Annotated in this window: 82 protein-coding genes and 1 riboswitch; of the genes, 47 read left to right on the top strand and 35 right to left on the bottom strand. The window is 68.0% G+C overall.

Annotated features, from left to right (window positions below; all coding sequences use genetic code 11):
• From ASE31_RS10365 to ASE31_RS10390, 6 genes are all read right to left on the bottom strand, one after another.
• On the bottom strand, positions 1–473 hold a 473-nt coding region (locus tag ASE31_RS10365; RefSeq protein ID WP_057201579.1), incomplete at its 3' end, for a DUF1566 domain-containing protein.
• Between the two features lie 20 nt (positions 474–493).
• The gene (locus tag ASE31_RS10370) at positions 494–1,303 is read right to left on the bottom strand and encodes an HAD-IIB family hydrolase (RefSeq protein ID WP_057201580.1); all 810 of its coding nucleotides are present in this window, start codon (positions 1,301–1,303) and stop codon (positions 494–496) included.
• A 37-nt stretch (positions 1,304–1,340) separates the two neighbouring features.
• Positions 1,341–2,711 (bottom strand): hypothetical protein, encoded by a 1,371-nt coding sequence (locus tag ASE31_RS10375; protein ID WP_057201581.1) that lies wholly within the window; start codon positions 2,709–2,711, stop codon positions 1,341–1,343.
• Positions 2,712–2,823: 112 nt separating this feature from the next.
• A complete protein-coding gene (locus tag ASE31_RS10380) occupies positions 2,824–4,452 on the bottom strand; it encodes a peptide chain release factor 3 (RefSeq protein ID WP_057201582.1) in 1,629 nt (542 codons plus the stop codon).
• A gap of 121 nt (positions 4,453–4,573) precedes the next feature.
• Positions 4,574–5,350, bottom strand: coding sequence for an SDR family oxidoreductase (locus ASE31_RS10385; protein ID WP_057202440.1), 777 nt, complete (start codon positions 5,348–5,350; stop codon positions 4,574–4,576).
• A 74-nt stretch (positions 5,351–5,424) separates the two neighbouring features.
• A complete protein-coding gene (locus ASE31_RS10390; protein WP_057201583.1) occupies positions 5,425–6,075 on the bottom strand; it encodes a TetR/AcrR family transcriptional regulator in 651 nt (216 codons plus the stop codon).
• A gap of 78 nt (positions 6,076–6,153) precedes the next feature.
• Between ASE31_RS10390 and ASE31_RS10395 the strand changes: the two genes are divergently transcribed.
• The 6 genes from ASE31_RS10395 to ASE31_RS30995 all read left to right on the top strand — a co-directional run bounded on the left by ASE31_RS10395 (position 6,154) and on the right by ASE31_RS30995 (position 12,159).
• The gene (locus tag ASE31_RS10395; RefSeq protein WP_057201584.1) at positions 6,154–7,245 is read left to right on the top strand and encodes a DUF2855 family protein; all 1,092 of its coding nucleotides are present in this window, start codon (positions 6,154–6,156) and stop codon (positions 7,243–7,245) included.
• A gap of 35 nt (positions 7,246–7,280) precedes the next feature.
• Positions 7,281–7,359, top strand: a riboswitch (S-adenosyl-L-homocysteine riboswitch).
• Between the two features lie 73 nt (positions 7,360–7,432).
• A complete protein-coding gene (ahcY, locus tag ASE31_RS10400) occupies positions 7,433–8,866 on the top strand; it encodes an adenosylhomocysteinase (RefSeq protein WP_057202442.1) in 1,434 nt (477 codons plus the stop codon).
• A 109-nt stretch (positions 8,867–8,975) separates the two neighbouring features.
• Entirely contained in the window at positions 8,976–9,968 is a 993-nt protein-coding gene (locus ASE31_RS10405) for a TlyA family RNA methyltransferase (RefSeq protein WP_057201585.1), read from the top strand.
• Positions 9,965–10,816, top strand: a complete 852-nt coding sequence (gene metF, locus ASE31_RS10410; protein WP_057201586.1) for a methylenetetrahydrofolate reductase [NAD(P)H] — start codon at positions 9,965–9,967, stop codon at positions 10,814–10,816. The genes ASE31_RS10405 and metF overlap by 4 nt, the downstream gene beginning before the upstream one ends.
• A 52-nt stretch (positions 10,817–10,868) precedes the next feature.
• On the top strand, positions 10,869–11,480 hold the full coding sequence (locus ASE31_RS10415) for a hypothetical protein (protein WP_057201587.1): 612 nt from the start codon (positions 10,869–10,871) through the stop codon (positions 11,478–11,480).
• 199 nt (positions 11,481–11,679) lie between these two features.
• Positions 11,680–12,159: a septal ring lytic transglycosylase RlpA family protein gene (locus ASE31_RS30995; RefSeq protein ID WP_082604121.1), complete on the top strand. Its 480-nt coding sequence runs from the start codon at positions 11,680–11,682 to the stop codon at positions 12,157–12,159.
• Positions 12,160–12,193: 34 nt separating this feature from the next.
• Here the strand turns inward: ASE31_RS30995 and ASE31_RS10425 are convergent, their stop codons facing one another.
• Positions 12,194–13,081, bottom strand: coding sequence for a 23S rRNA (adenine(2030)-N(6))-methyltransferase RlmJ (locus ASE31_RS10425; RefSeq protein ID WP_057201588.1), 888 nt, complete (start codon positions 13,079–13,081; stop codon positions 12,194–12,196).
• Positions 13,082–13,356: 275 nt separating this feature from the next.
• On the opposite strand from ASE31_RS10425, the gene ASE31_RS10430 reads away from it, so the two are divergent.
• The 7 genes from ASE31_RS10430 (at position 13,357) to mdtD (ending at position 19,577) form a co-directional block, all read left to right on the top strand.
• Complete coding sequence (locus ASE31_RS10430) at positions 13,357–15,246, top strand: serine/threonine-protein kinase (protein WP_057201589.1); 1,890 nt, start codon at positions 13,357–13,359, stop codon at positions 15,244–15,246.
• A gap of 205 nt (positions 15,247–15,451) precedes the next feature.
• Positions 15,452–15,883, top strand: coding sequence for a 50S ribosomal protein L13 (rplM, locus tag ASE31_RS10435; protein ID WP_056414298.1), 432 nt, complete (start codon positions 15,452–15,454; stop codon positions 15,881–15,883).
• An 11-nt stretch (positions 15,884–15,894) separates the two neighbouring features.
• Entirely contained in the window at positions 15,895–16,287 is a 393-nt protein-coding gene (rpsI, locus tag ASE31_RS10440) for a 30S ribosomal protein S9 (RefSeq protein WP_007856955.1), read from the top strand.
• 92 nt (positions 16,288–16,379) lie between these two features.
• Entirely contained in the window at positions 16,380–17,093 is a 714-nt protein-coding gene (locus ASE31_RS10445) for a DUF6776 family protein (RefSeq protein ID WP_057201590.1), read from the top strand.
• Between the two features lie 138 nt (positions 17,094–17,231).
• Positions 17,232–17,657, top strand: coding sequence for a polymer-forming cytoskeletal protein (locus ASE31_RS10450; protein ID WP_057201591.1), 426 nt, complete (start codon positions 17,232–17,234; stop codon positions 17,655–17,657).
• A 34-nt stretch (positions 17,658–17,691) separates the two neighbouring features.
• Positions 17,692–18,057 (top strand): iron-sulfur cluster insertion protein ErpA, encoded by a 366-nt coding sequence (erpA, locus tag ASE31_RS10455; RefSeq protein WP_007856958.1) that lies wholly within the window; start codon positions 17,692–17,694, stop codon positions 18,055–18,057.
• 98 nt (positions 18,058–18,155) lie between these two features.
• Entirely contained in the window at positions 18,156–19,577 is a 1,422-nt protein-coding gene (mdtD, locus tag ASE31_RS10460) for a multidrug transporter subunit MdtD (protein ID WP_057201592.1), read from the top strand.
• An 11-nt stretch (positions 19,578–19,588) separates the two neighbouring features.
• Here the strand turns inward: mdtD and ASE31_RS10465 are convergent, their stop codons facing one another.
• Together ASE31_RS10465 and ASE31_RS10470 are read right to left on the bottom strand one after the other, a co-directional pair.
• A complete protein-coding gene (locus ASE31_RS10465; RefSeq protein WP_057201593.1) occupies positions 19,589–20,698 on the bottom strand; it encodes an anhydro-N-acetylmuramic acid kinase in 1,110 nt (369 codons plus the stop codon).
• A gap of 27 nt (positions 20,699–20,725) precedes the next feature.
• On the bottom strand, positions 20,726–22,084 hold the full coding sequence (locus ASE31_RS10470; RefSeq protein WP_057201594.1) for a M23 family metallopeptidase: 1,359 nt from the start codon (positions 22,082–22,084) through the stop codon (positions 20,726–20,728).
• 201 nt (positions 22,085–22,285) lie between these two features.
• Between ASE31_RS10470 and tyrS the strand changes: the two genes are divergently transcribed.
• Positions 22,286–23,518 carry a tyrosine--tRNA ligase gene (tyrS, locus tag ASE31_RS10475; RefSeq protein ID WP_057201595.1) on the top strand — a complete coding sequence of 411 codons (1,233 nt, stop codon included), beginning with the start codon at positions 22,286–22,288 and terminating at the stop codon, positions 23,516–23,518.
• Between the two features lie 55 nt (positions 23,519–23,573).
• Here tyrS and ASE31_RS10480 read toward each other — a convergent pair whose 3' ends face one another.
• A complete protein-coding gene (locus ASE31_RS10480) occupies positions 23,574–24,470 on the bottom strand; it encodes a LysR substrate-binding domain-containing protein (protein WP_057201596.1) in 897 nt (298 codons plus the stop codon).
• Between the two features lie 161 nt (positions 24,471–24,631).
• Between ASE31_RS10480 and ASE31_RS10485 the strand changes: the two genes are divergently transcribed.
• The 6 genes from ASE31_RS10485 to ASE31_RS10510 are packed head-to-tail and all read left to right on the top strand — an operon-like array spanning position 24,632 to position 30,748.
• Positions 24,632–25,717: a porin gene (locus ASE31_RS10485; protein ID WP_057201597.1), complete on the top strand. Its 1,086-nt coding sequence runs from the start codon at positions 24,632–24,634 to the stop codon at positions 25,715–25,717.
• Positions 25,718–25,739: 22 nt separating this feature from the next.
• Positions 25,740–26,714 (top strand): tripartite tricarboxylate transporter substrate binding protein, encoded by a 975-nt coding sequence (locus tag ASE31_RS10490; protein WP_057201598.1) that lies wholly within the window; start codon positions 25,740–25,742, stop codon positions 26,712–26,714.
• 22 nt (positions 26,715–26,736) lie between these two features.
• Positions 26,737–27,555 (top strand): HpcH/HpaI aldolase/citrate lyase family protein, encoded by an 819-nt coding sequence (locus ASE31_RS10495; protein ID WP_057201599.1) that lies wholly within the window; start codon positions 26,737–26,739, stop codon positions 27,553–27,555.
• Positions 27,556–27,572: 17 nt separating this feature from the next.
• Positions 27,573–28,457: an amidohydrolase family protein gene (locus ASE31_RS10500; protein WP_057201600.1), complete on the top strand. Its 885-nt coding sequence runs from the start codon at positions 27,573–27,575 to the stop codon at positions 28,455–28,457.
• Positions 28,457–29,569, top strand: coding sequence for a hypothetical protein (locus ASE31_RS10505; protein ID WP_057201601.1), 1,113 nt, complete (start codon positions 28,457–28,459; stop codon positions 29,567–29,569). Before ASE31_RS10500 ends, ASE31_RS10505 begins: the two co-directional genes overlap by 1 nt.
• Positions 29,570–29,608: 39 nt before the next feature.
• On the top strand, positions 29,609–30,748 hold the full coding sequence (locus tag ASE31_RS10510; RefSeq protein ID WP_057201602.1) for a DUF5624 domain-containing protein: 1,140 nt from the start codon (positions 29,609–29,611) through the stop codon (positions 30,746–30,748).
• A 77-nt stretch (positions 30,749–30,825) separates the two neighbouring features.
• On the opposite strand, the gene ASE31_RS10515 is transcribed toward ASE31_RS10510, so the two are convergent.
• A complete protein-coding gene (locus ASE31_RS10515) occupies positions 30,826–31,821 on the bottom strand; it encodes a LysR substrate-binding domain-containing protein (protein ID WP_057201603.1) in 996 nt (331 codons plus the stop codon).
• Positions 31,822–31,949: 128 nt separating this feature from the next.
• Between ASE31_RS10515 and ASE31_RS10520 the strand changes: the two genes are divergently transcribed.
• The 3 genes from ASE31_RS10520 to ASE31_RS10530 all read left to right on the top strand — a co-directional run bounded on the left by ASE31_RS10520 (position 31,950) and on the right by ASE31_RS10530 (position 34,518).
• Positions 31,950–32,483, top strand: coding sequence for a DUF2917 domain-containing protein (locus ASE31_RS10520; protein ID WP_057201604.1), 534 nt, complete (start codon positions 31,950–31,952; stop codon positions 32,481–32,483).
• Positions 32,484–32,622: 139 nt separating this feature from the next.
• A complete protein-coding gene (locus ASE31_RS10525; RefSeq protein WP_057201605.1) occupies positions 32,623–33,012 on the top strand; it encodes a DUF2917 domain-containing protein in 390 nt (129 codons plus the stop codon).
• Positions 33,013–33,399: 387 nt separating this feature from the next.
• Positions 33,400–34,518 (top strand): glycosyltransferase, encoded by a 1,119-nt coding sequence (locus ASE31_RS10530; RefSeq protein WP_235514396.1) that lies wholly within the window; start codon positions 33,400–33,402, stop codon positions 34,516–34,518.
• 29 nt (positions 34,519–34,547) lie between these two features.
• Here ASE31_RS10530 and ASE31_RS10535 read toward each other — a convergent pair whose 3' ends face one another.
• Positions 34,548–34,946: a BLUF domain-containing protein gene (locus ASE31_RS10535; RefSeq protein WP_057201606.1), complete on the bottom strand. Its 399-nt coding sequence runs from the start codon at positions 34,944–34,946 to the stop codon at positions 34,548–34,550.
• Between the two features lie 169 nt (positions 34,947–35,115).
• On the opposite strand from ASE31_RS10535, the gene ASE31_RS10540 reads away from it, so the two are divergent.
• The 7 genes from ASE31_RS10540 (at position 35,116) to cobJ (ending at position 41,760) form a co-directional block, all read left to right on the top strand.
• Positions 35,116–35,874, top strand: a complete 759-nt coding sequence (locus tag ASE31_RS10540) for a Crp/Fnr family transcriptional regulator (RefSeq protein ID WP_057201607.1) — start codon at positions 35,116–35,118, stop codon at positions 35,872–35,874.
• 86 nt (positions 35,875–35,960) lie between these two features.
• A complete protein-coding gene (glmU, locus tag ASE31_RS10545; protein ID WP_057201608.1) occupies positions 35,961–37,391 on the top strand; it encodes a bifunctional UDP-N-acetylglucosamine diphosphorylase/glucosamine-1-phosphate N-acetyltransferase GlmU in 1,431 nt (476 codons plus the stop codon).
• Between the two features lie 21 nt (positions 37,392–37,412).
• Complete coding sequence (locus tag ASE31_RS10550) at positions 37,413–38,195, top strand: ATP-binding protein (RefSeq protein WP_057201609.1); 783 nt, start codon at positions 37,413–37,415, stop codon at positions 38,193–38,195.
• Between the two features lie 11 nt (positions 38,196–38,206).
• Positions 38,207–39,550, top strand: coding sequence for a precorrin-3B synthase (gene cobG, locus ASE31_RS10555; protein WP_235514400.1), 1,344 nt, complete (start codon positions 38,207–38,209; stop codon positions 39,548–39,550).
• On the top strand, positions 39,550–40,179 hold the full coding sequence (locus tag ASE31_RS10560; RefSeq protein ID WP_057201610.1) for a precorrin-8X methylmutase: 630 nt from the start codon (positions 39,550–39,552) through the stop codon (positions 40,177–40,179). Before cobG ends, ASE31_RS10560 begins: the two co-directional genes overlap by 1 nt.
• A complete protein-coding gene (cobI, locus tag ASE31_RS10565; RefSeq protein WP_235514403.1) occupies positions 40,169–40,939 on the top strand; it encodes a precorrin-2 C(20)-methyltransferase in 771 nt (256 codons plus the stop codon). The genes ASE31_RS10560 and cobI overlap by 11 nt, the downstream gene beginning before the upstream one ends.
• The gene (cobJ, locus tag ASE31_RS10570) at positions 40,936–41,760 is read left to right on the top strand and encodes a precorrin-3B C(17)-methyltransferase (RefSeq protein WP_057201612.1); all 825 of its coding nucleotides are present in this window, start codon (positions 40,936–40,938) and stop codon (positions 41,758–41,760) included. Before cobI ends, cobJ begins: the two co-directional genes overlap by 4 nt.
• On the opposite strand, the gene ASE31_RS10575 is transcribed toward cobJ, so the two are convergent.
• Positions 41,712–42,488, bottom strand: coding sequence for a cobalt-precorrin-6A reductase (locus ASE31_RS10575; RefSeq protein WP_057201613.1), 777 nt, complete (start codon positions 42,486–42,488; stop codon positions 41,712–41,714). The genes cobJ and ASE31_RS10575 overlap by 49 nt on opposite strands.
• Between ASE31_RS10575 and ASE31_RS10580 the strand changes: the two genes are divergently transcribed.
• Genes ASE31_RS10580 through cobF form a run of 4 tightly spaced genes read left to right on the top strand, consistent with a single transcriptional unit; the run spans position 42,487 to position 45,867 of the window.
• A complete protein-coding gene (locus ASE31_RS10580; RefSeq protein ID WP_057201614.1) occupies positions 42,487–43,680 on the top strand; it encodes a bifunctional cobalt-precorrin-7 (C(5))-methyltransferase/cobalt-precorrin-6B (C(15))-methyltransferase in 1,194 nt (397 codons plus the stop codon). The two genes, ASE31_RS10575 and ASE31_RS10580, sit on opposite strands and share 2 nt — an antisense overlap.
• On the top strand, positions 43,677–44,177 hold the full coding sequence (locus ASE31_RS10585) for a cobalamin biosynthesis protein (RefSeq protein ID WP_235514404.1): 501 nt from the start codon (positions 43,677–43,679) through the stop codon (positions 44,175–44,177). The genes ASE31_RS10580 and ASE31_RS10585 overlap by 4 nt, the downstream gene beginning before the upstream one ends.
• Complete coding sequence (gene cobM, locus ASE31_RS10590; protein WP_057201616.1) at positions 44,174–45,019, top strand: precorrin-4 C(11)-methyltransferase; 846 nt, start codon at positions 44,174–44,176, stop codon at positions 45,017–45,019. The genes ASE31_RS10585 and cobM overlap by 4 nt, the downstream gene beginning before the upstream one ends.
• Positions 45,016–45,867: a precorrin-6A synthase (deacetylating) gene (gene cobF, locus ASE31_RS10595; RefSeq protein ID WP_057201617.1), complete on the top strand. Its 852-nt coding sequence runs from the start codon at positions 45,016–45,018 to the stop codon at positions 45,865–45,867. Before cobM ends, cobF begins: the two co-directional genes overlap by 4 nt.
• On the opposite strand, the gene ASE31_RS10600 is transcribed toward cobF, so the two are convergent.
• Positions 45,856–46,932, bottom strand: a complete 1,077-nt coding sequence (locus ASE31_RS10600; protein ID WP_057201618.1) for a GGDEF domain-containing protein — start codon at positions 46,930–46,932, stop codon at positions 45,856–45,858. The genes cobF and ASE31_RS10600 overlap by 12 nt on opposite strands.
• Before the next feature lie 154 nt (positions 46,933–47,086).
• Entirely contained in the window at positions 47,087–47,584 is a 498-nt protein-coding gene (locus ASE31_RS10605) for an Lrp/AsnC family transcriptional regulator (protein WP_057201619.1), read from the bottom strand.
• 128 nt (positions 47,585–47,712) lie between these two features.
• On the opposite strand from ASE31_RS10605, the gene glmS reads away from it, so the two are divergent.
• On the top strand, positions 47,713–49,620 hold the full coding sequence (gene glmS / locus ASE31_RS10610; protein WP_057201620.1) for a glutamine--fructose-6-phosphate transaminase (isomerizing): 1,908 nt from the start codon (positions 47,713–47,715) through the stop codon (positions 49,618–49,620).
• Positions 49,621–49,771: 151 nt separating this feature from the next.
• Here glmS and ASE31_RS10615 read toward each other — a convergent pair whose 3' ends face one another.
• Genes ASE31_RS10615 through ASE31_RS10630 form a run of 4 tightly spaced genes read right to left on the bottom strand, consistent with a single transcriptional unit; the run spans position 49,772 to position 55,099 of the window.
• Positions 49,772–51,517 (bottom strand): carboxylesterase/lipase family protein, encoded by a 1,746-nt coding sequence (locus ASE31_RS10615; protein ID WP_082604124.1) that lies wholly within the window; start codon positions 51,515–51,517, stop codon positions 49,772–49,774.
• 4 nt (positions 51,518–51,521) lie between these two features.
• A complete protein-coding gene (locus ASE31_RS10620) occupies positions 51,522–52,541 on the bottom strand; it encodes a tripartite tricarboxylate transporter substrate binding protein (protein ID WP_057201621.1) in 1,020 nt (339 codons plus the stop codon).
• Positions 52,542–52,580: 39 nt separating this feature from the next.
• Positions 52,581–53,864 carry a DUF1254 domain-containing protein gene (locus ASE31_RS10625; protein ID WP_057201622.1) on the bottom strand — a complete coding sequence of 428 codons (1,284 nt, stop codon included), beginning with the start codon at positions 53,862–53,864 and terminating at the stop codon, positions 52,581–52,583.
• Positions 53,861–55,099, bottom strand: a complete 1,239-nt coding sequence (locus ASE31_RS10630) for a CaiB/BaiF CoA-transferase family protein (protein WP_235514407.1) — start codon at positions 55,097–55,099, stop codon at positions 53,861–53,863. The genes ASE31_RS10625 and ASE31_RS10630 overlap by 4 nt, the downstream gene beginning before the upstream one ends.
• 80 nt (positions 55,100–55,179) lie before the next feature.
• Here ASE31_RS10630 and ASE31_RS10635 point away from each other — a divergent pair, with 80 nt between their 5' ends.
• The 4 genes from ASE31_RS10635 to ASE31_RS10650 all read left to right on the top strand — a co-directional run bounded on the left by ASE31_RS10635 (position 55,180) and on the right by ASE31_RS10650 (position 60,750).
• A complete protein-coding gene (locus ASE31_RS10635; RefSeq protein ID WP_057201623.1) occupies positions 55,180–56,169 on the top strand; it encodes a LysR family transcriptional regulator in 990 nt (329 codons plus the stop codon).
• Between the two features lie 714 nt (positions 56,170–56,883).
• A complete protein-coding gene (locus tag ASE31_RS10640; RefSeq protein WP_057201624.1) occupies positions 56,884–58,512 on the top strand; it encodes a diguanylate cyclase in 1,629 nt (542 codons plus the stop codon).
• 250 nt (positions 58,513–58,762) lie between these two features.
• Positions 58,763–59,746 (top strand): tripartite tricarboxylate transporter substrate binding protein, encoded by a 984-nt coding sequence (locus tag ASE31_RS10645; RefSeq protein WP_057201625.1) that lies wholly within the window; start codon positions 58,763–58,765, stop codon positions 59,744–59,746.
• Positions 59,747–59,754: 8 nt separating this feature from the next.
• Positions 59,755–60,750 (top strand): tripartite tricarboxylate transporter substrate binding protein, encoded by a 996-nt coding sequence (locus ASE31_RS10650; protein ID WP_057202450.1) that lies wholly within the window; start codon positions 59,755–59,757, stop codon positions 60,748–60,750.
• Between the two features lie 18 nt (positions 60,751–60,768).
• Here the strand turns inward: ASE31_RS10650 and ASE31_RS10655 are convergent, their stop codons facing one another.
• Both ASE31_RS10655 and ASE31_RS10660 read right to left on the bottom strand, forming a co-directional pair.
• A complete protein-coding gene (locus ASE31_RS10655) occupies positions 60,769–61,875 on the bottom strand; it encodes an NADH:flavin oxidoreductase (RefSeq protein ID WP_057201626.1) in 1,107 nt (368 codons plus the stop codon).
• Entirely contained in the window at positions 61,872–62,270 is a 399-nt protein-coding gene (locus ASE31_RS10660; RefSeq protein WP_057202452.1) for a RidA family protein, read from the bottom strand. Before ASE31_RS10660 ends, ASE31_RS10655 begins: the two co-directional genes overlap by 4 nt.
• Before the next feature lie 166 nt (positions 62,271–62,436).
• On the opposite strand from ASE31_RS10660, the gene ASE31_RS10665 reads away from it, so the two are divergent.
• Positions 62,437–63,306: a LysR substrate-binding domain-containing protein gene (locus ASE31_RS10665; RefSeq protein WP_082604150.1), complete on the top strand. Its 870-nt coding sequence runs from the start codon at positions 62,437–62,439 to the stop codon at positions 63,304–63,306.
• 3 nt (positions 63,307–63,309) lie between these two features.
• On the opposite strand, the gene ASE31_RS10670 is transcribed toward ASE31_RS10665, so the two are convergent.
• Positions 63,310–64,239, bottom strand: a complete 930-nt coding sequence (locus ASE31_RS10670) for a LysR family transcriptional regulator (RefSeq protein ID WP_057201628.1) — start codon at positions 64,237–64,239, stop codon at positions 63,310–63,312.
• A gap of 110 nt (positions 64,240–64,349) precedes the next feature.
• Between ASE31_RS10670 and ASE31_RS10675 the strand changes: the two genes are divergently transcribed.
• Genes ASE31_RS10675 through ASE31_RS10690 form a run of 4 tightly spaced genes read left to right on the top strand, consistent with a single transcriptional unit; the run spans position 64,350 to position 67,644 of the window.
• Positions 64,350–65,195, top strand: coding sequence for an intradiol ring-cleavage dioxygenase (locus ASE31_RS10675; RefSeq protein ID WP_057201629.1), 846 nt, complete (start codon positions 64,350–64,352; stop codon positions 65,193–65,195).
• Entirely contained in the window at positions 65,192–65,521 is a 330-nt protein-coding gene (locus ASE31_RS10680; protein ID WP_057201630.1) for a Dabb family protein, read from the top strand. The genes ASE31_RS10675 and ASE31_RS10680 overlap by 4 nt, the downstream gene beginning before the upstream one ends.
• 23 nt (positions 65,522–65,544) lie before the next feature.
• Positions 65,545–66,627: a maleylacetate reductase gene (locus ASE31_RS10685; protein ID WP_057201631.1), complete on the top strand. Its 1,083-nt coding sequence runs from the start codon at positions 65,545–65,547 to the stop codon at positions 66,625–66,627.
• Positions 66,628–66,654: 27 nt separating this feature from the next.
• Positions 66,655–67,644 (top strand): tripartite tricarboxylate transporter substrate binding protein, encoded by a 990-nt coding sequence (locus tag ASE31_RS10690; protein WP_057201632.1) that lies wholly within the window; start codon positions 66,655–66,657, stop codon positions 67,642–67,644.
• Between the two features lie 11 nt (positions 67,645–67,655).
• On the opposite strand, the gene ASE31_RS10695 is transcribed toward ASE31_RS10690, so the two are convergent.
• The 7 genes from ASE31_RS10695 to gcl form a co-directional block, all read right to left on the bottom strand.
• Complete coding sequence (locus ASE31_RS10695; RefSeq protein ID WP_057201633.1) at positions 67,656–68,144, bottom strand: Rrf2 family transcriptional regulator; 489 nt, start codon at positions 68,142–68,144, stop codon at positions 67,656–67,658.
• Between the two features lie 34 nt (positions 68,145–68,178).
• Entirely contained in the window at positions 68,179–68,850 is a 672-nt protein-coding gene (locus ASE31_RS10700; protein ID WP_082604126.1) for an alternative oxidase, read from the bottom strand.
• Between the two features lie 165 nt (positions 68,851–69,015).
• On the bottom strand, positions 69,016–69,930 hold the full coding sequence (locus ASE31_RS10705) for an EamA family transporter (RefSeq protein WP_057201634.1): 915 nt from the start codon (positions 69,928–69,930) through the stop codon (positions 69,016–69,018).
• Between the two features lie 160 nt (positions 69,931–70,090).
• Positions 70,091–71,371: a glycerate kinase gene (locus tag ASE31_RS10710; protein WP_057201635.1), complete on the bottom strand. Its 1,281-nt coding sequence runs from the start codon at positions 71,369–71,371 to the stop codon at positions 70,091–70,093.
• Entirely contained in the window at positions 71,371–72,279 is a 909-nt protein-coding gene (gene glxR, locus ASE31_RS10715) for a 2-hydroxy-3-oxopropionate reductase (RefSeq protein ID WP_057201636.1), read from the bottom strand. The genes ASE31_RS10710 and glxR overlap by 1 nt, the downstream gene beginning before the upstream one ends.
• 19 nt (positions 72,280–72,298) lie before the next feature.
• The gene (gene hyi / locus ASE31_RS10720) at positions 72,299–73,081 is read right to left on the bottom strand and encodes a hydroxypyruvate isomerase (RefSeq protein WP_057201637.1); all 783 of its coding nucleotides are present in this window, start codon (positions 73,079–73,081) and stop codon (positions 72,299–72,301) included.
• A gap of 23 nt (positions 73,082–73,104) precedes the next feature.
• A complete protein-coding gene (gcl, locus tag ASE31_RS10725; protein WP_057201638.1) occupies positions 73,105–74,901 on the bottom strand; it encodes a glyoxylate carboligase in 1,797 nt (598 codons plus the stop codon).
• 143 nt (positions 74,902–75,044) lie between these two features.
• Between gcl and ASE31_RS10730 the strand changes: the two genes are divergently transcribed.
• On the top strand, positions 75,045–75,968 hold the full coding sequence (locus tag ASE31_RS10730) for a LysR family transcriptional regulator (protein ID WP_057201639.1): 924 nt from the start codon (positions 75,045–75,047) through the stop codon (positions 75,966–75,968).
• A 72-nt stretch (positions 75,969–76,040) separates the two neighbouring features.
• Positions 76,041–77,207, top strand: a complete 1,167-nt coding sequence (locus ASE31_RS10735; protein ID WP_057201640.1) for a pyridoxal phosphate-dependent aminotransferase — start codon at positions 76,041–76,043, stop codon at positions 77,205–77,207.
• A gap of 5 nt (positions 77,208–77,212) precedes the next feature.
• Here the strand turns inward: ASE31_RS10735 and maiA are convergent, their stop codons facing one another.
• The 6 genes from maiA to ASE31_RS10765 are packed head-to-tail and all read right to left on the bottom strand — an operon-like array spanning position 77,213 to position 82,097.
• Positions 77,213–77,863, bottom strand: a complete 651-nt coding sequence (gene maiA, locus ASE31_RS10740) for a maleylacetoacetate isomerase (protein WP_057201641.1) — start codon at positions 77,861–77,863, stop codon at positions 77,213–77,215.
• 24 nt (positions 77,864–77,887) lie between these two features.
• A complete protein-coding gene (locus ASE31_RS10745; RefSeq protein WP_057201642.1) occupies positions 77,888–78,214 on the bottom strand; it encodes a non-heme iron oxygenase ferredoxin subunit in 327 nt (108 codons plus the stop codon).
• A gap of 12 nt (positions 78,215–78,226) precedes the next feature.
• A complete protein-coding gene (locus ASE31_RS10750) occupies positions 78,227–78,697 on the bottom strand; it encodes an aromatic-ring-hydroxylating dioxygenase subunit beta (RefSeq protein ID WP_057201643.1) in 471 nt (156 codons plus the stop codon).
• 1 nt (position 78,698) lies between these two features.
• The gene (locus ASE31_RS10755; protein WP_057201644.1) at positions 78,699–79,988 is read right to left on the bottom strand and encodes an aromatic ring-hydroxylating dioxygenase subunit alpha; all 1,290 of its coding nucleotides are present in this window, start codon (positions 79,986–79,988) and stop codon (positions 78,699–78,701) included.
• Between the two features lie 40 nt (positions 79,989–80,028).
• Positions 80,029–81,081 carry a gentisate 1,2-dioxygenase gene (gene gtdA / locus ASE31_RS10760; protein WP_057201645.1) on the bottom strand — a complete coding sequence of 351 codons (1,053 nt, stop codon included), beginning with the start codon at positions 81,079–81,081 and terminating at the stop codon, positions 80,029–80,031.
• Between the two features lie 20 nt (positions 81,082–81,101).
• The gene (locus ASE31_RS10765; RefSeq protein WP_057201646.1) at positions 81,102–82,097 is read right to left on the bottom strand and encodes a 2Fe-2S iron-sulfur cluster-binding protein; all 996 of its coding nucleotides are present in this window, start codon (positions 82,095–82,097) and stop codon (positions 81,102–81,104) included.
• A gap of 139 nt (positions 82,098–82,236) precedes the next feature.
• Between ASE31_RS10765 and ASE31_RS10770 the strand changes: the two genes are divergently transcribed.
• Positions 82,237–83,163, top strand: coding sequence for a LysR family transcriptional regulator (locus tag ASE31_RS10770; RefSeq protein WP_057201647.1), 927 nt, complete (start codon positions 82,237–82,239; stop codon positions 83,161–83,163).
• Positions 83,164–83,282: the final 119 nt, after the last annotated feature.

Below are 83,282 nucleotides of genomic sequence, written 5' to 3' on the forward strand. Positions count from 1 at the left end.
ACGAGGCGTGCCGGCATGTGGTTCAGCTTAAGCGCCATGTTGGCCCGGCCTTCGCCGAAGTGCACCAGCCAGGCGTGGGTGATGCGGCTGTTGGCCTGGCTTGCGCTCCAGAACCATGTGGGGGGCGTGTCGGGAAATGCCTCGGTGTCGATGGCGGGGTGGCTGCGCGCCTCGTCCACCAGCGTGTGCAGTTCACGCACCGTGGGCAGGCGCCAGCCTGCCTGTTGAGCGGCGTGTTCCGCCGCTTCGATCTGGGTGAGGGCCAGGGGCTCGCCTGCGCAGCCTGCACCGGTCCATGCCATGCCCTCGGCGCAGCGGCGCCAGGTCAGGCCGGTGCTGCGGTCGTGCACTTCCTGGCCGCCCGCGCGCACGGAAAAGCGGGCCGGCGTGTACTGCGTCGTGAGCAGGTAGACGCCCAAGGCGCCGACTCCCATGGCGAGCCATGCCAAAGCGAAGGTGTTGCGCCGGGACATGTGCGCAGCGGCCTGGCCTGTCAGGCGGTGGCCGCCATCCGCGTGAGGATGCGTTGCGCCACCTCGGCAAAGCCGGCACCACGCTCGCCCTCCGTCACGTAGCGCGGCAGGTGGGCCAACTGCGGCACGAAGCGCGCGATGTTGGCCACGCCCACGCTGTGCGCAAAGTGCTGGAACATGAGCTGGTCATTGGTCGAATCGCCCACGTAGACCCAGCGGTCCATCTCGGCATCAAGGTCGCGGCCGAACAGCTCGCGCACGATCCAGCGTGCGCCTTCGAGCTTGTTGTGTGCCCCGAACCAGCCATTGATGTGGATGCTGCTCACCGTCGCGTTCATGCCGGCCGCGCGCATGCGCTGCACGGCGGCGTCGATGGCGCCCTGCGACAGGTCGGTGAACTCGCTGTGATCGATGGCGATGTCGGTCTCGCGGCCCGGGGAGTCGGTGGCACGGCCGGCCCCCGGCACCTCGCGCTCCACCTGTGCCAGTACCTCCTGCATGCGTGCGTAGTTGGCCTTGCGGGTGGGCCCGTCCTGCTGGTAGGTCTTGGCCAGGGTTTGGCCCGCAGGGCCGTCCACGCGGCGCAGGGCGACGGCACCGTTTTCGGCCACGATGGCATCGACGGGCCAGCTCAGCGCAAAGGGTTCGCTCCACCCCACGGGGCGCCCGGTGATAGGGATGACGTGCAGGCCTGCGGCGCGCAACGCGCGCAGCGCTTCAAGCGCATCGGGCGTGATGGCGCCGTCGGTGGTCAGCGTGTCGTCAATGTCGGTGAAGACACCCAGCAAAGGGGGTGTGGCTGCAATGTGCCAGTGGGTCAGGGGATGCATGAAGGCGGGAGCAAAAAATGGGACCGGCTTAGCCGGGTCAGAACAGCAGGTCCAGGATGCGGTTGATCAAGGCGAAGCCGAGGACCGTGACCACAAAGTAGCCGATAGTCAGAAGGGTCCGGCGGCGCTCCTGGCGGTTGGTGGCGGTGCGGTAGATCCAGGCTGCAATGGGCGGCCCCACGAGGGGAACCAGGATGGCCAGGCCCATCATCGGGATCACGACAAAACCGCCCCAGTTGTCGGCCGTGTTCATGGTGCGCGCCGACTGGAAGACATGGTAGGCCGGGATGGCCAGCGCAATGAACAGGGCGACCGAGGCGGCCGCTACGCTGATGTAGCGGGCCATGGCGACATACATCGCAGCACCGGCGAGGAGGGCCCCCCACCATTTCAGGGCGGCCCAGCGATCGCGCTCGCGGGCCTGGCTTGCAGAGGCCGCCTTGGCCGCGCCCGCCCGGGTCTCGCGGGCTTGTGCGGCGCAGTTTCCGCGTTGTTCGCACGACGCATTGGCCGCCAGAAAGCTGCGCAGCGCGTCCTGCCGGGGCTGCGCGAGCGCGGTAACGAGCGCGTCGCGCTCGGATTCCCGGTCTAGCGCGTCGGACCGGATGCGCAGCCGCCCCTGCTGCTGGGCGGCGAGGAGGAGCACCGCCCCCGCATCCCCTGCGGCAGCTTGCAGCGCCGGACCGCGGCACAGGTAGGGCATGGCCTGGTCGGGCGCCAGGGCGGCTTTGGCCTGGTAGCGGGGAGTCTCGCAGGCCATTGACCAGGCGGGTGTGACGGCTTGGGCCGCAGCACGCTCCGGCAGCAGTTCGAGTTCGAACGGGCCCAGGGCCAGCGCCCTGCTGCCGGTGTTGCGCAGTTCCACCAGGGCGAAGACGCCGGGTGCGGGCGGTACGCCCGGGGTCGGGCTGGCAGTGGGTGCCCTGGCATTTTCGCGCAGTGCCCAGACGCCCGGACGCAGGTTCACCAGACGTTCCCGCAGGCTGCCGATCTCGTCAGGCAAGGGCACGCTGGCCTCGGGCAGTGCGATGCGCAACTGGCGGGCCAGCAGGGCGTTCCACCAGGCCTTGGCGTCGCGAGCGCGGGCCGTGCCTTCCGGCGAACCGACGGACTCGATGGCCTGGCCCAGGGTTTCGGTCGCTGGGGCGAAGTTGCCTGTCGGCTGCAGGCTGGCCAGCCAGCGCAGCAGCAGTGCCTGGCGCAGAGCGGCGGCCTCGCGGGGACGGCCCAATGCCTCCAGCGCCTGGGGCCAGTGCATGGACTCGACGGGCGGGTCGCCGACCGGCATGTTCAGAATGTCCTGGACAACCGGGATTTCCGCGCGTGGCGCGGCGGGCTGCCTGGCGCCGCTGCGGGGCGGGTCTGCCACGGCGATGGTGCCGCCCAGTCCCAGTGCGACCAGGAGCATGAACCGCCGCAGCAGGCCTGCCGCCCTGCCCTGGAGCGCAGGCCGTGCTATGGGGGGCTGGGCGTGCCGCATGGGAGGGACGATGGCCGGGAGATGGCTGGGAGGATGAGGTTCAGCCCGCGCTGCCCAGGCTCAGCCCGGCGTGTTCGCGCAGCGGGTGGAAGTGGATCTTGGGAAAACGCTCCTGCGCCAGCCGCACGTCGTAGGGCGAGGTGCACAGGTAGGCCAGGGCATTGGCCGCGTCGTGCGACAGGCGCATGGGGTAGGCGTCGGTGAAGGCGCGCAGGTCGGCCGGGCTGTCGGCGGTGATCCAGCGGGCGCCGGTGTACTGGCAGCCTTCCAGGCGCACATCGGCGTCGTACTCGGCGCGCAGGCGGTGCTGCACCACTTCGAACTGCAGCTGGCCCACGGCGCCCAGCAGCATGGGGCCGCCCACGTCGGGCTTGAAGACCTGGATGGCGCCTTCCTCACCCAACTGGGCCAGGCCCTGCTGGAGCTGCTTGGTGCGCAGCGGGTTCTTGAGGATCACGGTCATGAACAGCTCGGGCGCGAAGAACGGCAGGCCGGTGAACTGCAGGTTGGCGCCATCGGTGATGGTGTCCCCGAGCTGCACGCCTCCGTGCGTGGTGAAGCCGATGATGTCGCCCGCGTAGGCCTCTTCCACCGCCTCGCGGCGCTGGGACATGAAGGTCACGACCGAGGTCGGGCGCAGCTCCTTGGCGGTGCGCTGCACCTTGAGCTTCATGCCCGGGGTGTACCGGCCCGAGGCCACGCGCACGAAGGCGATGCGGTCGCGGTGGTTGGCGTCCATGTTGGCCTGCACCTTGAACACCACGCCGGCAAAGCCCTCGTCCTCGGGCTGGATGATCTTGACCACGGGCTGCTTGTTCACCTGCAGCGTGCTCACGCGCGGGCCGGGGGGCGGCGCCATGTCCACTAGGGCATCGAGCACCTCCATCACCCCGAAGTTGTTCACCCCGGAGCCGAAGAACACGGGCGTCAGCTTGCCGGCCAGGAAGGCCTCGTGGTCCCACGCGGGCGAGGCGCCCACGGCCAGCTCCATGCTTTCGAGCGCAGCGTCGAACTCGGCGCCGAAGCGCGCGCGCAGGTTCGTCTCGTCCGACAACGGGATGGCCTCGAAGTCCTGCGGGCGGCGCTCGCTGCCGGACTCGAACACCGTCATGGTCTTGGTGCGCAGGTTGATGATGCCGCCGAAGGCCTTGCCCTGGCCCACGGGCCAGGTCATGGGGCAGCAGGGCATGCCCAGTTCGCGCTCGACTTCGTCCATGATGTCCAGCGGGTCGCGCACTTCGCGGTCCATCTTGTTCACGAAGGTGATGATGGGCGTGTCGCGCTGGCGGCAGACCTCGATCAGGCGGCGCGTCTGCGCTTCCACACCGTTGGCCGCATCGATCACCATCAGCGCCGAGTCCACGGCCGTGAGCACGCGGTAGGTGTCTTCCGAGAAGTCCTTGTGGCCGGGGGTGTCGAGCAGGTTGATCACGTGCTCGCGGTACAGCATCTGCATGACCGAGGAGGCCACCGAGATGCCGCGCTGCTTTTCGATTTCCATCCAGTCTGACGTGGCGTGGCGGCTGGCCTTGCGGCCCTTGACGGCACCGGCGATCTGGATCGCGCCCGAGAACAGCAGCAGCTTTTCGGTCAGCGTGGTCTTGCCCGCGTCGGGGTGGGAAATGATGGCAAAGGTGCGGCGGCGCCGGGTTTCGGGGGCGTAGGACACAGGGGAATTCCAGGAGAGGGGTGGGCAGCACGCACGCTGCGGCAATCGGTGGGGCTGCCCATGGGGCGCCCGGATCTGCCGATTTTACCGGGCCGGCGCCCCGTCCCCCTGCGGCAGCCCCTCAGGCCACTTGTGCCTGGGTGTGGCGCGCATACATCTTCTGCATGCCGCCCAGCCAGCGCTCGTAGTCCTGGCCCTTGTTGCGGAAGTACTGCGCCACCTCGGGGTGGGGCAGCACCAGGAAGCGCCCGTCCTGCATGGCGGCCAGCACGTCGCCCGCCACCTGCTCGGGCGGCAGGATGCCGTCGTGCGAGGCCGAGCCGCCATCGCCCGTGACCATCGCGGTCTGTACCGACTGCGGGCACAGGCAGGCGACGCCCACGCCCTTGCGGCCGTAGGCGATGCGCAGCCACTCGGCAAAGGCCACGGCCGCATGCTTGGTGACGGCATAGGGGGCGGATTCAACGATGGTCAGCAGCCCGGCCGCCGAGGCCGTGATGAGGAAGAAGCCCTCGCCGCGCTCCACCATCTCGGGCACCACGGCGCGGGCCGCCCAGACATGGGCCATGCCGTGGATGTTCCACATGGCGTCCCACAGCGGGTCTTCGAGCTCGATGCCGCCCGGGCGGCCCAGAATGCCGGCGTTGGAGATGTAGGCGTCGACGCGGCCGTAGCGCTCGCGCGTGGCGGCCACCAGGGCCTGGATGTCGGCTTCGCGCGCAACGTCGCAGCGCACGGCCAGGCCACCGATCTCGTCGGCCACGGCCTGGGCTGGGTCCAGGTGCAGGTCGGCCACGACCACGGCGCGGGCGCCTTCCTGTGCAAAGCGCCGCGCGATGCTGCGGCCGATGCCGCTGGCGCCGCCGGTGACGATGATGACCTTGTCCTTCGGGTCCATGGGGTGCTCCTTCTTCTGTGAGGGCGCCAGTGTGGAGTGCCACGGCAAGCGCAGCAGCCGCGCAGGTGACAGGTTCAGCGCGGCGGATTCGCGGCCTGCAGGATGGCTGCGCAGCACAACTGCTCCACGCCATCGGCCCATTGCCGCATGGCTGCAGGATCGAGCTGGAGCAGCAGCACATAGCGGCGCCCGCCCCAGGCCGACAGGTGCAGGGCCTGCTGGAGGTCGGGGCCCGGTGGGTGGGGCAGGTCGGTGCAGGCGGCGAACACATGGCCCCAGGCCGCAGCCAGCTCTTCGTGGGCGCGGCGGTGGTGGTGCGGCTCGGCCATGGCGGCTTCCAGTGCCAGCATGTCGGGGTGGAAGATGGGCAGCTCGGGCGCATCCACGCCGCAGACCAGGCGCACCAGGTGGTGGATGCGTTCCTCCCAGCGCAGGCCGGCGGGCTGCACGGCCTCGCGGTCGATGGCCGCGAGCAGGGCTTCGAGGCAGTGGCGCACATAGCCCGAGAGCAGGGCGGTCTTGTTGGGGAAGTAGTCGTAGAGCGTGCCCACGGCGATGCCGGTCTCCAGCGCCACGTTGCGCGTGGTGAGCCTGTCCCAGCCATCGCGCTGCCAAATCCGAACAAAGGCGTCGTAGATGGCCTGCACGGTGAAGCGGGCGCGGGCCTGGCGCGGCCTTTTCAACGGCCTGGCAGCCGCTGCGGGGCGGGCGGGAGGGGCCTTCATCGGTTTCCGAACCCGCTGCAGGGCAGGGCGCCATACAGTGACCGCAGCGCATTTTCACACCCGACCCGGAGACACACCATGACCATGCAGACCCGCCTGTTGACCGACATGAATGCATTGAATCACACCCGCGCCGTGCAAGCGCCCCTGGTGCCACTGCAGCCCAGCGAGGCCCTGCTGCGCGTGGACCGCGTGGCCGTGACCACGAACAACATCACCTACGCCGCCTTCGGCGATGCCATGAAGTACTGGGACTTCTTTCCCACGGGTGAGGAGGGCTGGGGCCATATGCCCGTGTGGGGCTTTGCCGAGGTGGTGGCCTCCGACGTGGAGGGCGTGGCCGCGGGCGAGCGCTTCTACGGCTACTGGCCAATCGCCAGCCATCTGCGCATGCAGCCCGTGCGCGTGACGGCGCGGGGCTTCTACGACGGCGCGGAGCACCGCCAGGGCCTGACCTCGGCCTACAACCAGTACACGCGCACCAGCGCCGATCCGGCCTACCGGGCCGACGACGAGAACTGGCAGATGCTGGTGCGGCCGCTGTTCATCACCTCGTTCATGCTGGCGGACTTCCTTGCGGACAACGCGTTCTTCGGCGCGCAGCGGCTGGTCTTTTCCAGCGCGTCGAGCAAGACCGCATTCGGCACGGCGTTCTGCCTGCTGGGTCTGGAGGGCATCGAGCGGGTGGCGCTCACCTCGCCGCGCAACAGCGCCTTCGTGCAGGGCCTGGGGTGCTACGACCGCACCGTGGCCTATGGCGAACTGGAGGCGCTGGATACGGCCGTGCCCACACTGTATGTGGACTTTTCGGGCGACGAGGACCTGCGCGCGCGGGTGCACCACCACCTGGGCGATGCGCTGGTCTACGACTGCTATGCTGGCTCGGCCCAGAACACGCATTTCCTGCGCGATACCGCGCTGCCCGGGCCGGCCCCGGCGTTCTACTTCGCTCCGGTGCAGATCCGAAAGCGCAATGCCGACTGGGGCCCCGAGGTGGTGAACCAGAAGTTCAACGCCGCGCAGCGCGCCTTCATCGACTGCATCAGCGATGCCCGCCAGCCCTGGATGCAGGTGCAGGAGCACCAGGGCTTTGCGGCGGCGCAGGCGCTGGTGCAAGACCTGCATGCCGGCCGCATCGACCCGCAATTGGGCCACGTCGTCGTTCTGTAGGCGCCCGGGCCCGGGCCTTTTACTTATAATGCGCGCATCCGAGGAGCGTTGCAGCGTCCCCAGCACTGGCGGGGCGTGAGGCTCGGAGTCATCTAGCAACGACGCTCATCCACTTCTCGTGTGGTGAGCCTTCCGTCTCTCCCCGCGCTGAACGTGGTCTTTCAAACATGCTTTGGAGCACACCATCATGAACGCACGCGTCAACGCCCCGGTCAACACCGACTGCATCATTGCCGACATCGGCCTGGCCGCCTGGGGCCGCAAAGAGATCCGCATCGCCGAAACGGAGATGCCCGGCCTGATGGCCATCCGCGAGGAATTCGCTGCCCAGCAGGCGCTCAAGGGCGCCCGCATCACCGGCAGCCTGCACATGACGATCCAGACCGCGGTGCTGATTGAAACCCTGCAGGCTCTGGGCGCCGACGTGCGCTGGGCATCGTGCAACATCTTCTCCACGCAGGACCATGCCGCTGCCGCGATTGCCGCCAACGGCACGCCCGTGTTCGCCATCAAGGGCGAAACCCTGGCCGAATACTGGGACTACACCCACCGCATCTTCGACTTCGGGCCTGCCGGCAGCGAAGGCGAAGGCCCCAACCTGATCCTGGACGATGGCGGTGACGCCACGCTGCTGATGCACCTGGGCCAGCGCGCCGAGAAGGATGCCTCGCTGCTGGACAACCCCACCAGCGAAGAAGAAACCTGCCTGTACGCCTCCATCAAGGCCAAGCTGGCCGTGGACCCGACCTGGTACACCCGCAAGAGCGCACAGATCATCGGCGTGACCGAAGAGACCACCACCGGCGTGCACCGCCTGAAGGAAATGTCGGCCAAGGGCACGCTGCTGTTCCGCGCGATCAACGTCAACGACTCGGTGACCAAGAGCAAGTTCGACAACCTGTACGGCTGCCGTGAGTCGCTGGTGGACGGCATCAAGCGCGCCACCGACGTGATGATCGCCGGCAAGGTGGCCTGCGTGGCCGGCTACGGCGACGTGGGCAAGGGCAGCGCCCAGGCCCTGCGTGCCCTGTCGGCCCAGGTCTGGGTGACCGAGATCGACCCCATCAACGCCCTGCAGGCCGCGATGGAAGGCTACAAGGTCGTGACCATGGAGTACGCCGCTGACAAGGCCGATATCTTCGTCACCACCACCGGCAACAAGGACGTGATCACCCATGACCACATGAAGGCCATGAAGGACCAGGCCATTGTCTGCAACATCGGTCACTTCGACAACGAGATCCAGGTCGCGTCGCTCGAACAGTACGAGTGGGAAGAGATCAAGCCCCAGGTGGACCACGTGATCTTCCCGGACGGCAAGCGCATCATCCTGCTGGCCAAGGGCCGCCTGGTGAACCTGGGCTGCGGCACGGGCCACCCGAGCTTCGTGATGTCCAGCTCGTTTGCCAACCAGACCATCGCCCAGATCGAGCTGTTCATGCACAAGGACCGCTACGAAAACGGCCAGGTCTACGTGCTGCCCAAGCACCTCGACGAAAAGGTGGCCCGCCTGCACCTGAAGAAGGTCGGCGCCATGCTGACCGAGCTGTCCGACGATCAGGCCGCCTACATCGGCGTGTCCAAGCAAGGCCCTTACAAGCCTGACACCTACCGCTACTGATCGGTTGCTGCCGCTGGCGCTCTTCTTCTCAAGGGAGGGGCGCCGGCGGCGAACGACTTCCTGCCCTCGAGGCCCTGAAATCCATTGCCCTCGGGTGAGAGAGTGACGCATGCGCGCAGATGTTTTTTTGGTGGAATCCGGCCATGCGACCACACGGTCGCAGGCACAGCGCCTGATCACTGCAGGGGTGGAGTGGCGCCTGTCGCCGCTGTCGCCCTGGCAGAAGGTGGCCAAGAACGGTGACGAGATTCCATCGGTGGCCGAGTTGCGGCTGCTCGATGACGCGGAGGTGAAATACATCTCGCGCGGCGGGCTCAAGCTCGAAGGCGCGCTCAAGGCGGTGGGCCTGTCCGTCACCGGGCTGCGCTGCCTGGACGTGGGCCAGAGCACCGGCGGTTTCACCGACTGTCTGCTGCAGCAGGGCGCGGTGCAGGTGATCGGCGTGGACGTGGGCCAGGCCCAGTTGCACGAGAGCCTGCGCAGCGACGTGCGCGTGGTCTGTGTGGAAGGGCTGAACGCGCGATCGATCACCGCGCAGGTGCTCAAGGAGGCCTGCGAGCAGGCGATCTCGGACCCGGTGGGCGGCGCGGTGGCAGACGACGATGTGCAGCCCGAAAACCCGTACCGCTGGATGTCGGGCGATGGCGAGGTCACCGACTACGACGACAGCGACGATGTGAGCGACGACGATATCGAGGCGGACGCTGCCAAGGGTGCTGCTCCGGCAGGCCAGGAGCCCACGCCCCGATCCGGGCTGCGCCGCCGTGCGGGTTACGAGCAGGTGGACACCACCCCCAGCTTCAGCCTGGTGGTGGGCGACCTGTCGTTCATCTCGCTCACGCTGGTGCTGCCCGCGCTGGTGCCACTGCTCGCGCCGGATGGTCAGTTGCTGATGCTGGTCAAACCGCAGTTCGAACTGCAGCCCGGCCAGGTGGGAAAGGGCGGCATCGTGCGCGATGAATCCCTGTACGCGGTGGTCGAGCAGCGCATCCGCGACTGCTGTGCCGGCCTGGGTCTCTCGGTGCAGGCCTGGCTGGACAGCCCCATCAGCGGGGGTGATGGCAACCGTGAATTCTTTGTTTTTGCCAGGAGGGCCGCATGAATGCTGCCAAGGCGCAGGCCACCGGGTTTCCGGTAAGTCTCGAATTCTTTCCCACCAAGACGCAGGCAGGCGCTGACAAGCTGCGCGCCGAGCGCCAGCAGTTGTATGCGCTGAGCCCCGAGTTCTGCTCCGTCACCTACGGTGCGGGCGGCTCCACCCAGGAAGGCACCTTCGGTGCCGTGCGCGAGATCTTGGCCGAAGGCGTGCCTGCGGCATCGCATTTCTCGTGCATCGGCGCCACGCGCGAATCGGTGCGCCAAGAGCTGGCCCAACTCAAGGCCATGGGCGTCAAGCGCCTGGTGGCGCTGCGCGGCGACCTGCCCAGCGGCTATGGCGCGGGTGGCGAGTTCCAGTATGCCAGCGACCTCGTGGCCTTCATCCGGGCCGAGACGGGGCGCGACTTTCACATCGAAGTGGCCGCCTACCCCGAGGTGCACCCCCAGGCGCGCTCGCCGGAAGCCGACCTCAAGGCCTACCTGGCCAAGGTGCAGGCGGGTGCCGACGCGGCCATTACCCAGTATTTCTACAACGCGGATGCCTATTTTCGCTTCGTGGACGACGTGCAGCGCCTGGGGGCCAGCATTCCGGTGGTGCCCGGCATCATGCCGATCACCAGTTCCACCCAGCTCATGCGCTTCTCAGATGCCTGCGGCGCCGAGATCCCGCGATGGATTCGCTTGCGTCTGCAGGCCTTCGGCGACGACACGGCCAGCATCAAGGCCTTTGGCCTCGACGTGGTGACGGATCTGTGCGACAAATTGCGCAGTGAGGGCGTGCCGGCGCTGCACTTCTACACCATGAACCAGAGTGCCGCCACGCTCGAAATTTGCCGTCGGCTGGTGCTGTAACCGGGCCGAAACGGTAATATCCGTACCCTTTGTTTCATTTTTCTGGTGCGCCATGAAGGTTGTATTTGCGGTGATGCTGGCCCTTTTGGGCGGGCTTGGTGTGTCCAACGTGGGAGCGCAGACGCGCTACCACTGCCGGGATGGCAATGGCAATGACTACAGCCTGTCGCGCCCGTGCCCGAGTGGCAGCACCACCCGGACGGTGGAGGCCGGACCTGCTCCGTCTTCTTATTCGTACAGCCAGCCCTCCCGTCCCACGGTGGTGCGCACCGCGCCCGACGTGCCGGATCACTACAGCTACATGAGCGGGCGCTGCCGCTCGCTGGACGAAAACATCCGCAACGCCTATTCGCGCAAGATCGCGCCCGACGTGGTGCAGGGCATGCAGCGCGAGTACCGCCGCGACTGCAGCGAGGAAGAGCGCGATGCGTCGCGCCGCATGTACGATGAGCGGCGCTCCGGCGACCGCCAGCGCCGCGACGAGGAACAGTCTGCCCAGGCGGCAGCCGACGCTGCGCGCCAGCAGGATGCCCGCCAGGTCCAGCAGTGTGCGGAATCGCAGCGCATCCTGAACGCCAAGCGCGCCCGGACCGACCTCACCGAGGGCGAGCGGGGCGACCTGAAGCGCTTTGAAGAGGCGTTTCTTGCGCGCTGCAAGCGCTGATCTTTTGCGAGGAATCGCCTGCGCGCTGGTGGCCTGCCTGCTGTGGTGGCCATCCGCATGGGGCGAAGAGGCGGGTTTGCGCCTGGATGGTGCAACAGGCAGCGGCCTCAAGGTGCCAGCCGACGCTGCAGAGGTATTGCCGCTTCGCAACGGAACTGCCGTGCCTTCCTATCCCACCCTGCCGTCTGATACGGCGGAAATGAACGACGAAGACGACGACGACTCCCCCGAAGTGGACGAGAGCCCCCTCGAAACGGGGCTGGCCTCCTGGTATGGCCAGCGCTTTCACCGGCGGCGCACGGCCAGCGGCGAGCTGTTCGACATGAACGCCATGACGGCGGCGCACCGCACGCTGGCATTCGGTACCCGCATCTGCGTTCGCAGCCGGGAGACGGGCAAGGGCGTGGTGGTGCGGGTCAACGACCGGGGTCCGCACGTGGCCAACCGCATCGTGGACCTGAGCCGTGGCGCGGCGATGGCACTGGGGGTGCAAAGCCTGGGGCTCAAGGCCGTGGACGTCTTCCCCCTGAGCGCAGATGCGGTCACCTGCCCGCCCGCTCCCCTGGACAACCTCTTGCAGCGTTTGGCCCCACCGGAGGTCGATGAGGCGGGCGCACCAGTTGCCAACAACGGTCGTCGCACACGTGCCGTGCCGCCGCGCTTGCGGCGTTCTCCCTGAGCGAGCGCTGCCGCGCGAAGCGCGGCCGTTCTCTTTATCCGCCGGATTCCAGCGTGTGGGTGGCGTTCCTGTCCTGCGCCAGCAGCTCGGTCATCTGGGGCAGGGCTTCCTTGAGCGCGGCCTTGAGCGTGAAGGGGGGGTTGATCAGGAACATGCCGCTGGCCGGCAGGCCGGGGCGCTTGACGTCGCCGGCGGCGTTTTCGGTGATCTTGCTGGACTTGACGGTCAGCGTGGCATGCAACCAGCTTTTGCCCGCCTTGGTGGCCAGGGTCTTCAAGCGGCGTGGCAGGTCATGGGCTTCCGGGCGCGGGATGATCGGGTACCAGAACGCATAGGTGCCGGTGGCAAAGCGCTTGAGCGAATCCGCCGCCATGTCGAGCACCTTGCCGTAGTCGCTTTTCATCTCGTAGCTGGGGTCGCACAGCACCAGCGCGCGCCGCGCAGGCGGGGGCAGGAATTTCTTGATGCCCTCGAACCCGTCCTCGTGCAGCACGGCCACCTGGCGGCCAGCCTCCAACTGGGCCACGTTGCCTGCCAGCGCGCGCAGGTCGGTCGGGTGCAGCTCGAACAGCTTGAGCTTGTCACGCTCGCGCAGCAGGCGCTGGATGATGAAGGGCGAGCCGGGGTAGACCCGCGTGGCCGCCCCCTGGTTGAAGGCGCGTACCATGTCCAGATAGGCCTGCAGGGCAGGCTGGAGCGCGGGAACGCCCGGAGCGATCAGCCGGGCGATGCCGTCGGCCGATTCGGCGCTGGTGTTGGCATAGTCGCCGTCCAGCCGGTACAGGCCTGCGCCGGCATGGGTGTCCAGCACGGTCAGGGCCGCATCTTTCTCGACAAGGTGTTGCAAGGCAGCAATCAGCACCGTGTGCTTGAGCACGTCGGCGTGGTTGCCTGCATGGAAGGCGTGGCGGTAACTGAACATCCCCCAATGGTAACGAGTGTCAGCCCCCGGGCTGATATTTCGGCGGCGGATCCGTCAATCGGGGCTTTCAGCCGCCACAGGGTGGCACGGACAATGCAGGACAGGGCAGAATTGCGTGCTGGGAGGCTCCTGCGTGACGTTTTTGGCAGATGGGTGGCTTTTTGTTTCAATGCCCCGGCTGTCATGCATCATGATCGCTGGTGCCGCGGGGCGGCCCCTCGCAGCAGTTCCCTGACCCCCGTCCCGGCCGCCTTTCCGCCCAGCTTTTTCGCACAATGATCGAAACCTCTGCTCCTGCTCCTGCCAGTGCCGTCAGCCATGTCGATGCGCTGCCGCCTGGGACGCGGCTGGCCGAGTTCGAAATCCTGGCGCTGCTGGGCGTGGGCGGTTTTGGCATGGTCTACAAGGCGTTCGACCATTCCCTGCACCGCGCGGTGGCCATCAAGGAATACATGCCGTCGGCACTGGCCGGGCGTGCGCAGGGGCAATCGCTGTGGGTGCGCTCGTCATCCGACCAGCAGACCTTCCACGCCGGCCTCGAATCGTTCGTGGGCGAGGCCCGCCTGCTGGCGCAGTTCGACCACCCCTCGCTGGTCAAGGTGTTCCGCTTCTGGGAGGCCAACAACACCGCCTACATGGTCATGCCGCTGTATTCGGGCATGACCTTCAAGCAGGCACGCGCCCAGATGCGCACGCCGCCCACCGAGGAATGGCTGCGCAAGCTGCTGTGGTCGGTGCTGGGGGCGCTGCGCGTGCTGCACGACGGCAAGACCCTGCACCGCGACATCTCGCCCGACAACATCTTCCTGCAGGACAGCGGCCCACCGGTGCTGCTGGACCTGGGCGCAGCGCGCCATGCGATCAACGATAAGGACCACAAGCACACGGCCGTGCTCAAGGTGAACTACGCGCCTATCGAGCAGTATTCCGAAGGCGACGAGGATTTGCGCCAGGGCCCCTGGAGCGACCTGTATTCGCTGGGTGCGGTGGTGCATGGCTGCCTGTGCAACGACACGCCCCTGCCAGCCACCCTGCGCTCCATCAAGGACCGCATGGTGCCGTTCTCGCGGGTGGCCAAGACCGTCAAGAAGCAACTGGGCGTCGAATATTCGCCCGCCTTCGTGGCCGCGGTCTCGCAGGCGCTGTCGCTCAAGCCGGAAGACCGGCCGCAGAGCATCGATGCCTTCCTGCAGCTCATGGAAATGACCGCCCCCCCGGAAGGCGTGGACCATTTCGATTTTCGAGCCGACCTGGGCGACATCTGGGTGGAGCCCGCCGACCAGCCCGGCCCTGGCCTTCTCACCCCTACGGTGGATGTGACGGCCGCCCCCGCCATCGTGGCCGAAATCGCAGCCCAGGCGAACAAGGCGATGGAGGCGGCGGGCGAAGACGCTGCTGCCGATGGGTACCCCGATACCGTCCAGCGGGGCGGGGCCGACACTGTCTTCATGGACCCTGCGGACACAGAGGTCCTGGTGACGGCCGACCATGACCGCAAGGCAACGCGCCACGGCCGCGGCGAGGCCAGTGGTGCCGCAGGCCGGGTGCGTGCGGCACTGACGGAGTCCGAGCGGGCCGCTGCAGCCCTGGCGGCACGTGCCGACCGCCGGCCGGGCCGGATGCCGGTGTGGCTGGCGCTCTGCGCAGCCGGGTTGGCCGTGGCCGCCGCCGGGGTCTGGTGGTCGCAAGGCCGCGGCCCGAAGGCCGCACCCGCAGACGACATCATCACCGAGATGGCCGAGCCGGCGCCCGCTGCGTCCGAGGCGGCGGCCGTTCTGGTGCCGGCCTCGGAACCTGCGCTCGTGGTGGCCAGCGCGCCTGCGGACGCCGCGCCCGGCGCTGCCGATGCCGCCTCGGCGGCGGCGGTGGCCAAGCCCGCGCCCAAGCCCAAGCGCGCCGTGGCCTCCGAGCCGGCGCCTGCGCCCGTCGTGGCCCACGAGGAGCCGCCACCACCGCCACCACCACCGCCTCCGGTGGAGCGCCCCCGTCCGGCGCCGGTGCGCGTGCCATCGCCCCAGGAAGCGTGCGCAGACGCCAGCTTCCTGACGCGGCCCATGTGCATTCACAACGAATGTCAGAAGCCCTCCCAGGCGAATTCCGCCATTTGTGTGGAGAACAAGCGCCGCTACGATGCCGAAGAGGCGCGCCGCCGCCAGTCGCCCTGAGCCGGCTTGGTGCGCAATTGCGGGCCTTGCGTTGATTTCGCCAGGCATGGCTTGCGCCGCATGCCCGGTAATTCGTATAATCGAGGGCTTCGCAGCGCTTTTGTGGTCCCGCGGCGAGGAATTACATGCCACCTAAGAGGCTTCCTTCAGAGAAGCACCGACCGTGGAAAAGGACCCGCCAAACCCTCTTTTGAAGAGAAAACTCATGACTACTACTTTCAGCGCCAAGCCCGCTGAGGTCGTGCACGAGTGGTTTGTGATTGACGCGACCGACAAGGTCCTCGGACGAGTAGCCAGCGAAGTTGCTCTCCGTTTGCGCGGCAAACACAAGGCCATTTACACGCCTCACGTCGACACCGGTGACTTCATCGTCATCATCAACGCCGCCCAGCTCAAGGTCACCGGCACCAAGTCCCTGGACAAGGTGTACTACCGCCACTCGGGTTACCCCGGCGGTATCACGGCCACGAACTTCCGCGACATGCAAGCCAAGCACCCTGGCCGTGCGCTGGAAAAGGCTGTCAAGGGCATGCTGCCCAAGGGTCCCCTTGGCTACGCAATGATCAAGAAACTCAAGGTGTATGGCGGTGCAGAGCATCCCCACACCGCCCAGCAGCCCAAGGCTCTGGAAATCTAAGGAGCCTTGAGATGATTGGTGAATGGAACAATGGCACCGGCCGTCGCAAGTCCAGCGTCGCCCGCGTGTTTCTGAAAAAAGGCACTGGCAAGATCACGGTGAACGGCAAGGACATCCAGTCCTATTTCGGCCGCGAAACCTCGATCATGATCGCCAAGCAGCCGCTCGCACTGACCAACCATGTCGAAACCTTCGACATCCAGATCAATGTGCACGGTGGTGGTGAGTCCGGCCAGGCCGGCGCTGCCCGCCACGGCATCACCCGCGCCCTGATCGACTACGACGCGACGCTCAAGCCCGCACTGAGCCAAGCCGGCTTCGTGACGCGCGATGCCCGCGAAGTGGAACGCAAGAAGGTCGGTCTGCACTCTGCACGCCGCGCCAAGCAGTTCTCCAAGCGTTAAGCCTGGTCTGCCCTGCAAAAAAACCGCCTTCGGGCGGTTTTTTCGTTTAAGGTGCGCTCTTCGTTTTCGAGCACCTGTTTCCGACCCCCCCCATGCGTTTTCGCCTTCTTCGCCGCCGGCTGACCATCAGCGCCCCTCGGGTGGCCATTCGCAGCGCCATGCCCTGGCCCGTACGCTGGCTGTTGCTGGCGGTGGTCTTCGGGCTGTGCGCCGCCGTGGCGCTGTGGGCCTTCGAGTTCGGCAAATCCATTGCGGGGCTTGAATCCGGTGCTCGCGAGGAACTGGTGCGGCTGCGCGGCGAAGTGGCGCGGCTGGTGGAAGAGACCCAGCGCCAGCATGCCGTCTCGCAGACGGCCGAGAGCATCCTCACGGCCGACCGGGCCACCTTGCAGACTCTGATGACACAGGTGCGGCAACTCGAGGCCGAGAACCGCACGCTGCGCGAGGACCTGGGCTTCTTCGAGCGCCTCATTCCCGCTGGCGGCACCGAAGGCGTGGCCATCCGCGGCCTGCATGCCGAAATCGTGGGCGGCATGCAGTTGCGCTGGCAGGTGCTGGTGATCCAGGCCGCGCGCAATGCCCCCGAGTTCAATGGCAAGCTGGAGCTGATCCTGGCCGGCACCCAGGACGGCAAGCCCTGGAGCCAGGCCTTCCCCCAGAGCGCGGCCCTGCAACTGCGCCAGTACCGGCGACTGGAGGGCATGTTGACGCTGCCGCCCGATGCCGTGGTAAAAACCGTGACCGCGCGGGTGCTGGATGGCAGCACTGTGCGCACCTCCCAGACCATGGCCCTGGCGGCCGAATAGCCGCCGCCAGCCGCCGCCGCGTTGTTGCTGCGTGAGCACAGGATGCCAGGGCCTTGCCTTTCTTTTTGATGCGGATGGACCGCCTGCCGGCGCCTTTGGCGCGTGCGGGCCGCCGTCCCTGACCCAGGAGTTTTGCCCATGTTTTCCCGAAAAAAGCAGCCCCCGATCAAGAGCCTGGTGGCCCACGGCACCCGCATCGACGGCAATGTGCTGTTCGGCGAGGGCATGCGCATCGATGGCGAGGTGGTGGGCGACATCCGCTCGGGCACCGAGCAGCCCAGCATTCTGGTAATTTCAGAGTCGGCCCGGGTCGAAGGCGCGGTGCATGCCGACCATGTGATCGTCAACGGCTCGGTGACCGGGCCGGTGCATGCGGCCGAGCTGCTGGAGCTGCAGCCCAAGGCGCGCATCACCGGCAACGTGCACTACAAGGCGCTGGAGATGCACCAGGGCGCCATGATCACCGGCCAGATGTGCCCCCTGGCCGCAGTGGCCGATGAAAAGCCCCCACTGCAGTTGTCGTCAAAGCCGGCGGCCCCTGAATCCCCGACTGCTTTGCAGTAGTATTGGCTCCAAACCTGAAAATCGGAGTTCCCCCATGAGCGCAGTTGCCGAAAACATCCAGACCGAAATGCCGGCCCCCATCCTGTTCACCGACAGTGCAGCAGCAAAGGTGGCGGACCTGATCGCGGAAGAAGGCAATCCGGACCTCAAGCTGCGCGTTTTCGTGCAGGGTGGCGGCTGCTCGGGCTTCCAGTATGGCTTCACGTTCGATGAAATCACGAACGACGATGACACAACCATGACCAAGAATGGCGTGTCGCTGCTGATCGACGCCATGAGCTACCAGTACCTGGTGGGTGCCGAGATCGACTACAAGGAAGACCTGCAGGGCGCCCAGTTCGTGATCAAGAACCCCAACGCCACGACCACCTGCGGCTGCGGCTCCAGCTTCTCTGCCTGAGGACGCGGGGCCGTGCCCACGGCACCGCACTTCGCAGCAAGCCGCCTTCGGGCGGCTTTTCATTTGGGGCTCCTGATTCCCTCTTAGTCTGGCACTGCATGCAGCAAGAACAATCCCGCAAAGTCCTCCTGTGGCTGGTGGCCATCGGCTTCTTCATGCAGACGCTGGACGCCACCATCGTCAACACCGCGTTGCCTGCCATGGCGCGCAGCCTGGGCGAAAGCCCGTTGCAGATGCAGTCGGTGGTGGTGGCTTACTCGCTGGCCATGGCCATGCTGATCCCGGCCTCGGGCTGGCTGGCCGATCGGTTCGGGTCGCGCCGCGTCTTTCTCTCGGCCATCGTGCTGTTCGTGATGGGCTCGGTGTGCTGCGCCATGGCGCAGAACCTCACCCAGTTGGTCGTGGCGCGCGTGGTGCAGGGCCTCGGTGGCGCGCTACTGCTGCCAGTGGGCCGGCTGGTGGTGCTGCGCACATTTCCGCGCGAGCAGTTCCTGCAGGCCATGAGTTTCGTGGCCATTCCGGGCCTGATCGGTCCGCTGATCGGCCCCACGCTGGGCGGCTGGCTGGTGGAGGCCGCCTCCTGGCACTGGATCTTCCTGATCAACCTGCCTGTGGGGCTGGTGGGCTGCATCGCCACGCTGCGCTTCATGCCCGGCGAGCCGGTGACCTTCGTGCCCCGCTTTGACCTGGCGGGCTACCTGATGCTCGCCTTCGGCATGGTGTCGCTCTCGCTGGCGCTCGACGGCTTGGCGAGCATGGGCCTGCGCCAGGCCAGCGTGCTGGTGCTGATGGTCTTCGGCCTGGCCAGTCTGGTGGCCTACTGGCTGCATGCGGCACGCCGCGCCGATCCGTTGTTCTCACCCCGGCTGTTTTCGGTCGACACCCTGCGCATCGGCCTGCTGGGCAACCTGTTCTCTCGCCTGGGCAGTTCCTGCATGCCCTTCCTGATCCCGCTGCTGCTGCAGGTCACCATGGGCTACTCGCCCATGCAGGCCGGCATGATGATGCTGCCCGTGGCGATTGCGGGCATGTCGATGAAGCGCTTCACCACGCCGCTGATCACGCGCTTCGGCTACCGGCAGGTGCTGGTGGGCAATACCCTGCTCGTGGGGGTGACCATGGCCAGCTTCGGGCTGGCCACGCCCACCCAGCCGCTGTGGGTGCACGTGCTGCAGCTGGCCGCGTTTGGTGCGGTGAACTCCCTGCAGTTCACGGCCATGAACACGGTGACCCTCAAGGACCTGGACCATGCCAACGCGAGCAGCGGCAACAGCCTGTTGTCCATGGTGCAGATGGTGGCCATGGGCATGGGGGTGGCAGCGGCGGGCGCGGTGCTGGCAGCCTTCACAGCCTTTTTCCAGCCCTCCGCTGCGGGCCACACGCTCTGGGCTTTTCAGGCTACGTTTGCCTGCATGGGGTTGATCACGGTGGCTTCGGCCGGCATCTTCTGGCAATTGTCGCCAGAGGATCGGGCCAGCAGCAAGGCTGCGACCACGGCCGACGCGACAGACCACGGCTGACCACCCACCGCTCAGGCCGGGTAGATGGCGCCCAGCACGCGGCCCCCTGCGGCGCCGGTAACGCTGGGCAGGTTGCCCGGCTGGCCACTCAGCGCCTGGCGCGCCAGCCAGGCAAAGGCCGCGGCTTCCACCTGCAGCGCGGGCAGGCCCAGCGCATCGGTGGCGACGACCTGCAGGGCAGGGCATGCGGCCTGCAGCCGGGCCATCAGGTGGTCATTGAGCGCGCCGCCGCCGCAGACCGCCAGGGTTGCGGCGCCCGCGCCATGGCGGCTGGCATCTTCGGCGCAGGCGAGCGCCGTGAACTCCGTGAGCGTGGCCTGCACGTCCTGCGGGGTGGCGCTGCGAAAGGCATGCAGGCGGTTGGCGAGCCAGCCGGGATTGAAAAGGTCGCGCCCCGTGCTCTTGGGTGGCACTTTGTGCAGAAAGGGTTCCTGCCGCAGCAGGACCAGCAACTCGGGCAGCACCTGACCGCTGGCGGCCCAGGCGCCGCTGGCGTCAAATGCCTGGCCTGTGTGCAGCTGGCACCAGTGATCCATCAGCGCATTGCCGGGGCCGCAGTCGAAGCCCAGCACCTGGCCATCGGCGCCCAGCACGCTCAGGTTGGAGATGCCCCCGATGTTGAGCACCAGCATGGTTTCGCCGTTGCGCCCGAAGACACCCTGGTGAAATGCGGGCACCAGAGGTGCGCCTTGCCCGCCTGCAGCCAGGTCGCGGCTGCGAAAGTCGGCCACCACGGCAATGCCCGTGCGTTCGGCCAGCAAGGAGGGGTTGCCCAGTTGCAGCGTGTAGCCCGTGCCGTCGAACTCCTGCGGGCGGTGGCGCACGGTCTGGCCGTGGGCTCCGATGGCACGGATGGCACTGGGTGCCAGCCCGCTGCGTTCCAGCAGCGTCTTGACCACGCCCGCATAGGCGCGGGCCAGCCCGTTGCCCGCCAGGGCGGCACGGTGCAGCTCATCGCTGCTGGGGGTGTTGAGGGCGAGCAACTCGGCCCTCAGGTCGGGGGTGAAGGGCGCGCTGGCATGGTGGGTGACCACCATGCGGGAGTCGGAGAAATCCGCCAGCACCCCGTCGATGCCGTCGAGCGAGGTGCCCGACATCAGGCCGATGTACAGCTCGGACATGGCCCGGTGGCTTGTTGGCGAAGGACGTCAGTCCGCGCTGGCTTGTTCGATCGACGCAGCTGCAGACAGCTGGATGCGCATGTTGGAAGCCAGGCGCTCAAAGGCAGGGCGGCCAGCGGCCGACACCGGCGCAGCGGCTTCGCTCGCTGCCACGATGGTCTGCGGATCCTGGTGCTGGCCGTTCACGCGGAATTCGAAGTGCAGGTGCGGGCCGGTGGCCCAGCCCGTGGAACCCACGGCGCCCAGGGTCTGGCCCTGTTCCACCGACTGGCCCTGGCGCACGTCGATGCGGCTCAGGTGGGCGTACACGGTGACGTGCTGGTTGCGGTGCTTGACGAAGACCACGTTGCCGAAACCGTTCTGTACGCCGGAGAACTCCACCACGCCGTCACCCACGGTGCGCACGGGCGTGCCCGTGGGGGCCGCGAAATCAGTGCCCAGGTGGGCGCGCCAGGTTTTCAGGATGGGGTGCATGCGCATCTTGAAGCCGCTGGTCACGCGCGAGAACTCCACGGGGGAGGTCAGGTAGGCGCGGCGCATGCTTTCACCGTCCAGCGTGTAGTAGGCGCCTTTGGAGGCACCCGATTCCTGGAACCAGATGGCTTGGTGGGTCTTGCTGTTGTTGACGAACTCGGCGCTCAGCACGCGGCCGCTGCTCAGTGGCTCGCCGTCGGCTTCCAGGGTTTCGTAGACCACCGAGAAGCGGTCACCCTTGCGCAGCGAACGGCGAAAGTCGATGTTGCCCGAGAACAGCTCGGCCATCTGCACCGCTACGGCGTCGGGGATGTTGGAGGCGTCGGTCGCGGCGAACAGCGAGCTGTTGATCACGCCGCCCGCCAGGCGGCTGTTGGTCGTGAGTTTGGCGGTCTCGACGCGCGCGCCGAATTTCTCGCCCGTGCGCTCCACGATCAGGCGGCGGAAGTTGCCGCTGTCGTCGGGCACCCAGCGGGCCGTCAGGCGCACCAGGCGGTGGTCGTCGGTGGTTTCGGCCGACACGACGCGGCCGGTGCGGCCCAGCATGTTCTGGCGCACCGTGTTGTCGCCGCGCAGGAAGGCGGCGGCGGCCGGGTCGGCCACGCCCAGGCGCTGCAGCAGCGATTCGGGGGTGTCGCTGCTGCGCACCTGTTCGGAGCGGAACAGCGAGAAACCGGGTGCATCAAGCTGGCCGAGCACCAGGTTCTCGGCCAGTGATTCCACCGGGTAGCTCACCATGCGCACCGGCATGTCCGCGGGGTCGGGTGCGAACGATGCGACTGCAAATGCGCCACCGCCGCCCGTGAGCAGCAATGCTGCAACGGCGGCGGTGATGTGCTTGGGGTGTTGTTGGATGCTATGGGACAGTCGGTCTAGCAAAGCCGCGCTGGCGGTGGTCAAGCCGTGAATCAAAGGTCTATCCCCAGTGTGAGAGTGATCTCCTGGCACTTCCCCGGTGTGAATACGGGGCAAGGCAAGGCGCACAGACTGTCTGTTTGCAGCGATTCGACAGGGTACGAAACGGGTCGAAACAGCGGGCCCATTAGAATCCGCCTCTGCAATGTGGGCTGGAGTATAGCGGTGCGCGCTGTATAGACATCCCAAAAAACCCTTATGAATCAATCTGCTGTTACAACGATGCCGGTTTCCGATGGTGTAGGACGGGCGCTTGAAATCTCGCTGCGCGGCGTGCAGGAACTGCTGCCGCAGGACGAATGGGTCAAGAAGCTGGCGCGCTCGGAGGCCACGGGGACGCCCTTGCGCATCAAGCTGGGCCTGGATCCCACGGCGCCCGACATCCATATCGGCCACACGGTGGTGCTCAACAAGATGCGGCAATTGCAAGATCTGGGCCACCAGGTGATCTTCCTGATCGGAGATTTCACCAGCCTGATCGGCGACCCCTCGGGTCGCAACAGCACCCGCCCGCCGCTCACACCCGAACAGATCAAGGCCAACGCCGAGACCTATTACCGCCAGGCCAGCCTGGTGCTGGACCCGGCACGCACCGAGATCCGCTACAACAGCGAGTGGAGCGAGCCCCTGGGCGCCAGCGGCATGATCCAACTGGCCGCCAGGTACACGGTGGCGCGCATGATGGAACGCGACGATTTCCACAAGCGCTTCACCACCGGGCAGTCCATTGCGGTGCATGAGTTCCTGTACCCGCTGATGCAGGGCTACGACTCCGTGGCCTTGAAGAGCGACCTGGAGCTCGGCGGAACGGACCAGAAGTTCAACCTGCTCATGGGCCGCCATCTGCAGCAGGAATATGGCCAGGAGCCGCAGTGTGTGCTCACCATGCCGCTGCTGGTGGGCCTGGACGGCGTGGACAAGATGTCCAAGTCCAAGAACAACTACATCGGCATTGCCGAAGAGCCGAACACCATGTTCGCCAAGGTGCTGTCGATCTCCGACACGCTGATGTGGGACTGGTTCACCCTGCTGTCCTTCCAGTCGCTGGCGCAGATCGCCGCGCTCAAGGCCGAGGTGGCGGGCGGGCGCAACCCCAAGGACGCCAAGGTCATGCTGGCCAAGGAGATCACCACGCGCTTTCACAGTGCAGCGGCGGCCGAGGCAGCCGAGCAGGACTTCCACAACCGCAGCAAGGGCGGTGTGCCCGACGAAATCCCCGAACTCAGCCTGTCCGGTGCACCGCTCGGTATCGGCGCACTGCTCAAGAGCGCCAACCTGGCCCCTTCCAGCACCGAGGCCGGTCGCTTGATCGATGGCGGTGGCGTGCGCGTGGACGGCAGCGTCATCAGCGACAGGGGCCTCAAGCTCGAAGCGGGCACCTACGTGGTGCAGGTAGGCAAGCGCAAGTTTGCACGGGTAACCCTGGGCTGAACGCTCCTGCCCTGCATCCCCAACGCCCTGCCGGCTCACGTCGGCGGGGCGTTTTTCATGGGGCGCTGGCCACCGTGCGCAGCGTGGCCAGCATGGCCAGGGTGTGCGGGTCGGTTTCTGCCGTGCGGTAGGCCAGGTACAGGGTGGACGCTGCATCGCGCTCCGTGATGGGCTTGTAGTCCACCCCTTCGAGGCCGATGCAGCGGGTGTCCTGCGGCACGATGGCAATGCCCAGGCCGGCGGCGACTAGGCCGATCATGAACGCCGGCTCGCGCGCCTCGCGCACCACGCGGGGGCGGAAGCCCGCCTGGGCGCACAGCTGCATCACCGGCCAGTACAGGCCGATGCCGGCGTCGCGCGGATAGGTGATCAAGGCCTCGTGGCGCAGGTCGACCATGCCCACGGTGTCTTGCCGGGTGAGCGCGTGGCCCCGGGGAATGGCCGCCACCAGGGGCGCGCGGTACCACTGCTCCAGATGCACGCCGTCCGGCGGGCGTGCGTCGGGCTTGCGCAGGATGCCCACGTCCAGTTCGCGCTCGTACAGCGCCGCCAACTGGGCCACGGAGGCCATCTCCTGCAGGTCGATCTCCACGTGCCCGTGGCTCTGGCCAAAGCCGCGCAGCGCACGCGGCAGGCGCTCGGTGAACATGGCCGAGGCTGTGACACCGAGCGCAATGCGCCCGAAGATGCCGGCCGAGGCACTGCGAGCCGCCTCGGTGGCCTCCTGTGCGGCGGCCAGGATGGCACGGGCCCGCACCAGCAACTCCTTGCCGGCCTGGGTGAGGTAGACCCGCCGCGTGTCGCGCACGAAGAGTTCGGCACCGATCTCCTCCTCCAGTGCGCGGATCTGGGTGCTCAGCGGGGGCTGGGCCATGTGCAAGCGCAGGGCTGCACGCGTGAAGTTCAGCTCTTCGGCAACGGCCACGAAGTAGCGCAGATGGCGCATTTCCATGGGGAACTCCTGCAATGGGCAAAGGGGGGATGCTGGAATTTATACCTAGTAGATATTGATATCAATTCAAAAACAGTATTTCCAGATATTGATCGCCAAACTTAGCATTCCTCCTGCCGTAGCCGCCATGCGATGCGGACACCTATAACCAGGAGACAAAGTTGAACCCCCCAAAGCCATCCGCCCGGAAGGCGAGCCATGTTCATCCGGCCCGCACCACCCCATCGTTCCTCCGCCTCGCAGGCGTCACCTGCCTTGCGGCCTGCGCGCTGGGCTCCGCCCATGCCCAGAGCGGTGTGACCATCTTCGGCACCCTGGACCTCAACGTGACCCATGCCAAGGCGGGCGGGGCATCGGTGACGTCCATGTCCTCGGGCGGCAACCTGGTGCCCAGTCGGCTGGGGTTTCGCGGCAAGGAAGACCTCGGTGGCGGGCTGGCGGCCCACTTCTGGCTCGAAGCCCAATTGCTGCCCGACTCCGGCGCGCTCGAGGGCTCGGCCCTGTTCCACCGCCGCTCCACCGTGAGCCTGTCCAGCACCACCTGGGGTGAGGTGCGTTTGGGGCGCGACTATGCGCCCACGTTCTGGAACGTTTCCCAGTTCGCGCCCTTCGGCACCGTGGGCGTCGGCGGCTCGGCCAACATCATCGAGGGCTGGCCCTTCGGCACCGGTGGGGCGCGCACCTTCGTGCGCTCGGCCAACTCGCTCGGCTACCTGCTGCCGCGCAACCTGGGTGGCGTCTATGGCCAGGCCATGGTGGCTGCGGCCGAAGGGGCCGATGGCGCACGGTATGCCGGTGCCCGTCTGGGCTATGCCTCCGGTCCGGTGGACGTGGCCGTGGCCTACGGCGAAACTCCGGCCAAGGGGCAGACCAGCAAGGTGGCCAACATCGGCGGCTCGTACAACTTCGGCATGGTCAAGCTCATGGGCTACTGGCTGGACCAGCGCGCCCAGGGTACCAAGCACGCGAACTGGCTGCTGGGCGCTACGGTGCCTGTGGGGGAGGTGGGTACCGTGCGCTTGTCGGTGGCCGAGGCCAAGGCGCGCGGCGCTGCGGTGGCGGGCGATGGCGCGCGCCAGATCGCCGTGGGCTACGTGCATGCGCTGAGCAAGCGCACGGCACTTTACGGTGCGTACTCGCGCATCCAGAACCGGGGCAACGCGGCCTTCATGACCAGCGAGGCCCCCGAGGCGGCGCCGGGCGGCAATGCCTCGGGCCTGCAGTTCGGCATCTCGCACAACTTCTGACCTGGCAAAGGAGCTTCACACCATGCACAAGCGCAACGCTCTTCTTGGCATCGTCGCCGCTGCCGCCCTGGCCTGCACGGGTCAGGCGCATGCCCAATCCACGCCGGACTGGCCCACTGGGCCGGTGCGCCTGGTCACGCCCACCCCGGTGGGGGTCGGGTCCGACGCCTTTGCGCGCCTGTATGCCGACCGCCTGTCCAAGCTGCTCTCGGCCGCCGTGGTGGTCGAGAACCGCCCGGGCGCTTCCAGCACGCTGGGCACCGATGCGGTGGCCAAGGCCGCGCCCAACGGTCAGACCTTCCTGTTTTCCACCAGCCTGCCCATCACCACGGTGCCGCACCTGATGGCCAAGCTGCCCTACAACGCCGAGAAGGACCTGGTACCCGTGGCGGCGCTGTTCCGCGGGGGCTCCTTCGTGGTGGCCAGCCAGTCGTTCACCGGCAAGTCGCTGCGCGACCTGGTCGCCATTGCCAGGCAGAAGCCCGGCAGCCTCAACTACGCCACCTACGGGCCGGCGAGCACGGCCAACCTGGGGATGGAGCTCTTGCAGGATGCGGCAGGCATCGACATGGTGCAGATCGCCTACAAGCAAAGCGCCATGCCCGACCTGATGAGCGGCCAGCTCGACGTGGGCTGGGAGCCGGCCTCGTCGGCCCTGCCCAACATCCGCTCGGGCAAGCTGCGCGCGCTGGCCTACACGGGCGACAAGCGCAGCGCCACCCAACCTGACGTGCCCACGCTGTCCGAGCTCTACCCAGGCCTGGAGCTGTTCACCTGGATCGGCATCTGGGCGCCGGCTGGCACGCCCCCAGGGGTCATCGAGCGCATGCGCAAGGCGCTGGAGGCCGCTTCCAAGGACCCGCAGATCGTCAATGCCCTGCACGAGACCGGCAACGAGGTGCTGACCCTCACCCCCGCGCAGATGCAGGCCAACATCGCGCGCGAGTCGCAGTCGATGGAGCGCCTGATCAAGGCCAAGAAGATCGTCATCAACTGAACGCCAGAGAGAACCCGCGCCCATGTCCGCCCACCCCCTTCCCCCCCTGACCCCTGTTGCGGGCGCTCCCTGGCTGATCGACCGGCTCACCAACGGCCACCCTGTGGCCGCCTTTGGTGTGCGTGGCGCGCGCACGCCCGAGATCGCCCGACTGGCCAAGGCCAGTGGCCATGAAGTGATCTGGGTGGACCTGGAGCACAGCACCATGCCCATCGACGTGGCCGGGCAGATCTGCGCCTGCGCGCTGGACATCGGCATCATGCCGCTGGTGCGCGTGCCCGAGCGCGAGTACGGCGTGATCGGGCGCCTGCTCGATGCGGGGGCCATGGGCATCATTGCGCCCCGCGTGGAAACGGCTGCGCAGGCGGCGGACATTGTGGCCGCCTGCCGCTTTGCGCCCCACGGCCACCGCTCGGCCATCGGTACGCTGCCCCTGGTGCAGTACCGCCGCATGCCTGCCGACACCCTGTACCGCGCAGCCGACCAGGCCACGCTGGTCAAGGTGCTGGTCGAGAGCCCGCTGGGCATCCGCAATATGGCCGAGATCGCGGCCGTGCCTGGCGTGGGCCTGCTGGCCATCGGCACCAACGACCTCAGCGCCGAGCTGGGCGTGCCTGGCGACTTCCGCGACCCGGCCGTGCGCGCCGCGCACGAAGCCGCACTCGCCGCCTGCCGCGCCGCCGGCAAGCCCCTGGCCATCGGCGGCATCAGCGACGCGGCCTACAGCGCCGAGCTGGTGCGCCTGGGCGCGGCGCCGCTGCTCATGACGGCCATTGACACCGATCTTCTTCTTGCTGCCGCGCAGGCCCGCGCGGCACAGGCTTTTGCAACCCTCTCCTGACTGAATGGTTCCGATTCATGGCTTCCGAGATCCTCGTTCCCACCCCCACCCGCGATGCGGACACCTTGTCGCGCCCCGCCTTTGCCATGCCGGCCGGCGCCTGCGACAGCCATGTGCACGTCTTCGGCCCGGTGGACCGCTACCCGCATGTGGCGCAGCCCCACTACACCCTGCCCGAGGGCCCGGCCCCCATGCTCGAGCGCATGACGCGCGGCCTGGGCCTTGCCCGTTTTGCCATCGTGCAGCCCAGCTTCTACGGCACGGACAACTCCTGCATGCTCGACGCCCTCGATGAGCTGGGCGGTCGCGCGCGCGGCGTGGCCATGGTCGAAGACTCGGTGGACGACGAGACCCTGCAGGCCATGCACCAGCGCGGCGTGCGTGCCCTGCGGCTTGATCTGTTCCTGCGCGCGCAGTGGCCCATCGCACAGATCGTGGACTACATCCAGCGCAGCGCCGAGCGCGTGCGTCCTTTTGGCTGGCACCTGCAGTTCTATACACCGGGCACCGTGGTGCGCGACCTGATCCCGGCGATGCCGGACATCGCCTCTGACTTCGTCATCGACCACATGGGCTACATGCTGGAGAGCGATGGCCTCACGCGCACCGACTTCGACCGCCTGATCGCCGCCGTGGCCGGCGGCAGCGGCTGGATGAAGCTCTCCGGCCCCTACCGCATCGCCAAGGATGGCAATTACGCGCGCCTCTTGCCCTATGCCCAGGCCATCGTGGATGCGCTTCCCGAGCGCACCATCTGGGGCAGCGACTGGCCGCATATTCCCAACGGGCAGATGGACACCGGCGCCCTGCTCAATCTGCTGGGCGAGTGGGTGCCCGACGAAGCACGCCGCAACCGCCTCCTGAGCGACAACCCTGCCCGCCTTTACGATTTCCAGCCATGATGAACCCGTCCTCCGCCATCGCCCTGCGCGAAATCCAGCGCCTGCCCACCAGCGCCGCGCGCGCCGTCGAGCCCTTCACCATCCATGGCGTGCAGTACCTGGCGGTTGCCCAGCTGTCCGAGGACATACCTGGCACCGCCCCCGGAATGGGCGCGGGCGACAGCGACGTTGATCTGTGGGTCTACCGCTGGGAGGCCACGGGCTTCACCGAGTTCCAGCGCCTGCCCGTGCCAGGCGGCGAGGACGCCGAATTCTTCACGCTGGACGGTCGCCACTTCCTGGCCACGGCCAGTCTGCGCAGCGGCCATGGGCCCTACGACATGTCGCCGCCTTCGGTGATCTACGAATTCGTGAACGGCCGTTTCGAGCCCTTCCAGCAGATCGTGGGCACGGCGGCCAAGCAGTGGCACTTCTTTGGCGTGCAGGGGCGGCATTTCCTGGCGCTGGCGCAAGGGGCAGCCGGGCATGGAGCGCCCGTGGACGGGGCGGCGCAGTCCATCCTCTTCGAATGGGATGGCGAGCGCTTCGTACCGTTCCAGACCGTGGAATCGGCCTGGGGCTACAACTGGCTGGCGTTCGAGGTGCAGGGCCGCACGCTGCTGGCGTATGCCGACCACATCGCGCCCTCGCGCCTGCTGGCCTGGAGCGGCACGGCGTTCGAGACGCTGCAGGTGCTCGAAGGCACCAGTGGCCGGGCCTTCTGCCACTTCCATGCGTCGGGTGCCGACTGGCTGGTGTTTGCCAACCTGCTGGGCGAAACCTGGCTGCTGCGCTGGAACGGCGCGCAGTTTGCGGCCTACCAGCACCTGAGCGGGCCGGGCGGGCGCGAGTTCGCGTGGTTGCCCGCCCGGGCCGGTGCCGATGGCGGCCACCTGGTGCAGGTCAACTTCATCCACGGTAGCCGCGAGGCCCCGATCCCCGAGTTGCAGTCGGTCATCTACCGCTGGCAGGGCGATGGGCTGGCGCCCGTGCATTCGTTCGATACCTCGGGCGGAACCGATGCGGCGGCCTTCACGGTGGGCGGTGTTCCGTACCTGGCCGTGGCCAACAGCCTGAGCGGCTCGCTGCACTTTCGCACCGACAGCCGCATCTACCAAATTCTGCATACGTGACAGCAGGTTCACCAGTCCGTACCACCACGACAAGCCACCATGTACCAACCCCAATCCGACTTTGCGGGCCTGTTCCATGCCTTCACCGGTGGGCCCGATGCCATTGGCCCACAACTCACCGCGATGATGCTTGAGCAGCGCGCCGACAGCCCGCTTCTCGTCTCCGCCGCGTCGGACATCGCCCTGTTTCCGGGGCGCGGCGCTGCGCCGCGCCTGGAGAGCTTTCGCAAGTCCACGCGCGGCTTCATCGAACTCACGGCGGTCTCCCACCTGCCGCTGGCCTTGGCCTACGTGGCGCGCCGCCGCGAGCTGGCGCCCGATGATCTGGCATGGCGCACACAGCTGCAAGGCCTGCTGCCGCACATCGCCCGGGTGCGGGCGGCCAACACCGAGGGCATGTGGCGCCAGCATGTGAACCTGGACGCCTTCGCGGGCCAGGAGGCGAAGATCGTGGCCATGGTGCATTACACGCTTTCCACCACCGAGGCCTACATCCAGCGCGCGCTGGCCGATGCCTCGCTGATGGACTTTGATGCGCTCGTGGTGCAGTACCTCGACCCGCCGGCTGCGGTGTCGCCCGTGTCGATGAACGCCATCATGTTCGCCACCTTCGGGCTGGCCTATGTCGACATCGCCTACCGCATCGGCGCCTGGCTGCGCGGCAGCGGCATCGATTGGGCGCGGGTGATGGTGCTGGTCAGCGGCCAGTCGGGCCGGCCCACGGCCGGAGTGACCTGGTCGTCCAACAGCATGTGCAACCTGGTCTGGCGGGTGAGCGACGGCCAGATGCCGGCCGACCGCCTCTACGTGGCGCCGCACGCGCCAGGGTTCTCGGTGGACCAGTTCAACGACACGGCTGCGCTGGCCAGCCTGGAGGTGAGCTACCGCAAGCTCTGGATGCACACCCGCACCAGCGTGGAAGTGTCTCGCCAGATGTTCGCCAACCACCCCGCCTATGTGTTCTCGCCAGCCACGGCGCAGGACATGCCGCCCATCCATGGCCTCGATGACCAGGCCGCCTGCGTGGCGCGCCTGCGCCGCATCATGGAAGACCCGCAGCAACTGCTGGTGAACTGCGTGGCCGACTATGTGATCGAGGCGCTGCAGCGCAATGGCAACCGGCCCGGCGAGGTGGCCATCCCCGGCTTCACCAACGTGGACTTCAGCACACTGGCCTGATTTCCGGTGTGCCTTGCCCTGTTGGCAACCCTGCCTGGTGATGGTTGCCAGCGGGGCAGGGCCTGCCGGAAACTGGATCAGTCCAGGTCGTCCTGCGTGTCCGGGTCGGGAACTTCGCCCACGGCCTCGCGGGTGGCCTGCGCCTGTATCTCCAGCCAGGCGCAAAAGGCCTTGATCTCCGGGCGCTGCGCGCTGCGCGGCCCGACCAGCAGCCAGTAGGCCAGGGGTGAGTCCAGCCGGTGGTTGGGCAGCAGTTCCACCAGGTCGCCCGCAGCCAGGGCATCGGCAATCAGCGGCATGCGCGCCAGCGCCAGGCCCTGACCGCTCAGGGCCGCCTGCACGATCTGGTGGGCGTAGTTGAAGTACAGCCAGCGCTGGGGCTGCAGCTTGGGGTGGCCCTGGTTCTCGAACCAGCGCTGCCAGCTGAGCCATTCGAGGTGCTGGCTGCGGTGCGCGTCCCCCGCCTCGATCAGGGTGAAGCGGGCCACGTCGGCGGGTGTACGCACCGGCGGGTTGCTTTTGATGAGCCAGGGGCTGGCCACGATGGCCAGTTGCTCGCCGCACAGGCGCACCGCGCCGGGCGGCAGCGTTCCGGGCAGGCTGTAGCGCAGCGCCAGGTCCACGTCGGAGGTTTCCAGATCCACGGGCACATCGGTGGCGTCGATGCGGATGTCGATGCCCGGGTTGTCGCGCTGGAACTCTTCCATGCGCGGAATCAGCCACATCGATGCGAAGCTGGCCCAGGTGCTGATGGCCACGCTCTTGCGCCCGGCCGTCTGGCGCACCAGGCGCACCGAGGCATCCATGCGCTCAAGCGCAGGCGCCACCGCACGCTGCAACTGGGCGCCGGCGCTGGTCAGCTCCACCGCGCGCGTGTGGCGCAGGAACAGGGGCACGCCCACTTCGTCCTCCAGGGACTGGATCTGGCGGCTCACGGCCGATTGGGTCAGGGCGAGTTCATCGGCTGCGGCGCGGAAGTTCAGGTGCCGGGCCACGGCCAGAAAAGCCCGCCAGTGGCCGACAGCCACTGGGCGGGTGCGCGAAAGGGCGGGGGTGTTCTCGGCGTTCTGCATGCGGGGTGTGAATGTTCATTCATGCGTTGGTGGCATCAATAGCGTACCGCGTTTTCATTGGACCGAAGACCGCTACAGGCGGATCATCCAGGCTCTACAACGTTTTTTCAAGCACCAAGGAGCCCACCATGTCGTCCCGCACCGTTCTGGAATCGCAACAATCCGCCATCGCCCCCACGGCCGGCCGCGTGTTGGCCGGAAGCTGGAAGCTGGACGCGGGCCGCGCCATCACATTGAACCCGCGTGAGCGCAGTGTGCTTGAAATTTCGCAGGGCCGGGTGTGGCTTGCGGTCGGCGCAAGGCCCGGCCACACGGATCAGGGCGCGCAGGACATGGTTCTGGTCCGGGGCCAGTCCCTGGTCATCGAGCCTGGCCAGCAGGTGGTGATGGAGTCCTGGTACCTGCGGGGGGGCGCCCCCAGTGCCGTGGCCTTCTGCTGGGACAGCGTGCCAGCCACCCGCCCGGCTGCTGATCCGGCGCTGGACTGGGAGCTTGGCGTGGCGCAACCGCTGCGTGACCTGGTCTGCGCGCTTGGCCAGGGCGGGCGGGCCGTGGGGTCGGCGGTGGCCGCCACCCTGGGTGCCAGCGGCCGGCTGGTTGCCGGCCTGGTGCGGTTTGCTCTGCATCGGGTAGCGACCCAGCGTGCGCGCATGCCCGCCTGAGGAGGACAGGCCGGCACCGGTATCCGGCCGTTTTGTCGATTGATGCCGAAGTTGAATCAATCAGGGCCTTGCAATTCATTGGACGCACCGCAAGCACAGGTGCACCATAGAGGCCTATAGGGTTTACCAGGAGAAAACCATGACCGCATCGAATGTTCTGCAATTGCAAGCTTCCAGCGCCTCGGGCCGCGTTGCGGCCAAGGACGTCTGCACGCTCAAGGCTGGCGCAGCCATCAGCTTCACGCCCCGCACACCCCGGGCCCTGCGCATTACCGAAGGCCAGGCCTGGGTGACGTTGGACGACGGCCCGCACGGTGCCAGCCGCGAGGCGGCTGGAGACGTCTTCCTGCAGGCCGGCCAGACGCTGTGGGTGGCCGCCGGCCAGCACGCAGTGGTGGAGACGCTGGGCCGCCAGCGCCTGCAGTACCGCTGGACCGGCCTGGCCCCTCGCTCCGCACCTGCCTGGTGGCGCCGTGCACTGGGCGTGGCCAGCCTGCCCTCGTCGGATGGAGCCCCCTGCTGCGCCTGATGGGTGTTGGTGACCACCACGCAGGTGGTGGTGCGACGTAAAAGAGAGAGCTGCTGCTGCCTGGTTCACAGGCGCTGCGGCTCTTTTTTGTTGGCGCTACCTGCCGGGTTCCTGGGCCCCCGCTCTTTGCGAGAAGTGCGGGGGCTTTTTATTTCTGATCTACATTGCCTGAATGAAAAGCTGCCGTATGCAGTTGAGATGAAACACTTGGCACTCGCCCACTCCCCCTGATGAAAATCCTCTTCATTCACCAGAATTTTCCCGGACAGTTCCAGCACCTGGCACCTGCCCTGGCATCGCAGGGGCACGAGGTGCTGGCCTTGACCATGACGCCGGCTGCCACAGGAGGGCAGGCGTCGTGGAAAGGGGGTGAGGATGGTTCCCTACATGCCTTCACGCCAGTCGACACCCGGCATCCATCCTTGGCTGGTCGACACGGAAACGAAACTCGTGCGTGGCGAGGCCGCTTTCCGGGCCTGCCTGGAATTGCAGCGCCAGGGGTTCCACCCCGATGTGGTCATCGCCCATCCGGGTTGGGGCGAGAGCCTGTTCGTCAAGGAGGTCTGGCCCGATGCCAGGCTGGCGATCTATTGCGAATTTTTCTACCAGGCGCATGGCGCAGATGTCGGGGTTGACCCGGAGTTTCCCGATGGGCCGTTTCCCCGTGCCCGCATGCGCGCAAAGAATTTCAACAACCTGCTGCATTTTGATCTGGCGGACGCCGGTATCTCGCCGACCCGGTGGCAAGCGGACGGGTTTCCCTCGCCCATGAGAGATCGCATTGCCGTCATTCACGATGGCATCGACACGGACCTGCTGGTGCCGAATCCGGCGGTCGCCCTGGCGTTCTCCACGCCCTCTGAAAAGGTGACCATCCGAAAGACCGATGAGGTCATCACATTCGTCAGCCGCGATCTGGAGCCATTGCGCGGCTACCACCGGTTCATGCGGGCCCTGCCGGAGATCCTGCAGCGCCGGCCGCACGCGCGTGTTCTTGTCGTCGGCGGTGATGGCGTCAGCTACGGTCCCAGGCCCGATCCTGCCCGGTTCGGGGCGCGCAGCTGGAAGCAGATTTTCCTGGACGAGGTCCGCGACGCCCTGGGGCCGCAGGGCATGGCGCGCGTCCATTTCCTGGGGCGCCTGTCCCATGCGGATTTCGTGTCGGTGCTCCAGATCAGCAGCGTGCATGTCTACCTCACCTACCCCTACGTGCTCAGCTGGAGTCTGCTGGAGGCGATGAGTGTGGGCTGTGCCATCGTTGCCAGTGATACCGCCCCGGTCTGGGAGGCGGTGGTGCACGACGAGACCGGGCGGCTCTTCGATTTCTTTGACCCTGGGCAATTGGCCCAGGAGGTGTGCGCGCTATTGGACGACGCGGGCGCGCGAGCGCGTCTGGGCGGGAATGCCCGGTTGTTCGCTCAGGGTAACTTTGATCTGCGCAAGGTGTGCCTGCCCCGGCAACTGCACTGGCTTCACGGCATCGCGGGCAGCCCGCTGCGCAGCTGACCGCTGGCCAGAAGAAGCGGCCGGGTTGGCTACAGCTCCAGTTCGCTGCGCAGGGCTTCGAAGGCGGCCAGGGCCGCTTCGCCATCCATTCGTTCCAGCCGCGCCAGCGCCTCGGTATCGTCCACCGACGTGAAGGCCAGGCTGAACTGGTGAAACCGCCGCTCGGCCAGCAGCCCATGGTGCACAACCTCCACCCCGGTGTGGCGCGGATCGTTGCGGATGCGCTCGGTGAGCTTGAGCACTTCCTTCTGTGTGCCTTCCAGTTGCTGGCAAAAACGCATGCCGTCGAAGACCAGCAGGCCGGTGATGCCCAGGCGGGCATTCTTAGCGCGGGCATGGCCGGCAATCTCTGCGACCACGCTCAGGGGTTGATCGGGTGCCAGGGTACTCACGTACAGGGCTTCGTACAGGCTGTGGGCTGGTGTCATAGGTGCGGCGCAATGTAGGGCGCCGCCGACAGACGCGCAATGTCAAAAGACATAGCAAAATCCCCCACCCTGCAAGGGCTGCAGGGACCATGGTGCGGGCCCAACATCCTCAAAAATGCATGCCGGCCGGCGCGCCAGGTGGCGGCCGGCTACCTAAAATGGCGCCACGATGAATGCCACCCTGCAACCCCCGGCATGCCCGCCGAAATGCCATGAATGCCGCCTGCGCAAGACCGGCGCCTTCACGCCCGTGGAGCCGCAGTTGCTGGATTTCATCGAAAGCTTTCGCTCTGCCACGCTGTCGGTACCGGCCGGCGGCGCCCTGGTGCACGAGGGACAGGTCAACGCCCGCCTGTTCACGCTCTACTCGGGCTGGGCATTTCGCTACAAGACGCTGAGCGATGGGCGCCGCCAGATCCTGAACTTTCTGCTGCCTGGAGATCTGGTGGGTCTGCAGCAGGAGTTCGGCGACCTGTCGGCGCATGGCGTCGAGGCGCTCACGGATTGCGCACTGTGCGTTTTCCAGAACGACAGCCTGTGGGCGGTGTTCGCCGAGCACCCGCGCCTGGGTTACGACGTCACCTGGCTGGCTGCGCACGAGGAGAGCCATATGGACGACAACCTTCTGACCAACGGCCGGCGCAATGCCACCGAGCGCGTGGCCATGCTGCTCATGCACCTGTACCGTCGGCTTGACCGTGTGGGCCTGGTCGATGCCGCAGGCACGGTGGCCTTCCCGCTCAACCAGCAGCACATTGCCGATGCACTGGGCCTGTCGCTGGTGCACACCAACAAGACCCTGCGCCGGCTCGCGCTGCTCGGTCTGCACGAGCTCAAGAATGGGCGGTTGCGCCTGCTCAATACCCGTGCGCTTGAACGCATCGCCGAGTATTACGACACGCCGCCGCGCCTGCTGCCTCTGTTGTAGGCGCGCAGGCGCAGCCCTGGCGCGGCGCAGCCGATAATCCCGGTGCCTGCACGCCACCTGGTGCGCAGGCCCAATTTTCAATTTCCATGACGCAACTCGACATCCTCATCATGGCGGCCGGCAAGGGCACGCGCATGAAAAGCCGCCTCCCCAAGGTGCTGCAGCGCCTGGGCGGGCGACCGCTGCTGCACCATGTGCTGGACCAGGCGGCCCACCTGCAGGCGCGCAGCGCCACCGTGATCACTGGCCACGGCGCTGCCGAGGTGGAGGCCGCTACCCACCAGGCCGCTGCAGGTGGCGCAAAGCTGGTATTCGTGCGGCAGGAGCCGCAGCTGGGCACCGGCCATGCCGTACAGCAGGCCGTGCCGCACCTGCGCGACGATGGCACGGTGGTGGTGCTCTCGGGCGACGTGCCGCTCACCGAGGCCGACACCTTGCGCGCGCTGGTGGCGGCCGGCGGCGGCGAAAAACTGGCACTGCTCACCGTCACCTTGCCCGACCCCACGGGCTATGGCCGCATCGTGCGCAACGGCTCCGGCTCCGGCGCCGTGCAGGGCATCGTCGAGCACAAGGACGCGAGCGAGGCACAGCGCGCCATCGCCGAGGTCTACAGTGGCATCATGGCCGTGCCCGCGCGGCGGCTGGCCCCGTGGCTGGCGCGCCTGACCAACGACAACGCCCAGGGCGAGTACTACCTGACCGACATCGTCGCCATGGCCGTGGCCGATGGCGTGCCCGTGGTGGCCCACAGCATCACCGATGCCCTGCAGGTGGCCGGCGTGAACAGCCCGCTGCAACTGGCCGAGCTCGAGCGCGCCCACCAGCAACGCCAGGCCCGGGCTCTGCTGGAGCAGGGCGTGCGCCTGGCCGACCCGGCCCGCTTCGACCTGCGCGACGACGTGCGCACCGGCGTGCGCGGCGAACTGGTGTGCGGGCAGGACGTGGAGATCGACGCCAACTGCCTCTTCACCGGCCGTGTGGAACTGGGCGAGGGCGTGCAGATCGGCGCCAACTGCTGCATTGCCAATGCGCGCATTGCCGCAGGCGCGGTGATCCACCCCTACACCCACATCGATGGCGAGAAACTCGGCGCCAGCGTGGGCGAGGGCGCACTCATCGGCCCCTTCGCGCGCCTGCGCCCGGGCGCCCAACTGGGCCGCGAGGTCCACATCGGCAACTTCGTGGAGGTGAAGAACTCCACCCTGGCCGATGGCGCCAAGGCCAACCACCTGGCCTATCTGGGCGATGCCACGGTGGGCGAGCGCGTGAACTACGGCGCTGGCGCCATCACCGCCAACTACGACGGTTCCAACAAGCACCGCACGGTGATCGAAGCCGACGTGCACATCGGTAGCAATTGCGTGCTGGTGGCGCCCGTCACCATCGGCGCAGGTGCCACGGTGGGTGGCGGCTCCACCATCACCAAGGACGTGCCGCCCGGTTCGCTGGGCGTAGCGCGTGGCAAGCAGGTGGCGATCGCCAACTGGCATCGCCCCACGAAGCAGCCCAAGACATGAGCTGAGCAGGAGGCCCGGGCCATGAGCGACGACGACACCCGCCAGACCGTGGAGGCCCTGCGCGCCGAGCTGGCCCGCAGCCAGCAGCAGGTGGCCGACATGTCCGCCGCGCAGGAGGAGTTTCTGCGCGCCGTCTCGCACGACCTGCGCGCGCCGCTGCGCCACGTGACCTCCTACGGTACCCTGGTGCGCGAGGTGCTGGGGGATCTGCCGGCCGACGTGGCGCAGGCGCCCGAGTTGCAGGAGGCCCTGGGCTTTCTGGCCACCATGGACCAGTCGGCCCGGCGCATGGGGCTCATGATCGACGGCCTGCTGGCCATCACGCGGGCCACGCGCGCGCCGCTGCACTGCGCCACCATTGCGCTGGCCGATGCCGTGGCCCAGGCACGCACGGACCTGGCTGCGGCCGAGGCCGGGCGCGACGTGCAGTGGCACCTGGCGCCCGATCTGCCCGCCCTCGATGCCGACGCCGGGCTGCTGCGGGAACTGCTGGTGCAGGTGCTGGGCAACGCGCTCAAATTCACGCGCGGCCGGGCGGTGGCGCACATCCACATCGGTGCCGAGCCGCTGGCGGGTGGCCGCGTGGCCGTGAGCGTGCGCGACAACGGCGTGGGTTTCGACCCTGCGCGCGCGGGATCGCTGTTTGGCGTGTTCCAGCGCCTGCACCGCGAGACGGAGTTCGAGGGCGTGGGCACGGGCCTGGCTCTGTGCCGCGTGATCGCGCAGCGCCACGGCGCGCAGATCACGGCCGCCGGTACGCCGGGCGAGGGCTGCCAGGTTCGCCTGGAATGGCCGCTGCCTTGACCGTCCCAGGCATGCCGAACCAGGACTCCGGCGCCCGCAAAGCCCTGCACACCCCGCAAGTCCAGGGCTGGTGCCCCGGTGCCTGGCAACCCATGGTCTCGGGCGATGGGCTGGTGGTGCGTGTGCGCCCGCCCATGGGGCGGCTGACCCTGCACCAGGCGTGGCGGCTGGCCCGCCTGGCCCGCACGCACGGGGCGGGCATCCTGGAGCTTTCCAGCCGCGCCAATGTGCAGTTGCGTGGCGTGGACCCTGCGCGGCATGCGGCCGTGCTTCGGGCCCTGGCGGGCTGCGGGCTGCTGGACGCCGACGTGCAGCGCGAACGCCTGCGCAATGTGGTGGTGGATCCGTTGCGCCAGCCCGGCGATGGTGTGGAGGTGCTGGCGACGGTGCTGCTGCAAGGGCTGGCCCAGGCGGACCACCTGGGTGCGCTGCCCGCCAAATTCGGCTGGGCCATCGACGGCGGCCATTCCCCCTGGCTGCAGACGGTGTCCGCCGACATCCGCATGCAAAGGGTGCCGGGTGCCCACCCCCCTGCCTGGCGGGTTCAGCCCGATGGTCTGCCCTGGGTCCTGGCCGCAGCGGGCCCCGTGGATGCCGCCGCTGCGGGGCTCGCGCTGGCGCGGTGGTTTGCCTCGCATTGCCTCGGGCAGCGCACAGCCGGGGAGCGACCGGGGCGCCTGGCGGCACATGCCGGCGAACTGGAGCGCCTGCTGGCTGTCGCCACACCGGCAGCCCCCTGGCCACCGGGCCTGCCCCCAGGCGTGGGCTGGGTCCCGGCCACCGCCCGCCACCACGCAGACCCAAACCGGCCCGGCCCGGCGCCCTGCCTGCTGCCCGGTATCGGCGCCTTGGTGGGGGCCCCTTTGGGCCGGTTGCCGGCACCGGCACTGGCCCGGCTGGTGGGGGCCCTGCGTGGTCATGCGTCCGGGTTGCGGGTGACCCCCTGGCGCATGCTGTTGATCGAATCCGGCGCACAGGCCAAGGGGCTGCCGGGCTTCTGGCATGCCGCCGGCCTGGACACGGTCGCCGATTGGGTGACCGACCCCGAGGATGCGCGGTTGCGCGTTTCGGCGTGCACGGGCGCCCCTGGGTGCCCCCAGGCCCAGGCACCCACGCAGGCGCTGGCCTTGGCGCTTGCGCCGCAGGTGCCGCCGCAGGACCATCTGCATGTTTCGGGCTGCGCCAAGGGCTGCGCGCGCCAGGCCCCGGCCACGGTGACGCTGCGCGCTGAGCCCACTCTGGGCGAACCGGTTTTCTCGCTGGTGCGGCATGGGCGGGCCGCCGACGAGGCGCTCGACCGCGTGGGGCTGTCCGCACTGCAAGACAATCCAGGCTTGTTGTTTGAAAAGAATTAATGGTTCACCGCTACGAAACCGATGGCGCCGAGATCTATCGGCAGTCTTTTGCCACCATCCGCCGCGAGGCGTCCCTGGACCGCTTTACCCCCACCGAGGAGCGCGTCGTGGTGCGCATGGTCCATGCCGCTGGCATGGTCGAACTGGCGCCCCATGTGGAGTTTTCGCCCGGCATGGCCGAGGCGGCCGAGCAGGCGCTGCGCAATGGTGCCCCGGTGCTGTGCGATGTGCGCATGGTCAGCGAGGGCATCACCCGCAAGCGCCTGCCCGCGCACAACCGGGTGCTCTGCACGCTGCAGGATGAACGCGTGGCGGCGCTGGCCCAGGAAATGGGCACCACCCGCAGCGCGGCCGCAGTAGAGCTGTGGCGGCCCGACCTGGCGGGCGCAATCGTGGCCATCGGCAATGCTCCCACCGCACTGTTCCACCTGCTCAACATGCTGCAGCAACCCGGCTGCCCGCGCCCGGCGGCGATCATCGGTTGCCCGGTGGGCTTTGTCGGCGCCATGGAATCCAAGGAGGCGCTGATGCAGGACCTGCCCGTGCCCTGCATGGTCGTGCGCGGCCGCCTGGGGGGCTCGGCCATGACCGTGGCCGCCATCAACGCCCTGGCCAGCCATGCCGAGTGAGGCGATGGAGGCCGTGAAGGCCGCGCCCGGCGTCGTCTGCGTGGGCCTGGGCCCCGGTGATCCGGAACTGATGTCGGTCAAGGCCGACCGGCTGGTGCGCGGCGCACGCCACGTGGCCTTCTTCCGCAAGAAGGGGCGCCCCGGCAAGGCCCGCCAGGTGGTGGACGGCCTGCTGGCACCGGCGGCCACCGAATACCCCATGGAGTACCCCGTGACCACCGAGCTGCCCGTGGACAGCCCGCAGTACGTGGCCCAGCTCGCGGCGTTCTACGACGACTGGTGCACCCGCCTGGAAACGCTGGCCCGCACCGAGCAGGTGGTGGTGCTCTGCGAAGGCGACCCCTTCCTTTACGGCTCGTTCATGCACCTGTACACCCGGCTGCGTGAGCGCGCCGCCGTGCGCCTGGAGGTGGTGCCCGGCATTCCCGGCATGGTGGGCTGCTGGCACGCCACGGGCGAGCCCATCACCTGGGGCGACGATGTGCTCAGCGTGATGACCGGCACCCTGCCCGAGGACGAACTGGTGCGGCGCATGCAGACCGCTGACGCCCTGGTGGTGATGAAGGTGGGGCGCAATCTGCCGCGCATCCGCCGGGCCCTGCAACGCACAGGCCGGCTCGGTGCCGCCTGGCTGGTGCAGAACGGCACCACGGCCAGCCAGCAGGTGGCCAAATTGACCGAGGTGAGCGACGAGGCCTGCCCCTACTTCGCCATTGTGCTGGTGCATGGCCAGGGCCGCCGGCCGGAGGCCGCCTGGTGAGCCCGGGCCAGACCACCGGCCGCCTGACCGTGGCGGGCCTAGGGCCCGGGGCCCTCGCGCAGGTCACGCCCGAAGTGGCCGCCTCCCTGCAGGCCGCGACCGACGTGGTGGGCTATCTGCCGTATGTGGAGCGGGCCCGCGCCTTTTTGCAGGAGCGCGGTGGAACGGCCGCTGTGGTCTGGCATGCATCGGACAACCGGGTGGAGCTGGACCGGGCACGCCAGGCGCTGGCCTTGGCCGCGCAGGGGCGTCAGGTGGTGGTGGTGTCCTCCGGCGACCCGGGGGTGTTCGCCATGGCCGCAGCCGTGTTCGAGGCCATCGAGCAGGCGCCGCCCGCGCAGGCCGCCGCCTGGCAGGCGCTGGATGTGCAGGTGCTGCCCGGCATCACCGCCATGCTGGCCGCAGCGGCGCGCGCCGGTGCGCCGCTGGGCCATGACTTTTGCTGCATCAACCTCTCGGACAACCTCAAGCCCTGGCCAGTGATCGCCCGGCGCGTACAACTGGCGGCCGAGGCCGACTTCGCCATGGCGTTCTACAACCCGCGTTCGCGCAGCCGGCCCGAGGGCTTCGTGCGCCTGCTGGCCTTGCTGCGCGCGCACTGCGAGTCCACGCGGTTGATGGTCTTTGCGCGCGCCGTGTCCACCCCCGACGAGGCGCTGCACGTGTGCACGCTGGCCGACGCCGCGCCCGAGATGGCCGACATGCGCACCGTGGTGCTGGTGGGCAACAGCACCACGCGGCAGGTGGGGCGCTGGGTCTACACCCCGCGCTTCTATGGGCTGGAGGCCGCCGCGCCAGGCGCCCCGGGCAGCATGCCATGAGCGATCCAGTGCAGCACGGCGTCCACCTCCTCGGTGCGTGGGCGCGGCGGCAGCGGCGGGCGCTGCACCATCACCACCGGCAACCCCAGGGCGCGGGCGGCCAGCAGCTTGCCGCGCGTGGCCTCGCCCCCGGCGTTCTTGGCCACCAGCCAGGTGATGCCATGGGCCTGCAGCATTGCCTGGTCGTGCCCGGCGCTGAAGGGGCCGCGGCCCAGCACCACCGTGGTGTCGGCCAGCGGCAGGCTGCCCGGAGCAGGTGCGTCCACCAGGCGCAGCAGGTAATGGTGCCGGGCTTGGCCGGCAAAGGCATCCAACTGCTTGCGCCCTATGGCGAGAAAAACCCGGGCAGGCTCGTGGGGCAGCGCCTGTGCGGCCGCAGCCATGTCAGGCACGTCCACCCAGCGGTCTGTGGCCTCGGCCTGCCAGGGTGCGCGTTCCAGCGCCAGCAGCGGCGTTCCGGTGGCCTCGCAGGCAGCGCAGGCGTTGCGGCTCATCTGTGCGGCAAAGGGGTGGGTGGCATCCACCACGTGGGTGATGCCCTGGCCGCGAATGAACTGTGCGAGCCCCTGCACGCCGCCATACCCGCCGCAGCGCGTGGGCACGGGCTGCGCCACGGGGGCCTGCGTGGCCCCTGCATAGGAAAACACGGCAGGTATCCGCGCCTGTTGCAGGGCCTGCGCCAATTGGCTGGCGCCGCTGGTGCCGCCCAGCAGGAGAACATGCGTCATGGCTGATCCGTGGTTGACATTGGTGGGCCTGAACGAGGAGGGACTGGACGGGTTGGCACCGGCCGCGCGCCGGGCCATCGACCAGGCCCAGGTGATTGTCGGCGGCCCGCGCCACCTGGCGCTGGCGCAGGCCGGCGATCGCGGCCGCCCCTGGCCCGTGCCGTTCGACACCGCCCCCGTGCTTGCCCTGCGCGGGCAGCGCGTGGTGGTGCTCGCCTCGGGCGACCCGTTCTGGTTCGGTGCGGGCGGCAGCCTGGCGGTGCACCTGGCACCGCACGAATGGCGCTGCCACGCGCAGCCCTCGACATTCTCGCTGGTGGCGGCCCGCCTGGGCTGGCGCCTGGAGGCCACCGACTGCCTGGGCCTGCACGCCAGCCCGCTGCAGCAGTTGCTGCCGCGCCTGGCGCCGGGTGGGCAGTGCATCGTGCTGCTGCGCGATGGCTCCGCCGTGGCCGAGCTGGCGGGCTGGCTCACGCAAGAGGGCTGGGGCGCGAGCACGCTGTGGGTGATGGAGTCCGTGGGGGGGCCGCGCGAGCGCTGCCGCACACTGCGGGCGCACGAGGCCGAGGCCGTGCTGGCAGCCGACCCTGCCCAGGCCCCGGTGGCTGTCGCCCTGCGGGCCGCTGGCGGCCCCGCCTTGCCCCAGGTGCCCGGGCGTGCCGACGGCTGGTATGCGCACGACGGCCAGATCACCAAGGCCCCGGCCCGGGCGCTGACGCTGGCCGCCCTGGCGCCCCGGCGCGGCGAGCGGCTGTGGGACATCGGCGGGGGCTCGGGCTCCGTGGCGGTGGAGTGGTGCCTGGCTGGCGGCCTGGCCAGCAGCGTGGAGCAGCATGCGGCGCGAGTGGACAACATCCACAGCAATGCGGCGCGGTTCGGCCTGCAGCCGGCGCTGCAGGTGGTGCACGGCCTGGCGCCCGATGCGCTCCAGGGGCTGGCGCCACCCCAGGCGGTGTTTGTCGGCGGCGGCTTTGATGCCGCTCTGTTTGCCGCCTTGCGGGCCTTGATGCCCACCGGCTGCCGGCTGGTGGTCAATGCCGTGACCCTCGAGACCGAGGCCCTGCTGGTGCAGTTGCAGGCGGACCATGGTGGCCAGTTGCTGCGGCTGGAGCTGTCGAGCGCCGAACCGCTGGGGCGCATGCGCAGCTGGAAGGCCGCGCGCCCGCTGGTGCAATGGAGCTGGCAGCCGTGACGGCGCTGCTACCCCAAGCTGGTATTGCCGCCCCCGTGCATGCCTGCCTGGTGGTCGGAGTGGGCCTGCGGGCCCAGGCCACGCCTGCCGCCTTGCAGGCGCTGTGGCTGCGGGCGCAAGCCCTGTTGCCCGGACAAGCGGACTGCTTTTGCGCCGTGGCCGTGCTGCAGGGCAAGGCCACGCATCCGGCACTGGCAGACTGGCTGGGCCTTGCGTCCGCCCCGGTGCTTGCGGTACCGGTGGAGCCCATGCGCCACCAGCCCGTGGTCACGCAGTCGCCGCGCCTGCAGGCCCGCTATGGCACGGGCAGCGTGGCGGAAGCCGCTGCGCTGGCCGCCGCTGGGCCACAGGCGCAGTTGCTTGTGCCCCGCCTGGTGGCCGAGGATGGCAGCGCCACACTGGCTGTGGCACGGCGCCGCCCGGGCCCCCTCGATTGTTGTGTGGCAGCGGCAGGCTCTGGCCGTGCCGCTGCATTGACCCAAGGAGCTACGGCATGACCGTGCATTTCATCGGCGCCGGCCCTGGCGCCGCCGACCTCATCACCGTGCGGGGGCGCGACCTCATGGGCCGCTGCCCGGTCTGTCTGTACGCCGGCTCGCTGATCCCGCGCGAGCTGCTCGCGCACTGCCCGCCAGGCGCGCACATCGTCAACACTGCGGCCATGGACCTCGATGCCATCATGGCCGAGATATCCGCCGCCCACGCGCGCGGCCAGGACGTGGCCCGCCTGCACTCGGGCGACCTGTCGGTCTGGTCCGCCATGGGCGAGCAGCTGCGGCGCCTGCGCGCCGCAGGCATCGACTACACCGTGACGCCGGGCGTGCCCTCTTTTGCCGCCGCTGCCGCTGCGCTGGGCGCGGAGCTCACGCTGCCCGGCCTGTGCCAGTCGGTGGTGCTGACACGCACTTCGGGCCGGGCCACTGCCATGCCAGAGGGTGAGAACCTGACCGCCTTTGCCGCCACGGGCGCGGTGCTGGCCATCCATCTGTCCATCCACCTGGCCGACAAGGTGCAGGCCGAGCTGCTGCCGCACTATGGCGCCGACTGCCCGGCCGCCATCGTCTGGCGCGCCAGCTGGCCCGACGAAACCGTCGTGCGTACCACCGTGGGCGGGCTGGCCCAGGCGGTGGCCGCCAGCATGGAGCGCACGGCGCTGATCCTGGTGGGCCGCAGTCTTCAAGCCGAGGCATTCGCCGAAAGCCGGCTCTACGCCGCCGACTACGACCGCCGCTACCGGCCCCTGGGCACGGCGCCGCGTTTTCCGGCTGTGGATATGCCTGCCGGCGCCGCGCTGGACACGGCCCGGGACCAGCCGCTGGACCAGGCCTCCAAGGCATGAGCACCAGTCCGTTCCAAGGTCTGCCGCCGGTGGCGCTGACGCTGATCGGCATCGGCACGGGCAACCCCGACCACCTCACCCGCCAGGCCACCACGGCCATGAACGCGGCCGATCTGATCCTGCTGCCGCACAAGGGCGAGGACAAGGCCGAACTCGCCGCACTGCGCCAGTCGCTGTGCGACGAGGTGCTGGTGGCGCCCGCACCGCGCATCGCCGGTTTCGACATGCCGCTGCGCCGCAGCCAGGGCGACGACTACCTGGCCCAGGTCGACGAATGGCATGCTGCCATCGCCCGCTGCTGGCATGCCGCCATCGCTCAGGCCCTGGGTGCGCCCGCTGCCGGCGACGCGCCTGCGCCCAAGGTCCTGCGCGTCGCCCTGCTGGTGTGGGGAGACCCGGCCTTGTACGACAGCACGCTGCGCATTGCGGCACGCATGCAGCCCGCCCCGGTGCGTGTGGACGTGGTGGCCGGCATCACCTCGGTGCAGGCGCTGGCCGCCGCCCATGCGGTGCCGCTCAACGACATTGGCCAGCCCTTCGTGGTGACCACCGGCCGGCAACTGCGCGAGCAGGGCTGGCCTGCAGGCGTGGACACAGCCGTGGTGATGCTCGACGGGCAGTGCAGCTTCATGGGATTGCCCCCCGAAGGCCTGCACATCTGGTGGGGCGCCTACCTGGGCATGCCCCAGCAACTGCTGGACAGCGGCCCCCTGGCCGAGGCCGGCCCGCGCATCGAGCGCACCCGCGCTGCGGCGCGCGCCCAGCATGGCTGGCTCATGGATATCTACCTGTTGCGGCGCGCATCTGGGCTGCCTGCCACCGAAGGCCCGCCGGTATCAGCTGTCTGAGGTGGCCGGTTGCGGCGCCGCAGCGGAACCCGCATCGGTCGAGCTGTCCGTGACGCGGTTGCGCCCGGCGTTCTTGGCCACGTAGAGCGCGGCGTCGGCCGCATCCATCCAGGCACGCAGCGCACCGTGCCGGGTATGCGCGGCCGCCACGCCGATGCTGGCGGTCATGCGCAGCGCCGGCATGTCGCGCAAGCGAATGGCCTCGGTCTGCGCGCGGATGCGTTCGGCCACGGCCACCGCCTCTGCCGTTTCCATGCCGGCCAGGAGAATGGCGAACTCATCGCCACCATAGCGGCCCGCGCAGTCCGTTGCGCGCACATTGCCGCGCACCACATGGGCCACCGCGCGGATCACCTCGTCGCCCACGGTGTGGCCGTGCTGGTCGTTGATCTGCTTGAAATTGTCGATGTCCATCATCAGCATGCAGGCCGCGTCCAGGCCCGTGTGGTGGCGGCGCAGCGCGGCCTCGGCCTGCTCCTGCCAGTGGCCACGGCCGTACAGGCCCGTCAGCGTGTCCACGCGGCGCAGCTCGTCGAGCAGCAGGTTCTGCTGCGACACCTTGCGGATGAGTCGGTAGCTGACCATGCTGACCGAAAGGGTGTGCAATGCCATGACCGGCAGACAGGCCAGGATGATGGGCAGGGGGCTCTCGGGCGCCCAGTGCACGCCCGTGAGCGCCGCGCTGGCTGCTCCCCCTGCGAGCATGGCCGGAATCGACCGGGCCCACAGGCCGCGGATGCCGGTGGTGATCTTGTCCACCAGGGTCAGCGTGCACAGCAGCACGCTGGGCAGCAGGCTGAAGTGCATCAGCGGCACCAGGGCCGCTGCCAGGGCCGAGTCGGCGAGCAGGTTGCGGATCTCGGCGCGGTACGGGTCAGCGCTGCGCCGTGACAGCTGGTAGGCCAGGTGGGGCCATACGAAGCACGGCAACACCATGCCCAGCCAGGCGAGGAGGGATGCCTGGCGCTGCCACAGCACCACCGCCACCACCACACCGCCCAGGCCCATGCCGAGCACGCGCAGGGGGTAAACGCGCCGGGGCATCTGTTGTTCGTAGGTGGCCATGGATGGAAATGCTGGCGCAGGCGGTTGGGCCGCTATATGAGGAGTGCACGGAGAGCTTACCTTTACCCGGCGGTAGAGGCCAGCGGGAAATGGCGTGCTTTTATGGCCCGGTTGGTGGCCCGGCTGGCCCCGTGCCCTGCGGCCGGTGCGGCCGCTACCGCGCCTGCACCGGGATGGCCGTGCTGAACTTGGCGCGTTTGGTGCTGAAGAAGGCCTTCACGTTGCGCACATTGGCGTCGCCCGTGAACAGCTGCTGCGACAGCGCCAGGTAGCCCGGCATGTCGCGCGTGTGCGCTACCAGGATGAAGTCCGGGCCGGGCGACACGCGCCAGCACTGCTGAACGGCCGGGTGCGCCACCGCGCGTGCCTCGAAGGCGTCCAGCGCCTGCGCGTCCTGCCGATCCAGCGACACTTCGACGATGCAGGCCAGGCCATGGCCCTGCACGGCGGCCAGGCGGTCCGGCTGCAGCAGGGCCACCTGCCGCTCGATCAGACCCACGTCGTGCAGCCGCTTGACCCGGCGAAGGCAGGTGGGCGGGGACACATGCACCTGCTCGGCCAGGGCCTGGTTGCTCTGGCTGGCATCAGCCTGTAGCAGGTTCAGCAGCTGCAGATCAGTGTGGTCCAGTGTGATAGGTTCCGAAACTTCCATTGTTTTGGAATTTTATTTCATTCAATGAAATTGGTGAAATTTAAGTTCATTTTTATATGAATATCAATCACTAATTCCGATGGGCGCTGCCTACCATTGCGCCACTTATCCAACAGGAGCAACAATCCATGTGCGGCATCGTCGGCGCGGTCTCCACGCGCAACATCGTTCCCATCCTTGTACAGGGCCTGCAGCGGCTTGAATACCGCGGTTATGACTCGTGTGGCGTGGCCGTGCATGCCTCCAGCCTGGACGCCACGCGCCCGGCCGGTTTGCAGCGCGCTCGCAGCACGGCCCGCGTGGCCGAACTGCTGGAGCAGGTGCAGACCGACCATGTCGATGGTGCCACCGGCATCGCCCACACCCGCTGGGCCACGCACGGCGCGCCTGCGGTGCACAACGCCCACCCCCATTTCAGCCACGGCACGGGCGATGCAGCCGGCACGCCGGGTCGCGTGGCGCTGGTGCACAACGGCATCATTGAGAACCACGAGGAACTGCGCGCCGCCCTGCAGGCCCGCGGCTATGTGTTCGCCAGCCAGACCGATACCGAAGTCATCGCCCACCTGGTGGACAGCCACTACAGCGGCGACCTGTGCGAGGCCGTGCAGGCTGCGGTGGCCCAGCTGCATGGCGCCTACGCCATCGCCGTCATGCACAAGGACGAGCCGCACCGCGTGGTGGGCGCGCGGGCAGGCTCGCCGCTGATCCTGGGCGTGGGTTCGGGCACCGGCAGCTCGGTGGCGGGCGAGCACTTTCTGGCCAGCGACGCCATGGCCCTGGCCGGCGTGACCGACCAGATCGTGTACCTGGAAGAAGGCGACCTTGTGGACCTGCAACTGGGCCGCTACTGGATCATGGGCAAGGGCCGCGAGGCGCTCACCCCTGCGCAGCGCCCGGTGCGCACCGTGCAGGCGCACAGCGGCGCGGCCGAGCTCGGCCCCTACCGCCACTACATGCAAAAGGAAATCTTCGAGCAGCCGCGCGCCATTGCCGACACGCTCGAGGGCCTGGAAGGCATCGTGCCCGAGTTGTTCGACGGGGCCGACGGCACTGCCGCCTGGCGCGTGTTCAAGGAGATCGACAGCGTTCTCATCCTGGCCTGCGGCACCAGCTACTACAGCGGCTGCGCCGCCAAGTACTGGCTCGAAGAGATCGCCGGCATCCCCACCCAGGTGGAAGTGGCCAGCGAGTACCGCTACCGCACCAGCGTGCCCAACCCGCGCAGCCTGGTGGTCACCATCACCCAGTCCGGCGAAACGGCCGACACCCTGGCCGCGCTGCGCCATGCGCAGAGCCTGGGCATGCAGCACACGCTGACCATCTGCAACGTGGCCACCAGCGCCATGGTGCGCGAATGCAAGCTGGCCTACATCACCCGCGCAGGCGTGGAGATCGGCGTTGCCAGCACCAAGGCCTTCACCACGCAGCTGGCCGGGCTGTTTTTGCTCACGCTGGCGCTGGCGCAGTCCAAGGGCCGCCTCACGGCCGAGCAGGAGGCCGCCCACCTCAAGGCCATGCGCCACCTGCCCGTGGCGCTGCAGGCCGTGCTCGCGCTCGAACCCCAGGTCATCAGCTGGTCCGAGGACTTCGCGCGCATGGAGAACGCGCTGTTCCTGGGCCGGGGCCTGCACTACCCCATCGCCCTCGAAGGTGCACTCAAGCTCAAGGAGATCAGCTACATCCACGCTGAGGCCTACCCCGCCGGGGAGCTCAAGCACGGCCCCCTGGCCCTGGTCACCAGCGCCATGCCCGTGGTCACCGTGGCGCCCAACGATGCGCTGCTGGAAAAGCTCAAAAGCAACATGCAGGAAGTGCGCGCCCGCGCCGGCGTGCTCTACGTGCTGGCCGATGCCGACACCCGAATCGAGAGCAGCGAAGGCATCCACGTGATCCGCATGCCCGAGCACTACGGCCCGCTGAGCCCGCTACTGCACGTGGTGCCGCTGCAGCTCCTGGCCTACCACACGGCCTGTGCGCGCGGCACCGACGTGGACAAGCCACGCAACCTGGCCAAGAGTGTGACAGTGGAGTAACGGCGCGCCTGTCGCGGCCGCCCCCCTGACTACAACAAATAATGTCCGTCGGATGAAAGGACGGTCCGTCGGGCATGTCCTGCATTGTGAAAATCAGCGGAGCTCCTTGTCTCCGAGCGAGGCCATGAAGTCCGTTCGAGAACACCCAGTCTCATTCCACCCCCAACCGGGCCGCTTCGAGGCTTGAATCAAAAACCAGTGAACGGGGCCACGCAGGCCAGGCGGAGCCCAGACTTGGGCTGTTGGGGTCCCCGTCCTGCGCAAAGCTGCCGATACTCTGAATCATCTTTGCCGACAAGTCGAGCCGGCCCGCCTTGTTCGCCCGATTGAACGAGATGCTCGAATAGAGCGATGTCCCGAAATTGCCGAAGATGAACGGCAGGTCAAAACTGTGTGCCGCGCCATAGACCTTGTCAAAAGGCGGCGGCAGTTCATCCCAGTCAAAGCGGTAGTGCCAAACATCGGGTTGGCGAGATTTGAGCGCATTGAGCACATCATCCCGAAATGCAAAGAACCAGTTGCGGTCGAGCTCTGCGATGCGTGCGTTCAGCCCTGTCGTCGGCGCGTCCACCGGCAGGTATTGCGCAGGCACCCAATCCTCGATACGGCTGGCGGGTGGGGCGTCAGGCTGGTAGCCATGGACCCGCTTGAACACCGCGGCGTCATCGAGCAGGCGGCCGCTGGTGCCGCCAAAGGCTGGCCGAGTTGCCAGCAAGGCAGGAAATAGTTTGCTTTCGTCGCGCGTATTCCCCGCCAATACCGGCACCTTGACGTAACGGCCGGCGCGGATTGCAGCTATGGGATCCGCAGGCACGACGTATCCGTCGGGGATCGGGTTGGCAGCCGAAAGTCCCAGCGGTGCAAGCCGCCTGAGCACGGTGGTCAAGATGGCGTCGGGTGATAGCCCGCGTAGGTAGGCAGCCAGCTGCTGGGGCGTGCGCGAAGCAATGTGTGCCTCTGCTGCAGGCCGATCAGCGGCTACACCGTCGGCCAAGAGGGAATGAGTCAGTAAGGCGTTTCCTCGCGTCGCCCACACGCTGCGGGGAAGGATGGTTGCAAAGGAGCCCGGCGGCAGCGTGGCTGCCGATGAAATACCCCCGCTGAGCGCCACCAACCGGTGAAACAAGGGCGTGGGCCTGGAGACCACCATGGGCGAGGTGAGTAGCGCGTACACGTTGACCGCCCCGGCGGACTCACCCATCAACGCGACCCGGCAAGGGTCGCCGCCAAAGCCGCCGATATTGTGCTGGACGAATTCCAGCGACTTCACGATGTCGAGCAGCGCGAAGTTGCCTGAGTCGGTGGCGGCCTCACCCGTCTTCAACGGTGCAAGGTCCAGGAACCCGAAGACGCCAAGCCGGTAGGCGACCGACACCACGACCGAGCCGGTAGCACGTGCCAGCGCGGCACCGTCGTACACCGGGTCCGCGGTGTAGCCGGTGATATTGCTGCCGCCGTGGACCCAAACGATGACGGGCCTCGGGGTCGACGCGGAAGCGGTGGGCGCCCAGATGTTGAGGTAGAGGCAGTCCTCCGAGCCCAATGTCTGGCCCAGCGTGCTGCCGATGGTGGCGTCGTATCGATTGTTCAAGCCCGGCCCATACAGTCGGCCTGTCTGCACGCATGCGTTCGCAAACGACGTCGCCGCACGTGGTTGCGTCCATGCGGGCGGATCCTCAGGTGCTCGCCAGCGGCGCTGCCCCACTGGCGCTGCCGCATAGGGAATACCTTTCCAGCTGTGGACGCCACCGACCGATGCATCCTCGGCGCCGACCACCGGACCAAAGGCAGTGGGTCGCTGTAGGCCCGTGTTCACGGCGGGCGTGTGGGTGCAGGCGTTGAGCGTCAACAGTGCGCCAATGGCGAGAGCCCAGCAAGTCGAGGAGGATTTCATCATGCGCTCAATCGATCTTGATGTTGGCATCACGGATCACACCGGTCCACTTGCGTGTCTGGTCGTCGATGTACGTCGCGAACTTGGCTCCGGGCGCGCCGCTGGCCTCCAGGCCCATGTCGAGCAGCTTCTGTTTAATGGTGGAGTCGTCCAGTGCCCGCAAGATGGCCGCTTGCAGCTTCGCCACCACATCCCCTGGCGTGGCGGCTGGCACCATGAAGCCGTACCACCCGGACGCGACCACCCCCTGAAAGCCCTGTTCGCGAATCGTAGGGGCTGCCGGATATAGCGCACTGCGTTTTTCGGAGGCCACGCCCAGCACCCGCAACTTGCCGGCCGCGATGTGGGGCAGCGCCGTACTGATCGCCGTCAGGGTGGCATCGAGGCGCCCCCCCAATAACTCCGAGTAGGCGACGGAATCCCCTTTCATGTGGACGTTGATGCCCTCAATGCCGGCTTCACGCAAAAGCAGTTCGCCAGCCAGGTGGGGCTGCGACCCCGCGCCAGGCGTGCCAATGTTGATGCCCCCCGGGCGGGTCTTGGCGAACGCGACCAGATCGCGCACGCCCTTTATCTGAGTCTGCGCATTGACGATCAGGAACAAGGGCGCGTGCATGGCCATCGCGATGGGGCGCAGTTGCTCGCGCTGGTAGCTCAGGCCCTTTCCGTAAAGCGCCTCGGCCGTTGCATAGGGCGCCGCCACATAGAGAACGGTGTAGCCATCGGCGGGCGCGCGCGCCACGAACTCGGTCCCCAGCCGAGTGCCCGCCCCAGGCTTGTTTTCGACGACAAACTGCTGGCCCAGGACCTTGGCCAGGTACTCGCCCAGCACTCGGGCCGAGAGGTCACTGGCCCCGCCCGCTGCGTAAGGCGAGATCAACTTGACCGGCCGCGTGGGCCAGTCCGCCTGCGCATGCGCTAGCAGGCCGGTGCCCGACGCCAAGCCGGCGGCCATCGTGGCGAGCACGGTGCGGCGCTGGAGCCGCGTTGATGCAAGGGTGTTCAAAGCCCGATGGTGCAAGGTCATGTCTGTCTCCTGTTGTGGTTGTGTCGAAGGGCGGCCGTGCTACAGACGGCGCAAGGGCGGGTATGGAAACCGGAACTCTCGGTGTCGAAGTCTGGGCTGATAGAGACGAAGGACCAGGAAGAACTCCTCTCCGGGTGGGGCGGGCAGCCAGTTGTGCGCCGGGCCCGGGTCCTCTGCCTGAATTCGGATGGAAAGGCTTGCGTCCGCACCCCTCAGCAGACCAGGCAGGCGATCGCCAACCGAATAGCGGTGCGCTGGGTTGGCCACCAGCAGGCAGTCGCTTCGCCGGTACAGCGTGAGCGACCAGAAGGCGTCCACCTCCGGCACTGCGCCTGGCTCGAAGTGCAGCTCATAGGCGTGCGACCCGTTGAGCAGCGCGCCATCGGCGTCCACCTCCGCCGTTGGGTACATGGCCTCCTCGATGCCCAGTGCACCGATGAAGTTGCGCGCGACGCGCGCGCGCATCGCCACGTCTGCGCCCCAGTGCGTTCGCACCGCGACGGGCAGCGCCCAGCCACCCCCGAGAGCGTGCGGCTGGGCCTTCTGGCGAAGCTCCTCGTACACCAGTGGCAGTGCGTCCGCAAGAGCTCCCTCATCCACTGGCCAACACAGGCTCTCCCCCATTTGCACCGGGTTGCGGGCCAGGGCCTCGTCGATCGTGGCGCGGTAGAGCGCGGCATCCGGCGCATGCCCCGCGCGGCCATCGAGACCCGTGTCCACCCGAAAGGCGGCCTCCCCGCCGTCCAGCCGGTGCGTGGAGATCCCGCGTTGCAGCGCGGCAGCCTGTTCCAGGTCATCGGGATGATCGTCCACCAGGAGGCGTCCGATCACCCAGACGTCCTCACCCGGCGCGGCGATCACGTTGTCCACGCCGTCGGGCACCGGGCCATGCCAGGCAGGGCCATGCACCAGCGTGCGCTGGCGACGGTTCCCGGTGGTGCGGCGCCCTACGTAAGCAAACGGGTTGGTCCATGCGTCGAGCAAGCCCAATGTCCAGTAACGCTCACCCATGTCTGGCGTGTCAATGAGCACGGGCCCTCGGGATAGATCCAGCCACGCATTGCTGAAGACGGTGTCGTTGTTGGGACTGACCACTTCGCGGTCTTCCGGCCCGATTCGGCGGTGGGTGTGGGTGAAATGGTTCACCCAGCGCATGTGCGAAGCACGGTCGTCGCTCGCGAAACCCAGAACGGGATGGCGCCGCGCCGTGGTTGCAGCGCGCATGCGCATCATCTCAAACAGCGGCAAGGTCTGCTGCACCGCAGCACGTGCGTTGCCATGCGATGGCGTCTCGGTAGTGGAGAAGGCAGGGGTCACGTTCATGCCACCACCCCGGATTCACGGAATGTGGCAATGTCGTGCGCCGAGTAACCTAACTCGGCGAGCAGTTCCGCACTGTCCGCCCCGCAATCTGGCGCCGCGGCGGGTGTGGGCCGTGGACCGCTGCCCATGCGATACGGCAGTCCCAAGGCCCGATACCCTTCGCCGTCGCTCGACGCGGAGTCCACGAAGATACCGGTAGCCATCACGTCCGCGTTGGTCAGTACATCGCGGTAAGGCCGCACTGCCCCAGCAACAATCTGGTGCTGGCTGAGCATCTGGACGGCCGCGTCGCTGGTGTAGGCCGAGAGGCATTCATCGAGCACGTGACGCAATTCGGCGCGGTGGGCAACGCGTTGCCCGTTGCTGGAGAAGCGCGGGTCTTGGACCAGTTCTTCCCGGCCCAAGGCCCGGCAAAAGCGCTTCCAATGATCCTCAACGTAGGCGGATAGCACGATGTGGCCATCTCGCGTGGCCACGACCTCGGCTGCGGGCGCGTTATTGGGCTGACCATGTCCGATGCGGGTGGGCTCTGGCCCGCCACCCAGGTATTCGCACCAGGTGGCCGCCTGAAGATGGAGGGCCGTCTCCAGCAGCGATACCTCCAGCGTCTCGCCCATGCCGCTTCGTTCGCGTCCATAGAGGGCCGCCAGGACGGCCTGGGCCCCCAGGTCCGCTGCAGCAGCGTCGATGATCGGCACACCCACCTTTTGCGGCGGGCGATCGGCCTCACCCGTGACTGACATAAGGCCGCTCTCCGCCTGCGCCGCAATGTCGTAACCGGGGCGTTCGCTCGACGGCCCCTCGCTGCCAAAACCCGAGATCGACAGGTAGATAACCCGAGGATAACGAGCACGCACCTGCGTAGGGCCCAGGCCGAGCTTCTCGACTGCGCCCGGGCGCAGGTTTTGCACGACCACGTCGCATTGGGCGATGAGACGCCAAGCAACTTCCCGGCCCGACTCGCTCTTGAGGTCCAGCGCGATGGACCGTTTGCCCCGGTTGTAAGCCCTCACCATGGCCTCGCCATATCTCCCCACATGGCGTGCCTGATCGCCCGTCATCGGCTCGACCTTGATCACCGTGGCCCCCAAATCCGCCAGCGCCATCGCGGCACCGGGGCCTGCAATGTATTGGCCCAGATCAATGACGGAGACCCCGGCCAAGGGCGCTGCGGGTGACGTCGAAGTGTTTTCTCGGGAATAAGTCATGGCCACAACCATAGTCGTGGTCGACATTCCTGAAAAATCCATAATCCTGATTGCGTGATCACTTTGGGTGATCACTATCCATTGGCAGCCATTCGCGGGGGCGCTTCATGTCTTTACCATCCGACTACCTGGTGCGGCGTCTGCGCATGCGCCATCTGGAACTGCTGGTGGCCCTTGTCGATGCGGGCTCAATGCGCGCCGCCGCAACCCATTTGAACTTGAGCCAGCCAGCGCTAAGCAAGATGCTGGGCGAGATCGAAGCAGGATTCGATGCCCGCCTGTTTGAGCGCACAGCGCATGGACTGGTAGCCAACGCTGCGGGAAACGCAGCGATCTACCGAGCCCGGGTCATCCTGGGCGAGCTTTCGCGCAGCAAGGATGAAGTGGATGCGTTGCGAGACGGCGCAGAGGGTTTGCTGCGATTGGGCACCCTCTCCGTGACCGCCACCGTGCCTCAAGCGGTGATCGAACTACGCAGGCGACTACCGCTTGCCAAAGTACAAGTGCACGAAGGCAGGGTCCGCGAGCTGATCCAGCGACTCTTGAACAGCGAGCTCGACTGCGTGTTCGGCGCCGTCACCCCCGAGCTGCTCACCAGCGCACAACTCTCGCTGCTCAAGCCGGAGTTGCTGGTGGCTGACGAACTGTGCGTGCTGTGCGCGCAAGGACACTCTCTGTCGCGCAAGCGCAGATTGACCTGGCGCGATGTTCACTTCCAGCCGTGGGTCGCCCCCCCAAAGGACACGCTGGTTCGACAGGCATTGATGACCGCGTTTCTCAACGCAGGCCTGAAGCCGCCAGAGCCCGCGATTGAAGTGCTCTCGTCTGTCACCCTCGGCAGCGTTTTGCGCCTTGATGAGAACATGCTCGGCGCTGTGCGCTTTGAACAGGCACGAGACGAACTGGCGCGCGGTGGCATCGTTCGTCTGCCCATCACACCGCCGGTGCTGCTTCCGTCGCTAGGTCTTTACACGCGGCAAGCTGCAGAAGGACCTCCCGCGGTCGTGCAGGCTTTTGCAGATGCAATTCGCTCGGTGAGCACCCGTGTCAACATACAGAAGCCATCAGGCATTGCCAACAAAAATAAGTCCGGATAACTTGATTGCAGGGACGGGGTGGTCAGCCGTCGCACTTTGGTAACACCGTTCACGGCGGGGTGAAGGCAATCTACACCGCCGCACCGTCCTGGCAGGCTGAAGAAATACCTCCCAGCCAGCCCAGCAGCCCAACCCCGGTAAGCTCACTGGTCCCTCCTAGATAGCTTGACCCTGACCCCCATGCGCGGCGCCAACACCTTCACCGAGAGCCTGTTTCTGTCCGCATGCTCCAAGCTTGGGGCGATTGTCAATTTCCTACACTGCGCGAGTACAGATTCGGCACAACATTTAGGTACACCAGCTGCCGCGGGTACATATAAACATAGGTGATGTCGCAGGCCCACGATTGGTGCTGCCTGTCGCCGCTTGGACTCACAGACAGCGAGCGGTATCACCTTGAGCGGACCGCCGACTATCAACGGGCCCGAATGCACAAGATGCGCCGTTGACACATTTTGTTTTTCGGCGTTACCCGGCCAGTCTTGCGACAAGGCGTTTTGACACATTGTCAAAAGTTCGGGCTGTCTATAGAGATTCCGACATCTGTTATTGATAAGATTCCTAGTACCCCCATCAGCGGCGAGCTGGCCCCGCCGGTGGCAGCCTTCCATGCGGCTTTTTGCAACGCGAATGGCCGGGGCCCGGTCTCTGTGCGATATTCACGGGACCCCGTTCTGGAAACAGCCAACCCAGCAGCACCTGGCGCCACAGACCATGGAACGCACAGACCAACTCCTGGCCGACCTGAAGGAATGCGAAGCCGCAAGTCTCGTGGGTGCCCACGACGTGGGGGTCGAGATGGCGGTGCGTGCCTTGCGAGCCGCCAGGGAGTGCGGGCTGCAGCCCGAAGCCGCGTTGGCGGCAGCCTGGCTGGCCGAGCACCAACTGCGCCGGGGCGAGAGCGAAAAGGCGGCCGAGAGCGCCTTTGCCGCCCTGGCGGAGGCCGACGCGCTCGGGCTGCATGGGGTCGGGATCAAGCTGCGCAACACCTTGACCCGGGCCTGGTGCCAACTCGGTCGGGCTGACGAAGCGCTGCCCGAGGCAATGCAAGCGCTGGGGCGGGCGCGCACGCTGGGTGCGCCCGGGCTGGTATCGCGCAGCCTCTCCAGCCTGGCTGGCGTGGTGGAGCTGCTGGGCGATCATCCGCATGCGATCGCCCTGCTGCACAAGGCGGATGAAGAGGCCCAGCGCGACGGTGACAAGGTGGCGCAATTCGCTGCCGTCGTGAATCTCGCGGGCGCACTGTGCCGGTCCGGGCGCAAGCTCGCCCATATGCCGGGCCCGCTGGCGCCAACCGAAGCGCAGGCTGCGGATCTGCGCGAAGCCCTGGCCGTGGTGCAGCGGGCGACGGCGCTCGCGCGGGGGCATGTCCGTTGGGAAATGGTCTGCGCCGAGATCGAATGCCTTGCCCTTGAGGCCCTGGGGCGGCTGCAGGAGATGCGCGCCGCAGTCGATCGGCACCGGGCATTCGCCATAGAGGCGAAGGCCCCGGATGCCCGTGCAGAAAACGAACTGCTCAACGCGGACTGGCTGTTGGCCAGCGGGCGCGCGGTCGAGGCCTGCGAAGCGCTGGACCACCGGGTGGATGCGGCCGCAGCCCAGAGAAACGAAGGATGCCGCCGGTGGTGGTGGAGATCCAGGTACCGTGCCTTCAAGGCCGCTGGCTCCGATGCGCAGGCACTGGCGGCACTGGAGTCCATGGTGGTCCAGGTGCGCCGCGACCGTGAACTCAGCCTGAACGCCCAGGCGCGCGTGCTGTTGGGCGAGGTGAGGATGGAAATCGCCCAGCAGGAACTCGCGCAATTGCGGCTCGAAGCCGAAGAACTGCGCGAGCGTGCCGATGTGGCGACGCAGAAATCCCTGCTCGACCCGCTCACCGGACTGGCCAACCGGCGGGCACTGGACGCCCGCCTGATGGCCGTTCTGCCGATGCGGCATGGGCAGGCGGAGGGCTTTTCGCTGGCCATCATCGACATTGACCACTTCAAGCAGATCAACGATGGCTGGGGCCACGACGTCGGAGACGCTGTGCTGCGCGAGATCGCCAAGTTGCTGACCAGCGGTGTGAGGGGTGGCGACTTCGTGGCGCGCATTGGCGGCGAGGAGTTCGTCATTCTGCTGTGGGGGCAGGCATTGGCGGATGCCTCTCTAGTGTGCGAACGGCTTAGGCAGCAGGTACAGGCACATGACTGGTCCCGGTTCGTGCCGGGGCGGGATGTGACTGTCAGCATGGGGCTGACCTGTGCCCAGCCCCTGGACGATGCGGCCCAACTTCTGCGGCGTGCCGACCAATGGATGTACACGGCCAAGCGCGAAGGGCGCAACCGATTGCAGGGGGAATGAGGTGGGTGGATCCACGCGATACGCATGCCCAGGCAAGACAGCCCGCGGAGCCCGCTGTTGAACGCTGCAACAGCTGGCCTGCCACACGGCCTGCGCGCGTGCAATCGCAGGGGCGTGCCGGTATTGAAGACAGGCCTATCTGCTAGGCAGCATCTGGCGTAGCGGGCGGGGCATCCGCCGTTCAAAATGGAGACGGAGCCCTTGGGGCCGCCCGCGACACGACAGAACAACGACAACACCAGGAGACCAAATGCGCCTTGCCTTCCCCCTCGCACGCCGATCGGCGCTGGCCCTGCTCACCGTGCTGGCACTGCCCGGCGCCTGGGCCCAGGCGCCGGCCTATCCCGACAGGCCCATCAAGCTGGTGGTGGGCTACCCGGCCGGCGGCGCGGTGGACATCGTCGCGCGCACGGTGGGCCAGGCCATGTCCGTCAGCATGGGCCAGCCCATCGTCATCGAGAACAAGCCCGGCGCCGGCACCAACATCGCGGTGAAGTCCGTGATCAGCGCGGCGCCTGACGGCTACACGCTGATGCTCGCGGCCAACGCACTGGCGGCCAACATGGCGCTGTACCAGCCCGCGCCGTTCGATGCCGAGAAGGACCTGGTGCTGATCTCGCAGGTGGGCCGGGTGCCCGTGGTCATCGCGGCCAACCCATCGGTTCCGTACAACACCGTGGCGCAGCTCATCGCGGCGGCCAAGGCCAAGCCCGATGGAATCGCCTTCGCCAGCCCGGGCAACGGCGCCACGCCGCACATGGCGGTGGAGCTGTTCGCCAAGGCGGCCGGCATTGAACTGCAGCACGTGCCCTACCGCGGCGGCGGACCGGCCATCACCGACACCATCGGCGGCCAAGTGCCGCTGGTCGCAGTCAATGCGCTGGAGGCCCTGCCGCATGTGAAGAGCGGCAAACTCAAGGTGCTGGCCGCGCTGAGCGCCGACCGCACCAGCATCTTCCCGGACGTGCCGACCATTGCCGAGTCCGGCTACCCCGGCTTCGAAGCCTCGGTCTGTTACGGCCTGGTCGCGCCTGCAGGCACACCCAAGGCCATCACCGACAGACTGCATGCCGAAGTGCAGAAGGCACTCGGGCAGCCTGAGGTCAAGGCGCGCATGACCGGCGTGGGCGGCGAGGTCACGCCCGGCAGCAGCGCGCAGTTTGCCGCGCTGGTGCGCTCCGAACGCCAGCGCTACGAAAAGCTGGTCAAGGAAACCGGCATCAAGCCGGATTGAACAAGCCCATGGCTGACTTCCTGCCCCGGCGCCGATTCCTGCCCCTGCTGGGTCTGCCCTTGCTCGCCATGGCGCGGCGTGCGCATGCGGCGGCCGACTTTCCCTCGCGGCCCGTGCGCATCATCGTGCCCTTCACGCCCGGGGGCTCCAGCGACATCCTGGCACGGGCCGTGGGGCTGGAACTGGGTCAGTCGCTGGGTCAGCCTGTCATCGTGGAGAACGTTCCGGGCGCGGGTGGAACCTTGGGCTCCGAGCGTGCCCTGCGCTCGCCGCCCGACGGCCACACCCTCTTCATGGGCCACACCGGCACGCTGGCGGTCAACCCCTGGCTGTACCCGCAGCTCGGCTTCGATCCGCTCAAGGCGTTCGCGCCCGTGGCGCTGGTGGCCCGGGTGCCCAACGTGCTGGTGCTCCACCCCTCGGTGCCGGCCGGCAGCCTGGCCGAGCTGGTGGCTTACTCGCAGTCGCACCCCGACCGGCTGGCCTATGGGTCGGGTGGCAATGGCAGTGCGGCCCACCTGGCGATGGAGCTGCTCAAGCTGCAGACCGGGCTGAAGGCCCTGCACGTGCCCTACAAGGGCACGGCACCCTCGGTGAACGACCTGCTCGCGGGCCAGGTGCAGATGCTGTTCACCGGCGTGCCGGCGTTGCTGCCCCATATCAAGGCCGGCAAGATCCGGCCCGTGGCCGTGTCGGGTCGCCAGCGCCTGTCCCAGTTGCCCGAGGTTCCCACGGTCGGACAGTCCGGTGTGCCGGGCACACAGGGCTTCGAGGCCGACCAGTGGTACGGACTGGTCGCCCCTGCGCGCACGCCGGTCGAGGTGGTGCAGCGGCTCAACGCACGCACCAATGACGCTCTGGGTGCGTCGGCCGTGGCCCAGCGCCTGGGCAGCGAAGGGGCCGAGCCGACACCGGCCACGGCCCCGGCGTTCGGCGCCCTGATCGCCAGGGAAAAGGCCCGCTGGGAAGCCGTGGTCAAGGCCGCCGGGGTGAAGGCCGAGTAGGGCCGCGCAGCCTTTCGATCACCCGGTTGTGTCTGCGGTCTCGCATTCCGCCGCCTTGAGGTCGCCCAGCGGTGACAGCAGTGCCGGATCGAACGCGCGCGGTGCCAGGCCATCGCGCAGGCGCTGCGGCCAGTCGGGGTTGGACAGCGCGCCGCGCCCCAGGGCCACGAGGTTGGCGCCATCGTCCATCGCGCTCGCGGCCCGCGCGGGATCGTGCAGACCGCCGTTGGCGATGAGGGTGACACCCGGCGCATGGCGGCGCGCCAGGTGCACCAGGCTGGCGCCCGCATCGGCGAACGCCGGCCGCCAGGCCTCGAACTCGGTGACGTGCAGGTAGTCCGCGCCCGACTGCGCGAGGGCGCTGAACACGGTGGCCGCACCGGCCTCGGCCTCGGGCCACCGGTGGCTGAAGTCATTGACCTTGCCCTGCGAGATGCGCACCCCGACCGGCGAGGTGGTGCCCAGCTCTTGCTTCACGCCCTGCACCACCTCGCAGGCCAGCCGCACGCGTTGGCCGATGGCGCCGCCCCAGCCATCGCTGCGGGTGTTGGTATGGCCTGTGAGGAACTGGTCGAGCAGGTAGCCATTGGCGCCGTGGACCTCCACGCCGTCGAAGCCGGCCACCTCCACGGCAAGCCGTGCCGCCTGGCGAAAGCCGGCAATGGCCTCGGCGATGTCGGCCCCGGTCATCGCCACCGGCACCGGGTAGGGGCCTTCGCCCCGGTACAGCGCCATCTGCTGCCCCAGCGGGCGCACGGCCGAAGGCCCTGCCGTGTGGCTGCGGAACCGGTTGAACTGCGACAGCGCGCCCGCATGCATCAACTGCGCGAACACGCGCCCGCCTGCCGCGTGGATGGCTTGCACCACGGGGCGCCAGGCCAGGGCCTGCGCGCGGTCGCTCAGCCCCGGCTGGTGGGCGTAGCCCTGGGCAAAGGCCTGGTCGGTGTAGATGCCCTCGGTGACCACCAGGCCGAAGCCGCCCTCTGAAAAGCGCGCGTAGTAGCGGGCCATGCGCTGGGTGGCCTCGCCCGTGGCGGCGGCACTTACGCGCGTCATGGGAGCGACCACCAGGCGGTTGGGCAGTTCCAGGCTGCCGATGCGGCCGGGCGACAGCAGGGGCGTCATGCCTGCGCTCCAGGAAGGGTGGCGATGGCCTCAATCTCGATCATCGCCTCGGGCGAATACAGGCCCGAGACCTCGACGATGGTGTCGGCCGGGTAGGGCGCAGAAAACCATTTCCGGCGCAGCTCCACGATCTTCGGAAAGTGCGCCATGGAGGTCAGGAAGATCGTGACCTTGGCCACATGGCGCAGGTCCGTGCCGGCGGCCTTGAGAACGCGGTCGAGGTTTTGGAAGGCCTGTTCGGCCTGGACATCGAAGTCGCCCTTGCCGACGATGGCTCCATCGTCGCCGATGGCCGCCTGGCCCGAGACGAAGACCAGGTTGCCCAGCGCAATGGCCTGCGACAGCAGGAAGGGGGCGTAGGGGTCGGGCTGGGTGTGGACTTGCGTGAGTGGCATGGTGGTTTCCTTGATGGATGAACGGTGTTGTGCCATGTGCCCGGGAGGGCGATGGCATGCGGCCAGTTTGTTCAAAGGAGTGGCACTCGACAAAGGTTGATTTTTCAGGTGACAGATGAGTAGAACTAAACTGTCACTATGCGCAGACTTCCCCCCCTTGGGTGCCATGCGGGTGTTCGAGGCCGCCGCGCGGCGGCTGAGCTTCAAGGACGCGGCCGACGAGCTGCATGTCACCCCCACGGCCGTGAGCCACCAGATCAAGCTGCTGGAGGAGCACCTGGCCGTGCGCCTGTTCGAGCGCGGCACGCGCCAGGTGTCGCTGACGGCTGCAGGGCACCAGCTGTTTCCGGTGCTGCGCGACGGGCTGGACAGCTTCGAGCGCGCGGTCGAGCGCGTGCGCCGCACCGAGGGCCAGGCACAGACGGCCACGCTGTCATCGACCGTGGCCTTCATGGCCAAGGTGCTGGCGCCGCGCGTCGGCTCGTTCAGCACACAGCACCCGGGCTGGGCTTTGCGCCTGGATGCCAGCCACCGGGTGGTGGACCTCGACACCGAGGCCGACGCTGCCATCCGCTACGGCAGCGGGCGCTACGCCGAAATGGTGGTGGAGCCCTTGTTCCAGGACCGCTTTGCCCCCGTGTGCACGCCCACCCTGGCGGCGCTGGCGCTGCGCGACCTGGGTGCCGTGCCGCTGATTCATTTCGAGTGGGCCCAGACGCCGCGCGACGAATCCCTCGCGCCGGTCTGGCGCACCTGGCTGCAGCGGGCAGGGCTGGTCGGCGACGCGCCATCGGATGCGGGGCTGTCGTTCACCGAAGAGATGCATGCCGTGCAGGCCACCGTGGCGGGCCAGGGCGTGGGCCTGCTCAGCCTGACGCTGGTGGCAGACGAGCTGCGCTCGGGCGTGCTGGTCCAGCCCTTCGATCTCGCGGTGGACAGCTACCGCTACGACTTGGTCTACAGCCCACGCGCGGCCGACCGGCCGGCCACGCAGATGCTGCGCAGCTGGGTGCACAGCCAGTTCGGCAACCGCTAGGTTTCAGCGCAGCCCCATGTAGCTGGTCCACTTGCGCTCGTAGTTGTTCTTCTCGAACTCGTCGGCCATGAAGTCGATGAAGGAGCGCACCTTGGCCGAGAGGTGCTTGCGGCTCGGGTAGGCGATGTTGATCTGGATGCGCGGCAGGTCCCAGTCGTTGAGCACCGGCACCAGCCGCCCGGCCACGATGTCGTCGTAGACGATGTAGCTCGGCTGCACCAGGATGCCCAGGCCGCTCAGCGCGGCGGCGCGCAGCACCTGGCCATCGTTCGATTCGAGCAGGCCCTGGATGGCCACGACGCAGCTGTCCGCGTCGCGGGTCAGGCGCAGCTCGTGCGCATGGTTGGCGTACACATAGATCAGGAAGTCGTGCGCAGAGAGTTCGTCCGGCGACTGGGGCATGCCGTGCGACGCCAGGTAGGCCGGCGAGGCGCACAGCACCCGCCGGGTGGAGGCCAGCTTGCGGATGGTGATGCTGCTGTCGGGCTCGAACTCGCGGTTGCGGATCGCCACGTCGATGCCGTTCTCGATCATGTCCAGGTAGCGGTTGGCCGCCTCGATGTGCACGCGCACCTGCGGGTACAGCCGGTGGTACTGCGCCAGGCGCGGGGCGATCAGTTGCATCGAAAACGACAGCGATGCGCTGACGCGCAGCACCCCCGAGGGCTTGAGCGTGCTGGAGTTGAGGGCCGTCTCCGCGTCCTGCAGCTCGGCGAGCACGGCGCGTGCGCGCTCGTAGAACTCCTGGCCCTCGCTCGTCAGGTACAGCCGCCGGGTGTTGCGCTCCACCAGCCGCGCCTTGAGCCGGCCTTCAAGCGATGCCAGGTGGCGGCTGGCTGCGGGGTTGGACAGCCCCAGCGCCTCGGCCGCGCCGCCCATGCTGCCCACTTCGGCGACCTTGATGAACAACTCCAGCTCGGTAAGGCGGTCCATATTTTCATTTATTGGAAATCTTCATTCCATTTTGACCTGTTTATATTGTTTTGTGGAAATCATAAAGTCCGGTCTCACAGCCAGCGAACACCACGGCGGAGACAGGAACCATGCGCAATCTCGACCAGGACAACATCACCCAGGCGGTCATCGCCAGCTTTGCGGGCACCGCCGACCCGCGCCTGAAGCAAATTCTCATCAGCCTGGTGCAGCACCTGCATGCCTTTGCCCGCGAGGTGGAACTGACCGAGGACGAGTGGTTCAAGGGCGTTGAATTCCTCACCCGCTGCGGCCACATCACCGACGACAAGCGGCAGGAGTTCATTCTGCTGTCGGACGTGCTGGGCCTGTCCATGCTCACCGTGGCCATGAACAACCACAAGCCCGAGGGCTGCACCGAGGCCACGGTGTTCGGCCCCTTCTACGTGAAGGACGCGCCGCAGTACGAACTGGGCGCTGACATCGCCAACGGCGCCAAGGGCACGCCCTGCCAGGTGCGCGGCACGGTGCGTGGCACGCGGGGCGAGGCCATTGCCGGCGCCACGCTCGATGTCTGGCAGTCCGACGACGACGGCCTGTACGACGTGCAGCACGAGGCGCTGGAGCAGGCGCAGGCGCGCGGGCAGCTGCGTGCCGACGGCGAGGGCCGCTACCACTTTCGCTCCATCGTCGCCGTGCCCTACGCCATTCCGCACGACGGGCCCGTGGGCGCCATGCTGCAGGCCACCGGCCGCCACCCCTGGCGCCCGGCGCACCTGCACTTCATGGTGAAGGCGCCGGGCTACGAGACGCTGATCACCCACGTCTTCCGGCAGGACAGCGACTACCTCGATTCCGACGCGGTGTTCGGTGTGCGCCAGTCCCTGGTCTGCGACTGGACCCAGCAGCCCGATGGCAGCTACCTGCTCGCGTACGACCTCGTGCTCAACCCTGCCAAGGCGGGAGTCCCTGCATGAGCCACACCACCCCCAGCGCCATCCGCCACATCGTGATGTGGAATGTGCAGGGCGATACACCCGCCGAACGGCAGCACAACATCGAGCGCCTGTGCGCCAGCTTCGGCAGTCTCAAGGGGCGCATCCCTGGGCTGCGGCACCTGGAGATCGGCGTGGACGTGAGCCGCACCGGCTACGCCTGCGACGTGGTGCTCTACAGCGAGTTCGATTCGCCCGAGGCCCTGGCCGCCTACGCCGAGCACCCCGAGCACCTGCGCGTGCGGGCCGAACTGGGCGCCATGCGCACCGCGCGCTACCAGGTGGACTACCCCGTCACTGTGGCGTGAGTGCGCCGCTGGAGAAGCACCCCATGCACGACTTCGTCTACCGCCACCAGTCGCCGCGCACCGTGTTCGGCGCCGGGGCGCTGGCCCACCTCGAACGCGAGATCGATCTGCTGGGCGCGCGGCGCGCCCTCGTGCTGTGCACGCCCGGGCAGGTGGCGCAGGCCCGGCAGGTGGCAGACCGCCTGGGTGCGCACGCAGCCGGCGTCTTTGCACGGGCCGAGATGCATGTGCCCATAGAGGCCGCACGGGCGGCGCGTGACGAGGCGCGCCGGCTGGGGGCCGACTGCGCCGTCGCCATCGGCGGCGGCTCCACCATCGGCCTGGGCAAGGCGATCGCGCTCGACTCGGGCCTGCCCATCCTGGCCATACCGACCACCTACGCGGGCAGCGAGATGACGCCGATCTACGGCATCACCGAAGCCGGCCTCAAGACCACCGGCCGCGATGCCCGGGTGATGCCGCGCACGGTGATCTACGATCCCGAGCTCACGCTGTCGCTGCCCGTGCCGCTGAGCATCACCAGCGGCATCAATGCCATCGCGCATGCGGTGGAGGGCCTGTACGCGCAGGACAGCAACCCTGTCATGGAGCTGATGGCCGAAGAGGGCATCCGCGCGCTGGCCCGGGCGCTGCCGGCCCTGCACCGCGATGGGGGCAATGTGCAGGCGCGCAGCGATGCCCTGTACGGCGCCTGGCTGTGCGGCAGCGTGCTGGGCAATGTCAGCGTGGCCCTGCACCACAAGCTGTGCCACACCCTGGGCGGCAGCTTCAACCTGCCCCATGCCGAGACCCACACCGTGGTGCTGCCGCATGCGCTGGCCTTCAACCTGGGCCATGTGCCCGGTGCCGCGCAGCGCATCGCGCGCGCCCTGGGGGGCGTGGACCCGGGCGACGTGGCTGGCGCGCTGTTCGACCTGGCGCAGGCCGCGGGCGCGCCCGTGGCCTTGCGTGACCTGGGCCTGCGCGAGGCCGACCTCGACACCGCATGCGACCTGGCCCTGACCCAGCAGTACCCCAACCCCCGGCCGCTGGAGAAGAGCGCTGTGCGCCATCTGCTGCAGATGGCCTACGAGGGGCGAAGACCCACTGCTGCGCCATCGCCGTAACGAACAACCATTCCAAAGGAGACAAGCATGACAACGAAAGCAACCCAACCATCCCCCCGCCGCCGCCTCATGGGCTTGGCGCTGCTCGCCCTGGCACCCTGCCTGGCAGTGCCGGCACTGGCGCAGGACAAGTACCCGAGCCGCCCCATCAAGGTGATCGTGCCCTTCCCGGCCGGCACGGCGCCCGACGTGATGGCGCGCTTCTGGGCCGAGCGTCTGTCCAAGGCCGTGGGCCAGGGCGTCATCGTCGACAACCGGCCGGGCGCCAGCACCATCGTCGGCACGCAGCAGTTCGTGGCTGCGCCGGCCGACGGCTACACCTTCCTGTACACCGCCAGCGGCACGATCTCGATCAACCCCTACGTCTACAAGAAGCTGCCCTACCAGGTCGGCGACCTGGTACCGGTGATCCAGACCCTGTCGATCCCGCTGGTGATCACCGTGGCCAGCAGCTCGCCCTTCAAGACCCTGCCCGACCTCATCAATGAGGCCAAAGACAAGCCGGGCAAGGTGAGCTATGCGTCCTACGGCGTGGCGACGGCGCCGCACGTGTCCATGGCGCATTTCGCCAACAGCGCCAACGTCTCGATGAACCACGTGCCCTACAAGGATGGCGGGCTCAATGACATCGTGGGCGGCACGGTGGACACGGCGTTCAGCCCCATCGCCGACGTGCTGCAGTTCATCCGCACGGGCCGGGTGCGGGCGCTGGCCGTGTCGAGCCGCCAGCGCCTCGAATCCCTGCCCCAGGTGCCCACCGTGGCCGAGACCTTCCCGGGCTTCGAGGGCGACTCCTGGCATGGCATCTTTGCCCTGAAGGGCACGCCGCAGGCCGCCATCGACATGGTGGCCGCCGCGTCGCAGAAGATCGTGGCCTCCGACGAGTACAAAAAGTACCTGGGCAGCATGGGCCTGGTGCCCATCGGCGGCACGCCCGAGGCCTTTGCCAGTGTGCTGCAGGTGGACAGCAAGCGCTGGGTCAACGTCATCAAGGGCAACAACATCACCCTGGACTGAGGGGGGCTTGCTCAGGCGTGGCTGCGGTCCGCTGCGGCCGGACGCTGTGCCAGCCCCTTCCAGGTGACGGGCTGCCACAGCGCCAACTGCGCCAGCGCCGGGCTGGTGTTGACCAGGTCGGCGATCGTATAGCGGTCGAGTTCGCGCAGGAAGACCTCGGTGGCCTGCCGCAGCGCCGCCTCCAGGCCGCAGCCGCCGGTCAGCACGCAGTGGTTGTCCTCGCCCATGCATTCCACCAGTGCGAAGTCGGCCTCCAGCCGGCGCACCACCTCGCCAAGCGAGAGCCTGCGCGGGTCCACCGCCAGGCGCATGCCGCCATTGCGGCCGCGCACCGTGTCCACCCAGCCTGTCTTGCCCAGCGCATGGGTGACCTTCATCAGGTGGGCCTGCGAGATGTCGAAGGCCTCGGTGATGTCGGCAATGGTGACCAGGGACTCGGTGCGCGAGGCCAGTACCAGCAGAACGCGCAGGGAGTAGTCGGTGAACAGGGTCAGGCGCATGGAGCTGGGCAGGAGGGCGTTGCGCTGGATTGTCTCAGCTGGCGTGTTGTGCGGTGGCCAAGCCGGCCAACGCATCGGCAAAGCCGTGGTTCACGTCGCGGTGGCCCGCCTCGTCGGCACGCACGGCCAGCACCACGTCGCGCAGGCGGGCATCGGCGGGCAGCTTCCAGTAGCCGATGGCGATGGCGGGTGCCGGCCCGTTCTCGACCCGGCCTGCGTCGATCTCTGCCAGGTACAGCGTGTAGCTGACCACGGCCTGCTCTTCGAAGTAGCCCACCAGGCGGTGTGCCGTGCGCGAAGTGACCAGGTACAGCGCGAAGAAGCACACGAAGAAAACGGCCTGGGTGAACAGGATCACCGCACGCTCGAACCAGTTGGGCCGGGCGATCTCGATGAAGGTCATGAGGTGCATGCGCTCGTTTTCTGCCTCGTCGAGCAGGGTGCGGATCCAGCCTTCGTCGTCCACCATCCAGCGCAGGCAGCGCAGGTGCACGAGCATGCCGCCCACCATGCCGGGGACGGCTGCCACCGTCTCGAGGACGATGGCGCGGTTGCCGTAGCGCTTGGCAAAGAAGGTATCGGCGAAAAAGCGCAGCGCGAGGGTGATGGACAGGGCCACGCGGTCGGAGAAGCCGGCGGCGGGGCGGTGCGCATCGAGGCTGTGGTCGGTGTGGGGGGCTTGGGTGCCGTGGGTGTCGGTGGTCATGGGTGCATTCCAGTAAAGGCGCTGGGATCGGATGGCCGGGGTCCTGGATGGCTTGCTGTCTACCGCGCCGCGTAAACATGGATTTAATGTATATCTTTAAGCGCCAGGCGTCAAGGGCGTCGCCCCCTCACGGTGACAGTGTCCCGCGTTACGGGCGTGCCGGGATCAGGCTTTCCACTGCAGCCGCAGGCGAGCCAGCAGCGGGGCCCCGAAGAGATTCACGAACAGGCCGACCATCAGCAAGGCTCCGCCGATGAAGTGCACTGGCTGCAAGGTCTCGCCAAAGGCCAGCCAGCCCGTGGTCAGGCCCACCAGCGGCACCAGCAGCGTGAAGGGCGCCACGCGGTTGATGGGGTAGCGCGAGAGCAGGAAGGTCCACACCCCATAGCCGAACAGCGTGGCCGCCCAGGCCAGGTAGGCCACCGAGGCGAAGGACGCCAGGCCGAAGCCCTGCAGTGCGGTCGAGATGGCGGCAGGCCCTTCGATCAGGAGCGACAGCGCCAGCAGCGGCAGCGGTGGCACCAGGCTGGCCCAGACCACGAAGGCCAGCTGGTTCATGGGTCCGTGCCGGCCCACGGCGCGGCTCACGATATTGCCGCAGGCCCACATGGCGGCGGCGGCCACCGTGAGCAGAAACCCCAGCAGCGGCATCGAGGCGCCATGCGCGCTGCCGATCAGCACCAGCCCCCCGGCCGCCAGCAGCAGGCCCGCCAGCTGGTTGCCCTGCCAGCGCTCGCGCAGCCACAGGGCCGTGAGCACCAGCGTGAAGAACGATTGCGACTGCAGCACCAGCGAGGCCAGGCCCGAGGGCATGCCCACGTGGATGGCGCTGAACAAGAAGGCGAACTGCCCCACAGACATGGTCAGCCCGAAGGCCAGGTACAGGCGCAGGGGCACCTTCGGCGCCTTGAAGAACAGCAGCGCTGGGAAGGCGGCAAGCATGAAGCGCAGCGCCCCCAGCAGCAGCGGCGGCACGCCGACCAGGCCGACCTTGATCACGGCGAAGTTGACACCCCAGACAAGGATCACGAGCAGCGCGAGCACCAGGTCGCGCGGGCGCAGGGCGGCGGGCGCGCTCATGGGGCGGACCTTGGGTTGGCAAAAACGAGGAGATGGGGCAGGGGGCGGATTCGGCAGGGCATCCCCGAATCTTAGGCCTTGCGCGTGTTCGGCTCCATGCACGCGGGGGACAACCGGGTATCAGAATCGGACATTCCAGCACCGCTTGGTGCCCGCGCTTTCAGGGCGCGTCGATCACGATGGCCCGGAAGTCGTTCACATTGGTCAGCGTAGGCCCGGTCACCACCGCGTCGCCGAGCGCGCCGAAGAATCCATGGCCGTCGTTGCGTGCCAGAGCATCGGCGGGCCGGATGCCCAGGGCCTGCGCGCGCTGCAGCGTGGTGGGCGTGAGCTGCGCGCCCGCGATCTCCTCCTGGCCGTCCACGCCGTCGGTATCGCCCGCGAGGGCGTGGATGCGCGGATGCCCCTGCAGCGCCAGCGCCATGGAGAGCAGGCATTCCACATTGCGCCCGCCGCGCCCGTTGCCGCGCACGGTGACCGTGGTCTCGCCGCCAGAGAGCAGCACGCACGGTGCGGAAAACGGCTGCTGGCGCTGCGCCACCTGCAGTGCCATGCCGCCCAGCACCCGGCCCACATCACGCGCCTCGCCCTCCAGCGCATCGCCCAGGATGTACGGGGTGTAGCCGGCCTGGCGCGCCACCTCGGCCGCGGCCTCCAGGGCCATTTGGGGCGTGGCCACTATGCGCACCTCGCTGCGGGCCAGGTGGGGGTGGCCCGGCTTGGGCGATTCGCCCTGGCCCGACTCCAGCAGCTCGCGCGCCGCCGGTGGCAGCGCGATGCCGTAGCGGCGCACGATGTCCAGCGCATCGGCACAGGTCGTGACGTCGCCCACGGTGGGGCCTGAGGCGATGTCGGCGGGCGAGTCGCCCGGCACGTCCGACAGCAGCAGGGTCAGCACACGCGCCGGGTGGCAGGCCAGCGCCAGCCGCCCGCCCTTGATGGCCGAGAGGTGGCGGCGCAGGCAGTTCATCTCGCTGATGGTGGCGCCCGACTGCAGCAGCGCGCGGTTCACCTCCTGCTTCATGGCCAGGGTGATGCCCGGCAGCGGCAGGGGCAGTAGCGCCGAGCCGCCGCCCGAGATGAGGCACACCACCAAATCGTCTGCGCGCAGGCCGGCCACGCAGTCGAGCATGCGCTGCGCGGCCGCCATGCCGGCCGCGTCGGGCACGGGGTGGGCGGCCTCCACGATCTCGATGTGGCGGCAGGAAGCGGCGTACCCATAGCGCGTGACGACCAAGCCCGAAAGCGGTCCATCCCAGTGGTCCTCCACCGCCCGCGCCATTGCGGCCGATGCCTTGCCGGCGCCGATAACGACGAGGCGGCCCGTGCCCAGCGACGCAGGGGAGGGCAGGTGCGGCGGCACGCACAGGGCCGGCTGGGCGCTGGCGATGGCCGCGTCGAACATGCGGCGCAGCAACTGCTGCTGGGGTGCGGTCGCCATCAGCGGGCCGGCGCCTGGCCGATCTCGAAATTCGCCATGGCTTCGAGCGCGCGCACCAGGGCCGAGTGGTCCCATCCCGCGCCGCCATGCGCCACGCAGGTGTTGAACAGCTCTTGCGCGGTGGCGGTGTTGGGCAGGGCCACGCCCAGGGCACGCGCACTGGCCAGGGCCAGGTTCAGGTCCTTCTGGTGCAGCTCGATGCGAAAGCCGGGGTCGAAGGTGCGGCGCAGCATGCGCTCGCCATGCACTTCGAGGATCTTGGACGAGGCGAAGCCGCCCATCAGCGCCTGGCGCACGCGCGCCGGGTCGGCACCGGCCTTGGCGGCGAACAGCAGGGCCTCGGCCACTGCCTCGATGTTCAGCGCCACGATGATCTGGTTGGCCACCTTGGCGGTCTGCCCGTCGCCATTGCCGCCCACCAGGGTGATGTTCTTGCCCATCAACTCGAACAGCGGCTTGACGCGCTCGAACGCCGCGTCCGGCCCGCCGACCATGATGGACAGCGTGGCGTTCTTCGCCCCCACCTCGCCGCCCGAGACCGGCGCATCGAGGTAGTCGCAGCCCAGGGCGTTGATGCGCTGTGCGAAGTCCTTGGTGGCGATGGGCGAGATGGAGCTCATGTCCACCACGGTCTTGCCCTTGCTGAGACCGGCCGCCACGCCGGTCTCCCCGAACAGCGCTGCCTCCACGTGCGGCGTGTCTGGCACCATGGTGAAGATGACGTCTGCACGTTCGGCCACGCCACGCGCGGTGACGCACTGCGTGGCCCGGCTTTCGGCAATGGCGGGCGGCACGCGCCCGCGGGTGTGCACGAACAGCTGGTGGCCGGACTGGATCAGGTGCTGCGCCATGGGCGCGCCCATGGTGCCCAGGCCGATGAAACCGATCTTGAGGGAAGTGGTGGTCATTGGGAGATGTCCTTGCAAGTCAGGGTTGGGTAAGGGCTTCGCGCCAGCCCAGGCCAGCCTCGGTGGTGGTGGCGGGCTTGTATTCGCAGCCGATCCAGCCCGTGTAGCCGATGGCGTCGATGTGCTTGAAGAGCCAGGCGTAGTTGATCTCCCCGGTGCCCGGCTCGTTGCGGCCCGGGTTGTCGGCCAGCTGGATGTGGCCGATGCGCGGCAGGTGCTTGGCTAAAGTGGCGGCCAGCTCGCCCTCCATGCGCTGGGCGTGGTAGATGTCGTACTGCACGAAGGCATTGCTGGCATCCACCTCGTCGAGCAGATCCAGAGCCAGGGCCGTGGTGTTCACGGAGAAGCCCGGGATGTCATGGGTGTTGATGGGCTCGACCAGCAGGCGCAGCCCGGCCTGGCGCAGCTCCTGCGCGGCAAAGCGCAGGTTCTCCACCAGCGTGCGGCGCAGCAGCTCCGGGGACGCGCCGACCGGCGCCTTGCCGGCCAGGCAGTTGAGCTGGTTCACGCCCAGGGCCTGGGCATAGGCAATGGCCTGGGCCACGCCGGCGCGGAACTCGGCCTCGCGCCCGGGCAGGCAGGCGATGCCGCGCTCGCCCGCGCCCCAGTCGCCCGCAGGCAGGTTGTGCAGCACCAGCTGCAGGCCATGGGCGTCGAGCTGGGCCCGGATCTCCTCGGCCGGCCAGGCGTAGGGGAAGAGGAACTCGACGGCCGTGAAGCCGGCGCGCGCGGCGGCACCAAAGCGGTCGATGAAAGGCAGCTCGGTGAAGAGCATGGCCAGGTTGGCGGCAAAGCGGGGCATGCGGGTGTCTCCTTGAATGTTGTTCAGTCGAGCAGGCCGGCGAGTTCCAGGCCGCCACGTCCACCGGGGTGGCGGCAGTCGATGGCCTCGAACTCGTTGACCTTGTCGATCTCGGTGCCCATGGCGATGTTGGTGACCTTCTCCAGGATCACCTCCACCACCACCGGCACGCGGTGCTCGCGCGCCAGGGCCAGGGCCTCGGTGAGGGCGCCAGCGATCTTCTCGGGGTCGGTCACGCGCAGCGAGCGGCAGCCCAGGCCCTGCACCACGGCCTGGTGGTCCACGCCGTAGCTGCGCAGGTCGCCTTCGCCCGGCGCCACGTTCTGGTTCTCGAAGGCCAGCTGCACGCAGTAGTCCATGTCGAAGCCGCGCTGGGCCTGGCGGATCAGGCCCAGGTAGCTGTTGTTCACCAGCACCTGCACATAGGGCAGGTTGAACTGCGCCCCCACGGCCAGCTCTTCCATCAAAAACTGGAAGTCGTAGTCGCCCGAGAGGCCGACCACCGTGCGCGTGGGGTCAGACGCCACCACACCCAGCGCAGCGGGAATGGTCCAGCCCAGCGGGCCGGCCTGGCCGCAGTTGATCCACTGGCGCGGGCCGTAGACGTGCAGGAACTGCGCGCCCGCGATCTGGCTCAGGCCGATGGTGCTCACGTAGATGGTGTCGCGCGGCAGCACGGCGTTCATCTCCTCGTACACGCGCATGGGCTTGATCGGGGTCTCGGTGAAGTGCGACTTGCGGTGCATCAGCGACTTGCGTTCGGCGCAGCGGCCGGCCCAGTCGCTGCGGTCGGGCAGACCCCGGGTGTCCTTGCGCTCACGCGCCACCTGCACCAGCAGCTGCAGCGCGGCGCGCGCGTCGCTGACGATGCCGAAGTCGGGGTTGAACACGCGGCCGATCTGTGTGGGCTCGATGTCGATGTGCACGAAGGTGCGGCCCTTGCAGTACACCTCGGGCGAGCCGGTGTGCCGGTTGGCCCAGCGGTTGCCGATGCCCATTACGAAGTCGCTGGCCAGCAAGGTGGCATTGCCGTAGCGGTGGCTGGTCTGCAGCCCGCACATGCCGGCCATCAGCGGGTGGTCGTCGGGCAGGGTGCCCCAGCCCATGAGCGTGGGGATCACGGGCACGCCGGTCAGCTCGGCAAACTCCACCAGCAGGTCCGAGGCATCGGCGTTGATGATGCCGCCGCCGGCCACGATGAGCGGGCGCTCGGCGGCTTCGAGCATGTCCAGCGCCTTTTCCACCTGCCTGCGCGTGGCGGCGGGCTTGTAGACCGGCAGCGGTTCATAGGTGTCGATGTCGAACTCGATATCGGCCATCTGCACGTCGAAGGGCAGGTCGATCAGCACCGGCCCGGGCCGGCCCGAGCGCATCAGGTGAAAGGCCTGCTGGAAGGCGCGCGGCACCAGGGCCGGCTCGCGCACCGTCACGCTCCACTTGGTCACTGGCTTGGAGATGGACTCGATGTCCACCGCCTGGAAGTCCTCCTTGTACAGCCGGGCACGCGGCGCCTGGCCGGTGATGCACAGGATGGGAATGCTGTCGGCGATGGCCGAGTACAGGCCGGTGATCATGTCGGTGCCGGCCGGCCCGCTGGTGCCCACGCACACGCCGATGTTGCCGGCCCGGGCGCGGGTATAGCCCTCCGCCATGTGCGAGGCGGCCTCCACGTGGCGGGCCAGGATGTGGGTGAGCGACTGGCGCTCGCGCACCGCCGCATAGAACGGGTTGATCGCTGCGCCGGGCACGCCGAACAGCTGCGTGATGCCCTCTTTCTCCATCACCAACACGGCGGCCATGGCGGCCTTCATTGTTGCCATCGGGGTCTCCTGTCAAGGGGTTTGAAAACTGATGTACTGGATGCTCCCCGCATTGGCCAAAGCCCGGAACCCGCATCCAGGGCATTAGCGTTATTCCCTTTTGGAATGCAATCAGCCGCCGGGCGCTGCCGATAATCGTTTCCATGGATCGCCTTCTCGGAGTCAAACTGTTCGTGCGCGTGGTCGACCTGGGCTCGTTCAGCAAGGCTGCCGCCGAGATGGGCGTGGGCCAGCCCTCGGCCACCAAGCTCGTGGCCCAGCTCGAAAAGCAGCTCGGTTCGCGCCTGCTGCACCGCAGCACGCGCGGCGTGTCGCCCACCGAGATCGGCCGCCTGTACTACGCCAAGTGCAAGCTCATCACCCACCATGTCGAAGAAGCCGAGACCGTGGCCGCGCTGCTGCAGTCCCAGGTGCAGGGCGGGCTGCGCATCAGCACCTCGGTGGCCTTCGGGCGGCGCGTGCTGGTGCCGCTGGTGATGCGCTTCATGCGCGAGAACCCGCGCCTGCAGATCGAGCTGGTCTTCGAGGACCGCTACGTGAACCTGGTGGAGCAGGGCATCGACGTCGCGATTCGCATGGGGCGCCTGGCCGATTCCACGCTGGGCGCGCGCTACCTGGGGCTCAACCCCTGGGTGCTGGTGGCCTCGCCCGGGTACCTGGCGCAGCGCGGCACGCCCGCCGAGCCGGCCGACCTGGCGCGTCACGACGCGCTGGTCTACAGCACCGCACAGGGCGATGCGCGCTGGCACCTGGGCAACGGCTCGGGTGCGGCGCTCACGGTGCCGGTGGCCGGGCCGCTGCGCTCCAACAACCTCTCGGCCCTGCTGGCCGCCGCGCGCGGCGGCATGGGCATCGCGGCGCTGCCGACCTACGTGGCGCACGGCTCGCTCGAGGGCGGCGCCGTCGTGTCGCTGCTGCCCGGCTGGACCCTGCCGCCACAGGAGATCCATGCCGTCTACCCTTCGCCGCGCATGGTGCCTGCCAAGGTGGTGAGCTTCATCGAATGGCTGCAGCTGCAGATGGGCGAGCGCTGGTGGGCTGTGCAGGGCGGCGATCAATCGCCCTGAAGGGCCCTGGAAAAAGCGCTACGCTTGCAGTCCCTTCACCGATTTGCTGCGGGCCACCGCCGTTTTCCGACCATGCGCGAGACCATCCAGACCCTCGAACCCTCCATGATCCGCGAGGTCGCCAACGCCGGCCTGGGGCGCGACGACGTGCTGGCCTTCTGGTTCGGCGAGAGCGATGAGGTCACGCCCGAGGTGGTGCGCAACGCCGCCATCGAATCCCTGCAGCGCGGCGAGACCTTCTACAGCCACAACCTGGGCCTGCCTGCGCTGCGCGAGGCGGTGGCGCGCTACACCAGCACCCTGCACCCGGCGGTGGACGCGGGCCGCATCGCGATCACCTCGGGCGGCGTCAGTGCGCTGATGCTGGCCGTGCAGACCCTGGTGGATGCGGGCGACGAGGTGGTGGTGGTCACGCCCGTGTGGCCCAACCTGGTGGCGCAGCCGGTGATCCTGGGCGCGCGCGTGCGCACCTTGCCGCTGACTCCCGCCGACGGGCAGTGGACGCTGGACCTGGATGCCCTGTGCCAGGCCGTGACCGCCCAGACCCGGCTGCTCATCCTCAACGCCCCCAACAACCCCACGGGCTGGACGCTGACGCGCGCCGAGCAGCAGCGCATCCTGGACCACTGTCGCAGCACGGGCACCTGGATGCTGGCCGACGAGGTCTACGAGCGCCTCTACTACGAGCCCACCGAGAACCGCTGCGCGCCGAGCTTTCTGGACATTGCCGGCGCCGACGACCGGCTGGTGTTGGCGCACAGCTTCTCCAAGAGCTTTCTCATGACCGGCTGGCGCCTGGGCTGGCTGGTGCTGCCGCCCGCGCTGGTGGACGGCATCGCCAAGGTCATCGAGTTCAACACCTCGTGCGCCAGCGTGTTCACCCAGCGCGCGGCCCTGGCGGCGCTGGAGCACAGCGAGGAGATCACGCCGCGCGTGGTGGCGCACCTGAAGACCTGCCGCGACACGCTGGTGCCCTTGCTCGCCCAGGTGCCGGGCGTCAAGGTGACGGCTGCGCGCGGCGGCATGTACGCCTTCTTCCAGATCGAAGGCTTCAATGACTCACTCACCCTGGCCAAGCGCCTGGTGACCGAGGCCGGCCTGGGCCTGGCACCGGGCAATGCCTTTGGCGCCGAAGCCCAGGGCTGGCTGCGCTGGTGCTTTGCGTCCAAGGACCCGGCGCGCCTGGTCGAAGGCGTGCGGCGCCTGCGGGCCTGGCTGGAGTCCAACGCGCCGCGCTGAGCCCTTTATTGCGCGTCGGCCTGTGCAGAGGGGTGCGCCTGCTGGAAGGCCGGCAGCGCAGCGCAGCGCTCGTCGATGGCCACCAGCGTGGGGTAGGGCGACAGGTCCACGTCGAAGCGCCGCGCGTTGAAGATCTGCGGCACCAGGCAGCAGTCGGCCAGGGTGGGCGTTTCGCCAAAGCAGAAGCCGCCGCTGTGGCCTGCGGCGGTGATCTCGGCCTCCAACGCCTCGAAGCCCTGGGCGATCCAGTGCTTGATCCAGTCGCTCTTGGCCGCGTCGGCCACGCCCAGGGTGCCCGTCAGGTACTTGAGCACGCGCAGGTTGTTGATCGGGTGGATCTCGCAGGCGATCACCAGCGCCAGTTGCCGCACGTAGGCGCGGTCGGCCAGGGCGCTGGGCAGCAGCGGCGTGGTGGGGTACTTTTCTTCCAGGTATTCGAGGATGGCCAGCGACTGGCTCACGCGCATGCCGTCTTCGCCGAACACGGGGACCAGGCCCTGGGGGTTGATGGCCTTGTACTCTGGCTTGAGGTGCTCGCCGCCATCGCGCACCAGGTGCACAGGGATCTGCGTGGCCATGAGGCCCTTGAGGTTGAGCGCGATGCGCACCCGGTAGGCGGCCGAGCTGCGGAAATAGGTGTAGAGAATGCGGTCCATGGCAGCGATGATAGTGCGCTGCCTTCAGCCGAGTGCCAGATACACCCGCCCGCCCTCGATGCGCACCGGGTAGGTGCGCACGGCCTCGGTCACGGGCTGGCAGGTGGGCGCACCGCTGCGCACGTCGAACCGGCCCTGGTGCAGCGGGCACTCGATCTCGTGGCCGTCCAGAAAGCCGTCGCACAGCCGGGCGTGGCCGTGGGTGCACAGGTTGTCGGTGGCGTAGACCGCGCCCTCCACGCCGTAGAGGGCAATGTCGCGGCCGTCCACGGCCAGGCCGATCACGTCGTCCTGCGGTACGTCGTCGAACGCGGCCGCATCGGTCCATTGCTGGGTGGTGGTGTTGTTCATGGCTTGGACTTTCTAGATCGGGTAGATGATCGAGTTGGGGATCATTTCGCTGTCGTAGACGACGAGCTTCTTCGCGAACTTCAGGCCCTCGGCCGTGCGCACCACCTCGTCGATATAGCGGCCCGCGTTGAACACCGTGGACATCTGCGACAGCTTGGTGCGCAGCACGGCGTAGTTGGCCTCGCAGTGGATGCGCTCGCCGTCGAGCTGGCGCACCACCGGCGCGCCGATGATGTGGCGCTGGTAGTAGGGGTCGTGGAACAGGGTCTCCTTGATGCCGTAGACCCTGTCCCGCAGCATGCCCTTGCTCTCGAAGGACAGCGTGGCCAGCGGAAAGCCGCGCTCGTGGTTTTCGCGCGGCTGCAGGCGGTAGCTGCAGTCGTCGGTGAAGAAGCCGGGCCACAGGTCCCAGTCGCCCGAGTCGACGGCGCTGGCGTAGTCGGCATAGAGCTGGGTCAGGGCGTAGTAGGTGGCGAAGTCCATCTCAGCCCCCCTCTTCCTGCGGTGGAGCATCGTCTTCCATCACTTCACGCCAGTATTGGTACATGCCGCGGATCAGGGTCTCGGTCACCATGTGGTCGGTGTCGCCCACCTCGCGCCCGCCCAGTTCGGCCAACGCGCGGTGAAAAGGCTTTTGCTCGAAGCCCTGCTGCGAAAACTCGATCACCTCGCCATCGTCGGCCGAGACAAAGCCCGCCGGGCCGAACAGGTTGGCCTGGCGCAGGCGGCGCTGAGTCATCTCGGCTGTGTCGTCCTCGAAGCCGAAGTGCGTCCACACGAAGTCGAAGGCGCCATGGCCTGCGGGCTGGATGTGGCGCGTGGAAACGCTGTTGACCTGCTGCTGCAGGATCACGCTCGGGAACAAGGTCATCATCACTGCCGTGGGCCCGCCCCACCAGGGCTCGGGCACGATGTCCAGAAAGCGCGGGTCTTCAAGCTGCATGCTTTCCTTGAAGCTGGACACCTGCGTGACCTGGCCGGCCTTGCCCGCCTGGCCGCGCGTGGAGACCATGGCCGCATGGCGGTGGCGCGCGTCCATGGTGAGCTCGCTCTTGTTGTCCGCGCGCCAGAGCCCGAAGGTCACGAACCAGGTGTGCAGCAGGCCGGGGTGGTAGGGGTCCTTGATGTTCTCCTGCATCAGCTTCCAGTTGCCCGGAATGCGCTGGCGGTTGTAGCCCAGCAGGGTGAGCTTGCGGCCATCGAACAGCCGGTCGAAGTAGGCCAGGATTTCGGGGCCGAGAAAGTCCTCGAACGGTTCCACGCCATGGTCGAACGAGGCGAACACTACGCCGCCGCGCGTGGCGACTTTCAGCTTGTTGAGGCTGTGCTCGGCCGGGTCGAAGTCCGCCGGCATGCCGCCGTGGACCTTGCCGTCCTGCTTCACGCCGCGGCGGAATGGCACTCCCTGCAGGTCGCCCTTCAAGGTGTAGTTCCACTGGTGGTAGGGGCAGACCAGCTCCTTGCGGTTGCCCGAGCGCTCGCGGCAGAACTGCATGCCGCGGTGCGCGCAGACGTTCTCGATCACGTTGATGCCGCCCTCGGCATCGCGCACCATGACCACTGAGCGCTCGCCGATCGCCGTGCGTTTGAAGTCGCCCGCGTTCGGGATCTCGGCTTCGAGGCCCACATAGCACCAGTGCTTCTGGTAGAAGAAGCGTTCGAGCTCCTTGCGGTGCAGCGCTTCGTCGGTGTAGACCTTGAAGGGCACGCGGCTCGTGCCCGGGCCCTCCCACCGGGCCTGTGCCGGGAAGATGGTGTGGGGTTCGCTGCTCATGGCTGTCTCCTTGTTTCTTGTGGTGGGCGGTGCCGCGGCATCACAGCCGCTCCTCGCGCCACAGGCCCAGGGCCTTCTGCATCGGGCGGTCCGAGTACGAAAAGAGGATGGTGTCGGCCCGGGCGCGCAGGGCCAGCGTGTGCCAGGACGGCACGACGAACACGTCGCGTTCCTCGAAGGCACAGGTCTGGCCTTCGATCTCCGCCTCGCCGCCGCCCTCCAGGCAGACATACACCGTGCCGTCAGTGCAGCGGTACGGGCGGGTGGAAAAGCTGGCTGGCAGGCGCTGGGCGAAGGTGCCCAGGGTGGGCATGGGCGACGCCCCGGTGGCCGGGTTCACGAAGCGCTGCTTGAAGCCCAGGTGCGGATCGGGCGCGCCCTGGGACAGGGCGAGCAGCGCGGCCCGCGTTTGCGCGTAGGGGTAGACGAACAAGCGGGTGGGATCGCCTGGCTGCGGTGGTGGCTCGTCCATGGGCAGCATGTTGGCGCCGTAGCGCGCCAGGGCGTCGCCCTCCGGTCGCTCCACGCCCTGCGACCGCTCCAGGGACTTTTCGGCAAAACCGGCGTCCAGAAAGCGCACCAACGGAATGTCGAGACCATCGAGCCAGACCACGGGCTCGCTGCCCAGGTTGCCATGGTCGTGCCAGGTCCAGGCCGGAGTGATGATGAAGTCGCCCCGGCGCATGGTCACGCGCTCGCCGTTCACCGATGTGTAGGCCCCCTCGCCATCGAGCACCAGTCGCAGGGCGGACTGCGTGTGGCGGTGCGCGGGCGCCACCTCGCCCGGCAGGATCAGCTGCAGCCCCGCATACAGCGACTGCGTGATGCACGACTGCCCGCGCAGGCCGGGGTTCTCGAGGATGAGCACGCGGCGCTCGGCTTCCTCTGCGCTGATCAGCCGGCCCGCCTCCATCACCTGGTCGCGCACCGCCGCGTACGACCAGTGGTGCGGCACCGCCGGCGAGCGCGGCTCTGGGGGCACCAGTGCGCCCAGTACTTCCCACAGCGGCGTCATGCTGTTGCCGCCGATACGCTCGTAGTAGGCCTTGCGCGCGGCCAGGCTCGCTGCGGAATGGGAGTGGGCTGGGTGCATCGGTAATTCCTTGGAGGCAGTCATGTGCCACTGGCGTAGAAGGCATCGGCATGTACCTGCGCAGGCAACACGCCCATGCGGCGCACCAGCAGTGCGGTGGCCTCCACCATCGGTGGTGCGCCGCAGAGGTAGGCGCGAAACCCGGCCAGGTCCTGCCAGTCCTGCGCGATGGCGTCGGTGACCAGGCCCGTGCGGCAGCCCGCAGCGCGCCCCGAGGCCAGCACCGTGTGCACGCTGAGGGCAGGGTGCTCGTGCTGCAGCGCGGCCAACCATTCCAGACCATAGACGTCGCGCTCGGAACGCACGCCAAAGTACAGGTGCATCGGGTTGCGCATGCCGGCCGCGAGCGCGCCGCGCACGATGGACAGGATGGGCGCCAGGCCCGTGCCACCGGCCACGCAGAGCATGGGGCCGGTGTGCTGGCGCCGCAGGTAGGCCGAGCCCAGCGGGCCGCTCACGCGCGCCGTGTCGCCCACCTTCAGCTCCTGCGCGATGTACCCTGTCACGCGCCCCTCGGGCACCAGCCGCACATGGAACTCCAGCTCGCCATCACCGGCCAGGCCCGCCATGGAATAGGGGCGCGCATGCGCGGGCGTGAACTGCAGCTGCGCGTACTGGCCCGGAGAAAAGTCGAGGGGCTTGGCCGGCTGCAGGCGCAGGCGCCTGATGTCGTGGGTCGCATCCTCGATGGCGACCACTGTGGCCTTGAGGGTGCGCGCGGTATGCACCACCACCTCGTCGGGCTCGGCGATCTCCACCGTGCAGGGCTCGGTCACGAAGGTCTGGCAGGCCAGCACATAGCCGGCATCGCCATCGGTGGCAGCGCCCAGAGGGCGTTGGGCCTCGCGGCCCGATTCGAGTACGTCGCCCGCCACCACCTTGCAGCGGCAGGTGCCGCAGCGCCCGGCCATGCAGCTGTACGACACAGGCACGTCGTTGGCGCGCAGGGCATCGAGCAGGTTCACGCCTGCGGCGACGTGCAAGGTGCGCCGCAGTGGGCGGACATGGATTTCCATCGTGCGTTGTCTCTTGGTTCGGGATCGCCGCGCTCCCTGGGGGAGTCATGGCGGCGATGATCCGGCCCACCTGAAAATCAGTCAACGCGATGGGATCAATGTTGAATATCATTGAAATCAATATTCATCGGGGCAGGCCATGGAGCTCAAGGACATCGATCTCAATTTGCTGGTGGTCTTCAACCAGTTGCTCACCGAGCGCAAGGTCTCCAAGGTGGCCGAGAACCTGGGCCTGGGCCAGCCGGCCGTGAGCAATGCCCTGGCGCGCCTGCGCCGGCAGTTCGACGACCCCCTGTTCCTGCGCACCGCCAGCGGCATGCAGCCCACGCCGTTCGCCGAGCAACTGGCCGAGTCGGTGGGCTATGCGCTGGGCATGATCCACGGCGCGGTGAATGCGCGCAATGCCTTCGACCCTGCCGGCAGCAGGCGCAGCTTTACGGTGGGCATGACCGACATCGGGGAGATCTACTTCCTGCCGCAGCTCATGCAGCGCATCGGCGAGCTGGCACCGGGTGTGGCCATCAGCACCGTGCGCAACACGGCGGTCAACCTCAAGGACGCGATGGAGGCCGGCCAGGTGGACCTGGCCATCGGCCTGCTGCCGCAGCTCAAGGCGGGTTTCTTCCAGCGCCGGCTGTTCGAGCAGGACTATGTGGTGCTGCTGCGCCAGGGCCACCGGCTCGCGCAGCGCAGGCAGTTGCGCGCAGCGGACTTCTTCGCGGCCGAACATGTGGCCGTGGTCTCGGCCGGCACCGGCCATGGCCAGGTCGACGAAATCCTGGACAGGCACTCACCCGAGCGGCGCGTGAAGCTCAAGGTTCCGCACTTCGTGGCCATCGGCCACATCCTGCAGTCCACCGACCTGATCGCCACCGTGCCCGAGCGGCTGGCTGGGCGCATGGTGGAGCCCTTCGGTCTGGTGGCGCGTCCGCACCCGGTCAAGCTGCCGCGCATCGCCATCAACCTCTTCTGGCACGCCAAGTACCACAAGGACCCCGCCAGCCAGTGGCTGCGCACGCTGGTCTTCGATCTGCACTCGGATTTTGCGGGGCAGGCGCCTGCCTGAGCTCCGTTACTCGCAACGCCAAGAGCCGCCCGCATCCCATGAAACCGGCGCGGCCGAAGCCAGTGCCCCCGCGCAAGGGCCGCCCCGCCGCGCTGGGGGCGTCCCCCTCCCGACTCGCG

This window comes from Acidovorax sp. Root217 (genome assembly GCF_001428645.1).
Taxonomy (GTDB): domain Bacteria; phylum Pseudomonadota; class Gammaproteobacteria; order Burkholderiales; family Burkholderiaceae_C; genus Acidovorax.

Coding starts and splice junctions, on each gene's coding strand:
- ASE31_RS10700 (WP_082604126.1), bottom strand. CDS start 68,850: ATGACCACCGACACCCACGGCACCCAAGCCCCCCACACCGACCACAGC.
- ASE31_RS10465 (WP_057201593.1), bottom strand. CDS start 20,698: ATGTCCGAGCTGTACATCGGCCTGATGTCGGGCACCTCGCTCGACGGC.
- ASE31_RS10505 (WP_057201601.1), top strand. CDS start 28,457: ATGAACCCGTCCTCCGCCATCGCCCTGCGCGAAATCCAGCGCCTGCCC.
- ASE31_RS10695 (WP_057201633.1), bottom strand. CDS start 68,144: ATGCGCCTGACCCTGTTCACCGACTACTCCCTGCGCGTTCTGCTGGTA.
- ASE31_RS10415 (WP_057201587.1), top strand. CDS start 10,869: ATGAAGGTTGTATTTGCGGTGATGCTGGCCCTTTTGGGCGGGCTTGGT.
- ASE31_RS10385 (WP_057202440.1), bottom strand. CDS start 5,350: ATGGACCCGAAGGACAAGGTCATCATCGTCACCGGCGGCGCCAGCGGC.
- ASE31_RS10515 (WP_057201603.1), bottom strand. CDS start 31,821: ATGCAGAACGCCGAGAACACCCCCGCCCTTTCGCGCACCCGCCCAGTG.
- tyrS (WP_057201595.1), top strand. CDS start 22,286: ATGAATCAATCTGCTGTTACAACGATGCCGGTTTCCGATGGTGTAGGA.
- erpA (WP_007856958.1), top strand. CDS start 17,692: ATGAGCGCAGTTGCCGAAAACATCCAGACCGAAATGCCGGCCCCCATC.
- gtdA (WP_057201645.1), bottom strand. CDS start 81,081: ATGCACCCAGCCCACTCCCATTCCGCAGCGAGCCTGGCCGCGCGCAAG.
- rplM (WP_056414298.1), top strand. CDS start 15,452: ATGACTACTACTTTCAGCGCCAAGCCCGCTGAGGTCGTGCACGAGTGG.
- ASE31_RS10625 (WP_057201622.1), bottom strand. CDS start 53,864: ATGAACGTGACCCCTGCCTTCTCCACTACCGAGACGCCATCGCATGGC.
- ASE31_RS10580 (WP_057201614.1), top strand. CDS start 42,487: ATGGCTGATCCGTGGTTGACATTGGTGGGCCTGAACGAGGAGGGACTG.
- ASE31_RS10390 (WP_057201583.1), bottom strand. CDS start 6,075: ATGAAGGCCCCTCCCGCCCGCCCCGCAGCGGCTGCCAGGCCGTTGAAA.
- ASE31_RS10685 (WP_057201631.1), top strand. CDS start 65,545: ATGCACGACTTCGTCTACCGCCACCAGTCGCCGCGCACCGTGTTCGGC.
- ASE31_RS10665 (WP_082604150.1), top strand. CDS start 62,437: ATGCGGGTGTTCGAGGCCGCCGCGCGGCGGCTGAGCTTCAAGGACGCG.
- ASE31_RS10710 (WP_057201635.1), bottom strand. CDS start 71,371: ATGGCGACCGCACCCCAGCAGCAGTTGCTGCGCCGCATGTTCGACGCG.
- glmS (WP_057201620.1), top strand. CDS start 47,713: ATGTGCGGCATCGTCGGCGCGGTCTCCACGCGCAACATCGTTCCCATC.
- mdtD (WP_057201592.1), top strand. CDS start 18,156: ATGCAGCAAGAACAATCCCGCAAAGTCCTCCTGTGGCTGGTGGCCATC.
- rpsI (WP_007856955.1), top strand. CDS start 15,895: ATGATTGGTGAATGGAACAATGGCACCGGCCGTCGCAAGTCCAGCGTC.
- ASE31_RS10560 (WP_057201610.1), top strand. CDS start 39,550: ATGGTTCACCGCTACGAAACCGATGGCGCCGAGATCTATCGGCAGTCT.
- ASE31_RS10375 (WP_057201581.1), bottom strand. CDS start 2,711: ATGCTCCTGGTCGCACTGGGACTGGGCGGCACCATCGCCGTGGCAGAC.
- ASE31_RS10605 (WP_057201619.1), bottom strand. CDS start 47,584: ATGGAAGTTTCGGAACCTATCACACTGGACCACACTGATCTGCAGCTG.
- ASE31_RS10635 (WP_057201623.1), top strand. CDS start 55,180: ATGTCTTTACCATCCGACTACCTGGTGCGGCGTCTGCGCATGCGCCAT.
- ASE31_RS30995 (WP_082604121.1), top strand. CDS start 11,680: ATGAACGACGAAGACGACGACGACTCCCCCGAAGTGGACGAGAGCCCC.
- cobM (WP_057201616.1), top strand. CDS start 44,174: ATGACCGTGCATTTCATCGGCGCCGGCCCTGGCGCCGCCGACCTCATC.
- ASE31_RS10525 (WP_057201605.1), top strand. CDS start 32,623: ATGACCGCATCGAATGTTCTGCAATTGCAAGCTTCCAGCGCCTCGGGC.
- ahcY (WP_057202442.1), top strand. CDS start 7,433: ATGAACGCACGCGTCAACGCCCCGGTCAACACCGACTGCATCATTGCC.
- maiA (WP_057201641.1), bottom strand. CDS start 77,863: ATGGACCGCATTCTCTACACCTATTTCCGCAGCTCGGCCGCCTACCGG.
- ASE31_RS10675 (WP_057201629.1), top strand. CDS start 64,350: ATGCGCAATCTCGACCAGGACAACATCACCCAGGCGGTCATCGCCAGC.
- ASE31_RS10640 (WP_057201624.1), top strand. CDS start 56,884: ATGGAACGCACAGACCAACTCCTGGCCGACCTGAAGGAATGCGAAGCC.
- ASE31_RS10445 (WP_057201590.1), top strand. CDS start 16,380: ATGCGTTTTCGCCTTCTTCGCCGCCGGCTGACCATCAGCGCCCCTCGG.
- ASE31_RS10540 (WP_057201607.1), top strand. CDS start 35,116: ATGAATGCCACCCTGCAACCCCCGGCATGCCCGCCGAAATGCCATGAA.
- gcl (WP_057201638.1), bottom strand. CDS start 74,901: ATGGCAACAATGAAGGCCGCCATGGCCGCCGTGTTGGTGATGGAGAAA.
- ASE31_RS10630 (WP_235514407.1), bottom strand. CDS start 55,099: ATGTCGACCACGACTATGGTTGTGGCCATGACTTATTCCCGAGAAAAC.
- ASE31_RS10450 (WP_057201591.1), top strand. CDS start 17,232: ATGTTTTCCCGAAAAAAGCAGCCCCCGATCAAGAGCCTGGTGGCCCAC.
- ASE31_RS10520 (WP_057201604.1), top strand. CDS start 31,950: ATGTCGTCCCGCACCGTTCTGGAATCGCAACAATCCGCCATCGCCCCC.
- ASE31_RS10405 (WP_057201585.1), top strand. CDS start 8,976: ATGCGCGCAGATGTTTTTTTGGTGGAATCCGGCCATGCGACCACACGG.
- ASE31_RS10770 (WP_057201647.1), top strand. CDS start 82,237: ATGGAGCTCAAGGACATCGATCTCAATTTGCTGGTGGTCTTCAACCAG.
- ASE31_RS10600 (WP_057201618.1), bottom strand. CDS start 46,932: ATGGCCACCTACGAACAACAGATGCCCCGGCGCGTTTACCCCCTGCGC.
- cobI (WP_235514403.1), top strand. CDS start 40,169: ATGCCGAGTGAGGCGATGGAGGCCGTGAAGGCCGCGCCCGGCGTCGTC.
- glmU (WP_057201608.1), top strand. CDS start 35,961: ATGACGCAACTCGACATCCTCATCATGGCGGCCGGCAAGGGCACGCGC.
- ASE31_RS10645 (WP_057201625.1), top strand. CDS start 58,763: ATGCGCCTTGCCTTCCCCCTCGCACGCCGATCGGCGCTGGCCCTGCTC.
- ASE31_RS10425 (WP_057201588.1), bottom strand. CDS start 13,081: ATGTTCAGTTACCGCCACGCCTTCCATGCAGGCAACCACGCCGACGTG.
- ASE31_RS10395 (WP_057201584.1), top strand. CDS start 6,154: ATGACCATGCAGACCCGCCTGTTGACCGACATGAATGCATTGAATCAC.
- ASE31_RS10750 (WP_057201643.1), bottom strand. CDS start 78,697: ATGGACTTCGCCACCTACTACGCCCTGACCCAGCTCTATGCCGACTAC.
- ASE31_RS10735 (WP_057201640.1), top strand. CDS start 76,041: ATGCGCGAGACCATCCAGACCCTCGAACCCTCCATGATCCGCGAGGTC.
- glxR (WP_057201636.1), bottom strand. CDS start 72,279: ATGACCACCACTTCCCTCAAGATCGGTTTCATCGGCCTGGGCACCATG.
- ASE31_RS10535 (WP_057201606.1), bottom strand. CDS start 34,946: ATGACACCAGCCCACAGCCTGTACGAAGCCCTGTACGTGAGTACCCTG.
- ASE31_RS10670 (WP_057201628.1), bottom strand. CDS start 64,239: ATGGACCGCCTTACCGAGCTGGAGTTGTTCATCAAGGTCGCCGAAGTG.
- ASE31_RS10680 (WP_057201630.1), top strand. CDS start 65,192: ATGAGCCACACCACCCCCAGCGCCATCCGCCACATCGTGATGTGGAAT.
- cobF (WP_057201617.1), top strand. CDS start 45,016: ATGAGCACCAGTCCGTTCCAAGGTCTGCCGCCGGTGGCGCTGACGCTG.
- ASE31_RS10650 (WP_057202450.1), top strand. CDS start 59,755: ATGGCTGACTTCCTGCCCCGGCGCCGATTCCTGCCCCTGCTGGGTCTG.
- ASE31_RS10500 (WP_057201600.1), top strand. CDS start 27,573: ATGGCTTCCGAGATCCTCGTTCCCACCCCCACCCGCGATGCGGACACC.
- ASE31_RS10370 (WP_057201580.1), bottom strand. CDS start 1,303: ATGCATCCCCTGACCCACTGGCACATTGCAGCCACACCCCCTTTGCTG.
- ASE31_RS10745 (WP_057201642.1), bottom strand. CDS start 78,214: ATGAACAACACCACCACCCAGCAATGGACCGATGCGGCCGCGTTCGAC.
- cobG (WP_235514400.1), top strand. CDS start 38,207: ATGCCGAACCAGGACTCCGGCGCCCGCAAAGCCCTGCACACCCCGCAA.
- ASE31_RS10615 (WP_082604124.1), bottom strand. CDS start 51,517: ATGATGAAATCCTCCTCGACTTGCTGGGCTCTCGCCATTGGCGCACTG.
- ASE31_RS10655 (WP_057201626.1), bottom strand. CDS start 61,875: ATGACGCCCCTGCTGTCGCCCGGCCGCATCGGCAGCCTGGAACTGCCC.
- hyi (WP_057201637.1), bottom strand. CDS start 73,081: ATGCCCCGCTTTGCCGCCAACCTGGCCATGCTCTTCACCGAGCTGCCT.
- ASE31_RS10490 (WP_057201598.1), top strand. CDS start 25,740: ATGCACAAGCGCAACGCTCTTCTTGGCATCGTCGCCGCTGCCGCCCTG.
- ASE31_RS10575 (WP_057201613.1), bottom strand. CDS start 42,488: ATGACGCATGTTCTCCTGCTGGGCGGCACCAGCGGCGCCAGCCAATTG.
- ASE31_RS10620 (WP_057201621.1), bottom strand. CDS start 52,541: ATGACCTTGCACCATCGGGCTTTGAACACCCTTGCATCAACGCGGCTC.
- ASE31_RS10765 (WP_057201646.1), bottom strand. CDS start 82,097: ATGGAAATCCATGTCCGCCCACTGCGGCGCACCTTGCACGTCGCCGCA.
- ASE31_RS10550 (WP_057201609.1), top strand. CDS start 37,413: ATGAGCGACGACGACACCCGCCAGACCGTGGAGGCCCTGCGCGCCGAG.
- ASE31_RS10690 (WP_057201632.1), top strand. CDS start 66,655: ATGACAACGAAAGCAACCCAACCATCCCCCCGCCGCCGCCTCATGGGC.
- ASE31_RS10530 (WP_235514396.1), top strand. CDS start 33,400: ATGCCTTCACGCCAGTCGACACCCGGCATCCATCCTTGGCTGGTCGAC.
- ASE31_RS10705 (WP_057201634.1), bottom strand. CDS start 69,930: ATGAGCGCGCCCGCCGCCCTGCGCCCGCGCGACCTGGTGCTCGCGCTG.
- ASE31_RS10730 (WP_057201639.1), top strand. CDS start 75,045: ATGGATCGCCTTCTCGGAGTCAAACTGTTCGTGCGCGTGGTCGACCTG.
- ASE31_RS10495 (WP_057201599.1), top strand. CDS start 26,737: ATGTCCGCCCACCCCCTTCCCCCCCTGACCCCTGTTGCGGGCGCTCCC.
- ASE31_RS10510 (WP_057201602.1), top strand. CDS start 29,609: ATGTACCAACCCCAATCCGACTTTGCGGGCCTGTTCCATGCCTTCACC.
- ASE31_RS10755 (WP_057201644.1), bottom strand. CDS start 79,988: ATGAGCAGCGAACCCCACACCATCTTCCCGGCACAGGCCCGGTGGGAG.
- ASE31_RS10480 (WP_057201596.1), bottom strand. CDS start 24,470: ATGGAAATGCGCCATCTGCGCTACTTCGTGGCCGTTGCCGAAGAGCTG.
- ASE31_RS10660 (WP_057202452.1), bottom strand. CDS start 62,270: ATGCCACTCACGCAAGTCCACACCCAGCCCGACCCCTACGCCCCCTTC.
- ASE31_RS10430 (WP_057201589.1), top strand. CDS start 13,357: ATGATCGAAACCTCTGCTCCTGCTCCTGCCAGTGCCGTCAGCCATGTC.
- metF (WP_057201586.1), top strand. CDS start 9,965: ATGAATGCTGCCAAGGCGCAGGCCACCGGGTTTCCGGTAAGTCTCGAA.